Genomic DNA, 115,343 nt, shown 5'->3' on the forward strand with positions numbered 1-115,343 from the left:
TCAATGCTGAAGCCAATAAAGAGCAGGAAAAAACGATGTCTAAATCAATTCAGTTTAGCATGTACACCTTTTTATTAAGAAAGGCCAATAACTATACTGTTGAATTCCAGGAACCGGATAAAACCAATATTTTGTTAAAGAAAGCTGGAATTGTTGACAAATTAGATGAAATGACTAAAGATGAGATTGCTAAAGTTTTGGGTGTTGACGCCGTTTTAGGTGGAAGTTTCGAAACAGAACAATCTAAATCTGAAGCAGGCGCAATAGCCTCAGCTGTTTTATTTGGCGGCCTGGGTGGTAAAACTGGCACAGGAACCTTAACACTAACATTGAATAGTGGCACTTCTGGTGACCTGCTTTGGCGCTTTTTCAAAACCATGAACGATAACATTACTACCTCAACAGACGATCTTGTTGAGCACATGATGAGAAAAGTTTCGAGGAACTTCCCTTACTCAAGATCATAACACTAAGTTATACATAAAAAGAGGGCGGTTAACCGCCCTTTCTTTATAATAGTTACTTATATAACTGGTTAAAGATCAGCTTAAATGTCCCATGCGTTTGGGCTCTAAAAGCAATCTCTGGCCCATAGGCAAGAAGTTTTCCCTTTCCAACGCTGGCTTCAAATGCAGTTACCCCATCCTGGAGATAAGCTTGACCCCATGCCCAACCGCTTCTTAAAGGCGTTGCAGATTCAAACCACATCAAAGGTTTAATTTTATTGGTAGCAATTGCATCACCTGTTAATTTAAATACCGGGCTATTATCGAAATATACATCTGCTTCTTTTTCCATGCCCCACGTTGCAGGCGATTTTGTATCAACAGATACATTTAATACGCTGCCAGGAACATAGTACTTCTCGTTTACCAGGCGCTTTTCCTGACCATTAACAATTTCTACCATAGCATTTCTAACTGGTAAACCTAAATGATAGGCTAAACTTGTACTGCTACCAATTGTAAGGATATTTCCTCCATCCAACAGAAATTTTTTCAATTGCGGGATAGATTGATCGAGGGTTATTCTTCCTAATCTATTTTTGAATTCAGCAGGAACTTCGTCTGCATTTGGTGTTGCCGCTCTTCCGCCAAAGCCACCTGGCTGAAGACCAGGAATCGCTCCGCCAACAAAAATGATCACATCGTATTTCGATTTTAAGTTTCCTGCATCAATATCCTGAGGGTAAATAACAGTGGCGTTATAGTGATACTGTTCCATGATAAAACGCATCCAGCCTGAAGCCATAGAGCCTCCATAAGTATCCCAAAGGGCAATCCTCGCCAAAGAAATTTTTGTCTTATCTTTTGGCAATGCTGTTGCTTTTAATTTAACATTTGCTTTTTCCAGGATAGATTTTCCGGTAGATGAAACATAAAAATCTCCATTTTCAGCAGAACGGTAAACATCAACTTTATTCTTCAGTAAATCATTTACTGTTGTGTAAGAATCATTCTGTGCCGCGCTGAGAACATAACTTGCTGCCGAAACAGGTTTATATTCCGGAATCAACAATTTCCCGTAAGGATTGCGTTCAAAAGGACCATCGAAGTTTTCCAAAATCCTATCGAATTTAACATCCATAAGGTAAGCTAAAGTCCAGCCTGCGGCATCATACGGCGGTATTGGCGCACCTCCTTCATACTTAAAGTCATTAGGGTGATCTTGCGGTTCAAACATATCTAAAACGTGTGGGCGGAAAGCCTGATCTGTTTTTACCACATAGCTTCCGGCAGGGTATTTCTTACCCGCCACGCTGAAGTTTGCAGTTGCTTTTTGAACCACTATCCCTGTTCTGATTAACGCATTTAAAAACTTGATCGCAGAATTAAAATCAGCCTGATCAGCAGAGATGATATAACCTCTCGGATCTCTGTTTGCAGGTAACTTCATCACCGTATCGAAATATTGATTGCTCATAGCCGGCCTTTGTCCGTATTCCGATTCTCCCGCAGAAGCAGAAGCACCAGCCTTTTTCGCCGCATTGTTAATTGCTTCTATTTTCTTAGGAGAGAAAGACCAGGTGTCCGTTTTTCCTCTATCAATAGAATTTTTTCCCATCTGATAAATATTAAATAACAATTCATCCCGATGGCGTTGCGCATAATTTAAAACCGCATAATTAAGTGAAACGGAATAATCTATAGAATTTTTAAAATACCATTTTCTTGGGGTTACCGGATTGGGTGAGTCGCTATTTGGCAAGAGTCTCGATGGTACTAAAGGAATGTCTGAAGGTGTTGGACTACCAACGATTTCTGTTAGCAAACCAATCATGTTGTGGAAATAAGTTGTTGTTCTTAAGCCACCATTATACCAGGTAGAGAAAACTGATCCACCTCTTTGCGTGTAACCCGGTTTACCTTCCACATTAAGTCGTGTATGCATAGCCGCACCAACAGCATCCAGGCTCGTTAAGAGTGTTGGATCGAAAACATAGTTAAAAGGATCGCGATAAGGAGGCCCTGCCACAACAGTACCTGCAGGACCTGCTTGATGATGGTTATACATAATCTGTGGTAACCACTCAATAAAAAGCTGTCTTCCTATGTTTTGTGTTTCTTTAAGGTTCAGCATAAAAAAGTCACGATTATTATCATGCCCGGCATATTTTTCATATAACCGTGGTAATCCGGATAAGGTACGTTTGCTCTGGTCCTTTTGCCTCATGTACCAGCTGGTAACCAGTTCTTGTCCATCGGGATTAGCATGGGTAAAAAGGATAATTACATTGTCCAGAATTTTCATGGTTTCAGGATCTGTTTTAGAAGCAAACTCGTAAGCAGTTTGAATCAATTGGTGAGCACCAACCGTCTCAGTGGCATGAAGGCCTCCGTCTATCCAAACTACCGCTTTTCCCTCTTGCGAGAGTGATTTGGCTTGTTCCGTGGTAATTTCGGCATGAGCCAATTGCTGCGAGATCTCTTTATACCGTTCCAGCTTTTGAATATTTTCTGGTGAAGACACAATTAACATATATTGGCTTCTACCTTCTTCCGTTTTTCCAATATCCACCAATTTTACTCTTTTGGAATGTGTTGACAGTTTTTTAAAATAGGCTTCTGTTTGAGTGTAGGTTGCCAGTTGGTAATTCTCTCCGATATCAAATCCAAAGTGAGATTTAGGGCTGGGCACTTCCTGAGCTGCAGCAGAAAACCCAACCACCAGAAAAAAAATAAATGAGAGCTTTTTAAGGTAGTTTTTGATCATAATAAGTTTAGTTTATTGGATAAACCAAATATAATATAGATTATCAGCTGTAATTCGCTTGCGCTAAATTTGTTACAGACATAAAACTTACCCGGATTTGTCCAAAAATTAGCTAAACCGTCAAAATCCTGCTGCTTATTAGTTACATTTGCGCTTGATGTAAGTTCTTAACTTTATTTTTCATCAACCGGTGAAGGTCCTCGGTGTAATATCGGGGATAATAGGGAATCATGTGAAAATCATGAGCTGTCGCGCAACTGTAAGTCTTGTCTGTAAAAAAGGCAACAGTTTTATCATTCATGCCACTGTACTTTAAATGTATGGGAAGGCGATAAAACTGGGGATAAGTCAGGAGACCTGCCTTTTATCGAATTGACGATGCTTTCGCGTTATAAAGCCATTGGTCAGGTCTGATAAATACAATAGAATATCTGATTATTCATGTGCTCAAAGCATTTTCTGCAGTAGAGCGGATTTTGTATGCTTCAAACTTTTCCAGCGATTTATAGCCAAAAAGCTGTAAAATATTGCAAAAAGAGCTTTTAAATGATTTTTTACTTAATCTTTAAAAGAATGAAAACGCAAAATTTAGGCTATCCGCGAATTGGTAGCCACCGCGAACTGAAAAAAATCTGCGAAAATTATTGGGCAGGAAAAACAGGTTACAAAAATGTACTCCAGGTGGGTAAGAACATCCGCCACGAAAACTGGCAGCTACAAAAGGAAGCAGGGATCGACCTTATTCCTTCAAACGATTTTTCTTTTTATGATCATGTTCTTGATCATTCCCTGATGTTTGGCGCTATTCCAAAAAGATATAACGAGGTTATTTTGAGAAAGGGAAATGCAGAGCTTGATCTTTACTTCGCCATGGCGAGAGGTTATCAAAAAGAGGATTTGGATGTAGTAGCGATGGAAATGACGAAGTGGTTTGATACCAATTACCACTACATCGTACCAGAATTTTACAAAAACCAGCCCTTTAAGCTCTTTTCTACCAAAGTTATCGATGAATTTTATGAAGCCAAGCAACTGGGCATCATTAGTAAACCTGTGCTTATTGGACCGGTATCATACCTGCTCTTAGGCAAAGAAAAGGAAGCTGGCTTTGAAAAGATTGATTTAATTAAGAATCTTCTTCCTGTGTATCTTGATATCTTAAACAGGTTAGCTGCTTTAGATGCCGAGTACGTTCAGTTTGATGAGCCTTTTTTAGCGTTAGACTTATCCGAAAAGGAGCAGGCGGCATATCAATTTGTGTATAAGGAAATTAAAAAAGCCTTTCCAAAATTAAAAATAGTTCTGGCAACATATTTTGAAGGATTAGGAAACAACTTGACTTTAACCACCTCACTACCGTTTAATACATTACATATCGATTTGGTGAGAGCTGAAAATCAACTTGAATCGGTTATTGCAGCGCTTGGCGACGATAAAATATTATCATTAGGCCTTGTTGATGGTAGAAACATCTGGAAGAATGATTTCTCTAAATCCAGTGCCCTCATTACTCAGGCCGTAAAACATTTAGGTGCAGCCAGGGTATGGATTGCTCCATCGTGTTCCCTCATACATTCTCCAGTAGATTTAGATAATGAAACGGATGAACAAAACCTATCTGCAGAAGTTAAACAATGGCTGGCTTTTGCTAAACAAAAGGTCGCCGAAGTAGTTACTTTGAAAAAGATTGCCACACAAGAAAACCCTGCATCTACCCAGCAGAAACTAGAAGAAAACCTTATTGCTATTAATAACAGGGAAAACTCAACACTAATTCATAATCAGTTGGTTAAGCAACGTGTTAAAGCTTTACAAACAAAAGATTCAGAAAGATCAAATCCTTTTTCGCTCAGAAAAATTAAGCAGCAATCGTTAAACCTACCACAATACCCCACTACAACTATTGGATCGTTTCCACAAACAGTTGAAGTAAGAAGCTGGAGAGCTAAGTTTAAAAAAGGATTATTTACTGATGAAGAATATAACAGCTTAATTGCCGAAGAAACGGCCAAAGCCGTTAAATGGCAAGAGGAAATAGACCTCGATGTTTTGGTTCATGGCGAATTTGAACGCAATGATATGGTAGAATACTTTGGAGAGCAACTGGCTGGTTTTGCCTTTTCTAAAAACGGATGGGTACAAAGCTACGGTTCTCGCTGTGTGAAACCACCCATTATTTTTGGCGATGTTTCGCGCCCTAAACCAATGACAGTAAAATGGACATCGTTTGCACAATCCTTAACTTCCAGATACATGAAAGGGATGTTAACCGGCCCGGTAACCATCTTGCAATGGTCCTTTGTCAGAAACGATCAACCCCGTTCAGAAACCTGTACACAAATTGCCCTCGCGATTAGAGATGAGGTTATTGACTTAGAAAATGCCGGTATTAAAATCATCCAGATTGATGAACCTGCCATAAGAGAAGGGCTTCCATTGCGCAAAGCGGATTGGCAAAACTATCTTAACTGGGCTGTTAAGGCCTTCAGAATTTCTGCTGCTGGGGTTAAAGATGAAACACAGATCCACACACATATGTGCTATTCTGAATTTAACGACATTATACAGAATATCGCCGCTATGGATGCAGATGTAATTACAATAGAAACCTCCCGCTCTCAGATGGAGCTTTTAGATGCTTTCGCAAACTTCAAATATCCAAACGAAATCGGGCCTGGTGTTTATGATATTCACTCTCCGAGAGTTCCAAAAAGATCAGAAATGATCACTTTGTTAAAAAAAGCAAAAGCAGTTATCCCTCAAGATCAGCTATGGGTAAACCCAGATTGTGGTTTAAAAACCCGCGGCTGGGATGAAACCAAAAAAGCCTTAATTGAAATGGTTGAAGCAGCCAAAGAAATGCGTAAAACGGCTGCTGTTTTAACAGAAGACCTTCTGAATTGAGAATAATCTATAGCTTTGGCAACTTTCACGTTGAAAGTTGCCAATTTTTAAATCACATTGTATCCATATGACCTTAGCAGAAAGAATATTAAACTCTAAAACCAGTATTTTCAAAGCCGTTTTTCCTAATACCACAAACCATTATGATACCCTGTTTGGTGGCACAGCCATGCACATGATGGACGAAGTGGCGTTCATTACTGCTACACGCTTTAGCAGGCAAATTATGGTAACTGTAAGCAGCGATAGAATAGATTTTAAAAAACCCATACCGGCAGGCTCAATTGTGGAACTGGTAGGAAAAGTTATTCATGTGGGTAACACCAGTTTAAAAGTAAATGTCGAAATTTATATCGAACAAATGTATGCCGAAGGAAGAGAACTGGCCGTACATGGCGACTTTACATTTGTTGCCATTGATGAGCATAAGAAACCTGTTCAGGTGATCAAGTAATCTTGTAAGGGATATATAAAAAAATGTAACATTGTCCCTTAGCCAAAAACTAGCTTTGATATTATGGAAAATCAACCAACAACTGATGATTTTAAAGCAATTGCCAAACAATTAAGCTGCCCTGAAGGAGCAAATGGCATTAAAACCGGTGAGGCTATGAACCTTACCAATAAAGGTATGACTCAAGCCGCTATTGATGCAATAAGCCCACAAAATCAGGATCATATTCTGGAAATTGGTCATGGAAATGCCGGTCATTTAAAATATTTGCTGGCTAAGGCCCAGGAAATTCAATATCAGGGAGCAGACATTTCTGAAACAATCCTCATCGAAGCAAGAAGAATAAATCAAACTTTTATCAAACAAGGACGAGCTAATTTTACACTAACCGATGGCCAGTCATTACCATTCAAAAACGAAACTTTCCATAAAGTGTTTACTGTTAACACCATTTATTTCTGGAAAGATGCACCCGCCTATTTAACTGAAATTAAAAGGGTTATAAAACAAAATGGTTTATTTGCGTTATGTTTTGCAGATAAAGCCTTTATGGAAAAGCTGCCTTTCACACCTTATGGCTTTAAGCTTTACCATTTGGACAAAGTGAAAAACCTGCTTGAAAACGCAGGATTCACCATTTTTGATGAACTTGCTAATAACGAGCAAGTTAAAAGCAATGCAGGTGAAATGGTAACCAGGGATTACTTTGTTATTGTAGCCAAAAACTAGTAAAGAATAAGATAAAGATAAGCATATACTACCGGGGCGGCTAACAAAAGGCCATCAAAACGATCCAATAGCCCACCATGTCCAGGTAGCAAGCCACCACTATCTTTGGTATCTAGGCTTCTTTTCAACATAGATTCTACCAAATCGCCCAAAGTTCCGAAGCAGGCAATTAATACTGCCATTCCCGCCCATACAATAGCTATATTTTCAGTAAAAATAAAGGATAGGCCAATAGCCACCAAAACGCTGGTAAACATGCCTCCGAAAAAACCTTCCCAGCTTTTTTTTGGAGAGTGACGCTCAAACAATTTACGTTTGCCAAATTTCACACCGAACAAGTAGGCTCCTGTATCATTTGCCCATAGCATCAATAAAAAGGCCAGGGGAAAATGAAAGTTGTAGTTATTCCAGTCTTTCAAAAATCCCAAAGCATGGAAAAAGCAAAAGGGAATTGTGACATAAACAAATCCAACAAAAGTATAAGAGATATTTGCAAATGGGATTTTATTCTTTTTATAGAGTTCTGTAATGAAAACAGAAAAAATTAATGGAATACAAAGGAGCAAATACTTCACATCATATTTCAAATAATGCAAACCCGCTGCCATTAAAAAAATTAAAGCTCCTGCTATTATTCCTATATTTCTATGTGGCCGTATTCCTGAGTTTTTGATCAGTTTATAAAACTCAAACAGCGACAATACACTCAAAATAAGGTAAAAAGCCGTAAATGTGTAACTCCCTAAAAAAATGGAAGCCAGCATGACTATGGTAAAAAAGAAAGCGGTTATTGCCCGGGTTTTCATCTGAGATTAGAAGTAAATGGTGTAAGATTAAAGGTCAATTTGAAAAACGCTATTCAATTTCATTTTCAACAATGTATTCTATGGCTTTATTAAAATCGGCTTTATGAACGAGTACATTAATTTCACCTAAATGATAGGCAGATAATTGTTTGTTCATGGTTACTGCCGGAATTCCCGATTCGGTTAATCCCTGCTTCAAAACTTCGGCAGCAAAGGCATCAGCCGTTGTGTATACCTTAATCCAATTTTCGCTCACGCTGTGCTATATCTTTAAAAAATTTGAACAAAGCTATGGTAATTATTGCACTAATTAAATACCCGTACCATGGAAATCCTAAAGGTTCATCGGCTCTTTCCAACGGAATATTATGTTTTTGCATATAATAAGCCGCGCAAACCGCATAAGCATTGTTGATGAAATGACCAGCCATCGCGTACCAGATGCTTCTTCCGTAATAATAAAGATAGCCAAATCCAGCCCCCAGCAACATTCTGGGTATAAACCCATAAAATTGCATGTGTATAGCGCTAAATAAAATTGCCGCGATCCATATGGCGGCATGATGATTTTCAAAAGTGCGGTACAGGCTTCGCAGAACCCCTCCTCTGAACATCAATTCTTCACCTATGGCCGGTAAAACTGCTATTACAATTAAATTAATAACGAAATCCCAATTATTTCTAACGGTAATGAGTTTAATGGTCGTTTGCATTGCCGCCTCTTCCATTGCTCTCATCCAAACTTCAATGTTTTTCAGAAAATCAGGAAGAATCATTTTCTGGTTGGTAAGGGTAAACCATTCCATCAGAGGCATGCTTGCAATCATAATAATCAAAATCATACCCAATAGCACAAAAGAAGGTTTTTTAAAACTATAAAAGGTGCTTATTTTTTTCCGCTCCGTTAGCGCTAAAGCCCAGGCCGGAATTGCCATGAGTCCTATTGGTGTACTTAACGATTGTAGAATCTTAAATGCATTTACGTTCTTTGCGGTAATCTGCTGGGCCAAAATTTCCTGAATAATATTTAATCCATAAAAAGGAATTATAATTGCCAAAGCCAATGCACTGAAAACTAATGTACCCAATATAGCGTAAGCTAAAAGTAAAAGTAATTGCAAGAAAGGGTTGATTTCCTCCCGGTTAGGTGTTACAAAATTCATTATTTGTACCTTTGTATGTTTTATAAGTGTTGAAGATAGAAAAATGTCTGTAAAGATAGGAAATATAGATTTAGGGGAGTTCCCGCTTTTGCTGGCGCCCATGGAAGACGTGAGCGATCCTCCTTTCCGTTACGTATGCAAACAGAATGGAGCTGATTTGATGTATACGGAGTTCATTTCATCAGAGGGGTTAATTCGCGACGCAGCAAAAAGCATACAAAAGCTTGATATTTTTGAGTATGAAAGGCCGATTGGGATTCAGATTTTTGGTGGCGATATAGAGCATATGCGTGAGGCTTCGGAGATTGCTGCTGCTGCCGGACCCGATCTGGTAGACATTAATTATGGTTGTCCGGTAAAAAATGTTGTTTGTAAGGGAGCAGGTTCCAGTTTGTTGCAAGACATTGATAAAATGGTGAAAATGACAGATGCTGTTGTTAAAGCTTCACATTTACCCGTTACCGTAAAAACCCGTCTGGGTTGGGATGATAACACTAAAAACGTTTACGAGGTTGCCGAACGCTTACAAGATGTAGGTATTCAGGCTTTAACAATTCATGGCCGTACCAGAGCACAGCTTTACAAAGGCGAAGCAGACTGGAGCCTCATTAGAGAGATAAAACGTAATCCGCGCATTAAAATTCCAATTTTTGGTAATGGAGATGTGGATAGCCCGGAAAAAGCAGCAAACTGGCGAATGGAATATGAGGTGGATGGTATCATGATTGGCCGGGCAGTTATCGGTTACCCCTGGATTTTTAGAGAAGTAAAACATTTCTTTAAAACAGGAGAACACCTGGCAGGACCTACTATTGAAGAGCGAATCAATGTGTGTAGAACACATTTAGAAAAATCTATCCAATGGAAAGGACCCAAAACCGGCATTTTTGAAATGCGTCGTCACTATGCCAATTATTTCAAAGGCTTGCCAGATTTTAAACCTTACCGGATGCGTTTAGTAGCAGAACCGGATATCAGCAACATTTACAGCATTTTAGAAGAAGTAGCAGAAAAATTCGCCAATTACGACGCAACAAAAGTAATGGCTTGATTTTTGAAAAGCATTTTGTACATTCGTATTAGTCACCATGGTTACAGCAATTACAGATGGAGTTAAGGTTTCGGTAGAAACCGTATACCAACCGGAGTATTCCAATCCTTCGAATGAACATTTTATGTTCGCTTACCGGGTAGAAATATCCAATCTTACTGATTATGCTGTACAGCTTTTACGCCGTCAATGGTTCATTTTTGATTCAAACAGTAGCCGCAGAGAAGTAGAAGGGGAGGGTGTAGTTGGTTTACAGCCTGTTATCAACCCCGGAGAAACTCACGTTTATGTTTCCGGATGTAATCTCAAAACGGATATGGGAAGCATGCGGGGTACTTATTTAATGAAACGTTTAATGGATGAAGCAGAATTTGACGTAGATATTCCTGAGTTTCAACTAATCGCTCCTTATAAGCTTAATTAATTTTTTAAAGCTTTTCGCTAAGTGTGGCTCGTCAATCTATTGATTTGTTACCCTTGCATTTATTGCAGATATTTTTGCAATCAATCCTTTTTAGTTAAAGCGTATCGCTACGACTTTCAAATTGGAGTTTATATTATAGTAAGCCCTGATAATCCTCATATGGATTTCCCCCATTTCCCATGACTAATGATTAATGACAAATGACCAGTGACTAATGACTGATGACCAGTGACACGTGACCAGTGAACCGTTAAAACTAAAAAAGCGGCAAGGAGTAAACCTTAACCGCTTCGTTTTTCATAGCTAGTATTTTTTAATCCCGGCTTCTTCCAAATAGCATAGAAGCATAGTAAAGCAGGTTAGCGAGTGCACCCACTGCAGCAACAACATAGGTCATTGCAGCCCACCATAATGCATCTTTCGCCTGACTGTTCTCTTCCGCTGTTTGCATTACGCCTCTATTGTTTTTCAACCAGGCCAATGCTCTGTTACTGGCATCAAACTCTACTGGCAGGGTTACAATACTAAATAATGTAATGAGTGCTAAACCCACTACTCCAATAGCCAAAACAATTGGATTGCCGGTAAAACTGATTAACAAAACACCTATTAATAAAACCCATTGTAAAAGATTAGAGGATATGCTCACAACCGGTACCATCGTACTTCTTAGATTTAACCAAGAGTAAGACTTAGCATGTTGTACAGCATGCCCACATTCATGAGCGGCAACAGCTGCTGCTGCAACACTTCGACTGTAGTAAACATCAGTACTTAAATTGACTGTTCTATCTGTTGGGTTGTAATGATCTGTTAATTGTCCTTCGGTACTCATCACCTTCACATCGTAAATCCCACTATCGTGTAGCATTCTCTCTGCTACCTCCTTGCCCGATAAACCTGAGCTAAGTTGCATTTCTGCGTACTTAGAAAATTTATTCCTAAAGCGCCATTGCACAAACATGCTCAGCAATAATACCGGGACGATTAATATTAAATAAACTCCCATTGTTCTTATGTATGTTTTTCATTTCAATTATATCAAAAAGCGTTCCCATATTATTTGGTGATCAAAATATATTACATTTATCAAATGAAATGCACACTTTCATACTGGGAAAAGCATAGTTTTTTTAATTATGATGTCATAATTATTGGCAGCGGTATAGTTGGTTTAAGCTGTGCAATCCACCTAAAGAAAACATCCCCAAATTTAAAAATTGCTGTGCTGGAGCGTGGTTTCCTGCCTTCAGGTGCCAGCACTAAAAATGCGGGTTTTGCTTGCTTCGGCAGTATTTCAGAACTCATTGAACAAGAAAAAACAGCTGGTTCTGACGGCCTTGCAAAACTCATAGAAAGCCGATGGAAAGGTTTGCTCAAACTCCGTAAACTGATTGGTGATAAAACAATGGATTATCATTGCTTTGGAGGCTATGAATTATTTAAAAAAACTGATCACAGTACCACCCAACACAGTGTAGCGAAAATTGAACATTTTAACCAATTGCTGGATGATATTGTAGGAAAGAATACTTTTTCGGTATGCAATGAAAAAATTGATGTATTTGGCTTTAAGAACATTAGCCAGCTTATTTTCAATAAATACGAAGCCCAGATAGATACCGGTAAAATGATGTTTGCATTAATTGAACATGCGCAAAAAACAGGAATCAGCATTTTCAATAATTGCGAAGTATCAGAAATCATAAATGAAGAAAAATCTATAACATTAAAAACTCCTGCCGGAGAATTTCACTGCAATCAATTGGCCATTGCAACAAATGCTTTTGTACAAACACTATTGCCAGAATTGAACATTAAGCCTGGAAGAGGCCAGGTGTTAATTACTAAACCCATTCCTAATCTAAAATTAACGGGAACTTTTCATTATGATAAAGGTTTCTACTATTTCCGTAATATTAACCAGCGCATACTTTTAGGTGGTGGTAGAAATTTAGATTTTAAGTCAGAGGAAACCACCGAATTTGGTGAAACCGAATTGGTTCAGGCATCTTTAGAAGAGCTGTTAAAAACTGTAATTCTACCCCGGCAATATTTTGAAATAGATCTGCGCTGGAGTGGAATTATGTCTTTTGGTTCAATACTCGAACCATTAATATCTACAGTGGATGCTAATATCAGTTATGCTACACGCTGTAACGGAATGGGAGTAGCCATTGGATCGCAAACTGGTGAGGATTTGGCTAATGAGGTTTTAAAATTACTGTAGTTGTTTCAACATCTGGTCAATTTTCTCGGTGTAACTAATGGGTACTATCCACCTGTCAACTTCTTTTCTCCAATATTGTAATTTTTCCTTGTTTTTTAACTTAAAATATTGGAAAGCGATGTTGTATGCCATCTCAGCCTTAGTTACTTCCTCTTTGCATTCGCACAAAGCGTGACGATAAATTTCCTCAGCATTATCCATTTTATTGCCGCCAGTTAAAGAAAAAACCTGGTTACCATATAAATTACAGTTATTTTTTTCATCCATCACACTATATATAGCATCAGTGGTGTAAGCTTCTGCACGCTGATATTTTTTCTGCTCGATAAAAGCTCTCGAAAACTCTATGTCCAAACCCGGATATTTGCTGTTCTTTTTTCTTACAGCATTTAAATATTTCAATGCTGTAGTTGGGTCATTCCATTGATTATATGTAGATCCTAACCTAAAAAGCCTGTTGATATCCTCATCGCTCGTCTTAAAAAATGACAACCAGGAAGGGTTTTCTGTAATTTCCAATTCCTTAAACCATAAACTTGGTAATAAGGCTACTTTTACTGCTGTAGATGAAATCCTCACTTTTGCAGGATCTATTTTTTTAGGAATAAGCCTCTGCCCATCCTGAGTAAAAGTCCCCGCTACATTAAGGGTTAATCCAGCAGAATTATCCAAATAAACAAAGCCAAAGGCATAACTTGAATCTGTTGCAGCTACAATCCATTTGTTTTCACAGTCAATAAGACGCTGGTCAAATTTTAAAGTCGTTTGGGCCTTTACTGCTGTAGCATAAAGCATCAGCAGGAGCATAGTTAAGAATCTCATAAGTAAACATTTGTGTGTATTCTAATATAAGCCTTTTTATTGCCATTTGGAAAAGTCTTATACTCAAAATTGAACAACACTAAAAATCAACCTGGAAATTACGGCTACAAACTATTTATTTGAATACGATGGTTTTATTGCCACTTACAAAAACCCGATCCTCAACCACTAAAGCCAAAGCATCTAAAAGTACTTTCTTCTCTATTTCCTTTCCGGCCCTAACCATGTCCTTTACGCTAAAGTTATGGTCAACGGGAGCAGTATGTTGCGTAATTATAGGCCCTTCGTCCAAATTATTCGTTACAAAATGTGCCGTTGCGCCAATAATTTTGACCCCTCTTTCAAACGCTTGCCGATAGGGATTTGCTCCAATAAATGCCGGTAAAAATGAGTGATGAATATTGATAATTTTACCAGCATAATCCTTTACAAAATCTGCTGAAAGAATGCGCATAAATTTGGCTAAAACCACATAATCAACTTCAAATTGGTCTATAATACCTTTAATCTCCGCTTCAAACTGGCTTTTTTCCTTCTCTGTATGCGTAACATAGAAATAAGGTATTCCCAATTTTTCGGTAAAATCTCTTAAATCCTCGTAATTACCAATTACGCATTGAACTTCAGCTCCGAGTGTTTTAAATTGATTTTTAATCAGAATCTCTGCCAGGCAATGGTATTCTTTGGTAACCAATACTGCAATTTTCTTGTCTTGTTGAGTAATAACATTCACCTCAGCCTGCCCTGGTAAACTGTTCAGTAATTCGGTTTTTAAACCTTCTGTGCTATCCAAAAGCCCCGTACAGGCTATCCTGGTAAAAAAAGCTTTGTTTTCTTCATCAACAAACTCCCGCATAGCGATGATATTCAACTGGTGGTTAGCCAAAATATTGGTGATGTGTGTTACTAAACCTACCTGGTCAGGGCAGGAGATTAATACAGTTAACTGGTTCATTTATACGATTTAAAGTTCAATGATAATTATTTTTTGTGGCTTAACATAGCTTTATCTAAACGAATTTTTTTGGTAAAGCTATTTAAAATTTCGATTTTTGCTAAAATTTTTATCATTATGGAAATCGTCATTATTGGGCTTCTTGCTGTTATTGTGATTGCTTTGATCATACTTATTTTCAAGAAAAATCAATCCGGAACTGCAATATCATCTCTGGATTTTGAAACAGTTATTACAGAAAATAATGCCTTAAAAATAAATTTAGCCAAAACAGAAGAGCGTGTTGCTAACCTGACAACTGAAAAAGAACACATTACTGCGCTATTGAAAGAAGAACAAAAACGTTTGATAGATGAGCTCCAGACAGAACGAGACCGGTTGGCAGACGCCAATCGCGAGTTAGAAAGTACCCGCTCTTTTTACCAGGCCGAAAAAGAAAAACTGGCCGAACAGAAAGTTCAACTGGAACAATCTCAAATGAAACTCAACAAAGATTTTGAACTTATCGCCAACAAAATATTGGAAGAGAAATCGAATAAGTTTGTAGAAAACAATAAAGCTAATCTGGACATTATACTAAATCCGCTGAAGGAAAATATTAAAGCATTTGAAGAAAAGGTTGAAAAGGTTTATAAAGCTGAATCTGATGAAAGAAACAGCTTAAAAGGAGTAATTGGCTTATTGATGGACCAGAGTAAACAGATTCAGGAGGATGCTAATAATTTAACAAAAGCTTTAAAAGGTGATAGCAAAAAGCAGGGAAACTGGGGTGAGGTAATCCTCGAGAAAGTTTTAGAGCGGTCAGGACTCGTTCGCGATCAGGAATATCGCATTCAAGCCTCGCTGGTATCCGCCGAAGGCGGTCGCTACCAGCCCGATGTAGTCATTGACCTTCCTGATGATAAACACCTTATTGTAGACGCTAAGGTATCATTAGTTGCTTATGAGCGATCTGTATCGGCTGAGTCTGACGAAGAGCGTGAAGGCTATTTAAAACAGCATTTAGCCTCTATTAAACAACACGTACAAGAGCTATCAAGCAAAAACTACCAGGACCTGTACCAGATTAATTCTCCAGACTTTGTTTTGCTTTTCGTTCCGATTGAATCATCTTTTAGTATTGCAGTGCAAAAAGATGCAGAATTATTCAATTTCGCCTGGGACAGGCGGGTTGTGATTGTAAGCCCTTCTACCTTATTAGCCACCTTACGTACCATCGCCAGCATGTGGAAACAAGAAAGACAGAACAGAAATGTAATGGAAATTGCCCGTTTAAGTGGTAGTATGTATGATAAGTTTGTGGGCTTTATGGCTGATATGGAGAACATTGGCCGATATATGAAGCAAGGCCAGGATGCTTATGATAAGGCGGTCAACAAACTATCAGTTGGTACAGGAAACTTGACTAATACCTCTGAAAAAATTAAAAGACTAGGTGCTAAAGCCACTAAGCAAATTGACCTGAAGTATTTAGACGGGGAGGAGAGTTAACTATATTTTAATGCTATGAGCGCATGTTCTAACAGATAAGTTGAGTGGGTTGATTAAGCATTCTGAGTCACAAAAGGGACCGAAGCTTTAAATTATTGGATTTAACAATAAAATTAACCAAACCTACAAAGGTAGTAAAATTTATTTAAATGCCTTTAAACGATTTTTTTTAAAAAATTATCATCTCTGTATAGTACCTCAATTTTATAGCTGAATCTGGTATAATCTGTCAGTGCTTACTTAAGATGGTTGGTGAGTCACGCAGCTATTAAAATAAAATGTCGTCACAGGGCAACATTTCAGTTGAACCTCAGATGACGACATTATAATTATTTTTATTGTGTTAACTATTTCTTAAAAGCATTCCATCCCTGTGCTTTCAACTCGTGTACTTTCTCCGATTTAGAGATCATTTTACAGCCCGAATTTTTATCCGTAACATGCCCAATTACGGTGATATCTACGTCATGTTTTAATTTTTTATAATCTTCCTGGCTGATGGTAAATAACAATTCATAATCTTCACCCCCACTTAAAGCACAAACAGTTGGGTCTAATCCTAATTCTCTTGCAGTTTCGTAAGTCATTGGATCCAGGGGAATTTTTTCTTCATAAATTGTAATTCCTTTATCGGATTGTGATGCCAGGTGTAATATTTCAGATGCCAAACCATCAGAAACATCAATCATTGAAGTAGGTTTGATATCCATATCCGCTAATAAAGCCACAATATCTCTACGGGCTTCAGGCTTCAACTGACGCTCAATAATATAATCCTTTCCCTCCAGATCCGGTTGAATCTGAGGATTTTCCAAATAAATCAACTTCTCTCTTTCTAAAATCTGAAGTCCAAGATAAGCACCACCTAAATCACCCGATACACACAATAAATCATGCTCCTGTGCACCATTTCTGTATACCACTTTATCAGCATCAGCATAACCAATACTAGTTATACTGATCACTAAGCCCTGTTTACTGGAGGAAGTATCCCCACCAATTACATCAACGTTATATTTTTTGCAAGCCAGTTCTATTCCTTTATAAATTTCTTCAACAGCTTCCAAAGGAAATTTACTCGATAAACCTAAGGAAACAGTGATTTGGCTCGCCACACCATTCATGGCATATATATCGCTCAAATTAACTTGTACCGCTTTGTAACCCAGGTGTACTAATGGCACATAGGCCAGGTCAAAATGGATTCCTTCTAACAACAAATCAGTTGATACCAGAATCTGCTTTCCATTTGCATCTATTACTGCTGCATCATCTCCAATGCCTTTAACCGACTGTTCATTTTTAATTTCGAAATGATCTGTTAAATGCCTAATCAGTCCAAATTCTCCTAATTCATTAATGTCAGTACGTTCTTTATTTTCAAACATATTATCAATCTTTTTCAATAATGGGGCAGCTGCCCCTATCTTTCTATAAATTTACTAAATACACAAATGGTATTTTATAACATCCAGGTATTTAAGAAGATAAGATCTTCTCCTGCATCCAATTCTTACCCTCCGTAAATCTGGCAATCAACATAGCAGCCACATTATCTCCGGTAGCATTTAGCAACGTTGCCATCGGATCTACGAGCGTACCAATAATCATAGCTGGCGGTAATGCTTCAGGTGGTAATTGATATGCTGATATCATCAATAATTCACCAATATATCCTCCATTTGGGATTCCTCCTTCCACTATACTTACTAAAACCGTGATGCCCAATGCCAAAATAATGGTATCTACCTGTACCAATTCCTTTCCGAAGATTGCAAAAACTACAGCAATCTTAATAATAGAACTGATACTGGAGCCATCTTTATGTAAAGTAGCACCCAACGGAATGGTTACGTTAGCAATATAGGCCGGGACACCCATTTTTAAAGTTCCATCTAAGTTCGCCGGAATAGTTGCAATACTACTACAAGTACCTACCGAAGTAAGGGAAGGGACAATGTTGTTTTTCCAAAATAGTTTTATTGCCTTAAATCCTCCGGCTATAAAAGCATACAAAGTGAAGAAAACAATAAAATAAAATGCACCAACACCATAATACAAACCCAGTGCTTTAGCATAGGTACCAAAAAGCTGAGGCCCGAAAACACCAACCTGATAGGCAAAATATGCTCCTAAACCAATAGGTCCTAATTTCATTATCAAAATGATGAGCTTTTTCATTACTTCATTGCCCGAAACCAGGAACTTTTTGAATGCATCTCCAGATTCACCGGAATACAATGTAGAAAAGCCCACCAATACAGAAAATATGATCAATGCAAGCATATTTTTCCTGCTTCCAATTTCAAAAAACTCTCCTACTGTAAGCAACTGGGTCATCTGTTGGCCAATTGATTCTATTTTTTCTTCTTTGAGGTTTGCAGTACCTGCAGCCAGTTCCTGATGAATTGGAAAAATCCAGGTGGCAAGTAAAGTTAACATTGCAGATATCAACACCGTAGAAAGGAAAACTAAAACCATAATAGTCAATAATTTACCTAGCTTTTTGGATCTATCGATATTCGCAATTGCTGAAGAAACCGCGAAAAATACCAATGGAATAACAGCCGTAAACAAAAGATTAAGAAAGATATCGCCCAGTGGCTTAATACTTTCAACTTTCGTCCCAAAAATTAAGCCCACAATGCTTCCAACAACAATACCTGCCAAAAGCCAAAGCAAACCTGCATAATTTTTAAGGATGTTATTTTTTTCCATAGTTGTTGCATTAAAACATCCGAAGGTTACTGCGCACAGGCAACCTAAAAACCTCGGATGCTTATCAGGCTTAAAGACCCAATTCGGCCGAAATGTCCAGCATTCTTTGAATCGGCTTCCTTGCTTCTTCGATAATATGATCAGGTACAGTTACTTCGGGGCTGCCGTTTTTTATACATAAATACAATTTTTCGAGTGTATTTCGCTTCATATACGGACAATCGTTACATGCGCAGCTGTTATTGGGTGGCGCAGGTATAAAAGTTTTAGTCGGATTAGCCTTCTCCATCTGATGGATAATTCCACTTTCAGTTGCCACAATAAATTCAGTTGCAGGATTGCTGATGGTATACTTCAATAAACCTGTCGTAGACCCGATGTAATCAGCCATTTTTAAAACCACTTCCTCACATTCCGGATGGGCAATAAATTTAGCATTTGGATGCCGTTCCTTTAGCTTGGTAATTTTTTCCTGCGAGAAAATCTCATGTACCATACAAGCACCATTCCAGAGCACCAGGTCTCTGCCAGTCTTCTTAGCCACATAGGCACCTAAATTTCGATCAGGACCGAAAATAATCTTTTGATCTTTTGGCAGGCTTTCCACAATCTGCACCGCATTGGTACTTGTACAAACAATGTCACTTAAAGCTTTTAATTCGGCCGTGCAGTTTACGTAAGTGATTACCAGGTGATCTGGATATTTTTCCTTAAACTTTTTAAACAGGTGTGGTGGACAACTATCAGCTAAAGAACAACCTGCCTTAACATCGGGTAATAAAACCTTTTTGTTAGGCGACAAAATCTTCGCCGTTTCTGCCATGAAATGTACACCTGCAAACACAATTACATCAGCATCAGTTTTAGCAGCTTCCTGAGATAGGCCTAAACTATCACCAATATAATCTGCAATATCCTGAATATCAGGTTCTTGATAATAATGTGCAAGTATAATTGCGTTTTTTTCCTTTTTTAATCTTTCAATCTCAGCAAAAAGGTCTAGCGTTGGATCTATATACTCCTCAACAAATCCCTTTTTATTGATTTCTTCTAGGACATCTATGTTCATTGTTAATTTCCTTCAATTTTTTTGAGGTGCTCAAAGATACAAGCTTTCAACGTCTCAATAATTAATAAATATTTTAATTAAATAAATCTTTAATGTTTATTAGTGTGTTAGTATTGTTGACAAGTTTAAAAAAAACATTCTTCCATTTAAGTTATTAATGGTTTACTAACATTTGGATTACATTTTTATAATATCATAAGATTGATTCTCAGCACTATCAAAAACAGCTTCAAAAATTATCAATATCCGAATGTTAATTGTTTATAAGTGTGTGAAAAGTTAATTACTTGTACAAATGTGGTTAAAAATTGCTTAAAAGATTGTGGCAAATTGTCTTTTTAAAGTAGCTTTAAACATTCAAATTTATTTGTTAGAATAATTTAGACATAGAGTTAACATTTGTTCCATAGTTATTAACATCGTTTATAACTTAAAGGTTTTTTTAATGAGAAAAGTAGATTTTCTGGTAATTGGTTCAGGTATAGCGGGTTTGAGTTTCGCACTTAAAGCTGCTAAATATGGCAAGGTTTTAATCGTTACAAAGTCGAACGAGGATGAATCCAATACAAAGTATGCCCAGGGAGGTGTAGCTGTTGTTGTGGATAAAGATGATTCGTTTGAAAAACATATACAAGATACGCTCATTGCCGGCGACGGTTTATGCGATGAAAAAATTGTGGAAATCGTTGTAAAAGAGGGGCCTCAGCGTATTCAGGAGATCATAGATTATGGTATTAATTTCGATAAGGACAACTCAGGTTTCTACGATTTAGCGAAGGAGGGAGGGCACTCTGAACACCGTGTTTTGCACTATAAAGATATCACAGGATATGAGATTGAACGGGTACTACTAAATGAAATTCATGAGAATCCCAACATAGAGATATTAACACATTACTTTGCTTTGGAGTTAATTACCCAGCATCACCTGGGGGAATTTGTGGATAAACGTACTGAAGATATTAACTGTTACGGGATATATGCCTTTAACACAGAGCTTAACGATGTGGAAAAGATCTTAGCAAGTGTTACGGTAATGGCTTCTGGCGGTGCGGGCCACGTGTATTCTGCTACTACAAATCCGGTTATTGCAACAGGCGATGGAATGGCAATGGTTTATCGTGCCAAGGGAAAAGTAAGGAATATGGAGTTTATACAGTTCCATCCAACGGCTTTATATCATCCTGGTGAGTATCCTTCTTTTTTAATTTCTGAGGCTGTAAGGGGCTTTGGTGGTGTTTTAAGGAGAAAGAATGGGGAAGAATTTATGCAAGAGTATGATGAGCGTAAATCATTGGCTCCCAGAGATATAGTTGCGCGTGCGGTTGATGCTGAAATGAAGAAATCTGGTGATGACTTTGTTTATTTAGACATTACCATGCGTAAGAAGGCCGATATATTAAAGCACTTTCCTAATATATATGCAAAATGTTTGTCTATCGGAATAGATATGACTAAAGATTATATCCCCGTAACGCCTGCTTCTCATTATATGTGTGGTGGTATTTTAGTAGACGAATACGGACGGTCGTCTATAAAAAATTTATATGCTTGTGGGGAATGCTCCTCTACGGGCTTACATGGTGCTAACCGCTTGGCATCTAATTCTTTACTCGAAGCAACAGTTTTTGCACACCGCATTTATCAGGATGCCATAGAAAATTTTAAAAAGAATGTTATTCCTGATGATATTCCAGAATGGGATGATAATGGTGTAATTCAAAGTAATGAGGATGTTTTGGTGACGCACAATTTAAGAGAACTGCAGAAGATTATGGGAGATTATGTCGGGATAGTTCGTTCAGATTTCAGGTTAGAGCGTGCACACAGACGTCTTTTCTTAATTTATCAGGAGACTGAAGAATTTTATAAGAAGAACAAGGTTTCTGTTAAACTCTGCGAGCTTAGGAATGTAATTCAAACTGCCTATCTGGTGATTAAATCAGCTATGCAAAGAAAGGAGAGTAGGGGCTTACATTATACTACTGATTATCCTGAGCATGCCACACAATTAACTGATACCGTTTTTTAAACTTGTAATTAGATATATATGCCAGTAATACTACCTGTAAAAGGTAAATATCCCCAGCTGGGGAAGCCAAGTTTTATAGCAGAAAACGCTACAATTGTAGGCGATGTGGAAATGGGCGATGGCTGCTCCATTTGGTTCAATGCGGTTGTTAGAGGAGATGTAAATGCCATTACCATTGGAAAGGAAACGAATATCCAGGATGGTGCGGTGATACACGCTACATATTTAAAAGCTTCCACACACTTAGGTAATCGCGTTTCAGTTGGTCATAATGCCATTGTACATGGATGTACCGTGGAGGACAACGTATTGATTGGTATGGGAGCTATTGTGATGGATCATGCTGTAATTCAGCAGTATTGCATCATTGCTGCCGGCTCAGTTGTACTTGAAAATACCATTTGTGAATCAGGGTATTTATATGCGGGTACCCCTGCAAAAAAGATAAAGCCCATTACTGATGAGCAACGGGCTTTGTTAAATAAATTACCAGATAACTATATGATGTATAGTGAATGGTTTAATCCAACTGCACCTTAATTAGGTGCAGCTGGTATAGTTAATTTTTCTTCCCGCTCCCAGTTTGCCCTTAATGACATTTCCGTTGTTGAATACCAGATCTTTTCAGGCTGAGTTCCATTTTTAACGTTACCAGTATCCCAAATTCCATTTTTATTTTCATCATAAACTACCCTGATAAAATATTTTCCGGCAGGATAATTAGAAAAATTAATGGTAATATTCCGGTTTAAGCTGGTTGATTTAATGATATTTTTTTTCTCATCTATAAACTGTACCAGGTAGTTTTTACTTGTATCCGGAACAGTTACAGCTAAGCCGAGCGTACCATAACTGTCTGTTGTTTCGAGCTTAAATGATTTAGTAACGTCTTTATTTTTAGCACCAAATATAGCTGTGAATGTTCCTGCACTAAACTTAATGTCGTATGTACGTTTATTTTTCCATGGATAAATAACATAATACTTAAGGAAATCTACAGAGTCTTTTAATAATTGAAAGGTAGTGCGCTTTACGGAGTCTTCCAGAAGCGTAACTTTAGATGGATCAGCAGATTCTACCGGGAATGGGAAGGTAAGCGTATAACGCTGATATGGGTTTAATTTTGCCCCTGCAGCATTGTCTGAAATGGATAAATCCCGTGTATAAGTATCTTTTTTTCCCCTGGTAAAATTAAGGGTTTGGAGTACTTTACCTTCATCCTGAATAGCTACTTTAACAGAATCAAAACTCAGATCTTTAAGCCACATTTTTGCCGTATCATTTGTTTTATTGAAATGCACATATTTTCCTACATCAACTTTCGGTGGATCTGTAACGGTGAGTTTGGGATTTTTAAGCTGCTTATTGAAAATAAGCGATATGCTGCCATCATTGTTCAGCTTCCTGTCCAATACCCTGAATTCTCCCGCAAGCTCTTTAAAAACCTTTAAATTGATGTTATCCAGGTTCTTATCAATCTTTATCGTATCCTTAAGAAAACCAATTTCATCAGAAATCTGCTGGTAGATTTTATCTCCCCCACCACTGGCTTCTTTTAAAGCATAGATTTTGTAGTTGCCTTTTCTCAGGTTATTTAACTTATAGTTACCCGAACTATCTGTGGTAGTGTATATAGAAGGTCGCTTTTTACCAAATAGCGTATCCCGTTCAATTGGTAAAATAAAAACGGTAACCTCCTTTTCCGCTTCATCTGTTAATGCATTAATTACTTTACCACTTAATGAAAGCGAGTCTATTTCCGGACCAGTTGAAAAAACATACGAAAGGTTCTTAACCACATTTCCTTCATTTACATCTACAACGGATTTTCCGAAGTTTAAAGTATAAGTTGTATTTTTCTCCAGAGAATCCTGAAGCGTAACTTCTAATCTTTTTTGCTTCTTTTTTAATATTGGTGGTTTTTCCTGATCAGGTGAAATGGAGAATTCCTTAAACTCATCTCTTAGATTAAAATATTCGTCAAACTCAATTACAATTTTCTTACTGTTAAAATTCCGTGTCTGATTTTTTGGTGTCATACTCAAAACTTTGGGTGGTTGAGTATCTTTTGGCCCACCTTGTGGCGCTTGTATAGTTGCACATCCAAAAAGCAGGAGGGAAGCCACTAAGACAACTGTATTTTTGATGTTAAAAATCTGATCTTTTAAATTTGGCATATTTTAAACGTTCTGACGAGTTTTTACCTTTTTTGGAATAATATGGTTAAAATATTTTTTTATCTCTTTATATCTCTTTATATCTCTTTATTTAAAGTCACTATAAAAATATATAATCAATTGATTATCAGTTACTTATTGATATATACCATTAAAACTGAAATATCTGATGGTGAAACTCCAGAAATTCGTGATGCCTGACCTAAGGTTCTTGGTTTGATCTTAAATAATTTTTCTCTCGCTTCTTTAGAGATGGATACGATTTTATTGTAATCAAAATCCGGATTGATTTCTTTATCTTCCATCTTCATCATTTTTTCTACAATTTCATTTTCCTTCTCAAAATAACTTTCGTACTTAATTTTGATTTCGGCCTGCTCAATTGTTTGCTTATCCAGGTATTCCGTTTCTTCAGCTAAAGGCTGGCTCACTTTAATCAAATCATTAAGACCTACTTGTGGTCTGCTAACCAGGCTATATAATTTTACATTTTGATTCAAAGCTGCAGATCCGAGTTGTTCAAGCATTGGATTGGCATCTTTCATTTCGATGCCTTGTGACTTGGTGAATTTAACAAGTGCGTCAGATTTTTCAACTTTGTGTTTAACCTTTTCTAAACGTTCATCACTAATCAATCCTAGTTCGTGACCAATAGGAGTCAGGCGGATATCGGCATTATCTTGTCTTAACAATAAACGATGCTCCGCTCTTGATGTAAACATGCGGTAAGGTTCTTCAGTGCCCTTAGTAACTAAATCATCTATTAAAACACCTATATAACTTTCAGACCTCTTCATGATGAGTTCATGCTTATCGGTTATTTTTTGGTGTGCATTAATTCCAGCCATGAAACCTTGACAAGCTGCTTCTTCGTAACCAGTAGTTCCATTTATCTGTCCGGCTAGAAATAAGTTTTTAATTAACTTGGTTTCTAATGTTAATGATAACTGGGTAGGTGGGAAGAAATCATATTCAATTGCATACCCTGGTCTGAACATTTTAGCTTGTTCAAAACCTGGGATTTGTCTTAATGCTTTAAATTGTACGTCTTCTGGCAAGGAGGTAGAAAAACCATTTACGTAAATTTCGCAGGTGTCCCATCCCTCAGGTTCAACAAAAATCTGGTGTCTGTCACGCTCAGCAAAGCGGTTAATTTTGTCTTCAATTGATGGACAATAGCGTGGACCCAGTCCTTTGATTCGGCCTGTGAACATAGGTGATTTTTCGAATCCTTCTTTTAAAGTTTCGTGTACTTCACTATTGGTATAAGTTATCCAGCAACATCTTTGATCCTGATTGAGGGGAGTATCAGTGAATGAAAATTTGCTTCTGTCTTCATCACCCCACTGTTCTTCCATTTTAGAATAGTCTAAGCTTCTGCCATCAACACGAGGGGGGGTACCCGTTTTCATTCTTCCGGCTTCCATACCCAGTTCTACTAATTGTTCTGTAATACCGGTTGATGATTTTTCTGCTGTACGGCCTCCACCAAATTTCTTTTCTCCAATATGGATGGTTCCATTTAAGAATGTTCCATTAGTAAGTACCACTGCAGTACTTTCTATCTCTATTCCTAATGATGTTTTTACACCGTATACGGTATTATCTTTTATTAATAAGCCTACAACACTATCCTGCCAAATATCTAAATTAGGAGTTCTTTCAAGAGCTAGTCTCCACTCTTCAGCAAAGCGCATCCGATCTATCTGGGCTCTTGGGCTCCACATAGCAGGTCCTTTAGATTTGTTTAACATCCTGAACTGTATAGTTGATTTATCAGATATGATACCCGAATAACCACCCATAGCATCCACCTCGCGAACTATTTGTCCTTTAGCAACACCACCCATAGCAGGATTACAGCTCATTTGAGCAATTGTACCCATGTTCATGGTGATGAGTAATACTGATGAACCGAGGTTGGCGGCAGCAGCAGCAGCTTCGCAACCGGCATGGCCTGCACCAACGACAATTAAGTCATATTTAGAAAACATTTTTCTTTTTATTTATTCTATGTTCCACGTGGAACGTATGTTTATGCTCTTTTGTTTACGATGTTTCACGTGGAACATTAACGTGGAAATCAATAAACAATTGTTTTATTATTCTGATAATTCTAGCCAAAGCATGGTATATTCATCTAGCTTTGATTTTAAACTTTCAATCTCATTCGATAGTTCTTGTATTTTAATATAATCAGAAGCATCTATTGAAATTAAGCTTTCCGAAAGTTTCTTGATTTTTTGTTCGGTTTCTTCCATTCCTTTTTCTGCATCTTCTAACGCGCGTTGCTCTTTAAAGCTGAGCTTTTTTGTAGTTTTTACAGTAACCGTTTCTTGAACGGGAGTAGGTGTAACTTTTGTTTCGTTCTTAACTTTCGGTTGTTCCAAACTTAAACGATACTCTGAGTAGTTACCATTATAAATTTTAACAACGCCTTCACCCTCCATGATGAATAACTGATCACTCATCTTGTCGAGTAGGTAACGATCATGTGAAACCAACATTAATACGCCAGGGAAATTTTCCAGGAACTCTTCCAGTACATTTAAAGTATCTATATCCAAATCGTTGGTAGGTTCATCTAATATGAGGAAGTTTGGATTTTGCATTAATACCTTCATCAAGTGCAGGCGTTTTTTTTCACCGCCACTTAATTTCTCTACCATGCCATGTTGCTTCTTGGGCGGAAAGAGAAATAGCGTTAAGAGTTGTGAAGCGGTAATGGTAGAACCATCTGCCATTTTGATATACTCCGCGTCTGACTTTACAATATCAATTACTCTTTCTTTTGGATCAAATGCCAAACCACCTTGTTTATAATATCCAAATACGGTAGTATCTCCTTTGTCTACTTTTCCACCTTCAGGAATTATGTTTCCGGTAATGATGTTCAGTAGGGTAGATTTACCGGTACCATTCTTTCCGGCAAGACCAATACGATCTGCTTTTTTAAAGGTATAAGTGAAGTCATTAATGATAGAGCGTCCATCAAAAGATTGTTTGATATGATCCAGTTCAATGATCTTACCGCCCTGACGCGACATCTTAACTTTTAGTGTAATACTCTGATTATCAGACTTTTTCTTTGTTTTTTCTTCTAAATCATAGAATGCATCTATCCTGGCCTGAGATTTCGTTGCACGCGCCTGTGGCATGCGTCTCATCCATTCTAATTCTTTTTTTAATAGCTGCTGATTCTTATGTAAAACAGTCGCGTCTAAGGCCTCTCTTTCGGCTTTCTTTTCCAGAAAGTAGGCGTAATTTCCATTGTAATTGAAAATCTTTCCCCTGTCTAGCTCAACAATGGTATTACAAACATTATCTAAAAAGTAACGATCATGGGTAACCAGTAATATCGTTTTTTGTCCTGTTGTTAAAAGTTTTTCTAACCACTCTATGGTATCAATATCCAAATGGTTGGTAGGTTCATCTAACACTAAAATTTCAGGATCTTCTATTAAAAGCTTAGCCAGTGCTAAACGTTTCTTCTGACCGCCTGATAGGGTGTCAATTTTCTGCTGAAGGTGGGTAATTCCCATTCTGCTGAGAATGGTTTTGATTTCATGTTCATATTCCCACGCATTATGCTCACTTAATTCCTCGTATAAACGATTAAGTTTTTTCTCGTCCGGATTAGGATCTTCAATTAATTCCTCATATTCTTTGATTAACTGCTGTTGTTTATTATCCAGGGAAAAGATAAAATCACTAATGGAATAACCTGCTGTAAATTGAGGTTCCTGGTCTAGAAAACCTATTTTAACAGATTTGTTCTTAACTATTTTTCCTTCAAGAGGAGGAAAGCGTTCTGCCAATAATTTCAATAAGGTACTTTTACCTGCTCCATTAATGCCTACCAACGCTACACGCTGACCCGCATTGATGCCCAAGGTTAAATTTTTAAACAACCATTCGTCATGATAACCATGACCTAAGCCTTCTGCTGCAATTAAAGTGCTCAAAGTTTATATATTACGGATTTATAAAAGAAAATTAGTGCAAAAGTAAGGATAAATTATTTGGTTTATGATGAGTAGAGGAGGCTTATTACAAATCGAATACTTTAGCCGGTATATTTACTGAAGTCAAATGCAGTTAAAATATTATAATTAAATAAAAACAGCGGTGGAATCGCTCCACCGCTGCATCAATCATTAACTAAAACTAAACTTTATCTTTTAAGTGATTAAAACGCCTTATCAGTCGGATTAAATCACTATCTTTATGTTATTCCTTTGGTTATTAGAGTACAAACTGCGCCAAACGTTTCAGCTCATTCGCTTATAATATACCAGTGAGCATTTATTATAGACAAACACGCCCTATTGTTAGACGAACCGGCAATTGTAGTGTTTTATCAGGTACCGCATTAAGGTAAGATTCAGTTATCTGACTTTATCCCCACCAAGTCAAGGTCAAGTCAAAGGCAACTCAAAGGCAAGTCAAGGTTAACTCAAGGTTTTATGGCATTGTTAATCGTTTACCTGTTCTGTATCTGGCAATCTTTTTCCCATGTATCTTAAGCATATATTAACTTTTGATGCGGTTATTCGACTGGAAATAGCTAGTTTTATTAAAAGCTTAAAATGACGGATTTTAAACGTAGAGACTTTATCAGGTTAAGTTCAGTTGCTGCACTGCCTTTACTCAGTCCAGGATTGATGGGATTAGCTACAACTACAGTTAACACATCAAAAGATTCTGAGGCTGTTTATTTTATTAATGACGGGATTTTCTATAAACCCACAGATTTCCTGGCTCAGTTACAGGAAATTAACCGTCAGAGTCCTATAGAACGGGATATTTATGGAGAAGGGGCTACGATGGAAAAACTACTTCAAAAATTTATAGAAATAACCGGCAAAGAAGCTGCCGTTTATTTACCATCGGGTACATTGGCCAATCAGCTGGCTATTAGTCAGCTTTGCGGAACAAATACAAAGGCATGTGTGCAGGAAACCAGCCATGTTTACCGTGATGAAGGGGATGCTGCTCAAACATTATTCAATAAACGATTAATTCCTTTGGCAGCAGGTAAGCATTACTTTACCCTGGAAGAGTTGCAGGAATCTATCCGATACCATCAGGAAGCTGAGGCTTTTGCTGCTGGAGTAGGGGCAATATCGATTGAAACGCCGGTTCGCCGTTGCGATGGACAGGCATTTCCACTGGCAGAAATAAAGAGAATTTCTGCATGGTGTAAACAGCAGGGATATAAGCTACACCTGGATGGTGCGAGGCTTCATATGGCAACAGCTTTTACGGATAGCAGTATTGAAGCCTATGCCGAATGCTTTGATTCTGTGTATATGTGCTTGTACAAGTATTTAGGAGCCACAGGAGGTGCTGTTTTATGTGGGGATAAAGCTTTCATCGATCAAATGCATCACTTGATTAAAATCCATGGGGGATGCATATTTACCAATTGGACCAATGCTGCAATGGCCCTTCATCATTTGAATACGATTGATGAGGTAATGGGTCAGATAAAAGCAAAATCTAAAGCACTTTTTACGTTGATGGCTAAGCTAAAAGACCTTGAAATTTTGCCATTGGTAGATGGAACGAATCTCTTTAACGTTAAACTTGGAAAAGGGATTGATCCGCAAAAGCTAAATGCACGCTTAAGGGCGCAACACAATATCATATTTGGGCAACCTAAGGCAGATGGTTTCGTAAAAATTAAGGTAAATCCAACTTTATTGAGGAGGGATAATCAGCAGATTTATGACTCCTTTAAAGAAGCAATTGCTTTTGCAAAGGTTTAAAGAAGTCCTGTTTCGGCCCTAAAAGCCAAATATTCATCTTCTTTCTGTGTCATTAATGTCTTGGCGGCTTTGCCTTTGTCTTTGTAACCCAACAAATGAAGTGTTCCATGAATCATAATGCGGCAGACCTCATCAAAATCGCTTGTTTTAAAGGTTTTGGCATTTTCTTTTACGCGTTCAATGCTGATAAAAATATCGCTTACTATTAATTTTTCTTCTTCTGAATTATCAAAAGTGATGATATCGGTATAAGTATCGTGGTTTAAGTATTGCTGATTGATGGTTAGTAAATATTCATCACTGCAAAAGATAAAATTTAACTCACCAAGCTTAAAACCTTCCTTTTCTATTGTTGCCTTAATCCATTTCTTAACTTTTAATTTTTGAGGTAAATTGTAAGAAATCGATTCTGTAAAAAATGAAATGGCTGCCATAAATGCGGTTTTTTGGCAAAGTTAGAAACTAATTTGTAGACATCAGAATAAGGGAGAAATTAATTTACCTGGTTCAGCGATTTCAAATACTCAGCTACTTTGTTTTTATAGTAATAGTTTAAAGCAGGAGGCAGTTTTTGGAGCATATCATTTCCGCTTTGCTGTTGTTTCTGATAATCTTTAAGCATTTTTTGATAAGAAGGAGGGAACTCCTTAGCCGCTTTACTTTCACGTTTACTATCCTCTTCCTGATCTCTTTCTGCTTTCTCTGCTTCCAGGAGTTTAGTTAAAAGTTCTTTCTGACGCTGAATGGTTTCTTGTTGCAAGCGTTTATTCACTAAATCACTTTCCGTTTGCTTCATCTCCTGGATGGCCTGATTGAGGTTCCCCATTTTACCCTTGCCATCCTTATTTTCCTCGCGGTTTATCTTTTCCAATGCCTGGCGAATCATCTGCTGCTGTTGAGCCATTTTACCAAATTCCTGACTCATCTGGCCTTTGCCTACAGTACCCTGATTTCCAGATTTTTGCATCTGCTCGCGGGCTTTTTGCATGCTTTTATTCAGTTGATCCTGCATTTGGCTCAATTGCTTCATACCCTGTTTCTGCTTGCCTTTGCCGCCTTTAGCATTCTTACTCATGTTCTGTAATTGATTAAGGGCTTCACTCAACATCAAACTGAGGTTATTGATAGAAGTCATGGTAAATTGCTGGTAACGATTGGCTTCTGGGGTACGTCTTTCGCCGAGGCTTTCCAGGCTTTTATCGAGGTTGAAATTGATCTTGTTCATTTCCTCATTTACCGTAGATTCTATCTGGGGTACGCGTTTACTCAGGGCGTACAAACTATCAGCGATGGTTTTCAGGTTATCTTTTATGGTCCGTTGCTTTTGAACGTTGCCGGTGTACGATGGATCAGCTGAAGTCATTTTCTTTAAATTCAGCATCACCTTTTCCTGCTCAAAAGAAGTATTCAATAGATTTTCCAGTAGCCTCCTTAATTCTTTTGCATTCAAATTATTTTCCATTTCCTCTCCCTGCTGCTGCATCTCCTGCATTTTTTTGGAGAGTTTTTCCATTTGCTCTGAAGCCTTTTGCTGCTTCTGGCTGGCACTTTTATTGTCTTTCTGTTCCAGAGCGTCTTTACTGTCTTGTTGCTGTTTCTGGATATCCTGAACATCTTTTTCAGGATTTTCGAAAGGGTTCGGCTTTTCTAGAGACTGATTTTTTTCTTCGAGTTTTTTAAGATCCTCTTTCAAATCCTTCATCTCTTTGCTGAGTTCTTCCTGTTTGTTTTTAAGGCTGTTGTTGTCCTTATTTTTGTTTTTGGTTTGCTCAGCAAGTTCCTTTTGCTCTTTGGCTAAATCATTTAAGCGGTCGATATCATTTTGAAGATTTTGCTCAAATTCTAACTGTTTGTAGAGTTCCAAAATCCTATCGAGTTCGTTTTTAAGGGTTTTGTTATCCAGTTGCATCTTAGATAGCTCATTTTGAGTCTGTTGTTTATCCCGGTCATTGATCAGGTTCTGCAATTTCTGCAGGAGTTCTTTAGTTTTCTCATCCAAAACATTATCAAAGAGATCTTTTATCTGCTTTTGTTTTTCCAGAAGTTCCTGTGTTTGTGCCTGATCTTCCTGCTGTTTGATATTTTTTTCATTGAGTTCTTTGATCTCTTTAACGGCATCTTCTAACTGTTTCTGTTTATCCAGTAATTGTTCAATTTGCTTTTTATCCTCGAAAGAGATTTGCTTCTTATCAATTAAGCTTTCGGCTACTTTTTTGCTTTCCTTTTCGATGGTATTGGCCAGGCGGATGGCAGATTGCATTTTTTGTTTTAAGGCCTGATTATTGGCACTGGTTTGCGCTGCCACTTCCTGTTTGGTTGGTTGCTTAAAAGTTTTGATCTCCGAACGGGTAACTTTAGCTCCGTTCACGCCATCGTTATCGGCTACTTCAAAATAATATTCTAATTCCTGCCCAGGCTTAAGTGTGGCAGTTTTTACATCCCAGAAATAGAAGAAACTATTTTCTGTAGCCTTACTTCTAATGGAAATATTTTTTGTGGTTATAGATAAAACTTTGTTATTGTCTTTAATCTGATATTTGAAACTCAGTCGGCTAAAACCATAGTCATCGCTAACCTGGCCTGTAAAATAAAGGGCTTTATTGCTAATGGAGTCTGGCTTTTCTACCACTGAGATTGATGGAGACTGATCTTTAATTACGGTTATCTGATGGCTAAGGGAATCACTTAATGTAACGTGCTCATTTTTTGGGCTTATACTATATTTTGCATTGTTTTTTATTACCGCAGTAAATGCAGATTCATCTTCATTAATGGGAATAAGGTGTTGAACATTATTTAGTACAAATCTGAGCGAATTACTTTTGGCTGTTTTAAAGTTCCACAATACTTTGGTGCCTTCGGGTAAAAGCAAATCGCCAACATTGTTAACGGTTTCGGGCTTCTTATCCAAATATGCCGGGAAGTTTAATGTTGCCGTAGCCTGGAGTAATTCCGGACGAGGTTTTACCGATATATTGAACACCGCCGAACTAAAGCCGCCACCTTTAAAAACAAGTTTTTTGTCGCTCTGGATATTTTTAAGCTGATAATTAAACCTGCTCAGGCTTTCCTTTTCAAGTTTGTAGGTGTTTTTTCCGTCTTCTACATAAACCTCTGCAGGGATCCCATCCCCAGAAAGTTTTAGGTTTAACCTAAGATCGTCGCCTTGAGTAACAGATAAACTTTTATTTAAAACCTGGAAGGTAAAGGGGGCTGTAGGTGCGATATATTCATCATACTTTAAAAAGCTCTTGGTTCCTTCTCTTAAAATAGCGGGAGCAATAACGCCAATAAGCAAGATAATGGATAGCGGGATGATCAGGAACTTTAAATATTTTTTATTGTCGTTAATCCTTACAGCAGTATAAAAGGGAACAGGTTTAAGTTCGAGTATTTTTTGGTCTATGCTGGCTAAAATGAGTTGATTGTTTTCGGGTAATTTTTCAGAAAGCTGATGAAGCTGAAGCGTATTAAGAAGCTTATCTTTAATATCAGAGAAGTGGTTACCAATAATGATGGAGGCTTCTTCAAAAGACAGGTGTTTTCCCAATTTGAGCATGGCCATTAATGGTTTTATTATTAAAAAACCAATAAGTAATGCACCAAGAAGGATGTATGCAAAAAAAACAATCGTTTTAAATACAATTCCCGGATTGAGGTAATAGAGGCAGGTAAAAACCAAAAGATAGAGTGCAAGTAAAATTGCAGCCACATAAATGCTGCCCCGCAGAATTTTATTAAGATAAAATTTACGGATAAACTCATCAATTTTTCTGATTAACTCATTGTAATTGTTGCTCAACATATCACCGTAAATGTAAAAATAGTTGTTATCAATTTAAAGAAATTGCTCCATATGATAACGTGTTTATTTTAAATGATTTATGTAAAATGAATTTTTTCGGCTTAAATAAGTAAAATTTGATTATTTAACTGATTTTATTTGAAAATAGAACAAACGTTTGATTGATGCTTTCCGCGCCCATTTGCATCGAAAAAATGTTAAAGTTTTATCGATTGTTTGATATTTATTTAATGTTAAAATATATTTGAAGTACAGAACCTCTCAAATTAACTATTTTAAACTATCCCAAACAAACCGCAGGAAGATCCTGAAAATGGAGTATATTGCTGAGCTAACGTCTGGTTGTTTACAAACTTTTCAAAGCGTTTATCGTTTGTACAACCAAAAACTTTATGCTTATATTCTGAAGAAAACCAATTCTGAATATATGGCAGAAGAGGTGGTGCAGTTAACTTTTATACGGCTTTGGGAAAAACGCAGGAATCTTTCTGCCGAATACAGCATTTCTGCTCAAATATTCAAAATGGCCGGAACCATTTTGATTGATCAGCTAAGAAAAGAGGCCATCAGCCAAAAGCATTTAAGCATTGTTGAGACTGAGCGCGCGAAACCTGCTGCACCGGATTTGGATCTCGAGATTTTAGAACAGGCCATTGAGCAAATGGCGCCGGTCAGGAAAAAAGTTTTCAAGTTGAGCAAATTGGATGGATATTCTTACAAGGAAATCGCCGAACTGCTTTCTATATCGCCTAAAACGGTCGAAAATCATATGACTAAAGCGCTAAAACAGCTTCGGGCCGCTTTTTCGTCAATAATTTCTCTGGCAATCATCATGTCGACTATTATTAACCGATAATCGAAGAAATTTTTATGTTTTCTTGAATTGTCAGTTAAAATTGTAAATAAAAATCGCTATTCTGGTGATTGAAGCAACGTTTTTAATAAAAATCTAAAAAAAATATTTCGCTCAGTAGGGGTAAACCTTCATCAAAAACGTAATGTAGTTATGCAAATCAACCAAAAGTTAGTTGACAAGTTCTTCGCCGGGCAGTGTACTGCCGAAGAAGCCCGCATGGTAAGTAAATTTTTGGAAGAACCATCCAATAGAGAAATTTACTTAAATCCATCGGACTGGGAAGAGTTTGTGGTTGAAGATGAGGTACCCGGGGAGATTTCAGATCGGGTTTATGTGAATGTTTTGGATCATATTCACGAAAAGAAAGCAGCCAAACGGGTTAAATTGAAATATCTGGCCTATGCGGCATCTGTGGCGCTTGTTTTTTCTGCTGGCTGGCTGGTATTTAGTACTAAACCAGAACCACAAGGTGTATTAACGCAGGTGGTTAAGCAGGTTAAAAAACCCGTGGCAGCAAGGGTGCTTACCTTTTTTACCAATACCAGCAATACCAAAAAGAATTATACTTTACCAGATGGTACTTTGGTAACATTAAATCCTAATAGTGAAGTAAGCTTTTTACCATTCGACCAGGGGAAGAGAGATGTGAAGCTGGTGGGAGAAGGATTATTTAAAGTACATAAAGATAAAACAAAGCCCTTTACCGTGTACGCTAATAATTTGGCTACTACAGCTTTAGGTACGGTGTTTAGCGTAACAGCTTTTAAGAAAGGTGTTTTTACAAAAGTTAACCTGATTGAGGGTAAGGTGGTGGTAAGGCCACAAAATTTATTGGAATTGAAAGGTATAAAAACTGTTTACCTAACTCCTGGTAAATCTTTTACGGTTAATATGCAAACCTATTATGCAGTAGTTACAGATTTGAATGCTGCACCAATAAAGAAAGTTATAGCTGCTGAGCCAAGCAGGGCAATTATTACTGAAAGGGCAATAGCCTTTGATAATGAAAGCCTGGCCGGCGTGTTTAATGTTTTAGAAACTAAACTGAATATTCAGATAAAATACAATGCAAACCAGATCAGTAAAAAAGTATTCACTGGTCAGTACGAATTCGGACGCGATGACGCTGATTCATTCTTGAATATGCTTTGTGCGCTCAATAATCTGGTTGCAGAGAAAACAGATGCGGGATATACGATAAAGACAATTAACACAAAAGCCAAACAGGCAATGCACAACTAAACCTAACCTAAACTTCATGATTAAAATTTTTACTAAAAGGAACGTTCCAAAACGTGTCTTAATGCTATGCTTATGCCTTTATTTAGGGTTTAGCGCTTATGCGCAAACACCGGCAGTAAGGGGGGTAGTTAAAGATGCTAAAGAAACTATTGTAGGGGCAACAGTAGTGGCACAGAACGTAAAAACGGGCGCAAAAACAACCACCTCATCAGACAAAAACGGTGTTTTCACTTTTCCAAAATTACCTGCCGGGCAATATAGATTCAGTATTTCATTTATGGGATACGAGGGTAAAACAGTACCCGGAGAGGTAAAAGATGGGGGAACTTTTTCGCTATCGGTGGTATTGAAAGAGAGTTCGACTAGTCTGGATAAAGATGTTATTGTAACTGGTATAATGACCCGAAAAAAAGAATCATTTACTGGTGCTGCTGCAACTTTTACTGGAGATGAGCTAAAGATGCTGGGCAACCAAAATGTTATCCAGAGTTTAAAAACACTAGATCCATCCTTTATACAGATTGAAAATAATGCAATGGGTTCAAATCCAAATGTTTTACCTACAATTGAGTTAAGGGGACAAACCAGTATTGCCAATAATACTTCTACCAATACACTGAGAGATCAATTTTCTACAGATCCTAATCAACCCCTATTTATTTTGGATGGCTTCGAAACTAACCTGAGAACCATTGTTGATCTGGATATGAATACAGTGGCCTCAATTACCATTTTAAAGGATGCCGCGTCAACAGCCATATATGGTTCCAGGGCTTCAAATGGAGTAATTGTAGTAGAGACTAAGAAACCCTTACCTGGTAAATTGAGAATAAGCTATACTTCAGATTTAAGAGTAGAGCTTCCTGATTTGGGATCTTATAATATGATGAATTCGGAGGAGAAACTTCAATTTGAAAGATTGGCGGGTAGATATAAGGCAGAAACTCCTGATAGACAGTTGCTAATGGATACTGTTTATTCCTCTAGGTTAAAAGAAGTTTTGCGTGGTGTAAATACCTATTGGCTTTCTCAACCTTTGCAAACAGGTTTTTCTCAACGCCACTCCCTTACTGCCTCTGGCGGTGATGATCAGGTTCGTTATGACTTAGGTGCAAATGTTCGTAAGAACGCAGCAACGATGATCGGTTCCAAAAGAGATGAATGGGGAACGAATTTGACATTAACCTATCGATCAGGAATCTTTAATTTCAGTAATAGAGCTTATGTGAGCGGGGCAGAGTCTGCAGATTCACCTTATGGTTCATTCACCGATTGGGCAGAAGTCAACCCTTATTACCGTTTATTAGATGCCAGCCACAAATACCTTGAAGTTGTGCCATCCCCATCGATAACAGCTAAAGAATTGATTTTTTACAATAATACCAACTATAACGAAGCTATTCCCAATCCTTATTACAACGCTTCATTAAGCAGTTTTAATAAGAGCTCAAGTTTTAATCTACAAAACAACTTCCAGGCAATAGCCGATTTTACTAAAGAATTAAGATTTCAGATCAACGCTCAAATCAATAAGTCGAGCACAGAATCAACAAGTTTCATCTCTCCTTTAAATACTAAGTTTGATGGAGTAGAGGATCCGTTATTAAAGGGAGAGTATAATTATAGTAAGCTTTCTGGATTAAGTTATACTATAAATGCAGGTTTTTCTTACGCAAAGATTTTTGGAGAAAAACACTCTTTCACAGGAAATCTAAGGGCCGAGCTTTACCAAAATAGTCAATCAGTTAACGGATACGATGCTAAGGGCTTCCCTTCTGCTGCAAATGGTAACCCGGCATTTGCTTATGGATACAACAATAGTTCTGCACCCAACGCGGCTAACTCATTAACACGTAGAAATTCTATTGTTGCCTCGGTGAATTATTCCTTTGATAGAAGATACAATATTGATTTGAACTTTAATATAGATGGATCAACAGCTTTTGGTTCAAATAAAAGATACTCACCTTATTATTCGGCAGGTTTAAGTTGGAATGTAATGAATGAAAGTTTCATGAAAGGGGTAAACTGGATAGATAATTTAAGGCTTAGAGGAAACTGGGGAATAACAGGCAACCAGAATTTTAATAGTGTAAGTAATTCTGTTTATGATTATTATTCTACAATTAATAGTATGGGGCAAGGCGTTTACTTGTCTGGACTGGGTGCGCCAGACTTGGAGTGGCAGAAAACAATTCAAACCAGCTTAGGCTTGGATGCTGCATTTATGAAGAATCGACTAAACTTTTATGTCAATGTTTTCCAAAAGGTAACTGATCCCTTAGTGGTTGCAATAACACTTCCATCTTCCACAGGATTAAGCAACTACCCATTTAATGCAGGTGCTTCCACAGTAAAAGGGTTAGAAGCTAGTTTTAGATTTTCACCAATTTTTAATCCAGGTACTGTTGTTTGGACATTGGGTGTTACAGGAGCTATGAGTGATCAAAAATACAGCAAGTTTAATAACAAATTGAACAGTTTAAACAATCAGTTAAGAAACAGTAATTCGCTAACGCGGTACCGTGATGGGTATAGTTCTTACGATTTATGGGCAGTTCCCTCATTGGGTATAGATCCAGCAACAGGAAAAGAAGTGTTTTTAAAAACTAATGGTCAGTATACCTATACTTATAGTGCTGCCGATCAGGTTGTTGTTGGTTCTTCCAGGCCAAAGGCGGAGGGTGTTTTCAGTTCTAATTTGTTTTACAAAGGATTTAACCTTGGGGTTTCAGTAAGGTACATCTGGGATAAAAATCAATTTAATTCGGCTTTATACAACAAGGTAGAAAATATTTCATACGTTTCTTTAAGATATAACCAAGATAAAAGAGCACTTTATGACCGTTGGAGAAATCCGGGTGATATTTCACAATACAAAAGTATTGCTATTAATAATACTTCACCAATGTCTTCAAGATTCGTTCAAAGCGAAACTTCCTTCTCTGGAGAATCCATCAACTTAGGGTATGAATTTAAAAACAAAAAATGGCTAGATAAAGCGTCTCTATCATCCGTAACACTAAATGCGTATTCAAACGATATTTTTTATTTATCAAATATTGCCAGGGAGAGAGGCATTGATTATCCCTATGCAAAATCAATATCAATGAGTATTAGAGCAACCTTTAAATAATAAACGCTATGAACAAAAACTTAAACTATTACCTATTGGTACTTTTAGCTCTAACGTTTACAAGTTGTAAAAAATGGTTAGATGTTAAACCAGAAGATAAATTTATAGAGAACCAACTTTATTCTACACCTCAAGGCTTTGCGGATGCAAATAATGGATTTTATATCAACAATGGAGATAATAAACTCTACGGTGCAACACTGAGTTGTACCACAATGGATATATTGGCACAGCTTTATCTGGTAAGTTCAGGAAATGCATCTCATTATCAAATGTCAACCTATGGCTACAGTCAGGATAGACCAAAAGCAACTATCGATGGAATATGGACAAACTTATACCTCAGCATAGCCAATGCAAATAAATTCTTAGAAAGTTTAGACACTTATGAATCTGTTTTGGATGTAAAAACACGAAATCTATACAGAGGCGAAACACTAGGATTGAGAGCAATGTATTATTTCGATTTGATGAGAATGTTTACGAAAAGCTATTCGGCAGATTCACTGTCAGAAGTTTTGCCGTATTATGATAAAATTACCTACGAATTCTCTGAATACAAGCCTTCGAATTACGTGATGCAGAAAGTACTGCAAGATTTGAAAAACGCAGAAGAACTATTACAAGGAAGCGATCCTGCTATGACCCAGTCTCGAATCAGCAGATTAAGTAACACTTATGGGCGTGATACCAGAAATTATAAAATGAATTATTACGCTGTTAAGGCACTTCAGGCAAGGGTAAATATGTGGAAGGGAGATAAGGCTGCTGCTTTGAAGGCAGCGAAAGTGCTGATCGAAAATCAAAGTAAATTTCCCTGGACGACCCTCAGTGATTTAACACTGGGAATTGGAAATAAAATCTTTGGAACAGAAATGATTTATGGGGTGGAGAATACCAAGTTAAATGATCTTCACACTAGTTCATTTTCTGCCGCATTATTCGATTCTGACATTTTAGCTCCAAACACATCAGGAACTTTTATAAATGCTACCGTATTTGAAGGATATGCAACAGACTATCGAAATCAATACATTTGGAAAGTAAATGGCAGACCTTACCCTACATTTTTTAAATATCAGGATGTAGGAAATACATCTTTTAATACCAACCGTACAGTCCCGCTAATCAGAATGGGCGAAATGTATCTAATTGCAGCAGAATGTGAACCAGATAATACACTTGCTGTAGATTATCTCAACACCTTGCGTCTTAAACGAAATATTCCAGCTCTGCCTACAGGAACTACTGGACAGGCGCTAACAACAGCCATAATGAAAGAATACAGAAAGGAATTTTATGGGGAAGGGCAGTTGTTTTTTTATTATAAACGCACGCAAACCAGCTCGATTATTTCTGCAGGAACTAATGCTGCAATGACCATTACCGCTGCGAATTTTACTTTTCCAGTTCCTCTTTCAGAAACTACACCACGATAACAAATATTATTATGAAAAAAGAAATTATTTATATCTGTGTTTTGGCATTTGTGATGATGCTAAGCGCTTGTAGAAAAGATGGCCTTGAAGTTTATGATGATGAGGCTGCAAAAAATAGTATATATTTTCCTAAAGCCGATACGATTAACGATCTCACAGTTAGTTTTGGTTATTCAAAATCAAATGTTAAAGATTCTATTTTGAAGATAGTCGTACGTGCAATAGGTTCGCCTCAACCAGCAGACAGATTATACAATTTAACCATATCGGATAGTAGTACGTTAAAGTCAGGCATTGATTATGACTTTTTAAATAAATCCTTTGCTATAAAAGCTGGAAAAGTAGCGGATACCTTAAAGATCAAGCTTTACCGAAATGCGGCAATGGCGAAAGATAGTTTATTCTTGTATTTGGATTTAAAACCTAATGAAAATTTCACTAATGATTACCTATATAGACCTGTTACTAGTAACAATAAAGTCTATATGAAATATTATACCCGCTTGAAGTTGAAGGTTGATGACATAGCTGGTCCTCCACCATTCTGGACACCCGGAAACACGTACTATACCTCAACTATAGGATACCTTGGCACATTTAGTTCCTTAAAATTCCAAATGTTGATTAGCAGATACAATCTTGATGTACAGGAACTCGTTCAGCCTAATTGGTTTAATGTAAACGGAAATGGAAGGCGCTTAGGGGGATGGGCTAACGGCCTAAAAGCCTACTTCACTCAAATGGCATTAGCAGGTACACCAATCTATGAAGCAGATGGAGTAACATTAATGACAATGGGTAGATATGCGCAATAATCAAAAATAACTACAACAGAATGAAAAATTACATCATAAATACAGTTGGCCTTTGTTTGATTTTGTTCATGGCAATGGCTTGTAGAAAGGACTTGGGTAATTACGATTATCAAGCAATTAACGAGGGCACGATAACTAATATTCAACCATCATACACAGCTCTTCGCGGTAGTGTTTTGAACATAAGCCCTACACTAACATTTACACAAGATAATACAAATGATACATCCAAGTATAGCTATAAATGGTATACTTTGGATAATTCTACCACTCCAGTAACTAAACGGAATATCTCTGAAACGAGAAACTTAAACTGGATTGTATCTATACCAGCAAGCGCCACGGCTTACGATTTACTATATGAAGTAACAGAGAAAAGCACAGGCGTAGCTTTCAGACGGTCTGCAAAACTTACCGTTTCAACAAATATTGCTGATGGTTGGCTGGTGTTAAACGACATTAATGGGAAAGCCAGACTTGATTTCTTCAACTACGTTAACAATGATTTTCAATATTATAATGATGTATTGGCTTCTAATAGTACGTTGGCACTAAACGGAAAACCAAAGCTTGTTTATTTTTATCAACGACGTGACCCTTTTACTTCTGTGATTGCAAAAAGTATTTTAGTTGGAACAGACCAGGGTACTTTTATTATTAATACGCAGGATAACACATTTGGTAATTTTACCAGTTTTACCAACTCAATGACTAATTACGTTCCGGCACCTTATTACGCTGAACGGGTAAAATCGCAGGGTGGAAGCTACTTAGCATATCTTTTAGATAGCAAAGGGCAATTGTTTTTTGAAAATCCAACCGTGGGTTTTGCTTTTGGAAGTAGGGTAAATAGATTAAGTACCGGCGAGGATGTTAACATTTCTCCGTTTATAGCAGAAGCCTATAAAAATATTACCACATATGCTTTAATGTATGATGTAGACAACAGAAGATTTTTAGAACATAAAAATTATGCTACAGCCTCTTCCGTTCCTTCTACCACATCAGACCTATTTGTTCCAGGAAAGATGAACATGGATTTAATGTATATGGATTTTACCCCTGCCGTTTCCGGACAGGCCTTTGCAATTCTTAAAAATGATGCCAACAAGGTCTACCTCGCCCGCATAGTCTGTAACGCTAGTGCATTCAGTCCTCAGGCCTTTGATGAGGTTTTGGCTCCAGAAATGACAAACGCAACACAGTTCGCTATTGATCCAGCCGAGGGTTATATCATGTATTTGGTAGGCTCAAAAATTTATCGTTACAATCCATTCGATAAAACTAATGCCATGGTATTGGATTTAGGCGCAAGGAAAGTCTCTCTAATCAAATATCAGCGTACAATTATGTCGCATACAAATGCACGATACATAGAAAATGCTAAGAAGCTTATCGTATGTTCTTATGATGAAGCGAATCCAACAACATCAGGCAAGATGGAGCTTTTCAATGTTCCTAACTTAAATGGAGCACTATCATTGTTTAAGTCATTCGATGGTTTAGGCAAAATCGTTGACATAAGCTACCGAGAATAACCATCCCAACACACAAATGAAAACCATGAAAATGAAAAAATTATTAAGCGCAGGGCTTTTATGCCTGGCATCCCTTTCTACAATGGCGCAGTTGCCGGTAGAAGTAAAAGGATTATTAAAAAAGAAAAGACTCAGCAATGTAAAGCTTTTTAAAGTTAAGGAAGGTAAAGCAGTAGAAATTGCCAATGCAGTACCAGGAACTAAGGGCCAGTTTGGATTCTTATTTTATCCGGAATATGAAGGCCTTTATGTAATCGGAACCGGAAACGAAGGTAGCCCGAACGACAACTATAAGTTTTACTTTAAAGGTGGTGAGGAACTATCCGTAAGTCTTTTAGATTCAAGTTATGTATTAACAGGCAAAAAAAATTCAAAAGAGAATACGGTGCTTACCCAATGGCATGATTTGACTAACCCATTAGAGCAGAAAGCCATTAACTTTATGAAAGTTAGTAGCACTTTTGTAGATTATTTCCCGGAGCAGGAAGAGATTGTCGCTAAAACCAAGACCTTCCTAAACGGAAAAGCTACTGGTAATGCAAAATTCGATCAGGAAATAAAAAATATCATGGCCTGGGATTTAGCAAGCTACGCGACTAATTTCTTAAATACGCCAAGAAGCGCGCACCCTGCTGTAGAAGAGTACAGTAACTTTTACAGCACCATCAAAGCAGAAGATTTTACTAAAACCACAGCGAAGGTTTATCAGTATCCGTATGGTTTTAGAACACTAACGGGGATTATTGGCTTAAACATGCGCCAGCAAGGTAAAGCTTATAAACGTGGACCGGAAGGGGTCGATTTATTTGCATCGTTTGTGCCTAACGATACTTTAAAGGGTGATCTAATTTTAGACAATGCTGCAGGTTACAAAACCATTACAGATTATGAAAACCTAATGAAAGGCCGTGAGCAGTACATTTTAACGGCATCGCAAAAGGCACGCAGTTCTATTATCATGAATCCATTGTTAACCTATAAACCTGGAACAGATGCTTATAATTTCAATTATGAAGATAAGGAAGGCAAAAAAGTTACAATGGCAAGCCTAAAGGGTAAAGTAATATTGGTAGATGTTTGGGCTACCTGGTGCGGTCCTTGCAGGGCAGAAATCCCATATCTGAAGAAATTGGAAGAGGAAATGAAAGGTACAGATGTACAGATCATCAGCTTATCTACTGATGCCGTTAAAGACAAAGAAAAATGGTTAAAAATGATTAAGGATGAGAAGTTAGGCGGCATGCAGCTTTTTGCTGGTGGGCCTGACAATGAGTTTTCAAAATACTATAAAGTTAATACTATTCCACGTTTTCTGGTTTTCGATAAGCAAGGTAAAATCGTAACCATCGATTCGCCTCGTCCTTCCAACCCAGAGTTAAAGGCACTATTACAAAAAACGCTCGCAAACTAATTCTAAAAGGCGTTGTCCTCCATCTATCGGGCAGCGCCTTACTTAACACATTTATCGATGAAAACATTTAAAAGCTTGCTTTTCGCAGGGCTATTGCTATCCTTTTTGCCTAAAATTTATGCACAGAATGATAGTATTCAAATCAGCGGGGCATTAAAAGGCCTGGGCAATAAATCAGTATGGATCTCTTTTTCCGATGATACCGGGGTTTCCAGAAGCTTTAAGGCCAATGCAACCAATGATCATTTTAAATTAAAATTACCTAAACTGAAGCAACCCTCTATGGCGCGGTTTGATGTTTCTATCCCCCGCGATATGACTGCAACCGTTGATGGTCATATCACATCCAACCCAGCCCCGCGATTAGAACTTTTTGTTTTCAATGAAAATATTACGCTTGCCGGCGAAGCACTGTATGTGCATCTGGCGAAAGTTCAGGGAGATGAAGAGAATAATGCGCTCGCCAGATTTAAAACCTCAGTGTATAAAGAGGAGCGTAAGAATTATGATAATTCGCTAGCCATGTTCAATGCGAAATACCATGGCGGAAAAGCAGTTAAAGATGAGGTATTAATGGCAGAGATTACCGCTAATGGCCGCAAGATTTTTGAACAGCAGCGCAATTTTATTCAGGCTAACCCGGATGCGCTTGCTGCTGTTTTCTTACTAAGCCGATCTCAGAATATCTATACTGCAGGAGATTATACCAAAGTATGGAACAATTTATCAGATAAGTACAAAGATCACCCGCTGGCTAAAGGAATTAAAGCTTATGTTAAAAAAATGAGCAGCACTTTGGATGGAGTGGAGGCGATTGATTTTGAACGTAAGGATAAGGACGGAAATATCATTAAGCTAAGCGACTATAAAGGAAAAACCGTGTTACTTGACTTCTGGGGGAGCTGGTGCGGCCCTTGCAGAGCAAGTCATCCACATTTAAAGGAGCTTTATAGCCGTTATCAGGATAAAGGATTTGAGATTGTCGCCATTGCTCAGGAACAAGGTAAAGATATTGCAGAGGCTAAGAAAAAATGGTTGAAAGCAATAGTTGAAGATGATATTAAATGGAAACACGTGTTGAACATGGATGGGATTGAGAAACAGGACATCGTAAAAAGCTATAACATCATTGCTTTTCCAACTAAGATCCTGGTTAATGCCGAGGGTAAAATAGTACTGAGAATTACATCGAGTGCAACAGACGACATTGATAAAGCATTGGCCAAAATCTATGGTTTTTAATAGCCCTAATTGATTCCTTATGAAATTAAAAATAACTTTTTGTGCTTTTCTTTTTTGCTGCATGAGCCATGCTCAAGCTCAAAATACCGCTCAAAGCCTGGTTAATCACATCAATCAGATGTTTGTAGCCAAATCTGCCGATACACTTAAATCTCAATTGAGCAGCGATTTTTCTGTAGCAGCATATACCATGCCTTCGGCCTTCAACTTATTAAAAACAATTGCAAAGCGCTACGCTTGCGATTCGCTTCAATTAAAAGCATCCAATAAGCAAGGTGATGGATTTAAGCTTACAGTTGTTCCTTTTTCAAAAGGCAAAGCCGGAAAACCAGGCTTTCTTTTTACCAATTCTACTTACCAAATTTTGTATGCTGATATTTTCGATCAGCTTTATGGCATGAACCGCTATAAACCTGCATTATTGCGGGTAAAAATCCCCTTCGAAGAGGAAAATGGATCGATTATTTTGAATGTCAAAGTAAACGGAGATGCAAAGCCACTTCGCTTATTGTTTGATACCGGAGCTGATGGAATGGCCATTACCAAAACCCTCGCAGATGAGGTTGGCATAAAGGCAACGCGCCAGCAAAACACCTCTGTGGTAGGAGGAAATATGCAGATATCGGTATCAGAAGGCAATACCATTCAGCTGGATACTTTTGTAATTAAAAACCAAAGTTTCGCTATTTTCCCCGAAATGCACAAAGATGCTGACGGTATTATCGGGAACAGCATCGCTAAAAATTACATTACTAAAGTAGACTTTGACAAGAAAGAATTATCACTTTATGATTTCGGCGTTTATGAATATCAGGATAAAGGTATTTCTGTTCCTGTCACTGTACCTTCAGGTGTATTTATTATCCCTGGTGATGTAACCGTAACTCCAGAACAAACTCATACAGGCAATTTTGTATTTGATACTGGTGCAGGATATAATTTAATCTGCTTCAGACCTTTTGTAAAAAAGAATAAACTTTTAGTAAGTGGTTTTAAGCCAGAATATAATGGCTCTACAACCAGCATGGGCATGTCTACGCCTACTTATAGTGGCAGAGCATCTGCGTTCTCTTTTGCCAAGATGCCGCCATTAAGCAATTTCCCAATCACCTTAATGGCTGGTGGTGGCCAAAGCGAAAACTGGAATCCAGGCTTTGATGGTTCTATTGGAATCAGAACGATAAGCCGGTATAATTTCACGATTAACCTGCAAGAGAAGGAAATTCACTTTGTTCCCAATAAAACCTTCAATTATCCAAATGATTTTGCTTTGGGCGGATATTTATTTGGCTTTGGTCAAGACGGAAAGCTGAGGGTTTTAGGCCTAATCGCAGGAGGAGAAAACGCGACATTAAAAGCGGGTCAGCTGATTACCGGTATTAATGGTGTAGCGGCATCCACATTGATAGGCAACATCAAAAAAATGAACGAAATTTTGAGCATCCCAAAAGGAACGGCGCTTAAAATTGTAAGCACTTTAAACGGTAACACACAAACCAATACCATAACCAGATAATTATACCAGATGAGAAAATTGATCACCTTAGCGCTCAGTTTAACGGTCGCTTTTACGGCCATTGCACAAGAACAACAAAACCTTTCAGCAGCTTTAAAACAAGCAAAGAAAGAAAACAAACTCATTTTTGTGGATTGCTATTTTACCGGATGTATTCCTTGTAAGCAAATGGACGACAATGTTTTTCCTAACGCTGTGGTGAAAGCAGAAATGGAGAAGAATTTCGTTTTCTTAAAGGTAGATATCTTTAAAGATAAACTAGGAGATACCTTAAAAGTTCAACATATTTTAAATGGCTTCCCAACTTTTTTAACCTTAAATAGCGAAGGTAAACTCATTAGCTCAACCGCGGGATATAAAGACCCCGGACATTTGATGACGATGTTTAAAGAGGCAAAATTGAAGGCTGGCCAGAAGATGTATTTGGATGGATATACGGCACAATATGAAGCAAAAAACTACCCGGATTTCTATGTGGAATTTTGTAAAACACACAAAGGGCTAACCTTAGATAAACTGGCAGAATATACCGCCACAGTAAAAGATTTTAAAGCACCCAATGCTTTGCTCCCGTATTTAGTAGCACGTGCTGCAGATGATAAAGCTGCTGCGGTTATATTAAATGATTATAAAGGCTTTGCCCAATTATACGGAGAGGAAGTTTTACAACCGGTAATAGATTTTGCATTAACCAAGGCGCTAAATGCATCCCTGAAAAATAATCTTGATGAGTCAACATTTACCCGTTTCTTATCTGATAAGAAAAATAATTTCCCGGAGCAATCTTGGAAAATTTGCCTCCAAACTTTGGGCAGCAGGTATTTCTTAGCACTGAAAAAGGATACTGTAGGATACCTGAATTTTGCCATCAAAAATCCCGTATTATACCAATATCATTTCAATGCATTATATAGTTCGGCTTTATCCAGAAACGGCTTAACACCAGAAGTTCAAAAGTTGTTTTGCCAATGGGCGGATGCTATAGTTACCGAAGACTGTGGTCTTGAATTTATTAAAACGGCAGCACAAATACATAAAAGAGCAAAAGACGAAGTGGGTTATAACCGTTTTATGAAAATGGCTTTAGCTTATGCCGGCAGGTATAAAATGCCAACAAGTGGCCTGGATTTAAACACCGGAGCCAGATAAAAGAAGTTGACCAACGTGTAGAAGTGTTGGTTGATGTTTAATTTAGTTAATGATTGAGAAGCTTACCTGGATGGGTAAGCTTTTTGTATTTATTCATATAATGGTTACATTGTATTTAAATCCAATTGGTTTCAAAAATCTACTTTTGAGGTCGAAAAATAAAAACCAAAACATGAAACGAGTACTTACTTTTACCTTTATGGTGTTCATCTTTTCAACGGCTCTTGCTCAAAAATTTAACTGGAACAAAAATCAGGTGATTGCACATCGTGGGGCCTGGAAGAAAAATAAATTACCCGAAAATTCAATCGCCTCTTTAAACGAAGCGGTTAGATTGGGTTGCTATGGATCTGAGTTTGATGTTTGGATGACCCTGGATAAAGTATTAGTGGTTAACCACGATGCAGAGTTTCAGGGTTTAACCATCGAAAAGGTAAACTATGCCGATCTGTTAACTAAAACGATGTCTAACGGAGAGAAAATCCCAACCCTGGAAAGCTACCTTCTTGCAGGTAAGAAGCAAAAAACAACCCGTTTAATTTTAGAGATAAAACCATCTAAAATAAGTAAAGAACGGGGGTTAGAACTTACTGATAAATGCGTAGAAATGGTTAAAAAATTAGGCGTTATCGATTGGACAGAATACATCAGCTTCGATTACGATTATTGCAAACGTATATTGAGCTTATCGCCAAAAGCCAAAGTGGCCTATCTTAATGGCGATAAGAGTGCCGAGCAAATGAAGGCAGATAAATTAACGGGTGCAGATTATCATTACAGCGTTTATCAAAAAGACAACTGGATAGAAAATGCACAGAAATTAGGCTTAACGGTTAACGCCTGGACAGTTAATACCGCTCCGGAAATGCAATGGCTGTTAGCACACCGTGTGGAGTATATTACCACCAATGAACCAGAACTTTTATTTGAACAACTTAAAAAGACACCTGTTGCAAACGGCTGGAAATTAAAATGGGCAGATGAATTTGATGATGCTGGTTTACCTTTATCCAAAAACTGGAGTTACGATGTTGGTGGCAATGGCTACGGAAACAACGAGTTACAATATTATACTGATGCAGACACTACTAACGGGCAGGTAAAAAAAGGAAATCTGTTAATTACGGCAGTTAAGGCCGACAAAGATAAAAACCACTATACTTCAGCCCGTTTGGTAAGCAAAAACAAGGTTGATGTCAAATATGGAAGGATAGAAGTACGGGCAATTTTACCTAAGGGAAGGGGCTTATGGCCGGCCATTTGGATGCTGCCAAGCAACGCAAAATATGGTGGATGGCCAAAAAGCGGCGAAATTGATATAATGGAACATGTTGGTTACAAGCCAGATACGGTTTATGGAAGTGTACATACTGAAAAGTTTAACCACGTCATCAAAACGCAGGTAACCAAAGGAATCGCACTTGATCCTTATGCCGCTTATCATGTATATGCAGTAGAATGGTTTGCAGACCGGATAGATTTCTTTGTAGATGAGCAAAAATATTTAAGCTTTAGAAACACGAAGAAAGGTGCCGGGGAATGGCCATTCGACCAGGATTTTCATGTTATTTTAAACCTGGCTGTTGGTGGAAACTGGGGTGGACAAAAAGGCGTTGATGATGCGGTATTTCCGGCCACAATGAAAGTTGATTACGTAAGGGTTTATCAAAAGTAAATCGCTGGTCTGTGCAGGGAAAACCTAACCCATGGTCCATGGGCCACAGACCATTTTAAATTAAAACACGGGGCAACCCGTCAAAGCTTTTATGCATCAATCTCATTACAGTTTTTATTCCTGTTTAGCTTTAACTAAATTGCAGTATCTAAGCTATATTGTATAATTTATGGACTCACGTAGAGAATTTTTAAAAAAAGCTGCACTTTTTGCAGGCGCTACGGGTATGGCCAGCACTTTGCCCAGTTCTGTGCTGAAGGCAATGGCCATTAACCCTGAACCCGGAAGTACTTTTTACGATGCCGAACACATCGTTTTTTTAATGCAGGAAAACCGATCTTTTGACCACATGTTTGGCAAAATGAGAGGGGTAAGGGGCTTTAATGATCCCCATCCACACATCCAGCCGGATGGAAATAAGGTTTGGTTACAAAAAGACGGGCAGGGTTACACTTATGCGCCTTTCCATGTAGACATTAACAAAACCAAAATTACCTGGCAGGGAGGGTTACCCCATTCATGGAACGACCAGCTGGCAGCCAGAAATGGTGGAAGGTATGATAAATGGCTTCCTGTAAAAACCCCCATGACCTTAGCGCATTACGACCGGAATGATATCCCGTTCTATTATGCACTTGGCGATGCCTTCACGGTTTGCGATCAGCACTTCTGCTCTTCTTTAACAGGAACAACCCCCAACAGGCTGTTCTTCTTTACCGGAACAGTGCGCGGAGAAAGAAGCGAGAACAGGGTAGCGGTGGTGAACAACGACCAGGCAGAATCTCAAAACAATGTTTTTGTAGATTGGCCTACCTTCCAGGAACTTTTAGAAGATAATGGCATCGACTGGCGAATCTATCAGAATGAGCTCTGGACTTCAAAACTTCCGGAGGGAGAGATCGACGATTGGTTGGGAAACTATGGCGATAATCCCGTAGAATACATCAGCAGGCACAATGTAAAGCTTTCTGCTTATTTCAGAAAAAATGGCGACAATACCGTAAAACCACCACTAAGCGCTAAGGAAGTTCAGGAAAAGTACAATAAACTCTCTCAACGGGAGAAAAACCTGATTGATAAAGCTTTCACTACAAATATCAGTCAAAAAGATTATTTAGAGCTGGCACCATTCACGTTTACAACCGACCAGGGCAAGCAAGAAACCATTAACGTTCCGAAGGGGGATATTTTTCACCAGTTCAGGAAGGACGTAGATGAAGGTAAATTGCCGGCTGTTTCCTGGCTGGTTGCACCGCAACGATTTTCAGATCACACCAGCTCACCGCTTTATGGAACATGGTATGTAAGCGAAGCTTTGGATATTTTGACTAAAAACCCGGAAGTATGGAAAAAAACCATCTTTGTGCTCACGTACGATGAAAATGATGGCTATTTTGATCATCAGCCACCATTTGTAGTGCCAAATCCGGATGATTTATCAAGTGGTAAAGTATCCGAAGGTATAAAATATGCCACAGATTTTGAAGGTAGAAAAGTGAGCCCAATTGGGTTAGGCTACCGTGTTCCCCTGGTTATTGCCTCCCCATGGAGCAAGGGTGGTTTCGTTAATTCACAGGTTTTTGATCATACCTCTTCACTCATGTTTATGGAGAAATGGTTAAATAAAAAGACTGGAAAGCCGATTAAAAGCAACAACATCAGCGATTGGAGAAGAGCTGTTTGTGGAGATCTAACCTCTGTATTCAGACCATACAACGGGGATGAAATTAAATCGCCCCAACCGCTGAAAAGAGAAGTGGTGGTAACCGAAATTGGAAATGCCAGGAATAAACCTGCTCAGGTAGGGCCAACAGCACTGAATAAGGCAGAAGTAGCCAAAATTAACAAGTATGAATCCTTTGCGGCACAATCATCTGGCTTTATGCCTAAACAGGAAAAAGGAACAAAACCGGCTTGCGCATTGCCATACCACCTCATGGTTGATGCACATTTGGAAGGCAGGTCTTTACTGCTCCGTTTCCAATCAGCAAAAACCTTGTTTGGAAGTGCAACTGAAAGCGTTGGAGCGCCTTTTAATATGAATACCAATGTCAAGTACAAGGGTGTTGCCGGTAAAATATGGGCCTATGCTGTTAAATCGGGAGATGTTTTAACAGATAAGATCAACATTGACGATTTTGATAATGAAGCTTATGATTTAGCGATAACAGGACCTAATGGTTTTTACAGGCAGTTTGCAGGGAACGTTAAAAACCCTCAGGTCGTTATTAAAGCTTACCCTGAGCAAAATGGCCTGGTTACTAAAAAACTAACAGGCAATTTGGTGTTCGAATTGGAGAATAAGGGCACCACCGCTATTGCTTTAGACCTTATCGATAATAAGTTTAAAGCACCAAACCAAAGCTTGAATATTAAGCCGAAGTCGACGGCAAGAATTGTACTCAATCTTCAGAAAAACAGTAACTGGTACGATTTCAGTGTAAGTCAAAAAGGGAATCTTATTTTTAAAAACCGTTACGCCGGAAAAATAGAAACCGGAGAAATTACCCAAACAGACCCTTACATGGGCAATATTTAAATAATATCCCCCAAATTGGGGGATAGCTTTTGAAAGAAATTATGCTTAATTTGTATCCTGATGCGAAGTATACGACTCATTCTGGGCATAAATATCATAATTTCTTTCATCTCCGTTTATGGTTTTCAGCTCTTTGCACAAAGCTATAATTTTACCAATTACAGTTTAAAAGAGGGTTTACCGCAATCGCAGGTAAGGGAAATTTATCAGGCAAAAGACCGAACGCTTTGGCTGGGCACTTTTGGTGGTCTTAGTAATTTTGATGGCAAAGAATTTACCTCTTATAGCAAAGCAGACGGTTTAGTCTCCAATTCTGTAACGAGCATTGTTGAGGATAATAAAGGACAAATTGTTTTCGGATCCGAAGGGGGGATAAATGTTCTTCAGGCGGGAAAGGTTAAAACCCTTTTTAAAGGCCATGAAGTAAGTTACCTCAATAAAGATTCTCAAGGGAACATTTGGGGCATTAGTGAAAACAAGCTTTTTAAACTGATTAACAATAAGCCTGTTTTTTATCCCATCGGTAAAAATGCTGTAACCATGCTTTCGGCAAATCAGGCGGGAGAATTATTTATCGCCGTAAATGGCAAAGGACTTTACAAGCTTAATAAGAACACCTGGGTGCTTTTCCAGGCTTTTCAACCTGATTTTGCGGCCCTTTACATTACCAAAATCCTTTTCGATCACAGCACTAAGCATAAAATCTACATTTTAACTTACAGAAAAGGTGTTTTTGTTTTAGAAAATGGCAAAGTAACGCCTTACTTTAGCGATAAACGCATCAATATTTACCATTCCATTGAACAAGATGGCAAAGGGAATATTTGGGTGGGTTCTCAAAAAGGTGCTTTCCTGATCGATGATAAGAAGCTGATTTTGCACTTTAATGGTAATAATGGCTTGAGCGATAATCAGGTGGAGGTTATTTTTAAAGATGCTGAAAATAACATCTGGATTTCATCTTTCAGTGATGGCTTTTATAAATATGAGGGCGATGCCTTTATCCGATACAATAAGTTTAACGGGAAGGATCTTCCTTATCCCGTAAGCGGAATCGCCGAAGACAGAAATCAAAATCTTTGGATTGGTACTTTTAATAAAGGACTTTTAAAGTACGACGGAAAAAAGGTAGATGAAGTAAATGTTCCGGAATTAAAAGACCGTAATATTTATTTTGTTTATGCAGATTCGAAAGGCAATATATGGGTTTCTGCCCAGGATTATGGGGTTTGGAAATTACAGGGAGGCAAATTCAGACAGGTTTTAAAACCTGAAAGATTTGTTTGTTCTGCTATGATGGAGGATCGCAATGGTGGATTATGGATCAATAACCCCATGGCAACACTTTATATTAAAGACAATAAAGTCGAAAAAATAAGTGGTTTTGATGGTTACTCGTCGTGTTTATATGGCCTGAGCACAGATAGTGTGCTGGTAGGAACATCAAAAGGGGTGGCGCTAATCAGGAACAGAAAGTTTGACAAAGAATTTAAGATTAAAGCCCTGGAAGGAACTTACGTACTCTCTATTATCAAACATGGAGATCGGGTTCTTTTTGCCACCTTGGGCGATGGAATTGTAAGCTGGAATGTCAAAACAGGGGAGATCAGGAAATATGTAGTTGCGGACGGATTGAATTCTAATGACATCTATAGTTTTGCCATTGATAATCAGCAAAATTTATGGTGCGGAACAGGTAGAGGAATTAACAAGCTTAGCTTTATTAAAGCTGAAAACAGATACACAGTATTTAATGATAACCCGATGATCATTGAGTGCAATCAGAATGCAATTCTGAATTACAAAGGAAATATTTTAGTAGGAACCATTAGTGGTTTAATCAGGTGCCAAACCAATGTTGTAGCAGAAAACAAACCCGACCCTTTAATTCGTATCAGACAGGTTAATGTATTCGATAAAAACAAAAAAGCAAATGATTTTCAATTGCATAATTTGAGATCGGAGGATAAACCATTTAAATTAAGATACAATCAAAATCATCTTTCTATAACATTCAAGGCGGTTTATCTAACCAATCCACAATCAGTAGTGTACCGGTATAAGTTGTTGGGTATAGACAATGATTTCAGCAAACCTGTTCCCAATACAGAAATAGAATACTCTGCAATCAGGCCTGGAAGTTATACTTTTCAGGTCTTTGCCATTGCCAACGGTAAACAATCCAATATTGAGCAGTTCAGTTTTATCATTATTCCACCCTTTTATGATACGGTTTGGTTTAAAGTTATAGCATTTGTGCTGATTATGCTTGTCATTTGGCTTATCTTTTATCTCATATTCAAGAACAGGGAGAAAAAGAAAGATCAACTGGAAACAATAAAGATTAAAGAACAGGAGAAAATCCGGAAACAAACAGCTGAAGATTTTCATGATGATATCGGCAATAAGCTAACCAGAATTAATGTCCTTTCTGAGATTTTGGATAAGAAAGTTAATGACGATCAGCCAGAGCAAAAGGAATTAATCCGGTTGATCAGAGAAAATGCCGGACTACTGTATACAGGTACTAAGGATATTCTTTGGGCATTGGATCCCCAGAGTGATAATCTTTTTGAAATTTTAATGCACATTAAAGGCTTTGGGATTGATTTATTTCAGAATACAGGGGTTTCATTTCAAATGGAAGGCGTATTGCCCGAGCATCGAAAGCTTCATTTATCTATGGAGTTTAACCGGAACCTCACCCTGATATTTAAAGAAATGTTAAATAATGTATTGAAACATGCTGAAGCTAAACAGGTTTTAATTATGGTGATAGAAACGGAGCATAATACCATTAACATATTAACCACTGATGATGGAAAGGGCTTCGATATAGATACCGTAGACAGAGGAAGAGGGCTTAATAATATTCAAACAAGATGTAAAAGAATAAAATCTACCTTTCAGATTTCCTCAATAAAAGGTAAAGGCACAACAACAACAATTTCTACACGAATTCCTGTTACAAAATGATTAGTTAAGCGTCTTAAATGCAAATCGATAAAATTATGAACAAAGAATTACGCATTGTACTCATCGAGGATGATGATGTTTTAAGGATGGGATATCAGTCATTGCTGAGTGATGTACCAGACTTTGCTGTAATTAATGCTTATGGCTCATACGATTTGGCAAAAAAGCAGTTGCCCCAGGATCAGCCAGATGTGATTTTGTTAGATATTCAAATGCCAGGTACCAACGGGCTTCAGGCCCTTCCGGCGATAAAAAAGGCTATTCCGTATGCCAATATTATTATTTTAACCGTTTTTGATTCTCCCGAATTGGTTTTTGAAGCACTAACTATGGGTGCTGGCGGATACCTCACAAAAAACTCCAGTGCAGCGAAAATTATAGATGCGATCAGGGAGGTGAGCTCAGGAGGAGGGGCCATGAGCACCAACGTGGCCCGCATTGTGATGCACTCTTTTCAAAAGAATCTAAATTCTCCCTTAACCAAACGGGAAACAGAGATTCTGGAAAAAATCGCTAATGGTCAAACCAAATCGCAAATTGCAACAGAGCTGTTTATAGACCTCGAGACGGTAAGGAGCCATGTAAAGAATATCTACGTTAAGCTGGATGTTAATTCAAAGTCTGAGGCCATTAAAACCGCTAAAGAAAGGAAATTTATATAGCAGTTGTATTTGACCACATATCAGGATCACGTATTTCATTTAGCTGCCTGGAGGCTATTTTACCAATTCGTGGGGCATTGGACCAGGCATTTCTTTGGGCAGGTTCGTATTCTATTCGGCAAAAACAGCCCTTGCACCTAATAACATTTTTTTAATAAACTATGCTAAAATCCCCCTTTTTGGGTGGTTCTATGATTGAGTTTTCGGTTTAATTTTACATCATACAAATTAACCCAGTATGAATCCGAACTCAAAATCATTGCCTGTTCAGGGAGCATCACGCAGTGAAGCGAACAGCTTATTTAATGACTTTTTTAATGTTGAGGCCATTTGTGGAAATGAATTGGTGAAGGAGGGAGTTAACTGGGCCGGTATTATCCATGATGCGGGTATTGTTAGCCCGGTGGATACATGCGAGAATAAAATCACCTTATATACCGAAGACCTGATAAACGATTACTGTCGTCTTAAAGCAAGCGGAATCCAATTTAATCAAAGACCTGTTTACATTGAAGAGGGTCTTTTTGTTGAATTCTCAGATCCTTTTGGTAATTGCTATACCCTGGTTGAAAAAAGAAATTATAACGAAGATTAGTAATGAAATACGTAAAGGAGTTAAGCAACAGAAATAAAATAGTAAGTGAAACCACTTGCGAAGCCATTTCTGAACAAAAAAACACCGCGTATACCATTAAGTTTGTTTTTGCAGGAACAGAGGATTGCGAAATCCATAAACGCAAATTAAGCATCTACCCCGATAGCTTTGCAGTGCTCAATGCCGGAACTACTTACAGCAGCAAAATAGATTCCCTAACCCCGGTAAATACCTTTTCCATTTCTTTTGAGAAGAAATTCCTTCAAGATTTTCAACTGAGCCTAACAGGTTCTGCAGAGCAGTTATTAGAAACAGAAACTCCCGGAGAAGCGCCAAGCTTTATAGAGTCGCTTTATCCATTTAAAGGCGATATGCGCTACAATATCCTGCATTTAAAAAGTCAATTGGATAGGGGATTGAATGATGAAATGTTGATTAACGAATACCTTCATCATTGTTTATTAAATTACTATAAGATTTATAACCAGGAAGTATTGCAAAAAATGGAGCGGTTGAGCTTCATTAAAACCAAAACAAAGCAAGAGATTTTGAAAAGGTTAACACTTGCAAAAGAATACATCAACAGCAATTATAATCAAAATATACTGCTGGAGAATATAGCCGATCATGCTTGTTTATCGGTTAATCACCTGCTCAGAACTTTCAAGGAAGCTTATCAGATCAGCCCTTATCAATACCTGGTTCAACTGCGATTGGCTAGGGCAAAACACCTTTTACAAAATACACCTTATTCTCTCAATGAAATCGTTGGATTAGTAGGTTTCGAATGCCCCAGTTCGTTCATCAGGCTATTTAAAAGCACATTTAATGTTACACCGGCAAAGTACAAAAGAATGAAGACGGCTTAAAATTTTGGCAATCACAATCAAACTGTATAATACTCCGCGCTATCATTCAATTATTCCATCATTCATCCTTTAAATAGTGATTTCTGCATGTTTTTTTTTAAGCCCTGATCGTATTTTTGAAAACACATACAGGACAATTTTGTAGAAGTTTTTTCCTGTTTAGGTTAATAATGAATTTGAAAAAGCAAACTGCCAGGATTGGGGTTTGCTTTTTTCTAAACGGCCTATTTTAGCACTTGGCTGTACCCAAATAAAGACATTGAACCCGATAAAAAATATTAATGAAAAACAGTTTTTAATTTTTGCTGCCCTTCGCCCTTAACCAGCGAAGGGTTTTTCGTTTTTAATATCTTTAAATATACTGGTAATTAAGGTGTTATCGGCATATTTTTTTCTTCAAATAGCCCCGATATTTAATAAAAAAACACAGATAGTTATGAAACTAAAAGCTTTAGTGATTCTATTACTAGGTATTATAATCACAGGTAATGCTGTTGCAGGAGATAAACCAACAGTAAGCCACACTTCGGTTATCAATCATTTTATGGATAGCTATATCAACTCTGATTATAAGAAGTTAAAAGCAGTGTTAAGTGAGGATGCTGTTTTTACCTCTAACAGAGATGTGCGGGTGGTGAAGCATAGCGCAAGTGATGTGTTGAATCAGATGAAGAAAAATGAAGGCGTTAAGCAGGGAGATTGCAACATCAGTGCAAGTATTGTTTCTGAAACAGATGCATTGGTAATTGCAAGGGTAGATATTAATTACGAATTATTTGATGGGAATCAGCAAAACTATGTGGTGATCGAAAAAAATAAAGGAGGAGAGTGGAAAATAACCCAGGTTTACAAAATGTTTATCGTAGGAGATACCGATGCTAAAAAATTAGTGAGCAATTAGTCCTATAAAAGAAAGATTGCATCAAAAAGATTGATTGTCATCCTGAGCCTGTTGAAGGGCCCTGTTAATTATTATCAGGGCGTTTCGACAGGCTCAACGTGACAGCTTTGAGTCGAGATTGAATTTATGACACAACCTCTTGTAGAGGCAAATTATTTGAAACTTATCGGAAGTTCTACCTGTGTTTTATCCCAGGCCGCAATTAAGCCCGCGCCATTATCTTTGGGTATAAAAGTAACAGAGAAAAACTCAACCGGTTTACTCAGCGTTTTAACCGGAACATTAACACGAACAATATCTTTAGACTGATCATAAGAAAATGCTCCCCATTTATCGGTCTGACTGTTTAAGATTAGGGTCCAGGTATCTTTATTGGGAATAGCAAAAAGACTATAATTTCCGGCTTTAATTTTCTTTCCTCCAATAATTACTTTATCGTAGAAACGAATTTCCGTGCTTTCGTTTGCACCAAAGCGCCAAACTTTACCAAATTGTTCTAAAACACCAAATACTTCGCGGCCTTTCTTCTGCGGACGGGAATAAATAAGCTTTATTTTAGGTTTGGCGAGATCTTCATCTTTTGCTTTCGCCGCATTTAAAGGGAAATAAACAATGTCTGCAGGACTAGAATCTGCAGCCGCAAATTTTATTTCCGTTTGAGCAGCTTCCTGCCCCTTTGCAGCACAACAAAATAGAGCGAAAACAACAATGAATATATTTTTCATTTGTTTCGAAATTAGCTAAATCCAATGGTTCGCATTGGATAATCGTATGAATTGGAAATATGAAGATTTAGTATTTTCTTCCTTTTACAATAGCGTTTAAAAATAAGCCTGCTGTTAACAAACCTAAAACACCACCTAATAAAGCAAAGATGTAGTTTTGCGTAATGATAGCTCCAGTCAAAATACCAAAGAATAAGCCTAAAGCATAATAAAGCCAGTTGAAGTTATTGTTGCTGTTTTCTTGTACACTCATGTTTTTTATTATTTGGTGGCAAAGTTAATATTTATTTTAAAATTTAATTTGAGATAATGCAGCTTTAAGGGAATAAATTGTCAATTCTCTCCATTTTGTAACCTTCTTTTTTCAAATATCTAATCAATTCTGGTAACCGGTTATAGAATTTGTCTTTTCTTTTGGGATCTGTGCCAATATGCAACAACAAGATAAAGCCATTTAAACCACTGGGTTTCGATTGATTATATTGCACAATCGATTTAAAAATCTCATCACTGCTGCGGTAACTTTTTCCCATTTCAGGGAAGGTGTAATCTGCATTTGAACGGGTGCCGGGGCTGAAGTTAATCAGTGTTAATCCTTGTTGCTTCGTCCAATCGGAAATGGTTTGGTTATACCATTCATATGGGGGAAGAAAATACCGGGCATTGGTTCTGCTAATGCCAAACTTGGCCATAGCCTCATAGTTTTTGACTAAATCTGTATCGAACTGCGCTTTCGAAACCAATAAACTATCCCGTTTTTTCCAGTCGCAGTAAAGGAGATGTTGGTCTGAATGCGGGCCAAGATAGTGCCCATTGCTTTTTAACCGGTTAATAGTTGCTTTAAAAGCGGGTTGGTTGTAAAAATTTCCGGTCAGAAAAAATGATGCTTTAATCTTTTCTTTTTGTAGGGTTTGGGTAATCATGCCTGCGCCATCAGCAAATTCATCTCCTGTAAAAACGAGGGCAATTTTCTTTTGGGTAGAATCAGCGCGAACTGTAGCTCCTAAATGAAACGATTGGTTAGATTTAGCTTGTGCCTCTGCTTCTTTCGCGGCCAATAAATAAATTAAAGAAGCTGTCCCATCCATTGTAGGTTCATTGGTGCTATAATCGCCATAATCATCGTGATAAACCGCCAGATCACTTTGGAACTCCGCATATTCATCTGCTTCGGCCAGTTTAATTCCGATAAGGCCTTTGTAAATATTGGTGTAAACCGGCCCATCAACTAATCCGCCATCGATGGCGTAATTTTTCAAATGCGTAAATGCCGAATGCGGATCTTTTGGTGTATCAGCCCAATGGGGTAAGCCATACACCATGCTGGTTCCCCAGGGGTTACAGCCTAAAATCCAATCCAGATTAGCTTGCTGCAGCATGGCATAACTTTGGTCATGGGTTAAATCTTCATACCACATGCATTGCATGGCAAAGGCAACAGTTAAATTATTGCTGCACCATATAAAAGGGATACCCCTATAAAAGGCGTTTTGCTTTGCCCTGGTCCAAACCTGTTCTATACCATCCTTATAATAACCCGCAATGGTAGTTTTTTCTTCGCCCTGCAGCTGCTTTGCCAGTTCATAATGGCCAAGGTTAATAAAAGGATAATACTGATAATGGGCTGCAGTGTCTTTTAATAGCCAGGGCGTTGTTTTTTCCTGTGCGGCATAAGTCATTGCGGTTATAAGTGCTTTTGAATTGACATTAGATTGGGAGAAATACTGTGCTGCAGCGGCCAGTTCCATATCATCCACCCAATTGTCTTCAGCATAAATGTAGGGCGATTTAACCGAAATCGTTTGGGTGACCCCCGGTTTTTGAAGTGCATATTGATAAGCTGTTTTTGACTTTTCGGCAAGCAATCGCGAATAAGCCTTGTCATAGGTTTTAAATAGAGAGGCACCTAAACTAAAAGCGCTGCTGTATTTAGCCGCGGTAGAACTGGTACCCGTGGTGTTGTTCATAAATTTGCCGCGTTGCTGGGTTTCTCCAGTAATGAAATACAATGGACGTTCAAAACCTTTGCCGTAAAAGTTGTCTTCTTTTGGGAGTCGCATCCCGGCATGATCGCGGTCATCACCCAGTTGATTAAACATGATGTTTTTCCTGGGGTGCATCTTCAATAACCAGTTTAAGCCCCAGCGCGCTTCATCCAATACATCGGCAGTTCCGTTGCTGCCATCTAATCCGTTAGCCAGCTTTTCATCACCAAAAACCTTGGAGAAATCACGGTAGGCCATTAATAAGTGATAGGCGGCATTGGCCGAAGTGGTCCCGTACTGGAGGTAATCGCTCGCATCGTGCCAACCACCGGAGGCATCGAAATGGGTGCTGTCTTTTATGCCGGATTTTTCACTGTAAAGCGAAAAACCGTCATGGGTATGGCAACTGTCTTTTAGGAAAGGGTTAAATCCACTGCGTTGTTGGCGCATATAACGGAGGCAAAAATCAGCTGCGCCTTTGTATACATCATCATTAACAATGATGAGTGGGGATAAAACATCGTTTATCCGGATATAAAACCGGCCTTTTAAATTAAAGTCAGAAAAATTTAAGCGGGCAGTTTTCTGAAACGGCCCGTAAGCGCCATAAGCTTCTATTCTTGCTGAATGATAAACTACTTTTTGTGTCTGCTGATCAATAATTTCAAATTGATGAGGTATCTCTTCGCTTTTACTGCACCAAACCGCCACCTTTATTCCTGAAGGGGTATAGCCCAAAAGATTAATTCGAATCCAACTTGGTTGAGTAGCCTCATTGCTTTTGAAGGCAAACAAAGCAATCGAAAATAACAATACAGTAAGGAATGTATACTTTTTATGCATTTCTGATAGGGATTATTTCGCTTAAAATTAACCTTTTATCAAGGAATTGTAAAAGAAGCTATAAAACATTTGGATATTAATCAAGCGATTGATTAATTTTGTGCTGTTAAAAAAGAAATGAAAACAGAAAAAATAGATAAAAGGCAGGCCATTTTGGAGGCAGCAGAAAAGCTGTTCTGCGAAACGGGGTATGAGGGAACGTCTACCCGCCAGATTGCGAAGGAATCTGGAGCGAACATGGCCATGATTAATTATTATTTCGGATCTAAAGAAGGTGTGTTTTTGGAGATAATGAATGACCGAATTGCAAGCTTTGGCTCGCAACTGAGGATCATCAACGAAGATAAAATTTCATCAATAGAGAAATTGCATAGGGTAATAGAAGGTTATGTTAACCGGATATTGTCTAACACAGCTTTTCATAAAATGATGCATAGGGAACTATCGCTTACACAGCGGCCGGAGATGTATGATAAAATTAAGGATGCCATGAGTCAAAACATGTTGGTTATCGAAAAGATCATAACCGATGGTATTGAGGAGGGTAGTTTTAATCAGGTAGATGTGAGAATGGTTATCGGAACAATTATGGGTACCATTAGCCATATTGTTATTTCTCCTAATAAAGTTATGCCTTGTGCAACACTTGATTTGAATAATCCGAAGGATAAAAAGATTATAAAGGAAAGGGCAATTGCTCATTTAAAAGACCTAACAACAGTTTATTTAACAACAAAAAGATGATACCCAAATCAATCCGATTAATGCTTGTGGCGTCATTAGTTCCGGCTACTTTACTGGCACAAAGTACCAAAGAGCTAAACATCACTCAGGCAATAGAACTTGGCATAGCCAACAGTAAAAATTTAAAATTATCACAAAATAAGATAGACCAGGCTGTAGCACAACTGGCAGTAGTAAAGGATAACGCACTTCCAACAGCTAACGCCAGTTTTATGTATAACCATGCCGAAATTCCGACCAACACTTTTAGTTTAGGTGAGGGATCCAGCGCATTGCATTTGCCCAAAAGAGCCGACGCATTTGTAGGAACAGCAGCAGTACAAGAGCTGGTTTATGGCGGAGGTAAATTAAAATATGCCAAAGAATCAACCAGGTTACTGGCAGAAGTTGCCCGCCTGGATGCAGATAAAAGCAAAGAGGAAATTAGCTACGCCGTAATTAATACTTATTATGCATTATATAAAGTATTGCAGAGCAGAAAAGTAGTAGATCAAAACCTGGAATCAATTGCTGCGCAGATTAAACAGGCTCAGCGCTTTTTTGAGCAGGGTATTGTAACCAAAAATGATGTATTGAGATTTCAGTTACAACAGGCGAATGTTATGCTTACCCAGATGGATATCGAGAGCAATAGAAAAATCATCAATTACAATTTAGATATTCTTTTAGGCCTTCCTGAAGATACAGAAGTAAAAATTACTGATCCTGATGGTACACTGAAAGTGGCAGGTTCGCTTGGTGATTATGTTAATCTTGCAATGGCTAACCGCCAGGAATTAAAACAGCTCGATTTTCAGGATAAAGTGGCTGATTATAATGTTAAAACGATTAAGGCCAATACCAGACCAACAGTAGGTGTAGGTGCAAATTTGTATTACATTAACCCGAGCGGTAGTTTTATTCCTCCTGTTAATCAGTATTTGTTGCCGGTTACCTTAGGTGCAACGGTTTCCTGGAACGTAGGCAGCCTTTGGACCAATAAAAACAAGGTAACTGAAGCAAAGATCCAGCAAAAAGAAATTACCCTTCAGAAAGATATTTTATCTGATCAGGTAAAAACCGATATCAATAAAAATTATCAAAACTACCAGGTAGCCATCAGCAAGATCAAAGTTTTAGAAACTTCAATTGCTCAGGCTACAGAAAACGATAAATTACTGGCTTCAAAATACAAGAACAATGTAGCATCTGTTACCGATCGTATCGATGCCGAAACCCTGCTTTACCAGGCAAAAATTAATTTAGAAATAGCTAAAGCTGATGCAGGTTTAGCTTACTATACCCTATTAAAATCAACAGGAAAAATAACGCAATAAATACAGCAATGACAACTGAAAAGAAAAAGAAAAATATAGTAGTACCTATCATTTTAGGCGTTTTACTAGTAATTGGTGCCGTTTTCGGTATCACAGAGTGGAATTATTACAGTAAGCACGTGGATACAGATGATGCCCAGATTGATGGAGACATTAGCCCTGTTGTTGCTCGTGTAAGCGGATATGTTCAAAGCATCAGTTTCGAAGAGAACACGCATGTGGAGGAAGGACAAGTATTGGTGAAACTGGATGATCAGGATTTTAAAGTGAAGTTGGAACAGGCAGAATCCGGACAAAAAGGAGCAAGTGCAGGTGTAGGCGTAGCACAGTCGCAAATTATTGCTACTCAAGCCAATACGAGCACCGCAAAAGCTAACGTTGAAGCTGCACGTGTAAAATTGAATTTAACCCAAAAAGATTATGATCGTTATGCGAATCTGGTAAAAGACGGATCAATTACGCAACAGGCTTTTGACCAGGCAAAGGCAGCAAAAGAATCTGCTCAGGCCGCTTATCAGGCTGCTTTAGATCAATACAATGCTGCGGTTAAACAGGTAGGTACCACACAATCTCAATTAGCGGTAAGCAGTAATGTGATCAGCCAACGTCAAAGTGATATCGATTTTGCGAAACTTCAACTTTCATATACCGAAATTAAAGCACCAACATCGGGTATTGTATCTAAAAAGAACGTTCAAAAAGGCCAGTTGGTTCAGGCCGGGCAATCATTATTTTCTATTGTTAACGATGGAAGTATTTACGTAACGGCTAACTTTAAAGAAACGCAGTTAGAGAAAATCAAAGAAGGATCAAAAGTAGAAATCGAAGTAGATGCTTATCCAGATCAGAAAATAGAAGGTGAAGTATACAACTTTGCCCCAATAACTGGTGCAAAAGGATCTTTATTGCCTCCGGATAATGCTACCGGTAACTTTGTTAAAGTTGTTCAACGTGTTCCGGTAAAAATCAAAATACATCCATCAAAAGAGCTGCTAGCTAAATTACGCCCGGGAATGAGTGTTAAAGCATCAGTTTCTACTAAATAACAAACAAAATGGCCGAAGTAGGTTTAAAAAAGTGGGTTATTACTTTTACGGTGATCACAGCATCTTTATTGGAGCTGATTGATACCACCATCGTAAACGTAGCTATCCCACAAATACAGGGAAACCTGGGCGCAACATTGGAAGATGTGGCCTGGCTTTCTACCGGCTATGCGGTAGCCAACGTTATCGTATTGCCCATGTCAGGTTGGTTAGGTAACCGATTTGGCAGAAAAAATTATTTCCTTACCTCTATTATTGTTTTTACGCTGGTTTCCTTCCTATGTGGAAACGCTACTTCCTTAAACGAGCTGGTGCTTTTCCGTATTATCCAGGGATTAGCCGGGGGTGGTTTGATTTCTACAGCACAGGCAATTTTAATTGAAACCTGGCCGAGAGAAGACGTGGGAATTGCCACCGCTTTATTTGGTTTAGGAGCAGTTGTGGGACCAACCGTTGGGCCAACCATTGGTGGTTATATTTTGGATATCAGCTCATGGCCTTGGATTTTCTACGTAAATATTCCCGTCGGAATACTCGCGGCCTACTGTACTTACACCTTTGTGAAGGCCACCCCGAAAGAGGGGAAAGGCCAGCCGGTAGATTGGTGGGGGATCGCATTATTGGCGATTGCAGTAGGCAGTTTGCAAACCGTGTTAGAAAAAGGGGAGAGCGAAGATTGGTTCGCAACACCATATATCACCGCTTTGGGTGCAGCATCTGTAATAGGGTTATTGTTATTCATCTGGCGAGAAACGACCACTGATCACCCCATCGTTAACTTTAAAATTATGAGGCACCGAAGCTTCTCCGTTGGGATGTTTACCTCATTTGTATTGGGGTTTGGACTATATGGTTCGGTGTTTGTATTCCCGGTATTCTGTCAGAATTTGCTCGGTTTCTCTCCATTACAAACCGGTGAGCTATTGTTTCCCGGGGGTTTATGTACCATTGTAATGATGCCTTTTATTGGAATCATGCTTAAAAAAGGAGTGCCGGCACAATTTATGGCTACAGGTGGGATGATCTTGTTCTTCGTTTTCTGTTGGATGTTAAGTAATTCGACCCTGCAATCCGGAACAGGAGATTTTTTCCTGCCATTAATGATTAGAGGTGTAGGTATGGCGCTACTATTCGTTCCATTAACCACATTGGCAATTCAGGATCTGAAGGGGCCCGAAATTGGTCAGGGATCTGGTTTGAACAACATGATGCGTCAATTGGGAGGCTCATTTGGTATTGCCGCTTTAACAACCTTAATCCATGTTCGTCAAGGTTTTCACAGAAGTAATCTTTTAACGAACGTTAACGAATATAATCCGGCATTTACCGAAAGATTCGATATACTGGTAAAAGGTTTCATGGCCAAAGGGCAGAATTTTATCGATGCCAAGGTAATGGCATTTAAAGCAATGGAGGGTTTAATTACCCGACAAACCATGCTGCTTACTTATGATGATGCATACTGGGTTGCCGGCTTGATTATGTTGTTTTCAATCCCGCTACTTTATCTTCAAAAGTTTAAGAAAAACGCAAACATTCCTGCCGATGTGCACTAATTTTGGCAAAAAAACAGCCAAAATGTTGATAAAAAACAAAACGGCCGGTCTATTTTATTAGATCGGCCGTTTTAACCCAAAAAATTAACAATCAATGCAATGCCCTTAAACATTGCAAATGTTCTTATTTAGCTACATGGTAGCCAAATAAGATTTTAAAATTAAAATTTATTCTACAATTTTCCAAATTGTAAGCCTAAGAATTTTAATTGTTTACGCATTTTTTGTAGTATTACAGACTACAAAACTATTGCTTAAACCATGCCAAAACTTCGGTTAACTACACAACGAGAATCTGTTTTCAACAACGAGGTTATCTCCAAATTCGAACTCTTTAATAGTCTGTTTCTTACCCTTCCTTTTTACAAGATTAAGGATACCGGAACATTACTGCCATTGTTTTTTAAGAGCTGCGAAGAGGGGATAAAGCAAGGTCAAAAGCCTGCTCAGGTAATTGAGGAATTTTTTGCCAAATACACCAGCTACACCGATAGAAAGGATATTGTTGATCTGCTCTTTCGCTTTATTCAGTACATAGAGCGCCAGGTTGTGCTTTTTGATGCAGTTGAAGATGCTTCTTTTACCAAATTAAATACCACAGATGAGCAGAGCACTTTGGCTTTTATCCTGAAAAAGAATGCGGATAACAAAACAATGCTATCCAAAATTGAGCGATTGATAGATGATTTATCTCTGCGCCTGGTTTTAACTGCCCATCCAACTCAATTTTATCCGGGTAATGTATTGGCTATCATTACCGATTTAACCCAGGCAATTAAAGAGAACGATATTACCTCTATCAACTCGCTGTTGCAACAGCTGGGTAAAACACCTTTCTTTAATAAAAAATCGCCAACACCAGTAGATGAAGCACTAAACCTAACCTGGTTTTTAGAAAATGTATTCTACTTTGCTGCGGCAAATATCCAGGAAGAAATTGATCAGAATTTAGATGAGTATAACCTGGAAACCAAAAAAATCCTAGAATTAGGTTTCTGGCCGGGCGGAGACAGGGATGGTAACCCAAATATCCACTCAGATACTACTGTTGAAGTATCTAAAATGCTCAGACAGATTTTATTCCGTTGCTACTACCGTGATTTCAGGGTAATAAAACGCAGAATCACCTTTAGAGGGGTAGAGGAGAACATTGCTAAGCTTAACGACGTGCTTTATGCTAACGCATTTGATCAAAGCATTGAAATTAAGGATATCTCTGTTGAACTTAAAGAAGGCTTAAATAAAATTAAAGATACACTACTTGCCGAACATGAAGGTTTATTTGTGGATCTGGTAAACGACCTGATCCGTAAAATAGAGCTGTATGGCAATTACTTCGCTTCATTGGATATCCGCCAGGATAGCAGGGTATTGAGAAAAGTACATGCGTTCTGTCGCCAGAATAAGCCAATCTCTTCTTTGTATCCCGCAGATTATGATAAGCTTTCGGAAGCTGAAAAGTTAAAACACATTTCCTTTAAAGAAGCTTCGATTAATTTTGCTTCAGCGCCCGATGAACTCACTAAAGATACCATTGAAACGATAAATGAAATTAAAGGTATCCAGAAGCGAAACGGCGAAAGAGCTTGTCATCGTTTTATTATCAGCAACTGCCAGCAGGCAAGCGATATTCTCCAACTAATGGAGTTATTTTTATGGAACGGCTGGAGCAAGGATTCGCTGACCATAGATTTTGTTCCGTTATTTGAAACCGTTAACGACCTAAAAGGTGCGGCCGAAATTATGGATACCTTATACAGCAATCCATTTTATAAAGCACACCTTGCCAGCAGAGGAAACAAGCAGGATATTATGTTGGGCTATTCTGATAGCACCAAAGATGGGGGCTATTTAATGGCCAACTGGTCTATCTTTAACGGTAAAACTTCGTTATCGGCTGTGGCTGCTAAACACAATATTCAACTGGCATTTTTTGATGGTCGTGGAGGACCACCAGCACGTGGGGGTGGCAAAACACACCGTTTCTATGCCTCAATGGGTAAAGAAATTGCTAACAAAAACATTCAGTTAACGGTACAAGGACAAACCATCAGCTCCCAGTACGGATCAGTAGAAAGCGCTGAATTTAACATTGAACAACTGATTAACGCTGGTATTACTTCGGGCTTAAAGGAGAAACACAATATCCTTTTAGATCCTGAAAATAAAGCATTGCTGGATGAAATGGCTGAAGATGGTTATAAAGCGTTCGTCGACTTGCGTGAACATCCGCTATTTGTAAGTTACCTGGAAAAACTATCTCCTTTGAAATTGTTATCTCAAGCCAATATCAGTAGTCGCCCGGTAAAAAGAAATGGTGGTGGGGAAATGAAACTGGAAGATTTACGCGCCATTAGCTTCGTAACCGCATGGAGTATGTTGAAACAAAATGTACCTGGTTATTATGGAATGGGTACCGCTATGAAGAATCAGGAAAAGGCCGGTAACTGGGATAAGGTTGTTAAAGTTTATGAAGACTCAGATTATTTAAAGACCATTGTAGATAACTGCATGATGAGCATGAGTAAATCGGACTTTGCGATTACGGCCCATTTAGCGGCAGACAAGGAGTTCGGCTCTTTTTGGACTCAACTGCACAATGAATTCGAATTAACGAAGGAGATGCTCTTAAAACTATCAGGACAGTCAACCCTAATGGCTAATTACCCTGTAGACAAACGATCTATTGCCACCAGAGAACGAATTATCCTTCCTTTGGTGTTGATTCAGCATTTCGCCTTAGAAAAACTTCAGCATGATCAAAATGCTACCGACCAGAAGGCGCTCGAAAAACTTTCAGTTAGAACGGTATTCGGTATTGTGAATGCAGGGAGGAATTTGGCGTAGAAAGTTTAATTGTTTAACTGAATCAAAAAATAATTCAATAAACCGAGGTCTGTGGCTCACAGACCTTTTTTTTGTTACTTTCCACAGCAAAACGAATGGGGCGGGCATCGACTCGGTTTCGCAACGCTAATTTGTTATTACAAACAAAACCCCCTCACAAAATTAATTTGCGAGGGGGCCGATATAAAAAACGGGATGATATTATTATCTATCAATAGAGCCCATAACGCGTTGCCCAAAAGCATTTAGTGCATCGCGCTCGGGAGTACCATCTTTCACCAGTTGGTGAACTTCAAGTGCTCCGCAGATATTGGTAATCATTTCTCCAGCAACATCAACGTCGGTTTCACTAACACCTCTAAATTCACAAAAAGCTTCTAATACTTCTAAAGTGGCTTCAAGCTGCTCAGGCGTTGTGGTTTGGAAAAACTGTCTGATAACTGGAATTTTCATTACTTTATCTTGTTAAAAAGTTCAATTAAACCTTCTTGTTTGTTGGTCTGAACCTGATCTACCAAAGCACCACCTTCAAAAGCGGCAAAGGTTGGTAAGTTATCAACGTTTGCGAATTTGCGTGAGTTTGGAAGTTTTTCAGCATCAACAATTAAGAAAGCAACATCTTCGTTTTCTGAGGCCAGTTTTTTAAACTTCGGTTTCATGATTCTGCAGTTTCCACACCATGATGCAGCATACTGAACCATCACCTTACTGTTATCGGCCAAATATTGTTGAAGATTATCTTCTGTTAATTCTAAAAACATAACGTTTTGTTTAATTAGTTGGCTGCTAAATATTCAGCAACACCAGTTCTGTTAGCGTTCATTGCTTCTTTACCTTCTTCCCAGTTTGCAGGACAAACCTCACCATGTTTTTGAACGTGTGCATAAGCATCGATTAAACGTAAATATTCTTTAACGTTTCTACCAACAGGCATATCGTTTACACTTTCGTGGAAAACTTTACCCGTTTCGTCGATTAAATAGGTTGCTCTGAAAGAAACATTTGAACCAGAGAAAGATTCGTTTCCTTCTTCATCATAGTTAACTTCCTGATCTAAAATATCTAAGATGCCAGATAATTGTCTGTGTGTATCTGCTAAAATCGGATAAGTAACACCTTCAATACCGCCATTGTCTTTAGGTGTGTTTAACCAGGCAAAGTGAACTTCATTTGTATCACATGATGCGCCAATTACGATGGTATTTCTTTGCTCAAACTCAGGAAGAGCAGCCTGGAATGCGTGTAATTCTGTAGGGCAAACAAAAGTGAAATCTTTAGGATACCAGAACAATAATACTTTTTTGTTTTTGCTAACTGCTTCTTCAAATACATTGATTTTCAAGTCATCACCCATGTCTGACATTGCATCAATACTAACACTCGGGAATTTTTTACCTACTATAGCCATAATTGTTTTTTCTTTTAATTTGTGGCACAAAGGTAAGGCTTAGGAGGGGGTTAATCAAACCTAAAAACCGAATTATTGATCACTATTATTGATAGTGTTATAGTTAAAAACTATAATGTTGTTAAAATGTATAAGGAAGATCTATTGCTCATACCCAAGATTCAGCATGTGGTTGTTTAAAGAATTTTACTGGTCCGGGAGTCACGGACCAGGGATCAGAAAATTATTTTTTCAGTGTATTTTCATACAATTTCAATATTCTTTTATATTCGTCTGTCCAGCTGCTGGGCTCTACAAAACCATGATCTTCTACCGGGTAAACGGCAAGTTCCCAGTTGTTTTTGCCTAGCTCTATAAATCTTTGTGTGATACGTACGATATCCTGAAAATGAACATTTACATCCACCATCCCATGCGCCATGAGCAAGTTGCCTTTTAGCTTGTCTGCGAAATAAATCGGTGAGCTCTTTTTGTAGGCAATGGGATCATTAAAGGGTTCGTTTAAAATGTTTGATGTATAGCCATGATTGTAATGTGCCCAGTCGGTAACAGACCTTAATGCTGCGCCGCTTGTAAAAACTTCAGGTTCATTAAACATGGCCATTAGGGTCATAAAACCTCCATAAGAGCCACCGTAAATGCCTACATTTTTAGGGTTAACGGCATACTTTTCTACTAAAACTTTAACGCCATCTACCTGATCGGTTAAATCTTTCCCGCCCATGTGGCGATAAATGCCTGTCCGGTGATCGCGGCCATAACCTGAGCTGGCCGTGTAGTCGATATCAATAACTGTATATCCATTATCTGCCAGTAAATTGTTAAACATATACTCCCGAAAATACTGGCTCCAGCCGAAATGGATGTTTTGCAGATAGCCTGCTCCGTGTACAAAAACTACCCCAGGATGGTTGGGGTGCGGATTGTCTGATTTATAAACCCTTGCGTAAACATCTGCACCGTAACGATTTTTGAAACTGATCATGTCGGGCTGTCTCCAGGCATAGGAATTGAATTCACTGCTGGTGGATTGGGTAATTTTAATCGCTTTTGATTTGGGTGTATTGGCCTGGAGGTAAAGTTCCCAGGGTTTGTTCAGGTAAGAGTAGTTGATGGCGATCCATTTCTCATCAGGAGAAAGGGTGATTTCATTTAAACCTTTCATCGAGGTAATCTGAATAAGATCACCGCCATTTACACCGATTTTAAATAAATTGGTAATCCCGGGATGCTCCTTGTTACCTGTAATATAAAATGATTTCTTATCTCTGGATAGTTTGAGGCTTTGTACTTCCCATTTCCCTGAGGTAAGTTGTTTTTTTTCTCCGCTAATGATATCTGCTACATAAAGGTGAGAATATCCTGAGGCCTCACTTTGGAAATACAGGTGGTTATCGTCAATCCAGCCCAGATTTCCTGCATAGTAACCGCCAATGCCAGGGCCACCGACCCAGGCTTCATCTCTTTGACGATCTATGAGGTTAAATTTTCCGTTTAAAGCATCAAGTTCCAATATCCAGCGATCCTTATTGTCGGTACTAATAGCTACCATAACACCCTTTGTAGCTTTCTCATTCCATATCGGGCCGTATAGATTTACATTTCGGTCTTCATTTTTCTTTAGAAGAGCTTCCTGCTCTTTGGGGTAATGTTTTAAGTAATCGGGTAGGTCTTTGATCCCTTGTATTGTTGTGGTTTGTATAGCGTAAACAGTATCGCGCTGTGTATCGAAGATGAAGTTTTGTGCGCTGCTTTCGTTTTCGCCAACCTTCGTTCTGGCCGGAATATCTTCTGTATATCCCGAAGCCGTAACATAGTTAGGTACAATGGTATTGTGGTTGTTTTGGGCAGCAGTTGTGAGTTTATAGGTGATAAAACGCCCATTCGGACTGATCACTACATTACTTAAAAACTTATCTTCCGTATAAATTTCTTTCAGGCTTTTGCCTTCCACAGCACTTCGTCTCCCTCGTCCGCTGCCAGAGGTGCTTTTTGCTTCCGCATTTCTTTTCTTGATGATATCAAAAAGGGCTGTTTGTTCTGTCTTGAGCCAGTTGTCTTGCTCTGTACCGGCTTTAACATCGGTTTTTAATGGTTTTTTCCCTTTAACAAAGTTACTGAGCTGTTTGGTTTCTGCAGTTTTTAAGTTAAGGGTATAGAGATTATCTTCTTTTTGATAGGCAATACTTCCATCTGTTAAGAATATGGGATTGCTTTCACGCTCTTGCGTATTGGTTAGGCGCCTTTCTTTATTGCTTTTGAAATCCCGAAGAAAGATATCTCCATTCCTTTCGAACAAGCCCAGTGTATTATCGCCATTGTAAATGTAGTTTTGGTTGGGATTTTTCTCATCCTCCTTTTCAAGGGCCTTTAGTATTTTGGTGGAAGAGGTGCTAATTTTAAACAACTCATCCTTCGCTTTTTTCTCGGGGTTCCAATTAAAAAAAAGAGTTTTACTATCTGCAGACCAGTGGTAGTTTGATGGAGAAACGCCCATCCATTTGGGATCCCGCATAATCTTTTCTACAGTTAATGGAGCCAATTGAGCAAATACACATTGGCCTGAGCAAAGAAGAAAGAAAAGTAAATGTTTTTTCATAGGGTTTGTTTTTAGTATCTGGTAATGAGAATCAAGATTGGAATAAAGAACAAAGGAAGAGGCTTCATTGTTAAACTGTTGAATTGTTTAATGGCATAAAAGTATCAAAATGTTAGCATCAAGTAACGTGATAAATCAGGGGATAAGATTGAAAATTTACAATTGACTTACGACTTTGAACCCCCGACTCAAGACTAAGTCTTAGCGGATTACCCGGCCTGTTTTATCCACGGTAATAGAATCAAAGGGTTTGAGGTAATCATTAATGATCACGGCAAACTCCCGCCTGCTTAAATTTTTTTTCAAATCAAACCTGGATTTAAAGCGATAGGATTTTGTCCATTTCTTTTCGATTTCAGTTTTAGTGGCATCAACAGCTTTGTTACCCACATAAGAAACCAATGATATGGTGTGCTCCAAATTTAAGGGTACGTCTTTATGGTCATCGAACCAGATTTGTGCCTTATAATAATAATCTTTTATGGGTTGTTTAACTTCATTATAAGTGATTTCTTTTTCTGGATTAAACGAAGCCTTTCCAGTATTTAATTCTGCCTTTATTATGCCGGTGATGCCTACTTTTTGAATGGCCAGCCAATTCGAATCGGCAACTTTAACGTCATCAAAAGGCATGAGCGAAAGTTTATAGTTTAAAAGCTCACCCTGTATAGCTTTCAGGTTAGACTCGCTTGTTTTCTTACCGTAAAACGCGGCGAAGGCTGCTGTTGCTCCCGTTGCCTGTCCAATTTCAAATTGTCCGGAATTAATAAATAAAATATTATCCTGGTTAGGAATAAGTAAGCTATAGAGGGATAAAAAATGTGCATTTGGATTGCCCTGTCCTGAAATTGAGGTCCGATAGGTAGTTTCATTATAGTTTAACGCAGTTTCTTTTGCCGGTTTCAGTTCGTTCAGTTTCAGTGCAGTTAAAACCTTTTCGGGATTATCTACCAAGACCAATACTTTCGCTTTTATGCTTTTATCTCTGGTGAGTTTGGCTTCCCAGCCACTTCCTGAGCGTTTAATTTCATAGAATGGCATATTGTTAATGACCTTAAAAAGCTTAGCGCTATCAGACCATTTTTTAATCACTGCATTTGCAATTTGATTCGTGATTTCGGGTAGTACCGCATTGTCTTTAATGTTTAAGGACTTGCGTGCTCTTTTTTTAAAGGATTTAATCACTTCTGTAGAATCCTGTTTTAGCAGATCACTTAATTTAAAACCGTCTGATTGTGTTAAAACGATCGTATTAACGCCCGATATGGATGCTTGAACACCCGCGGCAAAAGCGGCATTTCCATTTCCAATTACTAATACATCTGTTTTTGTAGTTTGTGCATGAGTAATCAGCGGAATTAAGAATGCGAAAACAAAAAACAATTTCTTCATTTGTGACCTTTAAAATTAACTGCAATATGCTTTAAATGAATGAATTTTTAATGAAATGAATACATTTTAACTAAATTTAGTTGAAAACCTGGACTTCAAGTATGGATGAAAAAATAAAAGCGGTATTTACTGAACAGCAACAATACAAATTTAAACTTCGGAGCACCAACGCAAGCTCACGTATTGCGAAGCTCACACGGTTAAAGCAGGCCATAAAAGCGCATGAGAATGAAATTTTTGAAGCCTTACAAACCGATTTGCGTAAGAGCAGATTTGAAAGTGCTGCGACAGAAGTATTGTTTGTTTATGCTGAAATTAACCATGCCATTAAGAAGCTAAAGGGTTGGATGAGGCCTAAGTCTGTGAACCGCACTTTGAGTAATCTTTTCTCCAGCAATAAGATTTTTTATGAACCAAAAGGCGTTTGCCTGATCATAGCCCCCTGGAATTATCCGTTTCAACTAACCATGAGTCCGTTGGTTTCTGCTATTGCGGCAGGCAATTGTGCCATCCTCAAGCCTTCGGAACTGAGCTCAAATACAGCGAACATCTTGCATAAGGTAATCACAGAAACATTTGATCCCAAAGAAATAGCCTGTATTACCGGGGATGTTGAAGTTTCTACAGCCTTGTTAAGCCTGCCTTTCGATCATATATTTTTTACGGGAAGTACTGCGGTAGGGAAGTTGGTAATGGAGGCGGCAGCAAAGCACCTGAGTTCAGTAACATTAGAATTGGGCGGAAAATCTCCGGCTATTGTGGATGCTACCGCTAATATTCAAAAAACAGCAGAGAAAATAGCCTGGGGTAAATTGGTTAATGCGGGGCAAACCTGTATTGCTCCGGATTATGTACTCATTGAAGCATCCCTTGAGCAGGAATTTGTATTTCATTATAAGGCTGCGGTAGAGCGGTTATTTTTTGATGAAGGGAAGCTGAATTTGGCGGTGTATGCAAAGATTATTAATCAAAAGCATTTTGAAAGGCTTAGGCACTTATTGGATGAGGCGAAGCTTCAGGGAGGAAAACTGGTATGGGGAGGACAGCTGGAGGAGGACAGTCAAACCTTTTATCCGACGTTGTTAACCGCTGTTAATGCCGGGAATCCCATCATGAGTGAAGAAATCTTCGGCCCTATTTTACCTGTTCTCAGCTATACAGGCATAGAAGAAGCCATTGCCTTCGTGAATAGAAAAGATAAAGCCTTAGCCTTATATATCTTCTCCAATAACACCAGAAATCAACATAAAATTATTGAGGAAACCACTGCGGGTGGTACTTGTGTTAATGATATTCTGGTCCACATCAGCAATCCTAATCTGCCTTTTGGTGGTGTTGGCTCAAGCGGTACAGGAAGCTGCCATGGTTTTTTTGGCTTTAAAAGCTTTTCACATGAGCGGGCAGTCGTGTTTCAATCGAAATGGGGGCTTACGCGGTTGATTTACCCACCTTATGAGAAAAAAACAGGGTTGTTAAAGTGGTTAGAAAGAATTCTCTGATAGATTTTGTTATTTTTACTATAGATAAGCCAAACTAAACCAAATGAATATAGAAGCGCTTCAGTATCCTATAGGAAAATTTGATATGCCGGATGTTGTGGATGAAGCACAGATTAAAGCCTGGGTTGAGGATATAGATGCATTGCCCAATCAGATTAAGGCTGCCACAGAAGGTCTGACTCGTGAAGACCTGGATCAATGCTATAGACCCGGAGGCTGGACCTTGCGACAGGTAATTCATCACCTCCCGGATAGCCACATGAATGCATACATCAGATTTAAGCTGGCCATAACGGAGGAGGTTCCGGTAATTCGCCCATATGAGGAACAGCTATGGGCTGAAACAGATGAAGCCAAATATGGAAATATTAAAATGTCTGTAGATTTATTAACCAGCCTGCATCACCGATGGGTTATTTTTCTCAGCACACTAAAACCCGAAGATTACCGAAGAAAATATATTCATCCTGCTGTAGGAAAGGAACTAACACTGGCTTATATGCTGGGCTCTTATGCCTGGCATGGTAAACACCATTTGGCACACATTACTAATGCAATAAAAAATGAAAAGGGTTAATTTTGGCTTTATTGTTTTACTGTTACTGGTTAGCAATTCAGGGGTTTTCGCGCAGAAAAGTCCGGATAAATTGTTCTCTTTTTTGTTGGGAAGTTGGGAGATGCCAGGGACCAAGGGTAAAATTGTTGAACAATGGGTTCGTAATACAGATCAAAGTTTAAGCGGAAAGAGTTATCGGATTAATGACAAGGGAGACAGTACGCTAACAGAATCCCTGGTGATTAAAAAGATCAATGAATCCGTTTTTTATTGCTCTACGGTTACAGGTCAGAATGAAGGAAAGGAAATTTGTTTTAGGCTGATATCTACAACCAACAAGACATACGTTTTTGAGAACCTTAACCATGATTTTCCACAACAAATTGTTTACCAAAATCAAGGAAAGAAACAGTTGCTGGCCTGGATAGAGGGCATGATCAAGGGTCAAAAACGACAGTCTAAATTTCAATATACCCGCAAATAACTACATCAGTATTAACATTCCGGCACTCATTAAAATCATAATCGCATCTTCAACGATTGTTACCGTACTCATTGGCAAATTAAAAACGGCCCCAAGACATGCGCATTGAATCTTTTTCTTGTTGAGTACACTCTCTAGCACCCCCAGAATACTTACTGTCATAACGATTAAAGTTATCCAGTTTACTGTTGTAGGGGCAAGATTTAAGGCAAAAGAAAGACCTAAACCGAGTTCTATGAATGCATAAATATAGCCCCAGGCACTAAATTTCTTCGCAACAATATCGTACATGGCATAGCTTTCTGCGAAGGCTTTTAGGTTAAGCATTTTGAAGAAAGAGAAGGTGAGGAAAAAACCTGCCATGAAAATGCGCATAAAAACCATGAGGTTTATGCTGTTTCCATTCCATGCCAGGAGCAATCCAAGAGCAGATACATAGCCAAATATTAACAAAATCGGTTTGTAGGTTTCAGCCCAGGGCCTGGCTTCTTCAACCGCCTCATGATGATTTGCTGCTGAAATCTGATATTTACTGTCTTTGCCACCCAAAGCGTCTTGCAGCGTGCTTAAGCTAATGTGTTTATCCATGCTTATGGTGGCCGACTGGCTGTCTTTGGAAACTTCTACGCCGGTTACTTCCGGTAATATGAGGAGGTTGTTTTTTACTTTATTTTCGCAACCACCACAGGTCATTCCTGTAAGTTGATAGGTATGTGTCATGATAAAAATTTTTATTCAAATTTACCTCCTCCAATATCAAAAGGCTTACAGAATAACCATAAAGTTTTATAAAATTTAAGTGTTCTGCAGTAGTGCTAACTGATTATAACCGAGGTCATGGTTAAAGATCCACCCACAGCTTTATCATTAAAGAATGAAACTTCTTCCTGCCCGGCTTTCATAGCAAGTGTATAAATTAAAGGTAGGTAGTGTTCGGGGGTAGGGATGGCCAACATGGCTTCCTTTCCTAAATTGCGGTATTGGATTAATGCTTTGTGATCACCATTGGCAATGAGGTTCTTAAATTTGTTGTTCATTTCAATGGCCCAGTCATAACCACCGCCATTGATCATTTCCCAACTCAGCATCCGTAAGTTGTGGACCATATTGCCACTGCCCAGCACCAGAACCCCTTTTTTACGTAAGGCATAAATCTCTTTTGCAATCTCGTAGTGCCTTTCGGGTGATTGGGTATAATCAATGCTCAATTGCAGCACCGGGATATTGGCCTGGGGATACATATGCCTCACAATTGTCCATGTGCCATGGTCTAGGCCCCAATCGTGATCTAGTCCTACAGATGCAGAATGAACCAATGAAGGAATTTCTGCCGCTAGTGCAGGAGCTCCGGGAGCAGGGTATTGAACATCAAACAGCGCCTGCGGAAAACCCCCGAAATCGTGGATAGTACCGGGGAAGTCCATCGCTGTAACAAAGGTTCCGTGCGTATACCAATGGGCAGATATTACAAGAACTGCCTGAGGGACGGGAATGTTTTGCGCTAAATCTGCCCAGCTTTGACTAAACTCATTGTGCTCAATGCCGTTCATTGGTGATCCATGACCAATAAAAATGGCGGGCATTAAATCAGTTTTGGGCAGATTTTGAGTGAAATGCCTGAATTGTGATAATGTTGACATGTGTATGGAATGATCCTCATTTCAGTTTTGCATGATGAAATGAGGATGGTAAAACTATTTTGCCTGAACAAATTCAAGATTAAGTCTGATGGCTACATCTTTTGCTACGCCTGCTCCGGCAGGATCATATTTAATATTATAATCCAAACGATTAATGGTTGTGGTTGCTCCAAAGCCAGCTTTTGTATTTCCTTGCTGGTCTTTAGCTGTTCCGCCATATACCACATTGAACTTTACTTCTTTGGTAACATTGCGAATGGTTAGTTTACCGGTTAATATATAATTGTTGGTTGCTTTGCCTGCTGTTTTAGTTGCTGCTTTTTTAAATGAAGTACTTTCGAATTTCATTTCCGGAAAGCTGGCAGCGTTGAAAAAATCATCTGTTTTCAAATGATTATCGCGCATGTCAACTCCTGTTGTAATGCTATTCACATCAACAGTAAAACTTATTTTAGCGTCTGTAAGATCAGGTTTGGAAGCGCTTACCCTTCCATCAAATTTTTTGAAAGAGCCATCTACAAATGAAATACCCATGTGCTTAACAGAAAAATTCACGAAGGAGTGCATCGGATCAATTTTCCAGGTTGTTTGGGCGAATGAAGCCACACTCATGGAGGTGGCGATCAAAAATAAAAATAACTTTTTCATATCAATTAGTTTTTTAATTGATACAAAGTTAGTTAGCATAAGGTTTTACAAGCTTGATGTATGGTAAGAAAAGCCTGGTACTGTATATGGTTGCCCACTAGATTTCGTCAAGGGTTTTACGACTATCTTTAGATGCCATTTTGTAGGCAGATGGTGTAATGCCCATTACTTTTTTGAATTGGGCAGACAAATGCGCTACGCTACTGTAATTAAGCTGGTAGGCTATTTCGCTTAGGGTTAGTTCGCCATAGGTGAGCATTTCCTTGGCTTTTTCTATTTTTTGAGCAATGAAGTATTTCTCGATGGTTTGGCCCTCTACTTCAGAAAATACAGCACTTAAATTGGCGTATTCGAGTTTCAGAAGGTCGCTTAAGTAGGCTGAAAGGTTTATTTTAAGCGGTTCCGTAGCATAATGCACTAAATTGATGATAGCAGTTTTTACCTGCTCTGCAAGATGTGTTTTTCTATCGGCCAACAGTTCGAAACCGAAGGGCTGAAGTGCGCTTGCGATCTTTTCCTTGTCGGCTGAAGAAATATCCTGTTTCAGATAAACTTCGCCAAGCTCTACCGAAACGGGGCTAAAGCCAAGTTTTTCCAACTCAGCTTTAACCACCATTTTACAGCGGTTGCATACCATGTTTTTAATATGCAGATTCATTATTTTCCTTTTATGGTTTCAGCAACCTCACCACAGTCGAACATCATGCTTCCATAATATGGATTTTCAACATTCTCTTTTTCGTTTAACCAGCTGGCTTTAGCCATTGGACAATGCTGAATATATACCGTGCTTTGGTTAAATTTTGTAGCTTTTAGTGTTTTAATCATCGCATAAGAAATACCTTCAAATGATTTTCGCTGTGCTTTGAGGTCTTTTGAAGCTGCGATTTCTTTTGCTTTGCTCTTCATTATTTTCGATTGCTCCATCCACAAATTGTGTTGCGCTGAAGGTAATGTTTCATGTGGAACAGCCTCAACCTTAGCTTGAAAAACCTTTACCTTCTCTGCAGCAAGATCAATTTTATCTGTCGCTAAGGCATTCTTTACGTCATAATATGCTGATAGTACATCGTTGAGTGCAACTTTGGCTTTTTGTGCAAATGTGATTTGTGTGGTAGCAATTAAAGCTACAATCATTAATATTTTTTTCATGGTTTCTATTTTAATACATTAAAGAAATTAAATTCTGCTCTAAGCAGGTACATATTTTTGGTGTAACGACCTTCCATATTTCCGGCGGCCTGGAAACGGTATCCTAAATCAATTCTGGTGGTACTGTTAATGATCATTTGCAAAGCAGGTGCAATATCTAAGTAAGATTGGCCACTGCCCGGATCTGTTTTTCCCAATAATTCCAGGTAAACGTTAAAATTGGGTTGCTTGTAATCTTTGTAAACCACAGGCAATACTAAATAACCTGAAGATAAACTATAAGAAAACATATTGCGGGGCTGAGGCATGCCGGCCTGTTGTCTATCTAAATTTTCAAAAGCGTGAGCATAACCCAAAGTACTCGAAAGAGCAAGTTTATGCAGTAACTGAGTGAAGATTAAGCCACCTTGTATCCCGCTGTTGTCCCCTTCCAAATTGATGTCATGGGTATATGTCGGACGTTTACTGGTGCTCACTCTCCCGAAGGCAGCAGCTCTGAAATGACTTTGAGCTTCATCTAAAGAAAGGAACCGGTACTTGGCATACAAACTACCACCTTCTAAACGATATTTTCCATCCATATCTGAAAGAAAGGCCTGTGCATGCATCATCAGGTTTTTATTAAAACCAAACATCACTTCCGGAATGGTCCTGCTTACAAAATCAGGGTTGTTAAACATGCCTTCATTTGTAATCCTTACTCCAATAGATTTGGTAGGCATATTACTCGCGGGCTCAGTAAAAACATAAAGTTCTTGTGCAAAGCCTTTGGTAAAGGTACTGAAACTGATCAGCACCAATACAATGATCCGTTTCATCTTAAGAAATAACTAAATGATAAATACGTGTTTTCTTACCATTCACTACTCCGGTTCCGTTTGTATACGCATCAGATTTAACAGAAGCAGACTGTTTTTTGAAAGAGGATCCTGAAATAAAGTCCTTATCTATTACACTGGCCTTAACTGTTCCGTTAAGGGTTTTATTTTTTGCATTAACAAAACGATATACAGTACCATCAACAACAGCCTGGCCTTTATCATCTACCTTAACCTGATCAAAGTTGAAGTTTGCAGTTAATCCACCAACTGAAAAACCAGCATCCTGAACTTTTTTGCGAACTAAATCCAGGTTGATGTTTTTGTCCTGTTTGAATGTTAAAACAAAGATGTTTTTGTTTAGATCAGGTTTTATAGAACTGATAAAATCAAGGGTTTGTAATGATTTTTGTGTGGCATTTGAGCACATTGAGCAAGTTAAACCTGTTACCTGTAAATCTGCTGTCGTAATTTTTTGAGCCGAAACACTAACGGCGAAGAAAAGCATTAGAATGCTGAATATTTTTAAAGTTTTCATGATTTTTTAGATTAGAATTAAATATTGAAACCATGGATATACATGATAATCGCATACCCAAAATAAAAGCAGAACAAGTTCTGGCAATTAAACCTGGTTGATCCTAATTTCTAAAAATGCAATTGAAAATGTGCAGTGATATTCGCGAAGATAAGGGCGGAGCCTTATTCTCGATTTTACCGAATAGCTGCGGCAAGATTCCTTTAACGAAATCTACAACAGGCGGATGAATGAAAACCTGAATAGAAAAAAGCTTTGGAAGTTCCGTTTTAGCCTCAATTTGATGGCTATCCTTCACTTTTACATTGAGCTGCGTATTTTTACAGCAGCCATCATCTTTCTTTTCGGCAGGAATTTCCTTACAGAATTTGCAGGAAACCTCATTACTGAAAAGTTTAACGTTGGCTAATTTTCCACCGCAGAAATGAAAACTCAAGGCCAAACCCATCACACTAACCGCGTAAAACACGGCTAAAGAAAGGGCTATTTTTTGTCTGAGTTTCATCTTTACAAAGGTAATGCAAAAATTATCGAATTACAGGCCTATTTATTTAATGAATTTCATTTTTTAACTTAATTTAGCCTCAAACACTGTTAAATGAAGAAATTAATCTTATTTATCTGCACCTTTTCGGTGCTGAATGCCTTTGCCGGGAAACCCAAAAATCAGTATATACGAATAAAAACAGCCTTTGGGGAGTGCATCGTTAAGCTTTATAATGAAACACCACTTCATCGCGATAATTTTTTAAAACTAACCAAAGAAGGATACTATAATGGTACGCTTTTCCATCGGGTAATTAAAGATTTTATGATTCAGGGAGGTGACCCCGATTCCAAAAATGCAAAGCCCGATTCCTTGCTGGGAGAGGGTGGGCCAAAATATACCATCCCCGCAGAATTTAACGATAGCCTGTTTCACAAAAAAGGGGTATTGGCGGCAGCAAGAGAAGGAGATCTGGTTAATCCGGCCAAAGCATCTAGCGGAAGCCAGTTTTACCTGGTTCAGGGAAAGGTATTTACCGAAGAACAGTTAAACAGTTTAGAAGCGAAGCGACTTAAATTTAAAATTCCAGACTGGCAACGTAAGGTTTACACCACAATAGGTGGAACACCTCATTTGGATCGAAACTATACGGTTTATGGAGAAGTTGTAGAAGGTTTGGAGCTGGTGGATAAGATTGCCGCATTTGAAACCAATAAAAACGACCGGCCAAAGCAGGATGTTAAAATGGAAATAAGCATTTTGAAGAAGCGGGAAATCAGAAAACTCGAAAAGAGGCTTATTCAACAATCGTTTAAAGATAAACTAATCATGAAATCTTAAGCGGGGACTAGAAATGAAGATTATCTCTTACAATGTGAATGGTATTCGCTCTGCGAGTACTAAGAATTTTTTTGGCTGGTTACAGGCAACCCAGGCAGATATGGTTTGTTTGCAGGAAGTTAAGGCCTTGCCTGTTCAAATTCCGGAAATTATTGCGCTGATAGAACAATTAGGCTATCACCATTACTGGTTTCCTGCAGAAAAGAAGGGATATAGCGGAGTGGCTATATTAACAAAAATAAAACCCAATCATGTTGAATATGGCTGTGGCGAGGAATGGATTGATCGGGAGGGCAGAATCTTAAGGGCAGATTTTGATGATTTCTCCTTAATGAGTTTGTATATGCCTTCGGGATCAAGCGGAGATGAACGGCAGTTGAAAAAATATGAATTTATGCGCTTCTTTGATGTTTATATTGGCAATTTGAGGCTGACATTCCCCAATTTGATTGTTAGTGGCGATTATAATATTTGCCACACCGCCATTGATATACACAATCCGAAATCTAATGCAAATTCATCAGGCTTTTTGCCAGAGGAAAGGGAATGGATGCAATTGTTTTTAGACAATGGTTTTATTGATACATTTCGCTACTTTAATAAAGATCCGCACCACTATACCTGGTGGAGTTTTAGGGCCGGCTCAAGGGGTAAAAACCTGGGCTGGCGAATCGATTATCATTTGGCAACACATCCAATGGAAGCAAGGTTAAAAAATGTTAAGATACTTCCGGATGCAGTGCACTCTGATCATTGTCCGGTTTTACTCGAGCTGGCTTGAGAAGGAAGAAAAGCATAAGGTTTAAAATAGATAAGCGAAAATCTTAACAATCCTAATTTCTTAATGTTGAACAAAGGATAAGGAGTTTCTTAATTCCACGAACAATAAGCTGGTGCAATAAAAATCAGGTAAATTGTAACATTAAGGCATTGCTGCTCGTTTTATTGGAGCACTGCTTGCAAACTAAAATAACAAAACACAAATCCTGAATGATAATGGATCGCTTTAAGATATATGCAAAAAATGATATAGACCCGCTTATTATCCGCCGAGATGGCGAGGTAAAATTGGGCGAAAGGGTAAGTTTGTGCCCTGGCAGCGAGTCCGGTTCATTATCTCAGGCATTAGAAAGTTTAGCGTTATCACCAGCAAAGTTTGTGCTTTTAGGTATTCCGGAAGATATCGGCGTTCGGGCCAATGGTGGGATTGCTGGTGCATCTTCTGCCTGGAAAACAAGTTTAACCGCTTTCCTGAATATTCAAAGTAATCGATTTTTAACTGGAACAAACTTACTGGTTCTGGGACATTTTGAAATCAGTGAACCACAGGCAGATGACCTGAATGCCTTAAGGAATAAGGTGGCCCAGATTGATGCCCTTGTTTATCCGGTTATTCAAAAGATTATAGCCACGGGCAAAATCCCAATTATAATAGGAGGGGGACATAACAATGCCTATCCGATAATTAAAGGGACTTCTGTAGCGTTAAAGAAAGCAATAGATGTATTAAATGTTGACGCTCATGCTGATTTACGTGATCAGGAAGGCAGACACAGTGGTAACGGATTTAGTTATGCCTTAGCTGATGGATATTTGGGTCATTATTTCATGTATGGTTTACATCAGAGCTATAATAACGAATCTATTTTATCACGAATTGAGCGAGACGAACGTTTACATGCGGCTTTTTTTGAAGATATTTTGGCTGGGATGGAAAACGAAAATTTTTGGGCTGCCTGGAAAGACAGAACGACAATAGGTTTGGAAATTGATCTGGATAGTATTCAAAACGTGCTTTCGAGTGCAGAAACACCTTCAGGGTTTACATCCAACGATGTTCGAAAATTGATTTTGACTACGGAGAATAAATTTGCCTACTTGCATATCAGCGAAGGTGCTACCAGGATGCTGGACGGCAGGGTGAGTAGGCTAACTTCTAAACTCATTGCTTATTTAATCAGTGATTTTGTTAAAAACCAAAGCGTTAATTACAACTTATAGATACTCGGCCTCGTACTTTTCGCCTGCTTTTAACATCAACTCGATCAGTTTTTTATCGCTATCGGTCAATTCTTCTTTTTCCTGAAGTTCAAATAGGGCAATCATGTTGTCTTCGTATTGTTTTTCTGTTTTGATAACGATTTCCTTTTCCATGATCTTTAAAAAGCTATAGTGTTAGTTGGGGTTAAGCATAGATCCAAACGGACATCATCTTCGTGGATATCATCGATTTTCTCTATTGCAGGAAACAAAGATACACCTATTTTTTGAGCATTTTTTAATGGTTGCAGAAAGCGGTCGTAAAAGCCTTTGCCATATCCCACGCGATATCCCTGCTGGTCGAAAGCCAGAAGGGGCACCAGGATCATCTCTATTTCACCATCATGTATTTTGCCTTTTTCTGGCTCAAGAATATTGTAAATGCTTTTTTTTAGATCGCCCTGACCCAGATATTCATGATTGGTGATTAAGGCTGTTTCAAAATCAGCTTTAGGAACAATAATTTTTATATTGGGATGATTTTGCCTAAGCCATTCGATAAATGGAAAAGTATCAGGTTCTTTTTTCTCGGTAATGGGAAGAAAGATATGTATGGTTTTGACGCCATTGAAGCCCAGCAACGTAAACTGACGGAGTAAGCCTTCGCAAGAAGCTTTATATTGCTCGTTGGTTAGCGAATTTCGTTGCTGCGTTGCAGCCTTCCTGATCTGATTTTTAAGCATAGTGTAAGTATTGTTTATTTAACAACAAGTGATGCTTCGGCTTGTTTTTAGCATTTATACGAAAACAAAAAGCCTTTGTTATTGAATCAAAGGCTTTTTATTTATTGAATAACGGAATGTTGAATGAGCGAATGGGTTTGCAGCTCATTCATCATCATTTATGCTGGTTATTTTACGCGTTCCACGTACTCACCGGTGCGGGTATCAATTTTGAGTTTGTCGCCAACATTTACAAACATAGGCACTTTAATTTCCACACCATTCTCAAGTGTTGCACTTTTTTGTGCATTAGTTGCGGTATCTGCTTTAACCGCAGGTTCTGAATAAGTAACTTCTAATTCAGTAAAATTAGGAAGTTGTGCCATAATCGGCTCTTCGCTTTCTACCGATACAATTACGCTCATTCCTTCTTTAAGGAATCTGATTGCCGGGCCAAACAAAGCCTTTTCTACATTGATTTGTTCGTAAGTTACATTGTCCATAACGACTAAATAATCGCCATCTTCATAAAGATATTGGTAATCGTTGGTTTCAACGCGGCAAATTTCTACCTGCTCGTCTGTATTCATTCGAGCCTCTACAATTTTACCTGTTTTTATGTTACGTAGTTTACCAACATAGAATGCGCCTCCTTTACCTGGAGTACGGTGGATAAACTCTTCTACGGTAACCAATTCGCCATTTAGGCGTAAGATATTTCCGTTTTTTACATCTGATGCTTTTGCCATAATAATAATCAAAGCGGCTTTTGGTTATCTCGCCGATTTTGGGTTTGGCAAAGGTAAAATTATTTTAATAAAAATACACGACCAATTTATGCCCCTGTTTCCGTGGCTCAAGGAACAGTTTCAATCATCAGCTATCTGATTAGTAATTAACTCGCATGACTGGCGCTAAAAACTATACCTCCACTAGACCGGCTTGCGCGGCCCCTCCTTAAAAAGTAGGGGGCTGGATCTCCAAATATGTATTGTGCCAGTATTTCATGTTCCGTGGTGCACAGAACAGTTTCAATAAAAAAAAGCCTTCCAGTTTTGCCGGAAGGCTTTGCTTTAGTTTCAATATTATTTTACCCTTTCAATATAATCTCCGGTACGGGTATCTACTTTAACCCTGTCGCCCAGGTTAACAAACATGGGTACTTTAATTTCTACACCCGTTTCTACAGTAGCATATTTCAGTGCACTGGTAGAGGTATCGCCCTTAACAGCAGGTTCGGTATAAGTAATTTCCAGTTCAACTGTATTTGGTGTTTGTGCCATAATAGGCTCATCGCTTTCGAATGCAATTACAACATTCATACCTTCTTTTAAGAATTTAATGGATGGACCAAAGAGTAATTTTGGGATATTGTATTGCTCAAAAGTATTGTTATCCATTACAACTAAGAAATCACCATCTTCATATAGGTATTGATAATCGCTGGTTTCGACACGGCAGATGGTAACCTCTTCATCGGTACGGAAACGGTATTCAACCAATTTGCCTGTTTTAACGTTTCTCATTTTGGCCTGATAAAAGGCCCTTAAGTTACCAGGGGTACGGTGTAAAAATTCTTCTACGCTTACCAATTCTCCGTTAAAACGAAGAACATTTCCTGTTTTCACTTCTGATGCTTTTGCCATGTTTTATCTTATAATCTTTTAGCTAATTAAGGATGCAAAGTTAAAAACTATTTTTAAAACATTTGTTGAGCAGAACTCCAGAATGATCTGGGGAAAGAAGAAAAACAGTAAAAAAGAAATGCCTTCGGGAACCACTCCGAAGGCATAATCAACCTAAACCTCAAACTAAACTATGAAAAAAATCTTTTACCTTTTCAGGTGTATATATTGTATCTACCGCAGTAGAGTTTTAATCAATCTTTAAAGAGAAAGTAATAATTTTTGTTCCCCTTTTTCGTGCCGCAAAGGTAAGAAGAATAATTGAAACTGGAAATAAATATTTAAAAAAATATTTTTAATACATTAAGATGACAAAGGGTTCGGAGTTTTGCCTTTTTGTATTGTTGTAACTTATTTGTAATCAGCTATTTGAAGTTGATTGTTGCAAAAGTCATATTCGTGTATTTGATTTGAACCAATTATGGTTAGCTTATTTTTAGCAAATTTCTTGATCAATTCATGGTACCAATCAATCCCTTGAACGTCTAAATTGCTGGTTGGTTCGTCTAAAAATAAGATTGGTGTATTGGCGCAGCAGGCCAAAGCAAGCTTCGTTCGCTGTTTCATCCCCGAAGAAAAGTACTTAATTTCCTTATTGGCCGATTTCTCCAAACCTAATATCGAAATTAACGTTTTGGCATCTACACCTGTTGCAAAGGGTTTAAATTTAAAATGAAAGTCGATAATCTCTCTGAGGGTAAAGGTTTCTACGAGCTCGAGATATGGTGCCGCCAGGCTAATATATTTATAGATATCTTCAACCGGGATTTCTCTATCCTCAAAAAAAATTATGTTCCCTTCTGAAGGGCTGAGGCTGCCTGTTAGGATACTGAGTAAGGTAGATTTACCTGAGCCATTTGGCCCTAATACCGCATAGCTATTTCCGGAAACAAACTCGGTACTGATGTTTCTGAAAATCCATTCTTTATTAAAACGCCTGCCAACATCCGCTAAATTAATCCTCATGTGCTTATCTGCTCTTAATTAATTCTTTTGACATGCATACACTATTTTCAACGCCGATGTATTGCCCGTAATTAGGCGTAATCTGATAGCCTGTTTTTTGATATAGTGCGATGGCTTCTGGCTGTTTTTTGCCCGTTTCGAGTACGCATTGCGTATGGTCCAATGCCTTTGCCCAGGTTTCCAGTTCGCCGAGTATCTGTGCGGCAATGCCTTGCTTTCTGTAGTCGGGATGAACGAACATTCTTTTCACTTCAACAGTTTGATCTGCAAAGGGTTTTATGGCGCCGCATCCAACCGGGATATCATGCAGGTAGGCAACAACCACTTCTTTAATAGCATCAACTTTGTTAAATTGTGCATAAAAAGTGTGGTCATCACCATCTCTAATGGCTAAATCTTTATCCAACAGAGCCACCAATGTTCTAAAATCGGTATTGTCTGAATGGGTTCTGATCAGCCTTAGGGTACTCATGTTATGGAATGATTTATACCATGGGTAAGCTTAGCTACCCATTCCGAAGCCTTTCATTACCCCGCGGTTAGAGTTGCGGATGAAATCTACAATTTCATCACGGATTTCCGTTGGTTTAAATTCGGCCTCGATCATGTCAAGTGCTTTAGTTACATTATTATGCTTTACGAAGAGTACACGGTAAATTTCCTGAATCTCGTCGATTTGTTCGTTTGTAAACCCTCTTCTGCGTAAGCCAACTGAATTGATTCCGGCATAAGAAAGGGGCTCGCGGGCGGCTTTAACATAAGGAGGCACGTCTTTACGAACCAGTGAACCACCAGTTACGAAAGCATAAGAACCCACTTTAACAAATTGATGAATGGCTACTAAACCGGCTAAAACCACATTGTTTCCAATGGTGATGTGGCCCGCCAAAGTAGTACTGTTAGAGAAAATACAGTTATTACCTACTTCACAATCATGAGCGATGTGCGAATAAGCCTGAATTAAGCAGTTGCTTCCAATAACGGTTTTCCATTTATCTTTTGTGCCCCGGTTAATGGTTACACACTCGCGGATAGTAGTGTTGTCGCCAATTTCGGCAGTGGTAACTTCTCCGGCAAATTTAAGATCCTGAGGTTCTCCAGAGATTACCGCTCCTGGAAAGATCCGGCAATTTTTGCCAATTCTTGCGCCATCCATGATGGTTACATTGGATCCGATCCATGTTCCCTCACCAATTACTACATCTTTGTGGATTACTACAAAAGGTTCGATGACCACATTTTCTGCAATTTTTGCCTGTGGATGTATATATGCTAATGGTTGTATCATTATTGAGCGGTTTCTGGTTGTTTAACTTTAGAGATTTGTGCCATCATTTCGGCTTCTACGACAATTTTTTCGCCAACCATTCCAACGCCTTTCATTTGAGCAATTCCCCTTCTGATAGGCTCGAGCAGGTCGCAGCGGAAAACAATGGTATCGCCCGGTAAAACCTGGGCCCTAAAGCGTACGTTATCTATTTTTAAGAAATAGGTTAAATAGTTTTGTGGATCCGGAACCGTACAAAGTACCAAAATTCCCCCCACCTGAGCCATGGCTTCAATTTGAATCACACCAGGAAAAACCGGCGCACCGGGGAAATGACCTTTGAAAAACTCCTCATTCATGGTTACGTTTTTAACGCCAACCACGTGGTTTTTAGATAGTTCTAGGATTTTATCTACAAAAAGGAAGGGCTGACGATGGGGTAAAATATCCATAATTTGCACGACATCCATAATTGGTTTTGCACTTGGGTCGTATACCTTTTGCACTTTCTTATTTTTTTCTTTTTTGATGGCAGCTTTGATTTTTTTAGCAAAAGCTACGTTAGCTGCGTGACCAGGACGTGCGGCCATAATGTGTCCTTTTAAGTGCATACCAACCAAAGCCAAATCGCCAATCATATCCAATAGTTTATGGCGGGCAGGTTCGTTTTGGTAGCGTAACTCCATGTTGTTCAGGATTCCCTGAGGAGCAACATCAATATCTTTACGGTTGAAAAGCTTGGCCAGGTGGTTCAGCTCATCTTTAGTTACTTCTTTATCAACAATTACAATTGCATTATTCAGATCGCCACCTTTAATCAGGTTATGTGATAACTGATATTCTAATTCGTGTAAAAAGCAGAAGGTACGGCAAGAGGCAATCTCTTTTTTAAACTCTGCTATGGTATTAATGCCAGCGTGCTGGCTTCCTAATACCGGTGAGTTATAATCAATCATGCAGGTAAAACGATAGTCGTCCAAAGGCATGGCAACAATCTCTACTTTTCTATCTGCTTCGGTATAAGTGATGTTATGAGGAATAGTGAAATACTCCCGATCTGCATTTTGCTCTTCAGCACCTGCTTCTTCTAACAGATCTATGAACTGGATTGAGCTCCCATCCATAATAGGGGTTTCGGGTCCATCCAATTTTATCAAAACGTTGTCAAGATCCATACCGATCAAAGAAGCCATAACGTGCTCAACCGTACTTACGCTGGCGCCATTTTGGGTAATGGTAGTCCCTCTGGAAGTATCGGTAACATTGTCTGCATCAGCATCAATAATCGGCTGACCATCTAAATCTGTACGTTGAAATTTGAAGCCATGATTTTCTGGTGCGGGGCAAAAGGTAAGGGTAACATTTGCACCCGTGTGTAAACCTACTCCAGATGCAGAGATTTCTCTTTTAATCGTTTTTTGTCTAACGTTCATTGTGTAATGTATTCTTTTCCAGTTCAGCTGTGAGCCTTTTCAATTCTTGTTCGAGTGCATTTATTCTTTTTTCTACATCGGGAAGGTGCTTAAAAATAACCGAAGCACGCATCCAGTTGCGTAAAGGCTGAGCGGGGCTGCCATGCCATTGTTTGTCTTCTTCTGTAATATTGAAATTAATCCCGGCCTGGGCACCAATTTGGGTTCCTTTAGCCAGACTTAAATGACCAGCTATTCCTACCTGTCCGCCAATAACGCTGTTCGGGCCGATTTTGGTGCTTCCGGAGATGCCAGATTGAGCGGCTAAAACCGTGTTTTCGCCAATTTCGACATTATGAGCCACCTGAATGAGGTTGTCCATTTTTACACCTTTTTTGATGATGCTGGACCCCATTGTCGCCCGATCGATAGTGGTATTGGCACCAATTTCTACATCATCTTCAATGATTACGTTGCCAATTTGAGGGATTTTATTGTATGTGCCATCCTTTTGTGGGGCAAAGCCAAAACCATCGCTGCCAATTACAGTGTTGGCATGAATAATTACCCGATCGCCAATTTGCGAATTGTGGTAAATTTTTACCCCTGGAAAAAACACACAGTTTTCACCAATTTTACTGTTTGCACCGATATAGGTTTGCGTGTTGATTTTACTATTGTCGCCAACAATTACATTTTCTGCTACATAGGCAAAGGCATCAATAAATACATTTTTACCAATTAGAGCCGTTGGATGAACATAAGCCTGTTTATCTATGCCGGATTGGCTATCCTGGGCATTTACCGCTTCGTTATATTTATCTAAGAGAATGGTAAACGCACTGTAGGGGTTTTCAACACGAATTAATGTGCTGGTGTATTTTTGTGTTGGGGCAAAATCTTGAGATACAATAACAGCCGAAGCCTGAGTAGAATACAAAAAGTTTTCATATTTAGGGTTCGACAGAAAGGATAATGAACCCTTTTTCCCATCTTCTATCTTAGAAAGTTCTGTAACAGCAACATCAGGGTCACCATCAATGGTACCGTTTAAAAACTCGCTTATCTGCTTGGCAGTAAATTGCATCGTACAAAGGTATATGTTAAATTGATATGAACAAAAAAACCTACAAAGGTTATTTAATGTGTGTGCTGCAATAATAAGACTTACAACGGGCTTGAAAGTCAATTATTTTGTTAAAAAAGCTTAAATCCCTCTGGGGTAGCATAGAATATATTTTTCTACGGTTTTCTGCAACGATTCCAGATTGGATAAATCTGAAGCCTTGGCAATATCTACAATATCGTTATTTTTCATCAATATTTTGATATTACCTACGCCTGCGTTGTAGGCCCTGTTCTGTATGGAATCGGCAAAAACAAAGTATTTAGCTTCCTCGTCGGTGATATCTAACAAATCTACAACTGCAGCTTTTAAAAAAGCAATTCTATCTTCATCCGTTCTTTGGTTACTCATTTCTACTTTATACAGATTGCGTGAAGTAAGCATTTTGCAGAGGGTAGAAAGGATTTTATCAGGATGTTGTACCCACACTTTTACTGCGGCGTAAATATCCTGGTCATCGAGATTGGTAAAATGAGTTAAATTTTCCTGCTGGCTAAAAAAGTTCTTTTCGTTAATGTTGTGCTTCAGAAAATGATTTAATGATGGAGCAGCAAATAAATCTTCGCCCCTGGCCGATAAATCTTTTGCCCTTTCCAGTAGTTTTACCAGGATCATTTCTCCGGCAATAACCGTTTTATGTAAATAAACCTGCCAATACATCAGCCTTCGGGCGATTAAAAATTTTTCAATAGAATAGATACCCTTTTCTTCGATCACCAGATCATCATCAAACACATTGAACATTTTGATAATTCTATCGAAACTGATTACCCCTTCACTCACCCCCGTAAAAAAGCTATCCCTGTTGAGGTAGTCCATTCTGTCCAGATCGAGCTGACCAGAAATCAACTGGTGAAGGAATTTTTTAGGGTAGGTACCATTGAAAATCTCGATGGCATGGGTTAGTTTTCCCTCAAAATGATCATTGAGTTCTTGCATGAGTTTCATCGAAATATCTTCATGGCGAATACCCGTAACCAATGAGTGCTCTAAAGCATGAGAAAAAGGCCCGTGTCCTATATCGTGGAGCAAAATGGCTAATATGGCAGCTTCTTCTTCGCCTTCGGTAATATGATGTCCTTTGCTGCGCAAAATTTCTACTGCAAGTCCCATCAGGTGCATGGCGCCTAAAGCGTGATGAAAACGCGTATGTAAAGCTCCGGGATATACCAGATGGGTCATTCCAAGCTGCTTAATGTAACGCAGACGCTGAAAATACGGATGCGATATCACATCGTAAACCAATGCAGACGGAATACTGATAAACCCATATACAGGGTCGTTTATGATTTTCTTCTTGTTCAATCGTTAAAAATAGTTAAATAGCCAGATACGGTACAAAAATTGCTATTTTTATTTATAGTTTAATTCACCTGCCCAAAAATAAAGGCAGTACACCCTATTTTTACATAAACATGCAAGAAACCAAGATATTGTGGGCCGATGACGAAATCGACCTATTAAAACCTCATATATTATTATTAAATGATAAAGGATATAGCGTTGATACCTACACTAATGGGAATGATGCGTTAGAGGCGTTTGGTAAAGCACATTTTGATCTGGTTTTTTTGGATGAAAATATGCCTGGAATGAGTGGTATTGAAACGCTTTCAGCAATTAAAAACCTGAATCCGGATGTACCTGTGGTTTTAATTACCAAGAGTGAGGAAGAAAATTTAATGGAAGATGCCATCGGCAGTAAGATTGATGATTATCTCATTAAGCCTGTTAACCCTAAGCAGGTACTTTTAACCATTAAGAAACTTATAGACAATAAGCGACTGGTAAGTGAGAAGACTTCTATGGCTTATCAGCAGGATTTCAGACGACTGGGGATGACCCTGAGTGATCGTTTAAATTATGAAGAATGGGTTGAGGTATATAAAAAAATCGTTTTCTGGGAGCTTGAGCTCGAAAAGCTTGATGACCCACAGATGCATGAGATTTTGACCATGCAAAAGCAGGAAGCAAATACCCAGTTTTCTAAATTTATAGAAGAGCATTACCTGGGATGGATTAAAGAAAAGGATAAAGCCCCTTTACTTTCTAACGAATTGATGAAAAAGAAGGTTTTTCCGCACATCAATGATACTACTCCAGTGTTTTTCATCCTGATCGATAATCTTCGTTATGATCAGTGGAAGATCATTAACCCTTTAATTACAGAGTTTTTCCGCATTGATGAGGAAGATATGTATACCAGTATTTTGCCAACGGCAACACAGTATGCGCGTAATGCTATCTTTTCGGGGCTAATGCCGCTTGATATGGAAAAACGTTTCCCGCAGTTGTGGCAAAATGATGATGATGAAGGCGGTAAAAACCTGCATGAAGAAGCATTTTTAGCCGATCAGATTAAAAGGAGCCTGCGTAAAGATTGTAAATTCAGTTACAATAAAATTTTAACTTTCGAACAAGGAAAGGATTTGGTTGATCAAACCAACAATCTTTTAACGAACGATTTTAATGCCATTGTTTTCAACTTTGTTGATATGCTTAGCCATGCCAGAACCGATATGCAAATGATTCGTGAGTTGGCCAATGATGATGCAGCGTACCGTTCGTTAACACTTTCGTGGTTTGAGCACTCCCCGCTGTTCGACTTGCTGAAAAAGATTTCCCAAAAACAGGTTAAAGTGATTATTACCACTGATCACGGTACCATTCGGGTAAAAAAACCAGTGAAAGTGATAGGTGATAGAAGCACCAATACCAATTTAAGATACAAACAGGGCAGAAACCTGAATTTTAATGCCAAAGAGGTTTTCCTGATTAAAAACCCGCACGATGCTTTATTGCCTAAAGTAAATATCAGCAGCAGTTATATTTTTGCCCGGGAGGATAGCTATTTTGTTTATCCGAATAACTACAATCAGTTTGTTAACTATTACAATGAGACTTTCCAACATGGAGGGATTTCACTGGAAGAGATGATTATTCCGGTGGTCACTTATTCGCCAAGGTAAGTTAATTGTTGAATGATTCAATGATTGAGTGAGAGGATGGAGCTGAATTGAATGCGGTAAGGAACTCCTGAAATTAGGGCAAAAGCAATGCATTTTATGTATTACTTTTGCCTTTATTGTTTTAAAATGGAAATACAAGTAAATAGCCTTTCAGATTTACTAGGCGCTGCGCAAAAATTAATTGATTTTGCAGGGGATCAAAAGATCTTCATTTTTGAAGGCCATATGGGTGCTGGCAAAACAACTTTCATAAAAGCTTTTTGCCAGGCATTGGGTGTAAATGAAGTGGTTTCGAGCCCAACATATTCTATCGTAAATGAGTACCCGAGTGAACGGGGAGATATTTTTCACTTTGACTTTTACCGCATTAAAGATATTCGTGAAGCTTATGATTTAGGCTATGAAGAATACTTTTACGGGGGCGGGATTTGCTTAATTGAATGGCCAGAAAGAGTAGAAGAACTCTTGCCAGCGGATTATGTCAAAGTAGAGATTAAGGCGACAGGTGAAAGCCGGAGGGTATTTAAATTTTCAAAGGCCTAGGATTTAATTACCAGTATTTTAACAGATTTTTCGTATCTTGAACAACCTAAAACTAAAGACATTATACTAAAACATGGCTACAGGATTACGCGAAGGAATGGCCGACATAGCTCGTCAGGGTTTACTGCAAACACAGGAAGCCATGCTCGAAACCCGAAACCGGAAGAACAGCTTGAACATTGGAATCCCTAAAGAAATTTCTTTTCAAGAGAACCGGATTGCACTAACCCCGCTTTCTGTTGCACTTTTGGTTAACAATGGCCATAAGGTAGTTTTAGAGAGTGGTGCAGGTACCGCTGCCAACTTTTCCGATTCAGAATATGCAGAGCAAGGGGCAAAAATTGCTTATGATAAAAAGGAAGTTTTTGCTTCTGATATCCTGGTGAAAATTGCGCCACCCACTTTAGAAGAAATTGAATTGATGCATAAAGGTCAAACCTTAATTTCATCTTTACAAACCGGAACGCTTAAGCAAGAATACCTTAAGGCACTTATGCATAAAAAGATTAATGCCTTGTGTTTTGAGCGACTGCGCGATGAAGGCAATGTGCTAAGTGTGGTGCGGGCCATGAGCGAAATTGTAGGTTCTACCTCTATATTGATTGCAGCCGAATATTTGAGTAACGTAACCGGAGGAAAGGGCCTAATGCTGGGTGGTTTTACAGGGGTACCTCCAACAGAAATCGTTATTTTAGGTGCAGGAACTGTAGGAGAGTATGCCGCAAGAACTGCATTGGCTTTGGGAGCAGAAGTAAAGGTTTTTGATAGCTCGATTTATCGGTTAAGGCGTTTACAAAATAACCTGGGCAGCAGCAGGGTTTTTACTTCAGTAATGCAGCCCATTGTTTTAAACAAAGCCATTGTTACCTGCGATGTGGTTATTGGCGCTATCAGGGCCAGTCACGGAAGAAGCCCTTGTATTGTAATGGAGGAAACAGTGGCTAAAATGAAACCACATTCCGTTGTTATTGATGTGAGTATAGACCAGGGCGGATGCTTTGAAACTTCAGAAGTAACCAACCATACCAATCCGGTTTTTAGAAAATATGATGTGATTCACTATTGTGTGCCAAATATCGCATCCAGGGTTCCACGAACAGCATCTTATGCTTTAACAAATATATTTGCACCTATTTTAATCGACATTGGTGAATATGGAGGTTTGACCAATATGATTTGGAATAATCCTGGCATTCGCGAAGCTTTATACATCTTTCAGGGCAATGTAACCAATAAGGATTTATCTGATATGTTTAATCTGCCGTTCAAAGATCTGGAGTTGTTGGTACTTTCGAATCAATAGTATTGCTGATATGAGATATCTGATTTTTTTATCGCTGGTTTTTACAGGTTGCACATCATTTGCTCAAGAACAAATCAAGGCAACTCCCAAGCTGGTGGTTGTAAATTCATACAAACAGTACGTGGCTTCTGTAAAAGCTAATCCAAATAATGAATTGGTGGAGATTAAAAAAGCAATTCCTTCCATAAAACTGGATATTCGTTACGCTACAAGGAACAATTTTATGCAACAGGTTATGTACAAACAGGCCCGGGCATTTGCGCGTAAACCTGTGGTAGAATCCCTGAAAAAGATCCAAAAGGAGCTGGCTAAAAAGGGTTATGGACTTAAAATCTTCGACGGCTATCGTCCATATACCATTACTGTTGCGTTTTACCAAAAAGCAAGTGATAAAAACTTTGTTGCAAACCCGGCAAAGGGTTCTAAACATAATCGGGGATGCGCTATCGATTTAACGCTAATTGACCTTAAAACGGGTAAAGAATTGGAGATGCCAACCCCTTACGATAGCTTTTCTTCCGCCGCTGCTGCAAAGTATGAGGCGGTTTCAGCCGAAGCCAAAAAAAATCGGGATTATCTGATTGCCGTTATGGGAAAATATCATTTAAAAGTGCTGGATAATGAATGGTGGCACTACGATTTTACGGGTTGGCAACAATATAACCTTATGGATATTCCTTTCGAAAGGCTATAGGTGATGTGGCCTGCCGTATTGATCCATTTTTACCTTTCCTTTATCGCCTTTTACCGTTAAATGAAAGATATAGTCATAATCATCGTCGGTTAACTCCTCCTTAGGTTTTTTTGCGCCAAAAGCGGCTATTATTTCCAATACGGTGTTGGAGTGACCTGCAATCATTACTGTTTTACCCACATAGTTGGTTTTTATTTGCTCAACCAAAGATGGAATATCTTTGTAATCTACCACTTTCGGGATGATCAATGAGTCTAATGTTTGGTGTGTTCTTTTGGTTGGCGTTGCAAAAGCAACATCAAATTTAACCTTTTTAAGGTAGGTAGCCAGGTCGCCTGCTCTTATTCTGCCTTCATCAGATAGGTTAGGGTCTTTATCTTCAGGATTGGTTTTATCTTTTTCTGCATGGCGAACAATCCAGATTTCGGTGGTTTGAGCCAAAGTTATTTGTGTAAAGAGAAACGTTATGCTTAAGAATAAGATCAGTTTTTTCATGGTATAAATATTCAAAAAAAATATGGTAAACGCTAAGAATATTACTTCTGCGCTGAGCTTGCAAATATTTTACCATTGAGTTAAAGGAAATAAGAAACATCGCTGGCTTAACTTTTCAATGGTTTGTTAAAACAATCAGCGCTGAATATTTGGGAAGAAGGGTATGAATTTTAGAAATCCTTCACTGCAGAAATTAATTTTTCAATGTCTGTAGGATCATGCCAGCTGCTGAGTACAATTCTGTTTATAGGTTGGCTATTTTTATCGGGATAAGGAAAAGAAGAGATCAAAATGTGTTGATCTAATAATGCTTCGCCAGCTTTAGGTTTATGCGTTAAAAACGCCGGGAAGCCAGGAATATATTCCCAGCTCGAGTCTAAACCCTTGCTTAACAGGCTAATGTTTTGGTTAAGTTTTTCCAGTGCTTCGGCATAAATATCCTTGGCTTTTATAAAGGCATATAATCCCGCCGCTGCGGGTGGGGAGGCACCAGGAAAAATATTGGTATTTTTAAGCTCGGCAATGATTTTTCCCGATCCGAGCACCAGCCCTGCATCTACCCCTAATGCTTTGGCCATTGAAGCCACAACTACCATTTCGATGTTCTTTTGCTTGGGTAATTGAGTATATGCCCCTAGTCCCTGGTTATTTACACCGATTCCATGAGAATCATCTACAATCAAAATCAGTTGCTTATCCGTTCGGATTTGCCGCAAAAAATTAAAATCGTAAATCTCAGGGAAAAGATTATTCATGGAGTTACTGATCAGTACCCACTTTTCTTGTTCAGCGGTATTGATCATATCGACTAATTCGGATGCCCATTGCTGAAAGGATCCTTTACTGCCTGGCGGTTCATCAAGCCATAATGCCGGATGGGTTGCAGGAGCATAAATAACTTGACCAAAAGAGGCGAGTGCTTTTACCGTTAATTGTGCCGCGAGGTACCCGCTTGAGGTAATTAAAGCGGCTTCTGCGCAGAATCTCTCAGCGGCTATCTGCTCCGCAAGGTCATAAATTCCCAGCTGGATATTGTTATTCCTACTGGTTCCATTATTTAATCCAAATTGCTGAAGGCCTTCGATGTAATAGCCGATAAATTTTTGATGTTGAGGTATGCCCAAATATGCCGTGCCGCCAAAATACAGATATTGGTGGCCATTTAGCAGCATTTTATTGGAAAATGGCTGGGCTATTGACTTGAAATCAAATGGCGCTTTCATTTGGAGCAATTAAAAATTATCGTGAATATAGGTGATTACCCTTACCATTTCCGCCCTTACTTCTGCTGTAGGCTTTACGAAGCCATTATTCATAAAAGAGTAGATATAGGTTTTACCTTTTTTGGTGAGTACAAATCCACTCTGGTTATGAACGCCTCCTAAAGAGCCTGTTTTACCATATACAAAGGGGTTGTCTGTTTTGGGATAAGCATTTTTGAGTGTGCCCGATTTACCACCTGCAGGCATCATGTCAAATAGCTTAACCGGGTCATTAACCTGTTTATAAATGGAATCGAGAAGATATACCATATCCCTCGGTGTAAATAAATTTTGACGGGATAAGCCCGATCCGTCTACCCATTTAACCTTATCAGGTAAGAAAGAAAGGTAATGTTTGTTAATGTATTGAATCGCTTTCGTGGTACTTAAAGTATCTCCCAATTGATTAGAGCATACTAAAAGGAGGTGTTCAGCGATAAAATTATCGCTGGGTAGCATCATATGCTTTAAAACCGAATCGCGTTTAGCCCCATAAAGTGTTTTAGCATTTGCCGGAATTTTCAAATCTATTAATCCTACCGGTTTATGTAAGGTATCTCCCAACACTTCTATTGTAGTTTGTGGACTTGTTTTGTAAGGGTTTTGCTGATTATATCCCGGTTTTACCGCAACTGCAGGATGATGAAATTTGTTCGTTAAAAAATCCCTGGTAACCTGAAAATTTCCTGTGGTTTTAGTAGAATCAACGCTGAAACAAGGGGCAAAAACTTTGGGTACGATATTAATCTTATTGGGATTAACATAAGTAGATGTTACCATATTGTCCATGATAGGCATTTCAGAAATTTCGGGTTGGTAATAGTAGTCGTAATCATCCCAGGCCCAGCCATCGCCAAAAAATGTTCCGCTGTATCTTCCAGGGGCAAAAAATAACTTCTTGTTGCTGGATAACAGAAAATTATAAGCAGATTGATCTTTAACGGCGAACTGAAGAAATGCCGGATCCCCGGTTCCCCAAAAAATTAAAGAATCGTTTTTTTCGATATACTTTAATGCAGGCATACGTTCAGGAAGCATCTTTAAACTGGCATAAAAAGTGTACAATTTAGTATTAGAGGCGGGAGTAAAATATTTGTCTGCATCTTTTTGATAAATCATTTTTTTATCATCCATGTTGTAAAGTGCAAAACCTACCTGATATTGCTTAATTGCTTGCGAATTCTTAAATTCTTTGCCCACTTTTTTGGCAATTCGTTGATCAGTTGAACACCCGGTTATCAATATTGTATATGCGCCAAGCAAGAGCAGGCAGGCGGCCTTCATTTTTGTACAGATCATGTTTTGTGTTAGAGATGAGAATTATCAACTAATTTATTAAATTTAATTTAATGTTGACCAAGTATACGAGTGTTGTAATAATCTGTTTACGCAAGATGCTTTTTTGCGCCGCTTTAGTATTGCATTTCTCCTTTGGTTTTACACAGGATTTTCATTTGCCCGGTAAACAGCAAAAGCAATCTCTTACTTTTAGAAACATTAAAAACCTGATTGTTATACCAGTGATGGTAAATGGAAAAGGGCCTTATAATTTTGTGCTTGATACAGGTGTTGGCCCCATGATTATTACAGATCCCAGCATCATAGATTCGCTTAATTTTAGCAAGTTGCGCAAAATTGTGGTTTCAGGTTTAGGGGTGGAAACAGTAGAAGCATTTATTTCTCAGAATATACACGTACAGGTGGGGCGGGCAAGGGCAGATTACATGCCCACAGCCATATTGAAAGAAGATTTTTTTAACCTCTCCGGCCACCTGGGAATTAAGATTTATGGCTTAATTGGCTATAATTTCTTTAATAGCTTTATTGTTGATGTGAAATACAGTCAGAACAGGATTATATTTTCTGTTTTCGATGCAAAGGTAAAGTATAAAGGTAGCAGGATGCCCATTGATATCGAAAATCAAAAACCTTATATAATTGCACAAATTGAGCTCAAAGAAGGAGAAACTGTGCCTGCCCGGTTATTAATGGACACGGGAGCAAGCCATGCCATATCTATGGAGATGTTGAATGGATCTGCTTTCCCTATCCCCGAAAAACGAATAAAAGCGAACCTCGGGATGAGTTTAAGTGGACAAATCAAAGGTTATGTAGGGAGGCTAAAACATTTAAGTCTGGGCAGGTATGAATTCAAAGATGTTGTTTCCGGTTTCCCTGATTTTGAAACCATTTCTGAAAAGATTGATCTGAAGTTCCGGAACGGAAATTTGGGAGGTGAATTGATGAGAAAATTTGATATCCAGTTCAACTACCGTGAAAAATTCATCTACCTTAAACCCAATAGTTTTAGCAAAGTGCCCTTTGAACACGATATGATCGGAATGGTTGTTTATTTAGATCAGAATGAATTTAAAAGGGTAATGATTGGGGAAATTGATGAGAACTCGCCAGCAGAGAAGGCCGGTTTATGTCCAAATGATGAAATATTAGGGGTTAATTTTAAATCGATTGAACTTTATTCCCTTAATGAACTCACAGATATGTTCAAATCTAAATCAGATCGGAGCTTGATTTTTGAAATTTATCGCGATCAGAAGATCATTTATAAGATTGTCCGCTTAGAAAAACGGATTTGAATCTGCGTAATTTTACAGTTACAAGCCGAGCGCCTATGTAACAAGGTTTTAACTTTGCAATCTTATTACCAAAAATTACCAAACAAAAAAATCATTCAACACAAATGAGAACAAACATTAAGGTACTTGCAGTTGCAGGTATAGTTGCTTTTGGTATGGCCGGTTCAACAGCCGTTTATGCTCAAAAGAAGCCCGCTAAAACCAAAGCGGGAGCGCCTGCCACACCTTCAGCACCTCCAGCTGCGGCGCCCAAAAAGGAAGGAATCAAACCATTTTCTGAAGTAATTACAGCAAAAGCTAAAACCACAAAAGGTTTATTCAAAACACATCGGTTAGATGACAAATGGTATTTCGAAATACCGGATTCGATGATCAGCCGTGAAATGCTTGTAGCCACTCGTTTAGCAAAAGTTCCTGCCGGCGTTAAAGTAGGAAACCAACAATATGGTGGAGAACTACTAAACGAACAAGTATGGAAATGGGAACGCAGAGGTAAACAGATTTATATTCGTGTACCGAGCTATGCCACCAAGGCCGATCCAAACAGCGATATGTACCAATCCGTTCAAAACTCCAATTTGTCACAAATCTTAGCCAGTTTTGATATAAAAGCCTACAATAAAGATACTACAGGAGTAGTAATTGATGTTACTGATTTTTACAATGGCGATGTGATGGCTATAGGAGCATCAGACCAGATTCGTAAAGCCTATAAGGTGACGATGTACGATGCTACCCGATCATATGTGGATACCGTAAAAACCTTTCCAATCAATATAGAAGTTAGAACGGCTAAAACCTATCGTGCAGCAGAATCGCCAACCGACAATACCAATGGTGCAGTAACATTTGAGTTTAATACATCTATGTTGCTTTTGCCTAAAATTCCGGTTAAAGCGCGAATTATGGATAGCCGCGTAGGATTCTTTGGTCAGTCGCAAATTGATTATGGAACCGATGCACAAAAAGCAGAGCGTACGGCTTACATTCACCGATGGAATTTAGTGCCAAAAGATACGAATGCCTACAAACGTGGTGAATTGGTAGAGCCTGTAAAACCCATCGTCATTTATATTGACCCGGCCACACCAAAAAAATGGGTACCGCATTTAATTGCAGGGATTAATGATTGGCAGGTAGCATTTGAAGCCGCAGGCTTTAAAAATGCCATTTATGGTAAGGAGGCACCAACGCCTCAGCAAGATCCTGAATTTAGTGTAGAAGATTCGAGATATTCAGTAGTACGTTATTTTGCATCAGATATTGCAAATGCTTACGGACCGCACATCAGCGATCCACGTACAGGGCAAATTTTAGAAACACACATCGGTTGGTACCATAATGTGATGAGTTTATTGCGCAACTGGGTTTTTGTGCAAACGGCAGCAACAGATCCAGCGGTACGTAAACCTAAATTTACAGATGCGCAAATGGGGGAGTTAATTCGTTTTGTATCCTCGCATGAAATTGGCCATACCCTTGGATTACCACACAACTTTGGTTCAAGCTATGCTTACCCGGTAGATTCTTTACGTTCAAAAGCCTTTACAGATAAGCACGGAACTGCACCTTCTATTATGGATTATGCACGTTTTAACTACATTGCACAACCAGGTGATGGGGTAACCAAGCTTCACCCTCAAATTGGTGAGTACGATAAGTGGGCAGTAAAATGGGGATACTCATGGATTCCTGGAAACAAAACTGCGGAGCAGGAAAAAGAAATTCTGAATCAGTGGGTGTTGAAAAATGCAGGAAATCCAGCGTATTTTTACGGCCGTCAGGGTACTTCTTTAGATCCAAGATTACAAAGTGAAGATTTGGGAGACAATGCTATGAAAGCAAGTGCCTATGGTATTGCGAACTTAAAACGTATTCTTCCAAATGTAGAAAAATGGACCTTCCAGAAGGGAAAGGATTATACCGATTTAAAAGAAATATATACGGAAATTGTGAATCAATATAACCGTTATATGGGGCATGTTACTGCAAATGTTGGTGGTTTAACGGAGAACTTTAAAACCTATGAACAAGCAGGAGCGGTATACGCTTACCTGCCTAAGGCAAAGCAAAAAGAGGCCGTTACATTTTTTAATCAACAGCTGTTTACCACACCTCTTTGGTTAATAAACAACCAGGAATTGAGTAAATTTGATAATGGTGTATTGTTAAACCGCATTAAATCGGTTCAAACCAATACACTTGGCAACTTACTATCGCCATCCAGAATTGCCCGCTTATTGGATAACGAAGTTAAAAACGGTACTGGCAGTGCTTATACCTTGCCAGAACTTTTTAAAGATTTGAAGACCAGTATTTTTGCAGCAGGCAGAGCCGATGCTTTTAAACGTAATTTACAACGCGCATATGTTGATCGTTTATCAGATTTAATGACAAAAGAAAATGACCTGCCTCCTGGTTTCCCGGCAGATTATGCTGCGAGTTATGGTATGACACCAATTAATGTTGGCTTATCAGATATTCGTCCATTGGTTAGGGCAGAGCTTAAAACACTTTTAGCCACAACTAAAGCGAAAGCCGTAGCTGGTGATGCTGTTACTAAAGCTCACTACGAAGACCTTGGTATTCGCATTAAGGATATCTTAGATCCGAAGAAATAATATACCTGATATTGTTACAGAAACGGGGCAGAACGCTAAAAATGTTTTGCCCCGTTTTTTTTATTTTTATCGCAAATCTACCCTCCATGCGCAAGAAACTTTTTCTTCTACTTACCGCTGTTATTTTTAGCCTGAGCAGCTTTGCACAAAACCAGGACTCTTTAACCCTGGTAAAAGCCAGGTGGCAGAAAGTCAGAGTTGCCAAACAACTCAAGCTTTTCAGCTACCATTTTACTGATAAAAAACTATTTAATGCCAATGAGCATATATCCTTTTTAGAGGTAAAAAATAACGGGCGGAAGGCTGTTTTCGCGTTAGCGGCAGAAGAAAAGCTATTGCTAACAACAAGTGTATTTGCAGAAAGAGACACTGCTATTGCTGCCATCAACGGGAATTTCTTTGATGTGAAGGATGGTGGTTCGGTAGATTATGTGAAGGTTAATGGTAAAGTGAAGAATACCAATCGTATAGCAAAAAATGGAGAGCGGGCAAGGCATCAGCAGGCGGCTGTAGTGATAGCGGGAGGACAAATGGCTATAAAGAAATGGGATGGTATGGAGGATTGGGAAAGTCGCCTTACGGCAGAAAATGTATTGCTGAACGGGCCACTTTTAACGCTCAATAATAAAGATGAAGTATTAGATACCACCTCTTTTACGCGTCTTCGCCACCCGCGGACAGCTGTTGGCATTAAACCCAACGGGAGAGCGATATTGATGGTGGTAGATGGGCGAAATGAAAATTCTGCAGGAATGAGTTTGCCTGAGTTGACCAAAATAATGAAGTGGCTGGGCTGCATAGATATCATCAATTTCGACGGAGGAGGATCGTCCACGCTGTGGGTTAAAGGATTAACAGAAAATGGGGTTGTTAATTATCCAACCGATAATAAAAAATGGGACCATGATGGGCAGCGAAAGGTGGCAAATGTGGTACTCATTAAGCAGAAGCGGTAGGGGCTAAGTCTGGAGTTTGGAGTCTTCATGCGGCAGCCCCGTGAGTTTAATAAATAGTTAAGTATAATGGCATTAATCCCTTAGGATTGGCTAAACAATTGCCGTCCATCGTTCAGACTTTAAGCTTTAATTAGCTCCTGATTCTCAATATTTCTTTATTTTAGTCGCAGAATTTGACCTGTAATGATTAAAAACCTGATATACTTATTTTTTGTTGCGCTATTTTTTACGGCATGTGGGCGCAGCAAGACCAATGATGCCAGTTTACGTGATTTTACTTTTGAGCCTGTAAAGGGCATCCGGTTTGAGGAAGTTAAACGCCGTTTTAGCAATAACTTATCTTTTAATAAAGAAGGTTTTATGCAAAAGCCTTCCTGGATTATTGAAGTGGCGGCTGAGGATACCATGATGGCCTGGAGCCCACAAAAACAAATTATGCAGAAATTTTACCTGCAATATGATCATGGAAACGTATATAACTTTGCTGCAGAATTTTTTAAAGTAAAGCACATTAGCAAAGATAGCCTGGTTTTTCAGCGTATCCAGGTGGATGGGAAACAAATCGCATCAGACTTCAGGTCGGATGTGAACATGACTTTCTATGCTCAAAGCTACATTAAAGAGAAACTTAAAACCACAGCTGCCAGGCTACAAAAACCTACGAGGGCTGATACAGCCTTTATAGAACAACGGGCTACAGCTGTTAATGGAAATCGGGATAGTGCATTTGCCGCCACAGAACCGGTGCAGTTTATTCCGAAGAGTAAAGTTGTAACCGCAGAGAAGATTAGTACGGTTGACCGTTTAAATAAACGTACAGAAGCCTACGATTATATGTTCCCACAATACCGCATTGTAATAGACCGGGCTTATAAAGATTTTGCTTATGAAGTTTCTGCTGTGGTAGATTTTCAGGGCGGTATACATATTAAGCAGGTTTACGGTGTATTACCGGATGTTGCGGAAGGTAAAAAAAGAATGATGCAGGGGGTGGCAGATATTTACCTGAAAAACCTTTTTAATGTGATACCAGGAACTACGCTTGGAATTCCCCATAATACAGAAATTACAATGACCCTGGTTGGGAAGGTTCTTAAAAAGCCTTAGTAATCATATCTTTACGAAATTTTAACGTTAAAAAAATGTTAAAATTTATTTTGATTATAAAATTTAAAACTTACCTTGCAGACTTAATTTTAATATTTAATACAATGCAAGAAGGCACAGTAAAATTCTTCAATGTAACTAAAGGTTTTGGCTTTATCATCCCTGCTAACGGCGATAGCGAAATCTTTGTTCATTCAACAGGTCTTATCGACGAAATCCGTGAAAACGACAAAGTACAGTACGAAGTTGCTAACGGTAAAAAAGGCTTAAATGCCGTTAATGTGAAAGTAATTTAATTTATTATCATATTTACAAGGAAGGCTGCTTTCTCATCGAGGGCAGCCTTTTTTATGCACCGGGCTAAATTTGCGGGTGTTTCCTGTACAGGCCTTTGTTTTTAGCCCCGATTGAAGCGGCATCCGCTAAGCGTAGCGCAGTGATACAGCGTAAAGCGGGACTAACCTCAATAGCTGCATGCATTTGCGCTACCCTTGCTTAGTGCGCTGCAAAAAACTTAAGCCCAATTATTGAGGCAATTAGTGTAAAAATGAAGAAAATTCTCCAGAAGGTAGCAGGTTCATTAAAATACAAGATGCCAATAATTACCGTTCCTACAGCTCCAATTCCCGTCCACACGGCATAGGCTGTACCCATTGGTAAATCTGTTAGGGCCTTGTTTAAGAAGGCAAAGCTTAACACGGCGCAAATTAAAAAGCCTAAACTCCATTTCAGTACTGTAAAATTTTTCGAAAGATTTAAGCAGGTGGTGAAACCGATTTCTAAACAGCCTGCAATAATTAAGTATATCCAACTCATGCTGCAAAAGTAAGTGCTTATTGCTGCATCGTTTTTTACAAATGTTAAAAACTACTTAATGGCTGCCCTGATTCGGCTTAAGGTAACCTGCGTAACGCCTAAATAGGAGGCAATAATGCCCAAAGGGATATTTTTAATGAGCTCAGGGTATTGAGATAAGAGTGCTTCATACCTTTCGGAGGCCGTTTTAAATTGCCGGGATATGAAGCGCTCCTCTGTCTTAATTAATTCTTGTTCGGCAATTTTTCTACCCCAGTTAGCCAAATCTGCGTGCTGGAGGTAGAGCTCGTGTAAGCGGGAAGATTTTATACGGTAAACCACTGCATCTTGCAGGATATCAATCCGTTCGTAGCCTGGTTTTTGATAAACATAGCTATTAAATGATAAGCAAACATCTCCGCTAAAGCCAAACCAAATGGTCACAGGCTTATTCTTGATTAAGATAGAAGCCCTGGCTACACCAGTTTCTAAAAAGTAAAAAGCATCTTCATATTTTTCCTCTCTGATAATTATAGTCCCTTTCTTAACTTCCATGTGCTCCAATTCATCCTTTAACAGCGCTAAAGAATTTAAGCTTAAGGCTGATGCTGAACGAATACGATTTAGGGTATGGTGCATTATTTAATTGTTGAATGAGAGAGGGATTGAATTATTGAATGATAGATTTAGTGAATGACTGAATGATAGAATCGAACAGACTAATAACTAATGACTATTGAACCATTGACTATTGAACTACTTCTGCTGTGGGATGATAGCTACAGTTAACCTGCTGATGCAGTTCATTTTGCCGCGCTCATCATAAATTTTTATTTCCCACACCATCGTTTTGGCACCAATATGCAGTGGTTTGCAAATGCCTTTTACCAAACCGCTTTTTACCGGGCGGAGGTGGTTAGCATTTACTTCCAGGCCTACAGCCATATACTTTTCCGGGTCGGTACACATGTAAGAAGCAATGCTCCCGAGTGTTTCTGCCAGCACAACAGATGCACCGCCGTGTAAAATTCCGGCAGGTTGGTGGGTACGCTCATCTACCGGCATGGTAGCAGTTAAAAAACCCTCACCAATTTCGGTGAACCGAATATCCAAAAGGGCTCCTATATGATTTTTTGGACGGTTATTTAGTTCTTCAACAGTAAAATTCCTAAACCACATGGTAACGTTCTTTTAAGACAGCAACATGGTGAATAATATGCCCTGCAACAATGAAGAGGATAGATTTTACATTAATTTCACGTTCAGATGCAATTCCTTTTCTATTTAATTCCGTTTCATTGAGGGTTTTAAAAAGGTAAATATTGGCTTTTCTTAATGCCGCAAACTCCTCAATAAGATCTGCTAATTCGCGTTCGGCAAAGCGGGCATTGATTACATATTCGTCTTCATCGAATCCCGGAAGGTGTTGCTGTTCATTTCGGGCAAAGCAGGTTAAGCGATAAACCAGAATCCTTTCAGTATCAATGATGTGTCCCAGCATTTCTTTCAGGGTCCATTTGCCTGTTGCATAAGCGAAATCGGCCTTATCTGCATTTCTGCGAAACAGTTCGGGAATACTGGTAATCTGCTGGTTTAAGATTTCAAAGATGTCTCCATCTACCTTGCTAATATAGGTTTCTCCCCAAACGGGGTATTCGTTAGGCTGTGGTCGGTTCATAAGTTAAACTGCTTTTTAGTATTATCCTGAAGGTAGTTCCTTTTCCGAGTTCAGATTCTTTTACAAAGATTTCTCCGCTATGGTAGTTTTCTACAATTCTTTTGGTTAATGAGAGACCAAGCCCCCAGCCTCTTTTGCGGGTGGTGTAGCCTGGCTGAAAAACGGCATCGAACTTAGATCGCGGAATACCTTTCCCGGTATCAGAAACGTCAATAAATACCTGCTCTTTAGCCAAATTCTCAATGATATTAATTGAAATTGTCCCTTCGTTTTCAATCGCGTTTGCCGCATTTTTTAAGAGATTTTCAATTACCCAATCAAAGAGTGGGATATTAAGCATTGCCCTCACCTGGTCATCGCCTGTAATTTTGAATTTCACTTTATCAGAAGTTCTGACTTTAAAATAGTCTAAGAAATTATTGATTACGATATAAACGGTATGGTCTTCCAGGATGGGTTTGGAACCGATTTTAGAGAAACGGTCGGTAATGATTTCCAGGCGTTTCACATCGTTTTCCATTTCAGCAATCAGTGGGTCGTCTTCAGCATCGAATTTGGATTTCATCAATTCAATCCAGGCCATGAGCGAGGAAATTGGTGTACCCAGCTGGTGAGCGGTTTCTTTTGCTAAACCCACCCAAACATGATCTTGCTCGGCCTTTCTTGAAGAACTGAATGCCGCATATGCTGTGAGCAGGAATAGAAAGATAACCGTCATTTGAATATAGGGGAAATACCGCAATTGTGTGAGCACAAAAGAATCGCGGTAATAAGCCATGTATTTATCTCCAAAAATGTTAAGTTCTGCCGGTGCATGCTGACTTTTCATGTTGCGCAGTTGCCGAACAAAGTACAAACTGTCGAACACCAGTTTATCTGCACCGGGATTGGGGGTTTTTGTGGTATCTAATCCGGTTGAAGAAATGATTACACCATCCTTATTTAACAAAATAACGGGCATCTTAATGTTCTCCCTTACGTCGTTCACTAAACTTTGGGATAATGGATCGTCCATTAAAAGCATGGCGCGTTCCTGCACCCGAACCCATAATTTGAATTGAATAGCTTCCTCACGTTCCATTTTCTTTACGAATGAATCGGTGTAAAATACTGATGCTATGCCGATTAGGATGGCAAAAATTAGGAGGAAAAATTTCCAGCGGCGTTTCTTTTCGTAAGGATTCATGCTTTAGATAGGCAAATTACGATAACAAAACGAAAAAAACATAAAAAACATATCTTTGTGCCGAGCAAGGTACGTGGCGCATAGCACTGTAATATTCCAGAACGCGAAGCTATTAACTCCCTGCTCTTTGCAAAATCATGGATAAAAAAGTTAGAGTAAGATTTGCCCCTAGTCCAACAGGAGGCCTGCATTTAGGCGGTGTCCGCACGGCTTTATTTAATTATCTGTTCGCTAAAAAGAACAATGGAACTTTTGTTCTTCGTGTGGAAGATACCGATCAAAACCGTTTTGTTGCTGGTGCGGAAGCGTATATCGTAGATTGTTTAAACTGGTGTGGCATTACGCCTGATGAAAGCCCGGGCAAGCCAGGAAGCTATGGCCCATATCGTCAAAGCGAACGCAAGCCGAGTTATAGAAAATTTGCCGAGCAACTAATTAGCGATGGCTATGCTTATTATGCTTTTGATACACCCGAAGAGCTGGATGCAAAGCGAAAAGAGTTTCCTAATTTTCAATATGGTCAAACTACTCGAATGCAAATGCGAAACTCCCTTACACTAACCATTAGTGAGGTGGAAGAGCTTTTAGCAGCGAATACACCGCATGTAATCCGGATTAAAGTTCCTGAACAGGAGGTGGTACATTTCAATGATTTAATCCGTGGGGATGTGAGTTTTGATACTTCACTGGTTGATGATAAAGTTTTATTAAAAGCAGACGGAATGCCTACTTACCACCTGGCGGTAGTGGTAGATGATAAAGCCATGGAAATTTCTCACGCTTTTCGTGGGGAAGAATGGTTGCCATCTGCACCCGTTCATATTTTACTTTGGAAATATTTAGGCTGGGAAAGCGACATGCCGGTTTGGGCACATTTACCATTAATTTTAAAACCAGATGGACATGGAAAACTGAGTAAGCGTGACGGTGACCGTTTAGGATTCCCGGTATATGCCATGAACTGGACAGACCCTAAAACCGGCGATGTAACCAAAGGCTTTAAAGAGATGGGTTTTATGCCAGAAGCTTTTATCAATATGCTTGCTCTGCTGGGCTGGAATGATGGAACAGATCAGGAATTATTTAGCTTAACCGAATTGGAGCAAAAATTTTCTGTTGCGCGAATCAGCAAAGCGGGAGCTAAATTTGACTTTGAAAAAGCCAAATGGTATAATCATGAGTGGATTAAGCAGTCGCCGGTAAGCAGTTTGCATGCTGCGGTAAAAACTGAGCTACAAAACGCAGGTATCGAAGTAAATGATGATGCTTTTTTAAATGCTGTAATTGAGTTAATTAAAGACCGTTGCACATTATTGCCTGATTTTGTGGCACAAAGCCGCTATTTCTTTGCTTCTCCGGCAGAATACGATGTAGCTACAGTAAAACCAAAATGGACAGCAGAGAAAGCGGAATTTTTTAATGCCTTTGCCAACAACCTATCTTTAACGGATGCAGCAAGCGCAGAAAGTGCTTTTAAAGCTTTGGCCGAAGAAAAAGGATTTAAACCAGGTGAGCTGATGCTGCCTTTCCGCATCATGCTGGTAGGTGGTAAGTTCGGGCCAGGCGTTTTTGACATTGCCATTTTATTAGGCGCTGAAGAAACTAAAAATCGGATTGCTAAAGCAATCGAGGTTTTTAACAGCTAACCTAATAGCTTAAATAGTTTTCTAAAGCCCGGCCCCCTTGCCGGGCTTTTTTTTGGCTAAGTGATTATAAATGCTTATCGCAGATTTGGTTTTGATTGGGCATAGAGAAATGACAGCATTAGTTTACCAGCCAGAAATGTTCATGAATATGCTGTTCGCAGCTGTATTTGAGCTGTAATTTACACTGAACTCCCGAACCTTTTTTGATTTCAACACAATTAAGAATAAAGCGAGCAAAATAATTTCTATTTTAGTATAACAATTATCCAATATTTGGGTTATCAGATAGAACTTAAAAATTAACAGTATGCAATGGTTTGGTAAAGGAAGTGGTAATGTTGAAGATGGAAGAAGTGGCGGTGGAGGAAGAACAGCTTTAGGCGGTGGTATCGGTTTAATCGTCATCGTGTTAGGTTTGTTTTTTGGCAAAGATTTAACGGGCCTGGTAGGGCAACTTCCGGCTGGAGCCGATAATACTGAAGTAAAGCAGGGTGTTCCGGCCAATGATCCGCAGGCACAATTTGTTTCAGGGGTACTGGAATCTACAGAGCAGGTTTGGGACCGGGAATTCCAGGCCATGGGAAAAACATATGAATATCCAAAACTGAGACTTTTTAGGGATGGTGTTCAAACCGCTTGTGGTTATGCACAATCTAATGTAGGGCCTTTCTATTGCCCTGGTGACCATAAAGTATATATTGACCTTTCCTTTTACGATGATTTAAAAAATCGTTTCGGTGCGGCAGGCGATTTCGCGCAAGCGTATGTAATTGCCCATGAAGTGGGGCACCATGTTCAAAATATTTTGGGCATATCTGCCAAACTGGATGAAGCACGTGGAAGGGTGAGCGAAAAAGAATACAATCGTTTATCTGTTAAACTAGAACTCCAGGCCGATTTTTTTGCCGGTCTTTGGGCGCATAATGCTCAAAATTTAAAAGACTTTAAATTAGAAGAAGGCGATATCGAAGAAGCATTAACGGCAGCAAATGCCATCGGTGATGATAAACTTCAAAAACAGGCAACAGGCGAAGTTCAGCCAGATTCTTTTACACACGGAACCTCGCAACAGCGCATGTATTGGTTTAAAAAAGGATTTGAAACTGGCGACATCAGCCAGGGAGATACTTTCAATTCAAATAATTTATAAAATTTAAAACATTTTTAAAACCTTGTTGTTGGTTTACAGTTAATGAGATTTGTGTCTCTGAACCAAACATATTGTCCCCGGACCTAAATTGTTTTATATAAATGATCCTTATAGTTGATGACAGGCCTGAAAACCTGATCTCCTTACAGAAAGTACTACAAGCACATAATTTCGAAGTGGACACCGCTTCATCGGGAGAAGAGGCGCTAAAAAAAGTTTTAAAAAATAACTATGTCCTGATCATTCTTGATGTTCAAATGCCAGATATGGATGGCTTTGAAGTTGCTGAGGCCATTTCTGGCTTTAGCAAAGCTAAGGATACCGCTATTATATTTCTATCAGCTGTAAATACCGAGCTTAAGTTCATAACCAAAGGCTATTTAAGCGGAGGATTGGATTATATCACCAAACCGGTTGATATCAATGTGCTATTGCTCAAAATCAAAACCTTTTACCGCATTTACGAGCAAAGCCGAAAGCTTAATGAAGTACAAGAGAAGCTTCTGGAAGAAATCGAATTTCGAAAACAGGCCGAACATAAAAAGGATGAGTTCATCAGTATTGCCAGTCACGAGCTTAAAACACCTTTAACCAGTGTAAAAGGATACATTCAATTGCTGCAGCGAAGCTTGAATAAGGATGATAAAACCATGGCTGTCAATCACCTCGAGAAGGCAAGCATCCAATTGGAAAAACTTAACGACCTGATTGTTGATTTATTGGATATTTCAAAGATCGAGAGTGGCAAAATGAAGTTTAATATGCAGCATTTCTGTGCTGATAATATGGTAAACAATGCCATTGAGATGTTGCAGCAATCTAATCCTAACTTTACCATAAACAAATTAGGAAAAACCACTGAAATGATTTTCGGCGATGAAATGCGCCTGGAGCAGGTTGTAATCAATTTCATCACCAATGCTATAAAATATGCGCCTGGCACAAACCAGGTTAACATAACCATCAATATTAAAGACGGAAAGCTGTACCTGGCTGTAAAAGATTTTGGTATAGGCATTTCCAAGGAGCAACAACTAAGAATCTTTGAGAAATTCTATCGTGTTGAAGAAAATAGTAACCGGTTTAATGGTTTGGGCATCGGATTGTATATCTGCTCAGAAATTATTCATCGCCACGGCGGAACCATTGGTGTAAACAGTGTGCCTGATGAAGGTTCTGAGTTCTATTTTATTATCCCCATTACCGAAGAAGAAATCCTCAAATCTCAAAGCTAAAATCCCCATTCATTATACATGAAAACAACCCTTAAAAACAATTTGCGTTTAGGCCTGGGCTTGTCGCTGATTATTCTTTTTATCAGTTCGCTAGCCTCATATGTGAGTATCCGGAATTTAATTAAAAGTACCGAATTGGTAAAACACAGTGACGAGGTGATCCTCAGTGTGGAGAATCTTATCTCTACCCTTAAGGATGCTGAAACTGGCCAAAGGGGCTATTTATTAACCGGAAACAAGGTCTTTTTAGAGCCATATGAGGGGGCGAGCGACAGTGCTGCACATATTCTAAACAAACTGGATTCATGGACAAAGGATAATGGACTTCAGCAAAAGTATATCGGACAGTTAAGAACTATTTTAGTCAAACGTTTAGATATCATTAAGTCTACTGTTGAAATAAAATCGTTGGGCGGGCAGATAGATCCAACTGTTTTATTCCAGGGTAAA

At 38.7% G+C, this 115,343-nt stretch carries 101 protein-coding genes and 1 riboswitch (2 of these 102 running past the window's edge); of the genes, 52 read left to right on the top strand and 49 right to left on the bottom strand.

The window, feature by feature from the left end; translation table 11 throughout:
• Window positions 1-467, top strand: the 3' portion of a protein-coding gene (locus ACQY77_RS12330) for a hypothetical protein (RefSeq protein WP_421941843.1). 181 nt of this gene lie to the left of the window's left edge; 467 of the gene's 648 nt are visible here — the last part of the coding sequence; its start codon lies beyond the left edge, outside the window; the stop codon is at window positions 465-467.
• A 52-nt stretch (window positions 468-519) separates the two neighbouring features.
• On the opposite strand, the gene ACQY77_RS12335 is transcribed toward ACQY77_RS12330, so the two are convergent.
• Window positions 520-3,213 carry a M14 family metallopeptidase gene (locus tag ACQY77_RS12335; protein WP_421941842.1) on the bottom strand — a complete coding sequence of 898 codons (2,694 nt, stop codon included), beginning with the start codon at window positions 3,211-3,213 and terminating at the stop codon, window positions 520-522.
• A gap of 177 nt (window positions 3,214-3,390) precedes the next feature.
• Window positions 3,391-3,592, top strand: a riboswitch (cobalamin riboswitch).
• A gap of 194 nt (window positions 3,593-3,786) precedes the next feature.
• Here ACQY77_RS12335 and metE point away from each other — a divergent pair.
• The 3 genes from metE to ACQY77_RS12350 all read left to right on the top strand — a co-directional run bounded on the left by metE (window position 3,787) and on the right by ACQY77_RS12350 (window position 7,300).
• The gene (metE, locus tag ACQY77_RS12340) at window positions 3,787-6,117 is read left to right on the top strand and encodes a 5-methyltetrahydropteroyltriglutamate--homocysteine S-methyltransferase (RefSeq protein ID WP_421941841.1); all 2,331 of its coding nucleotides are present in this window, start codon (window positions 3,787-3,789) and stop codon (window positions 6,115-6,117) included.
• A 67-nt stretch (window positions 6,118-6,184) separates the two neighbouring features.
• Complete coding sequence (locus ACQY77_RS12345) at window positions 6,185-6,571, top strand: acyl-CoA thioesterase (protein WP_421941840.1); 387 nt, start codon at window positions 6,185-6,187, stop codon at window positions 6,569-6,571.
• A gap of 63 nt (window positions 6,572-6,634) precedes the next feature.
• Window positions 6,635-7,300, top strand: coding sequence for a class I SAM-dependent methyltransferase (locus tag ACQY77_RS12350; protein ID WP_421941839.1), 666 nt, complete (start codon window positions 6,635-6,637; stop codon window positions 7,298-7,300).
• Here the strand turns inward: ACQY77_RS12350 and ACQY77_RS12355 are convergent.
• Genes ACQY77_RS12355 through ACQY77_RS12365 form a run of 3 tightly spaced genes read right to left on the bottom strand, consistent with a single transcriptional unit; the run spans window position 7,297 to window position 9,269 of the window.
• Window positions 7,297-8,106 carry a phosphatidate cytidylyltransferase gene (locus ACQY77_RS12355; protein WP_421941838.1) on the bottom strand — a complete coding sequence of 270 codons (810 nt, stop codon included), beginning with the start codon at window positions 8,104-8,106 and terminating at the stop codon, window positions 7,297-7,299. The genes ACQY77_RS12350 and ACQY77_RS12355 overlap by 4 nt on opposite strands.
• 49 nt (window positions 8,107-8,155) lie before the next feature.
• A complete protein-coding gene (locus tag ACQY77_RS12360) occupies window positions 8,156-8,362 on the bottom strand; it encodes a putative signal transducing protein (protein WP_421941837.1) in 207 nt (68 codons plus the stop codon).
• Window positions 8,343-9,269, bottom strand: coding sequence for a CPBP family intramembrane glutamic endopeptidase (locus ACQY77_RS12365; protein ID WP_421941836.1), 927 nt, complete (start codon window positions 9,267-9,269; stop codon window positions 8,343-8,345). Before ACQY77_RS12365 ends, ACQY77_RS12360 begins: the two co-directional genes overlap by 20 nt.
• A 43-nt stretch (window positions 9,270-9,312) precedes the next feature.
• On the opposite strand from ACQY77_RS12365, the gene dusB reads away from it, so the two are divergent.
• Window positions 9,313-10,320: a tRNA dihydrouridine synthase DusB gene (gene dusB, locus ACQY77_RS12370; protein WP_421941835.1), complete on the top strand. Its 1,008-nt coding sequence runs from the start codon at window positions 9,313-9,315 to the stop codon at window positions 10,318-10,320.
• Between the two features lie 37 nt (window positions 10,321-10,357).
• Complete coding sequence (gene apaG / locus ACQY77_RS12375) at window positions 10,358-10,744, top strand: Co2+/Mg2+ efflux protein ApaG (protein WP_090879713.1); 387 nt, start codon at window positions 10,358-10,360, stop codon at window positions 10,742-10,744.
• A gap of 313 nt (window positions 10,745-11,057) precedes the next feature.
• Here apaG and ACQY77_RS12380 read toward each other — a convergent pair whose 3' ends face one another.
• On the bottom strand, window positions 11,058-11,753 hold the full coding sequence (locus ACQY77_RS12380) for a zinc metallopeptidase (protein WP_421941834.1): 696 nt from the start codon (window positions 11,751-11,753) through the stop codon (window positions 11,058-11,060).
• A gap of 84 nt (window positions 11,754-11,837) precedes the next feature.
• Between ACQY77_RS12380 and ACQY77_RS12385 the strand changes: the two genes are divergently transcribed.
• Window positions 11,838-12,974 (top strand): NAD(P)/FAD-dependent oxidoreductase, encoded by a 1,137-nt coding sequence (locus ACQY77_RS12385; RefSeq protein ID WP_421941833.1) that lies wholly within the window; start codon window positions 11,838-11,840, stop codon window positions 12,972-12,974.
• Here the strand turns inward: ACQY77_RS12385 and ACQY77_RS12390 are convergent.
• Window positions 12,966-13,796, bottom strand: coding sequence for a hypothetical protein (locus tag ACQY77_RS12390; protein ID WP_421941832.1), 831 nt, complete (start codon window positions 13,794-13,796; stop codon window positions 12,966-12,968). The two genes, ACQY77_RS12385 and ACQY77_RS12390, sit on opposite strands and share 9 nt — an antisense overlap.
• Before the next feature lie 115 nt (window positions 13,797-13,911).
• Window positions 13,912-14,751, bottom strand: a complete 840-nt coding sequence (gene purU, locus ACQY77_RS12395) for a formyltetrahydrofolate deformylase (protein ID WP_421941831.1) — start codon at window positions 14,749-14,751, stop codon at window positions 13,912-13,914.
• A gap of 117 nt (window positions 14,752-14,868) precedes the next feature.
• On the opposite strand from purU, the gene rmuC reads away from it, so the two are divergent.
• A complete protein-coding gene (gene rmuC, locus ACQY77_RS12400) occupies window positions 14,869-16,242 on the top strand; it encodes a DNA recombination protein RmuC (RefSeq protein ID WP_421941830.1) in 1,374 nt (457 codons plus the stop codon).
• Window positions 16,243-16,589: 347 nt separating this feature from the next.
• Here the strand turns inward: rmuC and thiL are convergent, their stop codons facing one another.
• The 3 genes from thiL to nadA form a co-directional block, all read right to left on the bottom strand.
• Window positions 16,590-17,630 carry a thiamine-phosphate kinase gene (thiL, locus tag ACQY77_RS12405; protein WP_421941829.1) on the bottom strand — a complete coding sequence of 347 codons (1,041 nt, stop codon included), beginning with the start codon at window positions 17,628-17,630 and terminating at the stop codon, window positions 16,590-16,592.
• 91 nt (window positions 17,631-17,721) lie between these two features.
• The gene (locus tag ACQY77_RS12410; RefSeq protein ID WP_421941828.1) at window positions 17,722-18,960 is read right to left on the bottom strand and encodes a dicarboxylate/amino acid:cation symporter; all 1,239 of its coding nucleotides are present in this window, start codon (window positions 18,958-18,960) and stop codon (window positions 17,722-17,724) included.
• A 70-nt stretch (window positions 18,961-19,030) separates the two neighbouring features.
• Entirely contained in the window at window positions 19,031-20,029 is a 999-nt protein-coding gene (gene nadA / locus ACQY77_RS12415) for a quinolinate synthase NadA (RefSeq protein ID WP_421941827.1), read from the bottom strand.
• A 445-nt stretch (window positions 20,030-20,474) separates the two neighbouring features.
• Here nadA and nadB point away from each other — a divergent pair, with 445 nt between their 5' ends.
• Both nadB and ACQY77_RS12425 read left to right on the top strand, forming a co-directional pair.
• A complete protein-coding gene (gene nadB, locus ACQY77_RS12420) occupies window positions 20,475-22,061 on the top strand; it encodes an L-aspartate oxidase (protein WP_421941826.1) in 1,587 nt (528 codons plus the stop codon).
• 18 nt (window positions 22,062-22,079) lie between these two features.
• Complete coding sequence (locus ACQY77_RS12425; protein ID WP_421941825.1) at window positions 22,080-22,601, top strand: gamma carbonic anhydrase family protein; 522 nt, start codon at window positions 22,080-22,082, stop codon at window positions 22,599-22,601.
• Here the strand turns inward: ACQY77_RS12425 and ACQY77_RS12430 are convergent.
• The 3 genes from ACQY77_RS12430 to ACQY77_RS12440 all read right to left on the bottom strand — a co-directional run bounded on the left by ACQY77_RS12430 (window position 22,598) and on the right by ACQY77_RS12440 (window position 28,203).
• Window positions 22,598-24,238, bottom strand: coding sequence for an Ig-like domain-containing domain (locus tag ACQY77_RS12430; RefSeq protein ID WP_421941824.1), 1,641 nt, complete (start codon window positions 24,236-24,238; stop codon window positions 22,598-22,600). The genes ACQY77_RS12425 and ACQY77_RS12430 overlap by 4 nt on opposite strands.
• A gap of 131 nt (window positions 24,239-24,369) precedes the next feature.
• On the bottom strand, window positions 24,370-26,232 hold the full coding sequence (gene mnmG / locus ACQY77_RS12435; protein WP_421941823.1) for a tRNA uridine-5-carboxymethylaminomethyl(34) synthesis enzyme MnmG: 1,863 nt from the start codon (window positions 26,230-26,232) through the stop codon (window positions 24,370-24,372).
• Between the two features lie 108 nt (window positions 26,233-26,340).
• Window positions 26,341-28,203, bottom strand: a complete 1,863-nt coding sequence (locus ACQY77_RS12440; RefSeq protein ID WP_421941822.1) for an ABC-F family ATP-binding cassette domain-containing protein — start codon at window positions 28,201-28,203, stop codon at window positions 26,341-26,343.
• 624 nt (window positions 28,204-28,827) lie between these two features.
• On the opposite strand from ACQY77_RS12440, the gene ACQY77_RS12445 reads away from it, so the two are divergent.
• A complete protein-coding gene (locus ACQY77_RS12445; RefSeq protein ID WP_421941821.1) occupies window positions 28,828-30,009 on the top strand; it encodes a threonine aldolase family protein in 1,182 nt (393 codons plus the stop codon).
• Here ACQY77_RS12445 and ybeY read toward each other — a convergent pair.
• Both ybeY and ACQY77_RS12455 read right to left on the bottom strand, forming a co-directional pair.
• On the bottom strand, window positions 30,006-30,443 hold the full coding sequence (ybeY, locus tag ACQY77_RS12450) for an rRNA maturation RNase YbeY (RefSeq protein WP_421941820.1): 438 nt from the start codon (window positions 30,441-30,443) through the stop codon (window positions 30,006-30,008). The genes ACQY77_RS12445 and ybeY overlap by 4 nt on opposite strands.
• Window positions 30,444-30,502: 59 nt before the next feature.
• Window positions 30,503-33,814 carry a DUF4175 family protein gene (locus ACQY77_RS12455; RefSeq protein WP_421941819.1) on the bottom strand — a complete coding sequence of 1,104 codons (3,312 nt, stop codon included), beginning with the start codon at window positions 33,812-33,814 and terminating at the stop codon, window positions 30,503-30,505.
• A gap of 244 nt (window positions 33,815-34,058) precedes the next feature.
• On the opposite strand from ACQY77_RS12455, the gene ACQY77_RS12460 reads away from it, so the two are divergent.
• The 17 genes from ACQY77_RS12460 (at window position 34,059) to ACQY77_RS12540 (ending at window position 58,375) form a co-directional block, all read left to right on the top strand.
• Window positions 34,059-34,670 carry a sigma-70 family RNA polymerase sigma factor gene (locus tag ACQY77_RS12460; RefSeq protein ID WP_421941818.1) on the top strand — a complete coding sequence of 204 codons (612 nt, stop codon included), beginning with the start codon at window positions 34,059-34,061 and terminating at the stop codon, window positions 34,668-34,670.
• A gap of 150 nt (window positions 34,671-34,820) precedes the next feature.
• Complete coding sequence (locus ACQY77_RS12465; protein WP_421941817.1) at window positions 34,821-35,912, top strand: FecR family protein; 1,092 nt, start codon at window positions 34,821-34,823, stop codon at window positions 35,910-35,912.
• Window positions 35,913-35,928: 16 nt separating this feature from the next.
• The gene (locus ACQY77_RS12470; RefSeq protein ID WP_421941816.1) at window positions 35,929-39,048 is read left to right on the top strand and encodes a SusC/RagA family TonB-linked outer membrane protein; all 3,120 of its coding nucleotides are present in this window, start codon (window positions 35,929-35,931) and stop codon (window positions 39,046-39,048) included.
• An 8-nt stretch (window positions 39,049-39,056) separates the two neighbouring features.
• Entirely contained in the window at window positions 39,057-40,487 is a 1,431-nt protein-coding gene (locus tag ACQY77_RS12475) for a RagB/SusD family nutrient uptake outer membrane protein (protein ID WP_421941815.1), read from the top strand.
• Between the two features lie 11 nt (window positions 40,488-40,498).
• Window positions 40,499-41,302, top strand: a complete 804-nt coding sequence (locus ACQY77_RS12480; protein ID WP_421941814.1) for a DUF4843 domain-containing protein — start codon at window positions 40,499-40,501, stop codon at window positions 41,300-41,302.
• Window positions 41,303-41,322: 20 nt separating this feature from the next.
• Window positions 41,323-42,840 carry a PKD-like family lipoprotein gene (locus ACQY77_RS12485; RefSeq protein ID WP_421941813.1) on the top strand — a complete coding sequence of 506 codons (1,518 nt, stop codon included), beginning with the start codon at window positions 41,323-41,325 and terminating at the stop codon, window positions 42,838-42,840.
• 31 nt (window positions 42,841-42,871) lie between these two features.
• Window positions 42,872-44,251: a TlpA family protein disulfide reductase gene (locus ACQY77_RS12490; RefSeq protein WP_421941812.1), complete on the top strand. Its 1,380-nt coding sequence runs from the start codon at window positions 42,872-42,874 to the stop codon at window positions 44,249-44,251.
• Window positions 44,252-44,308: 57 nt separating this feature from the next.
• Window positions 44,309-45,493, top strand: a complete 1,185-nt coding sequence (locus ACQY77_RS12495) for a TlpA family protein disulfide reductase (RefSeq protein WP_421941811.1) — start codon at window positions 44,309-44,311, stop codon at window positions 45,491-45,493.
• A 19-nt stretch (window positions 45,494-45,512) separates the two neighbouring features.
• Complete coding sequence (locus ACQY77_RS12500; RefSeq protein WP_421941810.1) at window positions 45,513-47,009, top strand: aspartyl protease family protein; 1,497 nt, start codon at window positions 45,513-45,515, stop codon at window positions 47,007-47,009.
• A 9-nt stretch (window positions 47,010-47,018) separates the two neighbouring features.
• On the top strand, window positions 47,019-48,158 hold the full coding sequence (locus ACQY77_RS12505) for a thioredoxin family protein (protein ID WP_421941809.1): 1,140 nt from the start codon (window positions 47,019-47,021) through the stop codon (window positions 48,156-48,158).
• 172 nt (window positions 48,159-48,330) lie between these two features.
• Window positions 48,331-49,833: a glycerophosphodiester phosphodiesterase family protein gene (locus ACQY77_RS12510; RefSeq protein ID WP_421941808.1), complete on the top strand. Its 1,503-nt coding sequence runs from the start codon at window positions 48,331-48,333 to the stop codon at window positions 49,831-49,833.
• A gap of 169 nt (window positions 49,834-50,002) precedes the next feature.
• Complete coding sequence (locus tag ACQY77_RS12515) at window positions 50,003-52,372, top strand: phosphocholine-specific phospholipase C (RefSeq protein WP_421941807.1); 2,370 nt, start codon at window positions 50,003-50,005, stop codon at window positions 52,370-52,372.
• Between the two features lie 60 nt (window positions 52,373-52,432).
• Window positions 52,433-55,348: a ligand-binding sensor domain-containing protein gene (locus ACQY77_RS12520; RefSeq protein WP_421941806.1), complete on the top strand. Its 2,916-nt coding sequence runs from the start codon at window positions 52,433-52,435 to the stop codon at window positions 55,346-55,348.
• A gap of 35 nt (window positions 55,349-55,383) precedes the next feature.
• Window positions 55,384-56,010, top strand: a complete 627-nt coding sequence (locus ACQY77_RS12525) for a response regulator (protein ID WP_421941805.1) — start codon at window positions 55,384-55,386, stop codon at window positions 56,008-56,010.
• Window positions 56,011-56,248: 238 nt separating this feature from the next.
• Window positions 56,249-56,605 (top strand): hypothetical protein, encoded by a 357-nt coding sequence (locus ACQY77_RS12530; protein WP_421941804.1) that lies wholly within the window; start codon window positions 56,249-56,251, stop codon window positions 56,603-56,605.
• Between the two features lie 2 nt (window positions 56,606-56,607).
• Window positions 56,608-57,474: a helix-turn-helix domain-containing protein gene (locus ACQY77_RS12535; protein WP_421941803.1), complete on the top strand. Its 867-nt coding sequence runs from the start codon at window positions 56,608-56,610 to the stop codon at window positions 57,472-57,474.
• A 436-nt stretch (window positions 57,475-57,910) separates the two neighbouring features.
• A complete protein-coding gene (locus ACQY77_RS12540) occupies window positions 57,911-58,375 on the top strand; it encodes a hypothetical protein (protein WP_421941802.1) in 465 nt (154 codons plus the stop codon).
• Between the two features lie 152 nt (window positions 58,376-58,527).
• Here the strand turns inward: ACQY77_RS12540 and ACQY77_RS12545 are convergent, their stop codons facing one another.
• The 3 genes from ACQY77_RS12545 to ACQY77_RS12555 all read right to left on the bottom strand — a co-directional run bounded on the left by ACQY77_RS12545 (window position 58,528) and on the right by ACQY77_RS12555 (window position 61,928).
• Window positions 58,528-59,100, bottom strand: a complete 573-nt coding sequence (locus ACQY77_RS12545) for a DUF2911 domain-containing protein (RefSeq protein WP_421941801.1) — start codon at window positions 59,098-59,100, stop codon at window positions 58,528-58,530.
• Between the two features lie 67 nt (window positions 59,101-59,167).
• Window positions 59,168-59,353: a hypothetical protein gene (locus tag ACQY77_RS12550; RefSeq protein ID WP_090879812.1), complete on the bottom strand. Its 186-nt coding sequence runs from the start codon at window positions 59,351-59,353 to the stop codon at window positions 59,168-59,170.
• Between the two features lie 64 nt (window positions 59,354-59,417).
• Entirely contained in the window at window positions 59,418-61,928 is a 2,511-nt protein-coding gene (locus ACQY77_RS12555) for a glycoside hydrolase family 9 protein (protein WP_421941800.1), read from the bottom strand.
• A 117-nt stretch (window positions 61,929-62,045) separates the two neighbouring features.
• On the opposite strand from ACQY77_RS12555, the gene ACQY77_RS12560 reads away from it, so the two are divergent.
• The 5 genes from ACQY77_RS12560 (at window position 62,046) to ACQY77_RS12580 (ending at window position 69,437) form a co-directional block, all read left to right on the top strand.
• A complete protein-coding gene (locus tag ACQY77_RS12560) occupies window positions 62,046-62,672 on the top strand; it encodes a TetR/AcrR family transcriptional regulator (RefSeq protein WP_421941799.1) in 627 nt (208 codons plus the stop codon).
• The gene (locus ACQY77_RS12565) at window positions 62,669-63,988 is read left to right on the top strand and encodes a TolC family protein (protein ID WP_421941798.1); all 1,320 of its coding nucleotides are present in this window, start codon (window positions 62,669-62,671) and stop codon (window positions 63,986-63,988) included. The genes ACQY77_RS12560 and ACQY77_RS12565 overlap by 4 nt, the downstream gene beginning before the upstream one ends.
• Before the next feature lie 8 nt (window positions 63,989-63,996).
• Entirely contained in the window at window positions 63,997-65,034 is a 1,038-nt protein-coding gene (locus ACQY77_RS12570; RefSeq protein ID WP_421941797.1) for an HlyD family secretion protein, read from the top strand.
• Window positions 65,035-65,042: 8 nt separating this feature from the next.
• On the top strand, window positions 65,043-66,590 hold the full coding sequence (locus tag ACQY77_RS12575; RefSeq protein ID WP_421941796.1) for a DHA2 family efflux MFS transporter permease subunit: 1,548 nt from the start codon (window positions 65,043-65,045) through the stop codon (window positions 66,588-66,590).
• A 261-nt stretch (window positions 66,591-66,851) separates the two neighbouring features.
• Entirely contained in the window at window positions 66,852-69,437 is a 2,586-nt protein-coding gene (locus ACQY77_RS12580) for a phosphoenolpyruvate carboxylase (protein ID WP_421941795.1), read from the top strand.
• Window positions 69,438-69,641: 204 nt separating this feature from the next.
• Here the strand turns inward: ACQY77_RS12580 and ACQY77_RS12585 are convergent, their stop codons facing one another.
• The 5 genes from ACQY77_RS12585 to ACQY77_RS12605 form a co-directional block, all read right to left on the bottom strand.
• On the bottom strand, window positions 69,642-69,890 hold the full coding sequence (locus ACQY77_RS12585) for a DUF6952 family protein (protein WP_090879832.1): 249 nt from the start codon (window positions 69,888-69,890) through the stop codon (window positions 69,642-69,644).
• Window positions 69,890-70,198, bottom strand: coding sequence for a thioredoxin family protein (locus ACQY77_RS12590; protein WP_421941794.1), 309 nt, complete (start codon window positions 70,196-70,198; stop codon window positions 69,890-69,892). The genes ACQY77_RS12585 and ACQY77_RS12590 overlap by 1 nt, the downstream gene beginning before the upstream one ends.
• A gap of 14 nt (window positions 70,199-70,212) precedes the next feature.
• Window positions 70,213-70,845: a peroxiredoxin gene (locus ACQY77_RS12595; protein ID WP_090879839.1), complete on the bottom strand. Its 633-nt coding sequence runs from the start codon at window positions 70,843-70,845 to the stop codon at window positions 70,213-70,215.
• Between the two features lie 223 nt (window positions 70,846-71,068).
• A complete protein-coding gene (locus ACQY77_RS12600) occupies window positions 71,069-73,444 on the bottom strand; it encodes a prolyl oligopeptidase family serine peptidase (RefSeq protein WP_421941793.1) in 2,376 nt (791 codons plus the stop codon).
• 201 nt (window positions 73,445-73,645) lie between these two features.
• Window positions 73,646-74,836: a hypothetical protein gene (locus ACQY77_RS12605; protein ID WP_421941792.1), complete on the bottom strand. Its 1,191-nt coding sequence runs from the start codon at window positions 74,834-74,836 to the stop codon at window positions 73,646-73,648.
• Window positions 74,837-74,937: 101 nt separating this feature from the next.
• On the opposite strand from ACQY77_RS12605, the gene ACQY77_RS12610 reads away from it, so the two are divergent.
• From ACQY77_RS12610 to ACQY77_RS12620, 3 genes are read left to right on the top strand one after another with little or no spacing between them, the layout of a single operon-like run.
• Window positions 74,938-76,335: an aldehyde dehydrogenase family protein gene (locus tag ACQY77_RS12610; protein ID WP_421941791.1), complete on the top strand. Its 1,398-nt coding sequence runs from the start codon at window positions 74,938-74,940 to the stop codon at window positions 76,333-76,335.
• 43 nt (window positions 76,336-76,378) lie between these two features.
• Window positions 76,379-76,912, top strand: a complete 534-nt coding sequence (locus tag ACQY77_RS12615) for a YfiT family bacillithiol transferase (RefSeq protein WP_421941790.1) — start codon at window positions 76,379-76,381, stop codon at window positions 76,910-76,912.
• Window positions 76,899-77,375 (top strand): DUF6265 family protein, encoded by a 477-nt coding sequence (locus ACQY77_RS12620; protein ID WP_421941789.1) that lies wholly within the window; start codon window positions 76,899-76,901, stop codon window positions 77,373-77,375. Before ACQY77_RS12615 ends, ACQY77_RS12620 begins: the two co-directional genes overlap by 14 nt.
• Here the strand turns inward: ACQY77_RS12620 and ACQY77_RS12625 are convergent, their stop codons facing one another.
• From ACQY77_RS12625 to ACQY77_RS12660, 8 genes are all read right to left on the bottom strand, one after another.
• Window positions 77,376-78,095 (bottom strand): heavy-metal-associated domain-containing protein, encoded by a 720-nt coding sequence (locus ACQY77_RS12625; protein WP_421941788.1) that lies wholly within the window; start codon window positions 78,093-78,095, stop codon window positions 77,376-77,378.
• 95 nt (window positions 78,096-78,190) lie between these two features.
• Window positions 78,191-79,015, bottom strand: coding sequence for a 4,5-DOPA dioxygenase extradiol (gene ygiD, locus ACQY77_RS12630; RefSeq protein ID WP_421941787.1), 825 nt, complete (start codon window positions 79,013-79,015; stop codon window positions 78,191-78,193).
• Window positions 79,016-79,069: 54 nt separating this feature from the next.
• Window positions 79,070-79,663 carry a YceI family protein gene (locus tag ACQY77_RS12635; protein WP_421941786.1) on the bottom strand — a complete coding sequence of 198 codons (594 nt, stop codon included), beginning with the start codon at window positions 79,661-79,663 and terminating at the stop codon, window positions 79,070-79,072.
• Window positions 79,664-79,760: 97 nt separating this feature from the next.
• Window positions 79,761-80,321 (bottom strand): AraC family transcriptional regulator, encoded by a 561-nt coding sequence (locus tag ACQY77_RS12640; protein WP_421941785.1) that lies wholly within the window; start codon window positions 80,319-80,321, stop codon window positions 79,761-79,763.
• Window positions 80,321-80,815, bottom strand: a complete 495-nt coding sequence (locus ACQY77_RS12645) for a DUF3347 domain-containing protein (RefSeq protein ID WP_421941784.1) — start codon at window positions 80,813-80,815, stop codon at window positions 80,321-80,323. The genes ACQY77_RS12640 and ACQY77_RS12645 overlap by 1 nt, the downstream gene beginning before the upstream one ends.
• A 5-nt stretch (window positions 80,816-80,820) precedes the next feature.
• On the bottom strand, window positions 80,821-81,633 hold the full coding sequence (locus tag ACQY77_RS12650; protein WP_421941783.1) for a hypothetical protein: 813 nt from the start codon (window positions 81,631-81,633) through the stop codon (window positions 80,821-80,823).
• Between the two features lies 1 nt (window position 81,634).
• Window positions 81,635-82,171 carry a heavy-metal-associated domain-containing protein gene (locus tag ACQY77_RS12655; RefSeq protein WP_421941782.1) on the bottom strand — a complete coding sequence of 179 codons (537 nt, stop codon included), beginning with the start codon at window positions 82,169-82,171 and terminating at the stop codon, window positions 81,635-81,637.
• 103 nt (window positions 82,172-82,274) lie between these two features.
• The gene (locus ACQY77_RS12660; RefSeq protein WP_421941781.1) at window positions 82,275-82,676 is read right to left on the bottom strand and encodes an HYC_CC_PP family protein; all 402 of its coding nucleotides are present in this window, start codon (window positions 82,674-82,676) and stop codon (window positions 82,275-82,277) included.
• 93 nt (window positions 82,677-82,769) lie between these two features.
• Between ACQY77_RS12660 and ACQY77_RS12665 the strand changes: the two genes are divergently transcribed.
• From ACQY77_RS12665 to ACQY77_RS12675, 3 genes are all read left to right on the top strand, one after another.
• Window positions 82,770-83,498 carry a peptidylprolyl isomerase gene (locus ACQY77_RS12665; RefSeq protein WP_421941780.1) on the top strand — a complete coding sequence of 243 codons (729 nt, stop codon included), beginning with the start codon at window positions 82,770-82,772 and terminating at the stop codon, window positions 83,496-83,498.
• A 13-nt stretch (window positions 83,499-83,511) separates the two neighbouring features.
• Window positions 83,512-84,279, top strand: a complete 768-nt coding sequence (locus ACQY77_RS12670) for an exodeoxyribonuclease III (RefSeq protein ID WP_421941779.1) — start codon at window positions 83,512-83,514, stop codon at window positions 84,277-84,279.
• Between the two features lie 215 nt (window positions 84,280-84,494).
• Entirely contained in the window at window positions 84,495-85,499 is a 1,005-nt protein-coding gene (locus ACQY77_RS12675) for an arginase family protein (protein WP_421941778.1), read from the top strand.
• Here the strand turns inward: ACQY77_RS12675 and ACQY77_RS12680 are convergent.
• From ACQY77_RS12680 to ACQY77_RS12725, 10 genes are all read right to left on the bottom strand, one after another.
• Window positions 85,494-85,652 (bottom strand): hypothetical protein, encoded by a 159-nt coding sequence (locus ACQY77_RS12680; protein ID WP_421941777.1) that lies wholly within the window; start codon window positions 85,650-85,652, stop codon window positions 85,494-85,496. The genes ACQY77_RS12675 and ACQY77_RS12680 overlap by 6 nt on opposite strands.
• Before the next feature lie 5 nt (window positions 85,653-85,657).
• Window positions 85,658-86,221: a 5-formyltetrahydrofolate cyclo-ligase gene (locus ACQY77_RS12685; protein ID WP_421941776.1), complete on the bottom strand. Its 564-nt coding sequence runs from the start codon at window positions 86,219-86,221 to the stop codon at window positions 85,658-85,660.
• Between the two features lie 167 nt (window positions 86,222-86,388).
• The gene (gene efp, locus ACQY77_RS12690) at window positions 86,389-86,949 is read right to left on the bottom strand and encodes an elongation factor P (RefSeq protein ID WP_090879891.1); all 561 of its coding nucleotides are present in this window, start codon (window positions 86,947-86,949) and stop codon (window positions 86,389-86,391) included.
• 336 nt (window positions 86,950-87,285) lie between these two features.
• Complete coding sequence (efp, locus tag ACQY77_RS12695; protein ID WP_421941775.1) at window positions 87,286-87,846, bottom strand: elongation factor P; 561 nt, start codon at window positions 87,844-87,846, stop codon at window positions 87,286-87,288.
• 390 nt (window positions 87,847-88,236) lie between these two features.
• Entirely contained in the window at window positions 88,237-88,851 is a 615-nt protein-coding gene (locus tag ACQY77_RS12700; RefSeq protein ID WP_421941774.1) for an ABC transporter ATP-binding protein, read from the bottom strand.
• 4 nt (window positions 88,852-88,855) lie between these two features.
• Window positions 88,856-89,323, bottom strand: a complete 468-nt coding sequence (locus tag ACQY77_RS12705; RefSeq protein WP_421941773.1) for a GNAT family N-acetyltransferase — start codon at window positions 89,321-89,323, stop codon at window positions 88,856-88,858.
• A gap of 30 nt (window positions 89,324-89,353) precedes the next feature.
• Complete coding sequence (gene lpxA / locus ACQY77_RS12710; protein WP_010599175.1) at window positions 89,354-90,139, bottom strand: acyl-ACP--UDP-N-acetylglucosamine O-acyltransferase; 786 nt, start codon at window positions 90,137-90,139, stop codon at window positions 89,354-89,356.
• Window positions 90,139-91,551, bottom strand: coding sequence for a bifunctional UDP-3-O-[3-hydroxymyristoyl] N-acetylglucosamine deacetylase/3-hydroxyacyl-ACP dehydratase (locus tag ACQY77_RS12715; protein ID WP_421941772.1), 1,413 nt, complete (start codon window positions 91,549-91,551; stop codon window positions 90,139-90,141). The genes lpxA and ACQY77_RS12715 overlap by 1 nt, the downstream gene beginning before the upstream one ends.
• Complete coding sequence (gene lpxD, locus ACQY77_RS12720; protein WP_421941771.1) at window positions 91,541-92,617, bottom strand: UDP-3-O-(3-hydroxymyristoyl)glucosamine N-acyltransferase; 1,077 nt, start codon at window positions 92,615-92,617, stop codon at window positions 91,541-91,543. Before lpxD ends, ACQY77_RS12715 begins: the two co-directional genes overlap by 11 nt.
• A 120-nt stretch (window positions 92,618-92,737) precedes the next feature.
• Window positions 92,738-93,961, bottom strand: a complete 1,224-nt coding sequence (locus tag ACQY77_RS12725) for an HD domain-containing protein (RefSeq protein WP_421941770.1) — start codon at window positions 93,959-93,961, stop codon at window positions 92,738-92,740.
• Between the two features lie 110 nt (window positions 93,962-94,071).
• On the opposite strand from ACQY77_RS12725, the gene ACQY77_RS12730 reads away from it, so the two are divergent.
• The 4 genes from ACQY77_RS12730 (at window position 94,072) to ACQY77_RS12745 (ending at window position 98,165) form a co-directional block, all read left to right on the top strand.
• Window positions 94,072-95,625 (top strand): PglZ domain-containing protein, encoded by a 1,554-nt coding sequence (locus ACQY77_RS12730; protein ID WP_421941769.1) that lies wholly within the window; start codon window positions 94,072-94,074, stop codon window positions 95,623-95,625.
• A 126-nt stretch (window positions 95,626-95,751) separates the two neighbouring features.
• On the top strand, window positions 95,752-96,168 hold the full coding sequence (gene tsaE / locus ACQY77_RS12735) for a tRNA (adenosine(37)-N6)-threonylcarbamoyltransferase complex ATPase subunit type 1 TsaE (RefSeq protein WP_421941768.1): 417 nt from the start codon (window positions 95,752-95,754) through the stop codon (window positions 96,166-96,168).
• Window positions 96,169-96,241: 73 nt separating this feature from the next.
• Complete coding sequence (locus ACQY77_RS12740) at window positions 96,242-97,471, top strand: alanine dehydrogenase (protein WP_421941767.1); 1,230 nt, start codon at window positions 96,242-96,244, stop codon at window positions 97,469-97,471.
• A gap of 10 nt (window positions 97,472-97,481) precedes the next feature.
• Entirely contained in the window at window positions 97,482-98,165 is a 684-nt protein-coding gene (locus tag ACQY77_RS12745) for a M15 family metallopeptidase (protein WP_421941766.1), read from the top strand.
• Here ACQY77_RS12745 and ACQY77_RS12750 read toward each other — a convergent pair.
• The 3 genes from ACQY77_RS12750 to ACQY77_RS12760 all read right to left on the bottom strand — a co-directional run bounded on the left by ACQY77_RS12750 (window position 98,160) and on the right by ACQY77_RS12760 (window position 101,221).
• Window positions 98,160-98,660, bottom strand: a complete 501-nt coding sequence (locus ACQY77_RS12750; protein WP_421941765.1) for a phosphoglycerate mutase family protein — start codon at window positions 98,658-98,660, stop codon at window positions 98,160-98,162. The genes ACQY77_RS12745 and ACQY77_RS12750 overlap by 6 nt on opposite strands.
• 170 nt (window positions 98,661-98,830) lie before the next feature.
• Complete coding sequence (locus ACQY77_RS12755; RefSeq protein ID WP_421941764.1) at window positions 98,831-99,883, bottom strand: aminotransferase class I/II-fold pyridoxal phosphate-dependent enzyme; 1,053 nt, start codon at window positions 99,881-99,883, stop codon at window positions 98,831-98,833.
• A gap of 9 nt (window positions 99,884-99,892) precedes the next feature.
• Window positions 99,893-101,221 (bottom strand): D-alanyl-D-alanine carboxypeptidase, encoded by a 1,329-nt coding sequence (locus tag ACQY77_RS12760; RefSeq protein ID WP_421941763.1) that lies wholly within the window; start codon window positions 101,219-101,221, stop codon window positions 99,893-99,895.
• A gap of 95 nt (window positions 101,222-101,316) precedes the next feature.
• On the opposite strand from ACQY77_RS12760, the gene ACQY77_RS12765 reads away from it, so the two are divergent.
• The 5 genes from ACQY77_RS12765 to ACQY77_RS12785 all read left to right on the top strand — a co-directional run bounded on the left by ACQY77_RS12765 (window position 101,317) and on the right by ACQY77_RS12785 (window position 107,499).
• A complete protein-coding gene (locus ACQY77_RS12765; protein ID WP_421941762.1) occupies window positions 101,317-102,519 on the top strand; it encodes an aspartyl protease family protein in 1,203 nt (400 codons plus the stop codon).
• Between the two features lie 104 nt (window positions 102,520-102,623).
• Complete coding sequence (locus ACQY77_RS12770) at window positions 102,624-105,140, top strand: zinc-dependent metalloprotease (protein WP_421941761.1); 2,517 nt, start codon at window positions 102,624-102,626, stop codon at window positions 105,138-105,140.
• Window positions 105,141-105,226: 86 nt separating this feature from the next.
• Window positions 105,227-106,096, top strand: a complete 870-nt coding sequence (locus ACQY77_RS12775; protein ID WP_421941760.1) for a phosphodiester glycosidase family protein — start codon at window positions 105,227-105,229, stop codon at window positions 106,094-106,096.
• 183 nt (window positions 106,097-106,279) lie between these two features.
• Window positions 106,280-107,203, top strand: a complete 924-nt coding sequence (locus tag ACQY77_RS12780; protein ID WP_421941759.1) for a hypothetical protein — start codon at window positions 106,280-106,282, stop codon at window positions 107,201-107,203.
• A 104-nt stretch (window positions 107,204-107,307) separates the two neighbouring features.
• Entirely contained in the window at window positions 107,308-107,499 is a 192-nt protein-coding gene (locus ACQY77_RS12785) for a cold-shock protein (RefSeq protein ID WP_010599196.1), read from the top strand.
• A gap of 199 nt (window positions 107,500-107,698) precedes the next feature.
• Here ACQY77_RS12785 and ACQY77_RS12790 read toward each other — a convergent pair whose 3' ends face one another.
• From ACQY77_RS12790 to ACQY77_RS12810, 5 genes are all read right to left on the bottom strand, one after another.
• Window positions 107,699-108,019, bottom strand: coding sequence for a DMT family transporter (locus ACQY77_RS12790; RefSeq protein WP_421941758.1), 321 nt, complete (start codon window positions 108,017-108,019; stop codon window positions 107,699-107,701).
• A 51-nt stretch (window positions 108,020-108,070) separates the two neighbouring features.
• Entirely contained in the window at window positions 108,071-108,637 is a 567-nt protein-coding gene (locus ACQY77_RS12795) for a Crp/Fnr family transcriptional regulator (protein ID WP_421941757.1), read from the bottom strand.
• A gap of 117 nt (window positions 108,638-108,754) precedes the next feature.
• On the bottom strand, window positions 108,755-109,177 hold the full coding sequence (locus ACQY77_RS12800) for a hotdog fold thioesterase (protein WP_421941756.1): 423 nt from the start codon (window positions 109,175-109,177) through the stop codon (window positions 108,755-108,757).
• Window positions 109,167-109,676: a DinB family protein gene (locus ACQY77_RS12805; protein WP_421941755.1), complete on the bottom strand. Its 510-nt coding sequence runs from the start codon at window positions 109,674-109,676 to the stop codon at window positions 109,167-109,169. The genes ACQY77_RS12800 and ACQY77_RS12805 overlap by 11 nt, the downstream gene beginning before the upstream one ends.
• Window positions 109,657-110,862, bottom strand: a complete 1,206-nt coding sequence (locus tag ACQY77_RS12810) for a sensor histidine kinase (protein WP_421941754.1) — start codon at window positions 110,860-110,862, stop codon at window positions 109,657-109,659. The genes ACQY77_RS12805 and ACQY77_RS12810 overlap by 20 nt, the downstream gene beginning before the upstream one ends.
• A gap of 137 nt (window positions 110,863-110,999) precedes the next feature.
• On the opposite strand from ACQY77_RS12810, the gene gltX reads away from it, so the two are divergent.
• The 4 genes from gltX to ACQY77_RS12830 all read left to right on the top strand — a co-directional run.
• Window positions 111,000-112,508 carry a glutamate--tRNA ligase gene (gltX, locus tag ACQY77_RS12815; protein WP_421941753.1) on the top strand — a complete coding sequence of 503 codons (1,509 nt, stop codon included), beginning with the start codon at window positions 111,000-111,002 and terminating at the stop codon, window positions 112,506-112,508.
• A gap of 307 nt (window positions 112,509-112,815) precedes the next feature.
• Complete coding sequence (gene ypfJ, locus ACQY77_RS12820; protein WP_421941752.1) at window positions 112,816-113,658, top strand: KPN_02809 family neutral zinc metallopeptidase; 843 nt, start codon at window positions 112,816-112,818, stop codon at window positions 113,656-113,658.
• Between the two features lie 101 nt (window positions 113,659-113,759).
• Window positions 113,760-114,893, top strand: coding sequence for a sensor histidine kinase (locus ACQY77_RS12825; RefSeq protein ID WP_421941751.1), 1,134 nt, complete (start codon window positions 113,760-113,762; stop codon window positions 114,891-114,893).
• 18 nt (window positions 114,894-114,911) lie between these two features.
• On the top strand, window positions 114,912-115,343 hold the beginning of the coding sequence (locus ACQY77_RS12830; RefSeq protein WP_421941750.1) for a response regulator. The gene runs 3,153 nt beyond the window's last position; 432 of the gene's 3,585 nt are visible here — the first part of the coding sequence; it begins with the start codon at window positions 114,912-114,914; its stop codon lies off the right edge, out of view.

Origin of the sequence: Pedobacter sp. (genome assembly GCF_965279535.1) — a bacterium.
GTDB lineage: Bacteria > Bacteroidota > Bacteroidia > Sphingobacteriales > Sphingobacteriaceae > Pedobacter.

Bases quoted from the DNA above. Each gene is read 5' to 3' on its own strand.
- ACQY77_RS12785 (WP_010599196.1), top strand. From the start codon at position 107,308: ATGCAAGAAGGCACAGTAAAATTCTTCAATGTAACTAAAGGTTTTGGC.
- ACQY77_RS12595 (WP_090879839.1), bottom strand. From the start codon at position 70,845: ATGGCTATAGTAGGTAAAAAATTCCCGAGTGTTAGTATTGATGCAATG.
- ACQY77_RS12345 (WP_421941840.1), top strand. From the start codon at position 6,185: ATGACCTTAGCAGAAAGAATATTAAACTCTAAAACCAGTATTTTCAAA.
- ACQY77_RS12655 (WP_421941782.1), bottom strand. From the start codon at position 82,171: ATGAAAACTTTAAAAATATTCAGCATTCTAATGCTTTTCTTCGCCGTT.
- efp (WP_090879891.1), bottom strand. From the start codon at position 86,949: ATGGCAAAAGCATCAGATGTAAAAAACGGAAATATCTTACGCCTAAAT.
- rmuC (WP_421941830.1), top strand. From the start codon at position 14,869: ATGGAAATCGTCATTATTGGGCTTCTTGCTGTTATTGTGATTGCTTTG.
- ACQY77_RS12825 (WP_421941751.1), top strand. From the start codon at position 113,760: ATGATCCTTATAGTTGATGACAGGCCTGAAAACCTGATCTCCTTACAG.
- metE (WP_421941841.1), top strand. From the start codon at position 3,787: ATGAAAACGCAAAATTTAGGCTATCCGCGAATTGGTAGCCACCGCGAA.
- ACQY77_RS12795 (WP_421941757.1), bottom strand. From the start codon at position 108,637: ATGCACCATACCCTAAATCGTATTCGTTCAGCATCAGCCTTAAGCTTA.
- ACQY77_RS12675 (WP_421941778.1), top strand. From the start codon at position 84,495: ATGGATCGCTTTAAGATATATGCAAAAAATGATATAGACCCGCTTATT.
- ACQY77_RS12335 (WP_421941842.1), bottom strand. From the start codon at position 3,213: ATGATCAAAAACTACCTTAAAAAGCTCTCATTTATTTTTTTTCTGGTG.
- lpxA (WP_010599175.1), bottom strand. From the start codon at position 90,139: ATGATACAACCATTAGCATATATACATCCACAGGCAAAAATTGCAGAA.
- ACQY77_RS12615 (WP_421941790.1), top strand. From the start codon at position 76,379: ATGAATATAGAAGCGCTTCAGTATCCTATAGGAAAATTTGATATGCCG.
- ACQY77_RS12550 (WP_090879812.1), bottom strand. From the start codon at position 59,353: ATGAGTGTACAAGAAAACAGCAACAATAACTTCAACTGGCTTTATTAT.
- ACQY77_RS12510 (WP_421941808.1), top strand. From the start codon at position 48,331: ATGAAACGAGTACTTACTTTTACCTTTATGGTGTTCATCTTTTCAACG.
- ACQY77_RS12800 (WP_421941756.1), bottom strand. From the start codon at position 109,177: ATGTGGTTTAGGAATTTTACTGTTGAAGAACTAAATAACCGTCCAAAA.
- thiL (WP_421941829.1), bottom strand. From the start codon at position 17,630: ATGTTTGAAAATAAAGAACGTACTGACATTAATGAATTAGGAGAATTT.
- lpxD (WP_421941771.1), bottom strand. From the start codon at position 92,617: ATGCAATTTACTGCCAAGCAGATAAGCGAGTTTTTAAACGGTACCATT.
- ACQY77_RS12365 (WP_421941836.1), bottom strand. From the start codon at position 9,269: ATGAATTTTGTAACACCTAACCGGGAGGAAATCAACCCTTTCTTGCAA.
- ACQY77_RS12445 (WP_421941821.1), top strand. From the start codon at position 28,828: ATGACGGATTTTAAACGTAGAGACTTTATCAGGTTAAGTTCAGTTGCT.
- ACQY77_RS12425 (WP_421941825.1), top strand. From the start codon at position 22,080: ATGCCAGTAATACTACCTGTAAAAGGTAAATATCCCCAGCTGGGGAAG.
- purU (WP_421941831.1), bottom strand. From the start codon at position 14,751: ATGAACCAGTTAACTGTATTAATCTCCTGCCCTGACCAGGTAGGTTTA.
- ACQY77_RS12600 (WP_421941793.1), bottom strand. From the start codon at position 73,444: ATGAAAAAACATTTACTTTTCTTTCTTCTTTGCTCAGGCCAATGTGTA.
- dusB (WP_421941835.1), top strand. From the start codon at position 9,313: ATGTCTGTAAAGATAGGAAATATAGATTTAGGGGAGTTCCCGCTTTTG.
- ACQY77_RS12495 (WP_421941811.1), top strand. From the start codon at position 44,309: ATGAAAACATTTAAAAGCTTGCTTTTCGCAGGGCTATTGCTATCCTTT.
- ACQY77_RS12570 (WP_421941797.1), top strand. From the start codon at position 63,997: ATGACAACTGAAAAGAAAAAGAAAAATATAGTAGTACCTATCATTTTA.
- ACQY77_RS12665 (WP_421941780.1), top strand. From the start codon at position 82,770: ATGAAGAAATTAATCTTATTTATCTGCACCTTTTCGGTGCTGAATGCC.
- nadA (WP_421941827.1), bottom strand. From the start codon at position 20,029: ATGAACATAGATGTCCTAGAAGAAATCAATAAAAAGGGATTTGTTGAG.
- ACQY77_RS12760 (WP_421941763.1), bottom strand. From the start codon at position 101,221: ATGATCTGTACAAAAATGAAGGCCGCCTGCCTGCTCTTGCTTGGCGCA.
- ACQY77_RS12350 (WP_421941839.1), top strand. From the start codon at position 6,635: ATGGAAAATCAACCAACAACTGATGATTTTAAAGCAATTGCCAAACAA.
- ACQY77_RS12390 (WP_421941832.1), bottom strand. From the start codon at position 13,796: ATGAGATTCTTAACTATGCTCCTGCTGATGCTTTATGCTACAGCAGTA.
- ACQY77_RS12545 (WP_421941801.1), bottom strand. From the start codon at position 59,100: ATGAAAAATATATTCATTGTTGTTTTCGCTCTATTTTGTTGTGCTGCA.
- ACQY77_RS12380 (WP_421941834.1), bottom strand. From the start codon at position 11,753: ATGGGAGTTTATTTAATATTAATCGTCCCGGTATTATTGCTGAGCATG.
- ACQY77_RS12610 (WP_421941791.1), top strand. From the start codon at position 74,938: ATGGATGAAAAAATAAAAGCGGTATTTACTGAACAGCAACAATACAAA.
- efp (WP_421941775.1), bottom strand. From the start codon at position 87,846: ATGGCAAAAGCATCAGAAGTGAAAACAGGAAATGTTCTTCGTTTTAAC.
- ACQY77_RS12780 (WP_421941759.1), top strand. From the start codon at position 106,280: ATGATTAAAAACCTGATATACTTATTTTTTGTTGCGCTATTTTTTACG.
- apaG (WP_090879713.1), top strand. From the start codon at position 10,358: ATGGTTACAGCAATTACAGATGGAGTTAAGGTTTCGGTAGAAACCGTA.
- ACQY77_RS12585 (WP_090879832.1), bottom strand. From the start codon at position 69,890: ATGAAAATTCCAGTTATCAGACAGTTTTTCCAAACCACAACGCCTGAG.
- ACQY77_RS12620 (WP_421941789.1), top strand. From the start codon at position 76,899: ATGAAAAGGGTTAATTTTGGCTTTATTGTTTTACTGTTACTGGTTAGC.
- ACQY77_RS12790 (WP_421941758.1), bottom strand. From the start codon at position 108,019: ATGAGTTGGATATACTTAATTATTGCAGGCTGTTTAGAAATCGGTTTC.
- ACQY77_RS12470 (WP_421941816.1), top strand. From the start codon at position 35,929: ATGATTAAAATTTTTACTAAAAGGAACGTTCCAAAACGTGTCTTAATG.
- ACQY77_RS12500 (WP_421941810.1), top strand. From the start codon at position 45,513: ATGAAATTAAAAATAACTTTTTGTGCTTTTCTTTTTTGCTGCATGAGC.
- ACQY77_RS12740 (WP_421941767.1), top strand. From the start codon at position 96,242: ATGGCTACAGGATTACGCGAAGGAATGGCCGACATAGCTCGTCAGGGT.
- ACQY77_RS12490 (WP_421941812.1), top strand. From the start codon at position 42,872: ATGAAAAAATTATTAAGCGCAGGGCTTTTATGCCTGGCATCCCTTTCT.
- ACQY77_RS12700 (WP_421941774.1), bottom strand. From the start codon at position 88,851: ATGAGGATTAATTTAGCGGATGTTGGCAGGCGTTTTAATAAAGAATGG.
- ACQY77_RS12770 (WP_421941761.1), top strand. From the start codon at position 102,624: ATGAGAACAAACATTAAGGTACTTGCAGTTGCAGGTATAGTTGCTTTT.
- ACQY77_RS12560 (WP_421941799.1), top strand. From the start codon at position 62,046: ATGAAAACAGAAAAAATAGATAAAAGGCAGGCCATTTTGGAGGCAGCA.
- ypfJ (WP_421941752.1), top strand. From the start codon at position 112,816: ATGCAATGGTTTGGTAAAGGAAGTGGTAATGTTGAAGATGGAAGAAGT.
- ACQY77_RS12640 (WP_421941785.1), bottom strand. From the start codon at position 80,321: ATGAATCTGCATATTAAAAACATGGTATGCAACCGCTGTAAAATGGTG.
- ACQY77_RS12555 (WP_421941800.1), bottom strand. From the start codon at position 61,928: ATGCATAAAAAGTATACATTCCTTACTGTATTGTTATTTTCGATTGCT.
- ACQY77_RS12645 (WP_421941784.1), bottom strand. From the start codon at position 80,815: ATGAAAAAAATATTAATGATTGTAGCTTTAATTGCTACCACACAAATC.
- ACQY77_RS12745 (WP_421941766.1), top strand. From the start codon at position 97,482: ATGAGATATCTGATTTTTTTATCGCTGGTTTTTACAGGTTGCACATCA.
- ACQY77_RS12730 (WP_421941769.1), top strand. From the start codon at position 94,072: ATGCAAGAAACCAAGATATTGTGGGCCGATGACGAAATCGACCTATTA.
- ACQY77_RS12565 (WP_421941798.1), top strand. From the start codon at position 62,669: ATGATACCCAAATCAATCCGATTAATGCTTGTGGCGTCATTAGTTCCG.
- ybeY (WP_421941820.1), bottom strand. From the start codon at position 30,443: ATGGCAGCCATTTCATTTTTTACAGAATCGATTTCTTACAATTTACCT.
- ACQY77_RS12715 (WP_421941772.1), bottom strand. From the start codon at position 91,551: ATGAACGTTAGACAAAAAACGATTAAAAGAGAAATCTCTGCATCTGGA.
- ACQY77_RS12355 (WP_421941838.1), bottom strand. From the start codon at position 8,106: ATGAAAACCCGGGCAATAACCGCTTTCTTTTTTACCATAGTCATGCTG.
- ACQY77_RS12670 (WP_421941779.1), top strand. From the start codon at position 83,512: ATGAAGATTATCTCTTACAATGTGAATGGTATTCGCTCTGCGAGTACT.
- ACQY77_RS12605 (WP_421941792.1), bottom strand. From the start codon at position 74,836: ATGAAGAAATTGTTTTTTGTTTTCGCATTCTTAATTCCGCTGATTACT.
- ACQY77_RS12530 (WP_421941804.1), top strand. From the start codon at position 56,249: ATGAATCCGAACTCAAAATCATTGCCTGTTCAGGGAGCATCACGCAGT.
- ACQY77_RS12635 (WP_421941786.1), bottom strand. From the start codon at position 79,663: ATGAAAAAGTTATTTTTATTTTTGATCGCCACCTCCATGAGTGTGGCT.
- ACQY77_RS12430 (WP_421941824.1), bottom strand. From the start codon at position 24,238: ATGCCAAATTTAAAAGATCAGATTTTTAACATCAAAAATACAGTTGTC.
- ACQY77_RS12455 (WP_421941819.1), bottom strand. From the start codon at position 33,814: ATGTTGAGCAACAATTACAATGAGTTAATCAGAAAAATTGATGAGTTT.
- ACQY77_RS12685 (WP_421941776.1), bottom strand. From the start codon at position 86,221: ATGCTTAAAAATCAGATCAGGAAGGCTGCAACGCAGCAACGAAATTCG.
- ACQY77_RS12650 (WP_421941783.1), bottom strand. From the start codon at position 81,633: ATGAAACGGATCATTGTATTGGTGCTGATCAGTTTCAGTACCTTTACC.
- ACQY77_RS12580 (WP_421941795.1), top strand. From the start codon at position 66,852: ATGCCAAAACTTCGGTTAACTACACAACGAGAATCTGTTTTCAACAAC.
- tsaE (WP_421941768.1), top strand. From the start codon at position 95,752: ATGGAAATACAAGTAAATAGCCTTTCAGATTTACTAGGCGCTGCGCAA.
- ACQY77_RS12385 (WP_421941833.1), top strand. From the start codon at position 11,838: ATGAAATGCACACTTTCATACTGGGAAAAGCATAGTTTTTTTAATTAT.
- ACQY77_RS12575 (WP_421941796.1), top strand. From the start codon at position 65,043: ATGGCCGAAGTAGGTTTAAAAAAGTGGGTTATTACTTTTACGGTGATC.
- ACQY77_RS12680 (WP_421941777.1), bottom strand. From the start codon at position 85,652: ATGGAAAAGGAAATCGTTATCAAAACAGAAAAACAATACGAAGACAAC.
- ACQY77_RS12765 (WP_421941762.1), top strand. From the start codon at position 101,317: ATGCTTTTTTGCGCCGCTTTAGTATTGCATTTCTCCTTTGGTTTTACA.
- ACQY77_RS12520 (WP_421941806.1), top strand. From the start codon at position 52,433: ATGCGAAGTATACGACTCATTCTGGGCATAAATATCATAATTTCTTTC.
- ACQY77_RS12465 (WP_421941817.1), top strand. From the start codon at position 34,821: ATGCAAATCAACCAAAAGTTAGTTGACAAGTTCTTCGCCGGGCAGTGT.
- ACQY77_RS12810 (WP_421941754.1), bottom strand. From the start codon at position 110,862: ATGAATCCTTACGAAAAGAAACGCCGCTGGAAATTTTTCCTCCTAATT.
- ACQY77_RS12485 (WP_421941813.1), top strand. From the start codon at position 41,323: ATGAAAAATTACATCATAAATACAGTTGGCCTTTGTTTGATTTTGTTC.
- ACQY77_RS12775 (WP_421941760.1), top strand. From the start codon at position 105,227: ATGCGCAAGAAACTTTTTCTTCTACTTACCGCTGTTATTTTTAGCCTG.
- ACQY77_RS12540 (WP_421941802.1), top strand. From the start codon at position 57,911: ATGAAACTAAAAGCTTTAGTGATTCTATTACTAGGTATTATAATCACA.
- ACQY77_RS12805 (WP_421941755.1), bottom strand. From the start codon at position 109,676: ATGAACCGACCACAGCCTAACGAATACCCCGTTTGGGGAGAAACCTAT.
- ACQY77_RS12660 (WP_421941781.1), bottom strand. From the start codon at position 82,676: ATGAAACTCAGACAAAAAATAGCCCTTTCTTTAGCCGTGTTTTACGCG.
- mnmG (WP_421941823.1), bottom strand. From the start codon at position 26,232: ATGTTTTCTAAATATGACTTAATTGTCGTTGGTGCAGGCCATGCCGGT.
- ACQY77_RS12515 (WP_421941807.1), top strand. From the start codon at position 50,003: ATGGACTCACGTAGAGAATTTTTAAAAAAAGCTGCACTTTTTGCAGGC.
- ACQY77_RS12410 (WP_421941828.1), bottom strand. From the start codon at position 18,960: ATGGAAAAAAATAACATCCTTAAAAATTATGCAGGTTTGCTTTGGCTT.
- ACQY77_RS12705 (WP_421941773.1), bottom strand. From the start codon at position 89,323: ATGAGTACCCTAAGGCTGATCAGAACCCATTCAGACAATACCGATTTT.
- ACQY77_RS12505 (WP_421941809.1), top strand. From the start codon at position 47,019: ATGAGAAAATTGATCACCTTAGCGCTCAGTTTAACGGTCGCTTTTACG.
- ACQY77_RS12525 (WP_421941805.1), top strand. From the start codon at position 55,384: ATGAACAAAGAATTACGCATTGTACTCATCGAGGATGATGATGTTTTA.
- ACQY77_RS12755 (WP_421941764.1), bottom strand. From the start codon at position 99,883: ATGAAAGCGCCATTTGATTTCAAGTCAATAGCCCAGCCATTTTCCAAT.
- ACQY77_RS12475 (WP_421941815.1), top strand. From the start codon at position 39,057: ATGAACAAAAACTTAAACTATTACCTATTGGTACTTTTAGCTCTAACG.
- ACQY77_RS12480 (WP_421941814.1), top strand. From the start codon at position 40,499: ATGAAAAAAGAAATTATTTATATCTGTGTTTTGGCATTTGTGATGATG.
- ACQY77_RS12625 (WP_421941788.1), bottom strand. From the start codon at position 78,095: ATGACACATACCTATCAACTTACAGGAATGACCTGTGGTGGTTGCGAA.
- ACQY77_RS12590 (WP_421941794.1), bottom strand. From the start codon at position 70,198: ATGTTTTTAGAATTAACAGAAGATAATCTTCAACAATATTTGGCCGAT.
- nadB (WP_421941826.1), top strand. From the start codon at position 20,475: ATGAGAAAAGTAGATTTTCTGGTAATTGGTTCAGGTATAGCGGGTTTG.
- ACQY77_RS12750 (WP_421941765.1), bottom strand. From the start codon at position 98,660: ATGAAAAAACTGATCTTATTCTTAAGCATAACGTTTCTCTTTACACAA.
- ACQY77_RS12535 (WP_421941803.1), top strand. From the start codon at position 56,608: ATGAAATACGTAAAGGAGTTAAGCAACAGAAATAAAATAGTAAGTGAA.
- gltX (WP_421941753.1), top strand. From the start codon at position 111,000: ATGGATAAAAAAGTTAGAGTAAGATTTGCCCCTAGTCCAACAGGAGGC.
- ygiD (WP_421941787.1), bottom strand. From the start codon at position 79,015: ATGTCAACATTATCACAATTCAGGCATTTCACTCAAAATCTGCCCAAA.